This window comes from Variovorax sp. W2I14, from assembly GCF_050435205.1.
GTDB lineage: Bacteria > Pseudomonadota > Gammaproteobacteria > Burkholderiales > Burkholderiaceae_C > Variovorax > Variovorax paradoxus_C.
This window is the reverse complement of the sequence record NZ_JBNDJX010000001.1, coordinates 1,242,354-1,352,700: the sequence shown is the minus strand read 5'-3', so window position 1 is coordinate 1,352,700 and position 110,347 is coordinate 1,242,354. Positions and strand designations below refer to the sequence as shown.

Sequence of the window (110,347 nt, the reverse complement as noted above, 5' to 3'; positions counted from 1 at the left end):
TCTCGTTGCCGTCGATTTTTTTCTTCTCCAGCGGCGCGGTCGCGCGGGGCAGGCGAACGACGAATTCCGCGCCGTCTCCCGGCGTGCCTTTGCTGAACGCGCTGACATCGCCGCCGTGCAGCGTCACCAGTTGCTGCACCAGCGTGAGGCCGAGCCCGAGTCCGCCCTGCGGCCGGGAAATTTCCTGCTCGCCCTGCGCGAACAGCATGAAGACGCGCGGCAACGCGGCGGGCGGGATGCCGGGGCCGTTGTCGCTCACGCTGACCTCCGCATTGGCGCCCACCTCGCGCAGCCGCACCTCGATGCGGCCGCCGTCGGGCGTGAACTTGATGGCGTTGTTCAGCAGGTTGCAGACGACCTGGATCATGCGGGCGCGGTCACCGGTGATCCACGGGTCGGCGGAGGGCGAGTGAAAGACCAGGGCGTGCTGCTTGGCGTCGGCGGAGGGCCTGAGCATCTCGATCGACTCGTCGATCACGTCGCAGAGCCGCACGGGCTTCGATTCGAGATGGATCTTGCCGCTCGTGATGCGGCCGACATCCAGCAGGTCGTCGACCAGCCGCGTGATCTGCTTGAGCTGGCGGCCGATGATGCTGCTCATGCGCGCCAGCGTCGCCGTGTCCGCGGCCGGACCCAGGCGGTCCATGATCGCCACCGCGTTGGAAATCGGCGTGAGCGGATTGCGCAGCTCGTGGCCGAGCATCGCCAGGAAGGTCGTGATGCGGCGGCCTTCGTCCTCCAGGGTCGAGATGCGCCGGCGCTCCGTGAGGTCGCGCGTGACCTTGGCAAAGCCGCGGTGGCGGCCGGTCTCGTCAAAGAGGGCGGTGATGATGACGCTGGCCCAGAACCGGCTGCCGTCCCTGCGTACGCGCCAGCCCTCGTCCTCGAAGCGGCCGACCTCGCGCGCAGTCTTCAGCTCCTCGTCGGGAAAACCGGTGGCAGCCACCTCGGGCGGATAGAACACCGAGAAGTGCTTGCCGATGATCTCGTGCGCCTCGTAGCCCTTGGTGGCCTTCGCGCCGGTGTTCCAGCTCACGATGTAGCCGCTGGGGTCGAGCATGAAGATCGCATAGTCCTTCACGCCATCGACGATCAGCCGGAAGCGCTCCTCGCTGGCGCGAAGCAGCTCGTCCTGCTTCTGGCGGTTCGACAGGTCGCGGGTGATCTTGGAAAAGCCGCGCAGCTTGCCGTCCGGACTCGTGAGGCGGGTGAGGACAAGACTCGACCAGAAACGCGTGCCGTCCTTGCGCAGGCGCCAGCCTTCTTCCTCGTACTGGCCCGTTCGGGTCGCGACCTCGAGTTCGTGCTGCGGCCAGTTTTTCTCCAGCAGCTCGGGCGGATAGAAGATGGAGAAGTGGCGCCCGATGACCTCGTGGGGTTCGTAGCCCTGGAGCTGCCTAGCGCCCGCGTTCCAGCTGAGCACGATGCCGCCGGGGTCGAGAAAGAAGATCGCGTAGTCGGCGATGGCGTCGACCATCAGCCGGTAGTCGGCATCGGTGATCAGCCCGAGGTTCAGGGGAATGTTGAGATCGGGACCGGTTTCGTCATCCCTCTTGCCTCGCGCGCCATCGGCCATTTTTTCTCGGGGTCTCGTTGGAAAGCCAAAGCGGCACGAAGCCACCGTCGAGCGAGACGTTATTGCGTTTTGTCGTGGTCAGGTGTCGGACAAGGCCGCAGCACGCCATCGAGCAACTTTTCCCACCGATTCCCGTGGTTGGCAATCGGGTTTTGTAATCTAGTGTTTTTTTATGCAACCAATGTTATATTTTTGGCGAGGGATTATTAAAACTTAGGCATTCAATTTCGGCGGCCACGAGGCTTCCCATGGATGTTTCACCAACGGGAGCGCCTGAATTGCCGTCCACGCCGCAAAAAAGCCCTAATTTGGTGCATTTGATGCCGGCGGCCGAATGGCTGCGCCGGGGATGCCGATGACCACGCCCGCGGCGTTCGCCGCACCGCCGCGGACCCGCCGGCCGCTGTTGAGCTACAGCGTCGATGGCCTGCCGGCCCGCGACGAACTGCTGTTCAAGTCCCTCGTGCGATTGCTGGACCACCGCACACACCAGCAATGGACCTGGCAGGTCGAGGACGCCGACCTGCGCGTGGTGGGCGACCGCGTCTCGCTGACAGCGCCGGACGATGCGGCCGATCATCCGGTCCCGCGGCTGACGCTCGGAGAAACGCCGCCGCCGCATGGACCTTTCCTGCGGTTGCCGCTGCACGCCGACGCGCTCGAGGTCATGCTCAACCGCCTTGGCGCGATGGTGGTCCACGCCCGTGAGCTCGGCCTGCCTGCGTCTGCTCTCGCGCCTGCTGCCCGCGACCACAGCGAGCGGGGCAGGGGCGCGCACGGCGAGGAATACCGCCTGTTGCGCTGGCCCGCGGCCGCACTGCTCGACACCCCCATGCGCATGAAGCTCGCCGCGCTGCTCGCGAGCCGCCCGGCTTCGCTCCATGCGCTGCAGCAGCGCTCGAACGCCGGCGCACAGGAGTGCGTCGACTTCATCGCGGCGCTCGAGCGCGCAGGGTTCGTCGCCGGCACTGGCCACGGCAGCGCGGGCACAGGATTCTCGGCCAGCCATGCGCCCGAATCGCTCTGGCCCGATTCGCAGTCCTTGCAGGTTTCGGAGGCTTCCTCCGGCGCGGACGCGCACCGCGCGCTCGCCCCGGCGCGCGCTGTCGTCGCGCCGGGCCTGCTCGCGCGCATCCGCAACCGCCTCGGGTTGCTGTCCTCCGGTTCGAAGGCCTGAAGCACGTGGAACACAAGATCCTTTTCACCGGCACCATGGGCGCCGGCAAGACCACCGCCATCGCCGCGGTGAGCGAAATCGCACCGGTCCGCACCGAGGTGCGCAACAGCGATGCTTCGGTCGCCAAGGCCACCACCACGGTGGGCCTGGACTACGGCGAGCTCACGCTGGACAACGGCGAGAAGCTGCGCCTGTACGGCACGCCGGGGCAGATCCGCTTCGACTTCATGTGGCAAATCCTCGCGCGCGGCGCGCTCGGCCTGGTCATCCTGGTCGACAACAGCCGCCCCGATCCACTGGCGGACCTGGAGGTCTATCTCGACGGCTTCGCCGAGCTCATCGAGAAGACCGCCTGCGTCGTTGCGGTAGGGCGCATGGAGACCCATCCCGAGCCGGACCTCGATGCCTACGCCCGACGCATGCAGGACAAGGGCGTGATGTGCCCGGTGCTCCCGGCCAACGTGACCGACCCGCAGCAGGTGGTGCAGCTGCTCGAGCTGCTGCTGATCCAGCTCGAAGCCTGAGCACGGCATCGCCGCTGCTGCCGCTGTTCCTTCTTTCTTTTTCCTTCCTCTGTTCCCCGCAACGCCGGACCCCAGCCACATGAACATCGCACCCCGCATCAAGGACGCCGCCGACGCGGCCGTGAACACGCTCATGCGCGAGATCAAGGGCGTGAAGGCCGTCGTGATCGCGACCGAGGACGGCCTCGAGCTGGCCGCGCGCGCGGAGAACACCGCGCAGGTCGCACGCATGTCGGCCATCGCGAGCTCGTTGGCCGCGCTGGGCGCGGTGGCCGGCGTGGAGAGCGGGCTGGGGCAGTGCGAGAACGTCGCGATAGAAACCGCGTCGGGCCACATCCTGATGCTGCAGGCCCGCCACGCCGAGGTCGACCTGATCGTGAGCGTGATCACAGGCAAGGACGCCGTGATCGGCCAGGTCCTGTATCTCTCCAAGCTGGCGACGCTCGCGCTGCAGCGCGCCTGAACGCCGCGTCTTTTTTCCTTTTCACAAACGGCCGGCGCTCATCACTCGCCCGGGCGGCGGCCGATCCCGAGGGCGATGGACTACGAAAGACTCTGATGGCAAATATCAAGCAATCCATGGATGAACTGATGACGATCGACGGCGCGCTCTGCGCTGCGCTGGTCGACTCCGGCAGCGGCATGGTCCTGGGGCAGGTGGGTTCGGGCGTCGATCTGGAAGTGGCCGCCGCGGGCAACACCGAGGTCGTTCGCGCCAAGCTCAAGACCATGAAAGCGCTCGGCCTGAACGACGTGATCGAGGACATCCTGATCACGCTCGGACGCCAGTACCACATCATCCGGCCGATGAACAAGCACGAAGGCCTGTTCGTCTATCTGGTGCTCGACAAGTCGAAGTCGAACCTCGCGCTCGCGCGCCGCAAGACCCAGGAAGTGGAGCAAGGGCTGGCTGTCTGAGCTGATACAGCGACGGCGCGCTGCCGGCGAGCGGGCATCCATTCGGGCAGCCAGGCTGTCGGTTGGATGAGGTGCCGCGGCGCGCCGATCGGGCAGGGCGTTCAGGCTCTCTGCGCGATCCGGACAATGACGTCGTAGATCTCGTTCTCCGCATCCACCGGATCGAACTCGCCCGCGGCGGCCGCAAACGACACGGCCTCGGCGGCACCCAGCATTGCGCGCATCGCTGCCGGGGCAATGGGTCGTTTCGCAAACGGCTGCAGCGCGTTGCGGCACTTCACCAGGAACTCGGCCTCGAGCTCCTTCTTCAAGGCGTCGAGCTCGGGCGAGCCGGCCAGCGCAGCACTCACACCGGGCATCTCGCGGCCCATCTCCATGACGCAGTTGACGTAGGCGGCGGCGATCACCTTCGCCACGGCGGGGAGCGACTTTCCCGACGCCCGAAGGGCCTCGTCCATGAGCGCGTGCTGCCGGCTGTCGTATTCCCCGTAAAGCACGCCGAGCAGGCCGGTCCGCGTGCCGAAATGGTCGTACACGACGGGCTTCGTCACCCCCGCGCGCTCCGCCAGGTAGCCCAGCGTGAGCGCATCGGTTCCTTCGCTGCGCACGATGGCCCAGGCGACGTCCAGCAGCTGGCGGCCGCGCTCGTCCTTGGGAAGGCGTTTCCTGGTTGCGACTTGCATGACCGGTTCCATCTGCTTGCTTGACATCGTTAATCTACCAAAGGTAACCTACAAACAGTAGTTTAAGCCAAACCCCGAAAAGGAACCGCCATGCATGCCCTCATCGTTGTCAGCCATCCCGATTCCCGGTCCCTCACGCACGCTGTCGCTCGCTCGTTCGCCGAGGGCGTTGAGGAATCGGGCGAGCACACCACCGAAATCGTCGACATCGCTGCGGAAGGCTTCCAGGCGGCCTTCAATCAGGCCGACCGCGCCGCCTATTTTCTCCAGAAGCCCTTGCCGCCGGACATCCTGCGCGAGCAGGAGCGCATCGATCGGGCCGACGCGCTCGTGCTGGTCTATCCCGTGTATTGGTGGTCGTTCCCCGGCCAACTCAAGGGCTGGATCGACCGCGTGTTCTCCAATGGATGGGCGTATGACGAGGCGCCGGACGGCACGCTCGGAAAGCGGCTCGGCCGCCTGGCCGTCCACCTCATCGGCATCGGCGGCGCAGACGGGGGCACCTATGCACGGCACGGCTACGACCAGGCCATGCGCACACAGATCGATCACGGCATTTTCGATTTCTGCGGCGCGCGCGTCGTCACCTCGGAATTCCTGCTCGATGTGAATGGGCAAGCCGCAGCGTCTCACGTCGTCACTGCGCGGGCGCTGGGCGGCAATGCGTTTGCGAAGACGGCGCCGGGCGGTGTCGATCCGTCCGAGGTTGCGGAAGAACTGCCAGGCTAAGACTGGAAGGCCCCGTGCGCTTTTCGAAAGTAGCGCAGGGGGCGCCGCTTCGTGGCGGGATACCGCGCGAACTTGCTGTCGGCCAATAAGGAGCCGCTTAAGCGCGACACCGTCTCGCGATTGAATTTAACATAATGCACATTGTGTGATCGTTGTACGCCAAATCAAATGGACCCATTCTGGGAACCACGCAAGAAAATGCGTTCAGGACCCCATCGGACTGACCGACGCCAACGAAGGATCGAAATCCGCTTCCACGCGTCCGATGTCCGGCACACGCTGATACCGCAGCACGCGATATCCGGCTTCGATCAGCATCGCATCCCGATCCGGATCGCGCCGGGCCTTGTCCTTTTGATTCTTGTCGCCGAGCTCGACCACGGCCACGACCTTGAACGAGCGGTCGCACACGACGAAGTCGGCGATCCTGCGGCTGAACGTGCTGCGCGCCGCGCGTGTTCGGGCCGTGAGCAAGGCGCCGAAGCTGACCTGCGGCAGCACCACGAGGTCCGGGAGCGTTTGCACGAGGCGGTTGTACATCGCCTGCTCGCGTGCAGTGAGCGGTGCCCGGGCCTTGGGTTTGTCGACGAAGTTGCTGGTGTTTTGCTCGGACCTTTTCTTGGCCACCACCAGAAACACCAGCACGCCGACAACCAGCAAAACGACCATGAATAGGAACGTATTCATCTCTGCTTCTCCTTCTCCACAGAGTCTCGCACGAGTGCGCAGGCGCCCTTTTATTGACCTTTTGCCGGGCCTGCAAGGCGATGAAATCAGCCCTCAACGCTTGGGCGAATTTCCAGATACTCTGCCTTCGTAGTTCACTCCCTTGGTCTGCTTGATCTCGATCTTCTTCGCGTCAGGACAGGGTTCGTTCGAATACACGACCTTGCCGCCTTGCACGCATTTGTAGATCGAGTGCTGGGCGGCGGCATCGAACCCGGCGGTCGTCAAACCCAGCGCGAACGCAAGGCCGGCCCATCTCACCATTTGCCGTCCTTGGGCGGCGGCTTCGGACCGGCCTTGGCGTTCATTGCGGCCGTGATGAGCTGCGCCGCTTCCGCACGGTTCGCCTTGTTCGCGAAGTCGACCGCCGTCATGCCCAACTGATTTTTCATCGTCGTGTCAGCGCCTTCGTCCAGCAGCAGCTTCACGGCTTCGCCCGAGCCGTACATGGCGGCCATCATCAGCGGCGTGGTGCCGTTGGGCGACTGCGCATCGATGAACGCGTAGTTGTCGAGCAGCACTTTCATGATCGTCAACTGGCCGCTGGTGGCCGCGTAATGCAGCGGCGTCCAGCCGGTCTTGTTGACCGCGGCATCGCGCTTGAGCAGCTGCTTGACCAGGTCCTGCTGGCCCTTGATCGCAGCCAGCATCAGCGGCGTTTCGTCCTTGGCATTGGGCAGGTCGACATTGAGTTGGGGGGATTCGAGCAGCACCTGGATGACCTTGGGCGACGGTTCGCGCAAAGCGATCATCAAACCGGTCTGGCCGTGCTCGTCGAGCGTGTTGGGGTCGAATCCGCGCTGCAGCAGGGTGCGCACGCCGCTGGCGTTGTCGCCGCGCACGGCACGGAAAAAGTCCTCGAACGATCCTGCATGTGCGGCAAAAGATACAGCAATGACAAGGAGATAAAGCGACTTCTTGAAGTAGTTTTTCATGATCTGACGTCCCTGAATAATGTGTCGAAGTTGTCGCTCGTCGCCTTGGCGATGGCCTCTACGGGCAGTTTTCGCAGCTCGGCGATCTGTTGTGCCACGTAGGGCACGTACGACGGATTGTTGGTCTTGCCGCGGTACGGCACAGGCGCCAGATACGGGCTGTCGGTCTCGATCAGCATGCGATCGAGTGGCACGAAGGCGGCCACGTCGCGCAGGTCCTGTGCCTTCTTGAAGGTCAGGATGCCCGAGAACGAGATATAGAACCCCAGATCGAGGGCCGCGCGCGCCACTTCGGCGGTTTCGGTGAAGCAATGGAACACGCCGCCTGCCGCACCGGTTCCCATGGAGCCGTCTTCGCCCTCCTCCTTCAGAATCGCAATCGTGTCGGCCGAGGCTTCCCGGGTATGGATGATGAGCGGCTTGCGCGTCTGCTGCGCTGCGCGGATGTGCACGCGGAACCGGTCGCGCTGCCACTCCATGTCGGCGATGCTGCGGCCGCCCTTGCGCTCTTCCATCTGGTAGTAGTCGAGGCCGGTCTCGCCGATGGCCACCACGCGGGGCCGGGCCGAGAGGCGCACCAGGTCTTCGACGCTGGGCTCTGCGATGTCCTCGTTGTCGGGGTGCACGCCCACGCTGGCCCAGAAGTTGTCGTAGCTGGCGGCGAGCGCCTGCACCTCGTCGAACTCCTCGAGTTTGGTGCAGATGCAGAGGGCCCGGTCGACCTTGGCGGCGGCCATGGCGGCGCGGATCTGCGGCATCTGATCCGCGAACTCAGGGAAGGTCAGGTGGCAGTGGGAGTCTGTGAACATCGGAAATGACGGTGAAGTCGGCGCACCTGTCACCTGTGTGAGGTGGCGCCGTACACGGAGTTCCGCGTCACGAGGACGACGGAAAACTCAGATGGTTTGGGTGGGGCGGTCCGACGCCATCGAGCCGCCGAGGGCCGCTTCGATGCGCGCCTTCAGTTGCCGCGATTTGTCATCCGAGGGAAAACGGATGCCGACACCAGGCGCCCGGTTGCCGGCGGCACGTGCCGGCGTGATCCAGGCGACCTTGCCGGCCACCGGATAGCGCTGCGGGTCTTCGGGCAGCGTCAGCAGCACATAGACATCGTCGCCCAGCCGGTATTCGCGCGTGGTCGGAATGAAGATGCCGCCCTCGGCAAAGAGCGGAATGTAGGCCGCATAGAGCGCCCCCTTCTCCTTGATGGCGAGCTGGATGACGCTCGGCCTGGCGGGCGTGGAGGCTGCGGGCGCAGCAGAGGCGGGGGCGACAGGTTGGTTCATGGGCGGCGAGCGGCTGAGTTTAGGGTGCTTCGCGCTTCGCTCACAAGCGCTTCGAGCATGAGACCTGCATTGAACGGATGCTCGGCGGTCCTCGCAGCGTTCGCGAGCGACTTCGACCAGCGCGCCAGCGCCAGTCGCGACGGCGCCGCCGGCAGGTCGGCCGCCTCGAAGAAACGGGGTTCGGCGCCGTTGCCGACAGCCATCAGGTCGTGGCAAAGCTTCTGCAGCGCGCCGACGGCCTGGGCGGGCGCATGGTCCGACAGCGCCCCCACGTCGCCACGCGAAATGGCTTTGGGGAACAGCGACCACGCCTTGGGCGATTGGCCGGACCGCGCAAGCCGCAAGGCGTCGCTGGGCCGGCCGCCGGCAGCGCGCAACAGGGCGGTTGCATCGGCGGCCGGCACATCCTGCGCGACGAGCCAGGTTTCGGCTTCGGCCGTTTCGGGCCACGGCAGCGTGAAGCCCAGGCAGCGGCTGCGAATGGTCGGCAGCAACTGCCACGCAGCCTCGCTGGCGAGCACGAAACGCACATCGCCGACGGGCTCCTCGAGCGTCTTGAGCAGCGCGTTCGCGGTGATGGTGTTCATGCGCTCGGCCGGATACACCAGCACGACCTTGCCGCGCCCGCGCGCGCTGGTGCGTTGGGCAAAGCCGACCGCGTCACGCATCGCCTCGACGCGAATCTCGCGGCTTGCCTTGCGTTTCTTGTCGTCGATGTCGGCCTGCGCCTTTTCGTCGAGCGGCCAGCCCAGTTCCTGCATCGCGACTTCGGGCATCAGCACGCACAGGTCGGCGTGGGTGCGGACCTCGATGGCGTGGCAGCTCGCGCAATGGCCGCAGGCGGCACCGCCCTCTTCCACCGGCTGCTCGCACAGCCAGGCCGCGGCGAGCGCCAACGCGAGTTCGTATTGGCCGATGCCCGACGGCCCTTGCAGCAGCCAGGCATGGCCGCGCTGGCGCAGCAGTTCAGCAAGCGGCTGGCGCAGCCAGGGCGTGAGAGCTGGCACGGTCATCGTGCGGTCCCTGTACTCAGCACGCCGCGCGCCACCAGCGCCGTTTCGATCTGCTGCCAGACCTGGTCGCGCGCCTGGCTGGCGTCGATGCGAATGAAGCGTTGTGCGTCGGCGGCCGCGCGATCTGCATAGCCCTGTGCGACGCGGCGGAAGAATTCGACCGGTTGCGCCTCGAACTTGTCCGGCACGCGCGCACCGGCCAGCCGCTCTGCCGCGGTCTCGGGCGCGAGGTCGAACCACAGCGTGATGTGCGGCTGCAACAGCCCTTCCGCCCTGCCCCCTTGCGCCCACTGTTCCAGCGTCGACAGCACGGCTGCATCGAAGCCGCGTCCCGCGCCCTGGTAGGCGAAGGTGGCATCGGTGAAACGATCGCACAGCACGAGGTCGCCGCGCGCGAGCGCCGGTTCGATGACCTGCACGATGTGATCGCGCCGCGCCGCGAACACCAGCAGCGATTCGGTCAGCGGGTCCATCGGCTGTTCGAGGATCAGCCCGCGCAGCGTTTCCGCCAGCGGCGTGCCACCGGGTTCGCGCGTTCGCACGACCTTACGGCCCTGCGCCTTGAAGAGCGCCTCCATCGCATCGAGATGGCTCGACTTGCCCGCGCCGTCGATGCCTTCCAGCGTCAGAAACAGACCGTCGCTCATAGAAAATTACCTCCGCCTTCGGCTGCGGTGCGAGCTTGCTTGGGGCGGCCCGGCGCGGCGCTCATTGCGTCGCCTTCGGTTTGGGTTCGCTGCTGCTGCTGCCACCGCCGCGCTGGTAGCGGTTCACCGCTCGGTTGTGGTCATCGAGCGAGCTGCTGAACTGGCTCGTGCCGTCGCCGCGCGACACGAAGTACAGCGATTTGCTCTGCGCCGGCTGCACCGCCGCCAGCAACGCGGCCTTGCCCGGCATCGCGATCGGCGTGGGCGGCAGGCCACCGCGGGTGTAGGTGTTCCAGGGGCTGTCGGTCTGCAGGTCTTTCTTGCGCAGGTTGCCGTCGAAGGCGGCGCCCAGGCCGTAGATCACCGTCGGATCGGTCTGCAGTGGCATGCCGATGCGCAGGCGATTGGTGAAGACGGCGGCAATCTCGGCGCGGTCGTTGGCTTTACCTGTCTCCTTTTCGACAATGCTGGCCAGAATCAGCGCGTCATCGGCCGATTTGAGGGGCAAGTCGGCCGCGCGCGCCGCCCATGCGGCTTCGAGCTTCTTGTCCATGGCACGCATCGCGCGCTGCAGCAGGGCGATGTCGGTCGAGCCCTTCGAGTAGGTGTAGGTGTCCGGAAAGAAGCGGCCTTCGGGGTGCACGCCCGGCTTGCCCAGCTTGGCCATGAGTGCGTCGTCGCTCAGGCCCACGCTTTCGGGCTTGAGTTGATCGGCCTTGCCCAGCGCCGCGCGCACCTGCCGCATGTTCCAGCCCTCGACCAGCACCAGGCTGCGCGTGGCTTCCTCGCCGCGCACCAGGATGTTGAGCAGCAGCTTCGGCGTGACACCGCGTTCCAGCTCGTAACTGCCGGCGCGCATCTGGCGGTCCTGGCCCGAAATCCGGAACCACCAATAGAGCAGTTGCGGCTGCACATCGACGCCGGCATTCGCCACGGCCTGGGCAATGCCGCGCGGCGTGGTGCCGGGCTCGATGGAAAGATCGGCGCTGGGCGCCGACATCCTGAGCGGCTGGTGCACCCACCAGAGTCCGCCGGCGCCGAGCGCGAGCGCGATCAGGGCGGCGAGCAGGAAGAGGGTAAGAAAGAAGCTGCGCACGAATCCGATGGGAAGCGGTGGGTCGATGGGAATGGGAAAAGGGAGGGAGTCCCTGACGCCCGGAAGGAACAGGCCCGGCCATGATAATTCAGCGATGACCACAGTCGTTCTCAACGGGGTAGCCACCCTCTCGCACCTCGGCGTGATCCGCGCCGAAGGCCCCGATGCCGCCAGCTTCCTGCACGGCCAGCTGACCCAGGATTTCTCCCTGCTCGGCGCCACCGAAGCCCGCCTGGCCGCGCTCTGCACCGCCAAGGGCCGCGTGATCGCAAGCTTCATCGGCATCCGGCCGCAGCCCGAATCGATCCTTCTTGTGTGCAGCCGCGACATCCTCGCCGCGACGCTCAAGCGCCTGTCGATGTACGTGCTGCGCGCCAAGGCCAAGCTGACCGACGCCACCGACCAGTTCGCGCTCTACGGCTTGGCCGGCACCGCGCTCACCGCCAATGGCCTCGATGCGGCCACGCCACCCGGCAAGCGCACCGCCATCGGCGACGACATCAGCGTGGTGTCCCTCTACCCGGCCGACGGCGTGCCGCGCGCCTTGTGGATCGCCCCCGCCGACCATGCCGCGCCGGCCGGGCCGAAGCTGGATGCCGATCTCTGGCAATGGAGCGAAGTCCGCAGCGGCATCGTGACCGTGACCACGCCCATCATCGAAGCCTTCGTGCCGCAGATGATCAATTACGAATCCGTGGGCGGCGTGAACTTCAAGAAGGGCTGCTACCCCGGCCAGGAGATCGTGGCGCGCAGCCAGTTCCGCGGCACGCTCAAGCGCCGCACCTACCTCATGCAGGCCGATGCGCCCGTGGCGGTGGGCCAGGAAGTGTTCGCAGCCGGCGATGGCGAGCAACCCGTCGGCACCGTGGCCCAGGCGGCACAGGCGCCCGGCGGCGGCTGGGCGGCGCTGGTCTCGATGCAGATCTCGGCGCTCGAAGCCGGCGGCCTGCATGCCGGCGCGGCCATCGGCCCGGCCTTGACGGTCGAGCCGCTTCCCTACGCCTTGCTCGAAGACATCTGATCTTTCTTCCCCCAACGCCCCCATCCAAAGGGGCGTTCGGCGCCATCGAAAAAGATGGCGCCATTTTTTTGCGTGCTGCTTAACCCCGCCGTCGATGCTGCGCCGTAGAAGCCTGCATCGATCCACTCCTGGCAAGGAAGAGCACCATGAAGCGCAGACTTTTTTCCACCGTCCTGGCCCTGACCGCGTTGGCGGCCGCTGCCGAAAGCCCGGCCCGGCCGTTCGCGCCGCCCTCTTCTTCGAGCCGCATCGGCTCGATCATGCAGATCGCCATCGTCGATCGCACGACCGGCGCCGAACTCCCGATCTACCGCCACCGCGGCGAATACTGGGTGGCCGGCCGACCCGGTGCGCGCTATGCCATCCGGGCGCGCAACGCGATGGGCGAACGCATCATGGCCGTGATGTCGGTGGACGGCGTCAACGTCGTCAGCGGCGAAACCGCGGGCATCGGGCAGACCGGCTACGTGTTCGGCGCGCGCGAAAACAGCGACATCACCGGCTGGCGCAAGAGCGATTCGCAGATCGCCGCCTTCGAGTTCGCCTCGGCCGGCAACTCCTACGCGAGCCGCACCGGCCGGCCCGACGACGTCGGCGTGATCGGCGTTGCGCTGTTCCGCGAGAACGTGCCGGTGCCGCCGCCTCCCCCGATCGCGCCGAGCCGCGACGAGTACAGCTCGCGCGACCGGGAATTGCGGAGCGAATCGTCTGCGCTGGGCGATGCCAAGGCCAAATCGGCGCCCGCCGAGGCCGCGTCCTCGGCTGACGCACCCGCCGGCGCCATGGCGCGCCGCCAGGCACCGGCTCCAAGCCTGGGCACGGCCCACGGCCGCCGCGAAACCTCGTACGTCGGCAAGACGAATTTCGAGCGTGCCCAATCGACGCCCGACGAAGTGGTCCGCATCCGCTACGACAGCCGCGACAACCTCATTGCAGCGGGCGTGATCCCGGTGCCTCCCACGCCGCGCTGGCCGCGTCCGTCCGGCCCATCGCCGTTCCCTGGTTCGGACCCCGGCTACGTGCCGGACCCGCCCAGCCGTTACTGATCAGCGCAGCGACCGCCGCATCTCGACGTGCGGGATGCCGGCCTCTTCGAACGGCTCGCCGTGCACCGCATAACCGAGCCGCGCATAGAAGCGCTCGGCGCTGCGCTGCGCATTGAGCGCCACTTCGCGGTCGCCGCGCGCCCGGGCCGCGTCTTCGAGCGCCTGCATCACGGCGGCGCCATGCCCGCCGCTGCGCAGCGTGCGGTGCACCGCCATACGGCCGATGTGGGAGACGCCGTCCTCGGCATGCAGCAGCCGCCCGGTCGCGATGACTTGGCCGAGGCGGTTGCGCGCCACCACCGCGTGCAGCACGACGGCGTCGTGCGCATCCCACTCCAGTTCCTTCGGAATGTTCTGCTCCTCGATGAACACCGCGCGCCGCAGGGCGCTCGCCCCTTCGCCGAGCGCATCCCAGCCACCCGTTTCCACCGTGCGCATCGGCTCCCCGGCCTCGAAGCCCAGCAGCACCTCGCGCAATGCCGCGGGCACCGGCTTCGAAGTCTGCGTGGCCGGATCGGCGAACACATAGACCAGTTCGCAGCCGACCAGGTACTGGTCCTGCCGGAACAACGCGCCCTCGAACACGATCGACGAATTGCCGATGCGCGCGCACTTCATGCCCACGTCGATCACGTCATCCATGCGCGCGGAGGCGCGGAAATCGATCGTCGCCTTGCGCACGTACAGGTCGCCGCCCAGCGAATGCATTGCCTCTTCATACGGCAGCGCCATTGCGCGCCAGTAGTCGGCGATGGCGGTATCGAAGTACATGAGGTAGTGCGCGTTGAAGACGATCTTCTGCATGTCCACTTCGGCCCAGCGCACGCGCAGGCGGTGGAAAAAACGGAAGTCCTCGCGTCGGTTCGCTGCGGTTCTTGTCTCTGTCGTCATGGTGCCAATGCTTCCTTGAGTGCCCGGGCCGCGTCGCCTTGCGCCTGCAGCGCTTCGGGCAACGCGCGGCCCATCTTGATGAATTCGTGGATCACGCCGCGGTAGATTTCCAGATCGACCTGCACACCCGCGGTGCGCAGCTTGTCGGCGTAGGCGATGCCTTCGTCCACCACCGGGTCGCATTCGGCGAGGCCGATCCAGGCGGGCGCCACGCCGTCGACGTCGTCGGCCAGCAGCGGCGCAAAGCGCCAGTCGTCGCGGTCAGCGGGCGTGCGGACGTACTGCGCGAAGAAGAAATCAATCATCGCCTTGGTGAGCAGCGGACCGTGCTCGAAGCGCTGATGCGATGGCGTGTCCTGGTGCGCGGTCATGCCGGGGTAGATCAGCATCTGCAGCGCGAGCGGCAGGCCCGCATCGCGCGCCAAGATCGCGCACACCGCAGCCAGCGTGCCGCCGGCGCTGTCGCCGCCAACCGCGAGGCGGCTGCCGTCGAGCCCGAGGCTCGCGCCTTGCGTGGCGACGAACTGGAACGCGTCCCAAGCGTCGTCGGATGCGGTCGGAAACTTGTGCGCGGGCGCGAGCCGGTAGTCGACCGACACCACCGCGCAGCCGCTCTTGCTGCTCAGCACGCGGCACAGCGTGTCGTGCGTGCGGATGTTGCCGACCGTGAAGCCGCCGCCGTGGAAGTACACCAGCACCGGCAGCACGTCCGATGAGGGCGCATAAAGCCGCGCGGGTATCGCAAAGCCGTCACGCGCGGCGATGGTGAAGTCTTCGATGCGCGCCAACTCGGGCTTGAGCACTTCGAGCACGCCCGCGCCTTTTTCGTAGGAAGCCTTCGCCTCGTCGGGCGAGAGTTGGTCGAGCGTCGGATGGCCGGCGCGCGCCATGCGCTCGACCACGCTGGCCATCTTCGCGGTCAGCGGGTGCGGGGGGAGGTTCATCGAAGGATTGGTCGTCATGTGCCGAGCGTGACAGCGGCAAGGGTTTTGTTCATGTGCAAGGCTGTCCCCTGTTGTTAGATTCGGATGGTCGGCAATCGTACTTCCCCGACGCTTTTCCCTGCGTCCGGGCCCCCACCCACCACGTCCACACGTCCCACGATCCATGGCACTCATCCAGTACCTCACCCAGATCCAGTTCGAATTCGGCGCGATCAAGCTCCTGTCCAGCGAATGCGCGCGCATCGGCATCCATCGCCCGCTGATCGTGACCGACGCCGGCGTGCGCGCGGCCGGCGTGCTGCAGAAGGCGCTCGACGCCATCGCCGACCTGGAGGTCTCGGTGTTCGACCAGACCCCCTCCAACCCCACCGAGGCCGCGGTGCGCGCCGCCGTCGAGCTCTACCGCAGCGGCCGCTGCGACGGCCTCATCGCCGTGGGCGGAGGCTCGGCCATCGACTGCGCCAAGGGCGTGGCGATTGCCGCCACGCACGAAGGCCCGCTCAAGACCTACGCGACCATCGAAGGCGGCTCGCCGAAGATCACCGACCGCGCGGTGCCGCTCATCGCGGTGCCCACCACCAGCGGCACCGGCAGCGAAGTGGCGCGCGGCGCGATCGTCATCGTGGACGATCACCGCAAGCTCGGTTTTCACAGCTGGTTCCTGATGCCCAAAGCCGCGATCTGCGACCCCGAACTCACGCTCGGCCTGCCGCCCAAGCTCACCGCCGCCACCGGCATGGACGCGATTGCGCACTGCATGGAAACCTTCATGTCGGCCGCGTTCAACCCACCGGCCGACGGCATCGGCCTCGACGGCCTGGAGCGCGCCTGGCTGCACATCGAGCGCGCGACCAAGGACGGCAGCGACCGCGAGGCGCGCCTGAACCTCATGAGCGCCTCGATGCAGGGCGCGATGGCGTTCCAGAAGGGCCTGGGCTGCGTGCATTCGCTCAGCCACAGCCTGGGCGGGGTCGATCCGCGCCTGCACCACGGCACGCTCAACGCCCTCTTCTTGCCCGCGGTGATCCGCTTCAACGCGGGCGCCGAATCGGTCCAGAAGGACCAGCGCCTGCAGCGCATGGCGCAGGCGATGCACCTGGATTCGCCCGGCGATCTCGGCGAAGCGATCCGCGACATGAACGCGCGCCTCGGGCTGCCCAAGGGCCTGGCGGAAGTCGGCGTCACGCCCGCGTTGTTCGAGCAGATCATCGACGGCGCGATGGCCGACCACTGCCACAAGACCAATCCGCGGCTCGCTTCGCGCGACGACTACAAGGCGATGCTCGAAGCGTCGATGTAACGCCGGGGCCGTCGCAGGCGCTGCGCCCTGCGACGGCTTCAATCAATTGCCGAAGTCGAATGCCGAGATCGATGCAGCAGTGCCGACAACGGATCGCACGCCCTGAACGGTGTAGGTCTGCTCCCTTTCGAAATCGAGGGGCTTGCGCATCGAGAACGACGCGAGCAGCTTGCCTTTTGCCGTGTAGCGGCCGAACCAGTCCACCAGCCGTCCGATGTAGCACTGCGGCCCGATTCGCACAGGAACGTCTCCAACGATCTCGTAGCTGTAGTGACCGGGGCCATAGCTGGTGTAGTTGCTGCGGTCGTCGTCGCTGGTGCCTTCGGGGATCGGGCACAGCGGCTTGTCTGCGGAGACTGCTTCGCGGGTATTCACCAACCCGAGCGCACGGGTCAGCGCGGCGTGCAGGGTGCTGTCGAGCGTTGTCTCGGGTCCCTTCTCCTCATCTTTCTGAACCTTCGGGATCGAAAGCCGATAGCGGTAGCGCACGGTCAGCGTCGGGACACCGCCGACGACAGTCAGCGGCCTCAGCAGATAAACGTTGTCCACGCCGTACTGGCTATTTCTGTAGGCGGCGTAGACGCGCCCGCGCAGGAGAACCCATTCGGCTGCCTGATTGCTGCCGCGGCCGTTGGTCATGTAGAGGCTCGACGGGCCGCTGGCATCAGCCTGGCCCGACTGGCCCGGGGCACCGACGCCTGTGAACTTCGCGCCCTTGCGGCGAAGCACGCTGATTTCGTTGAAAAGCCCGGTGCCTCCCACATAGGTGTTGATCACGAGGTCGCGTTGCCCGTCGCCATCGATGTCCATCAAGGTATAGGACCCGGCGCCGTTCTCGCCGCCGCCTTCGATCCCGGACGCACGAAGTGCGCGCCATTCGTCCGCGGTTACCCCCTTGGGTTGAACAGTGGGGAAATGCCCGTCCTCGCCGGATCGGTTGCCATCGCGCGTGTTGAAAAACGAGGTCGTTCCCGTCTTGATGCTCAGCGCGTCGATGACCTTTTCGAGCGGGAACTCCGCATCGGTCTTGCGCATTGCCTCCACGGCTTGCTGCAGCTCTTGGAGCGCTTCGCGGTCCACGTCGTCGGGCTTGTAGGCATCGACGTAGCGCAATTGCGCTTGAAGCGCGGTCAGCCGTTCTTCATGCCGCGTCGCGATGCAGCCCGTATCGGTGCCGCAGCGGTCGCGGGTCTTGAGCCAATCCAACTGCGCGCGCCGCAGTTCACCGCGTTGCCCGGGCTGAGCGGCCGCCAGCCGGCTGTAGACGGTGGACAGTTGGACGTCGAGCTTGCGCAGGTTCTCGTCGGCGCAGATCGCCTTCTCGGTACCGGTGGCAGCACGGCTGCATTCGAGGCCCGCCGCGAAGGCCGGTGCGGCGCAGGCACCCAGGGCGGCGATGGCAACGAAGGACAGGCACGACCGCACGTCGTGTCCGAAGGTGGAATGTTTCATCAAGGCAATGTAGGGTGTTTTGCCCGCACTCAGGGGCGCACCGCTATTCCGCCTTCACCCCCGCCGTCCGGATGACCTTGCCCCACTTGGACGTCTCCGCCGTGATGAACGCATCGAACTCCTCCGGCGTGCTGCCCGCCGGAATCGTGCCCATCGCGTCGAGCTTGGCGCGCGTCTCGTCGCTCCTGATGATCCGCGCGACTTCCTCCGACATGCGCTTGACGACGTCGCGCGGCGTGCCCGCCGGCGCGAGCATCCCGGCCCAGGTGCTGCCGGTGAAGCCCGCGAAACCCTGCTCGATGAAGGTCGGCACGTCGGGCGCGGCCGCGAGGCGCTTGTCGCCGGCCACGCCGATCAGCCGCACCTTGCCGGCCTTGGCCTGGTTGATGAGGCCGGTGGGCGCATCGAAGAAAAGCTGGATCTGCCCGCCCATCAGGTCGGTCAGCGCAGGCACCGCGCCGCGGTACGGGATGTGGATCATGTAAGTCTGCGTGAGCGACTTCCACAGCTCGGTCGTCAGGTGCGCGGCCGAGCCGTTGCCGGAGGAGCCGAAGCTCACCTTGCCCGGGTTGGCGCGCGCGTAGTCGATGAGTTCGCGCGCGGTCTTGAACGGCGCGTTGATGTTCACCGCGGCCAGAAGCGGCGAAATGCCCATCAGCGACACGCCCGTCAGGTCCTTTTGCGGGTCGTAGGGCAGCTTGGGGTACAGCGTGGTGTTGGCCGCATACGCCGCGATGACGACGCCGAAGGTGCTGCCGTCGGCCGGCGCCTTGGCGATGGCATCGACGCCGATGAGGCTGTTGGCGCCGGGCTTGTTGTCGATGAGCACGGGTTGGCCCAGGCGCGTCTGCAATCCGATCTGCACGAGCCGCGCCATCTGGTCGGTGAAGCCGCCGGGCGTGTAGGGCACGACGATGCGGATCGGCTTGCTCGGCCACGCGGTCTGCGCGAAGGCCGGAACGGCGAGGCTGGATGCGGCGGCGGCGGCGAGCGTGAATCTGCGGCGGGTCAGCGTAAGGGCTTGTGGCGGGGTGCGATGCATGTGGCTTTGTCTCTTGGTGGCTTCTGAAGAATGGATCGAACCATTCTCGAAGCGCCACCGGCGATGGCCGTCAGGGTTTGTCCCGGCGGCGGGCCTCTCGGCTCTCCTCTCAGTGCGCGAGCGGCAGATGCATGTCGAACCGCGCACCGCCACCGGCTTCGTTCGACGCCTCGATGCGCCCGCCATGCGCATGCACCACCGCCTGAGACAGCGCAAGGCCCAGCCCCAGGCCCGGCGTGGCTTCCGAGCGCGCGCCGGCGCCGCGGTAGAAGCGCTCGAACAGATGGGGCAGATCGTCGCCGCGGATGCCGGGGCCGTGGTCCGACACGCTGATCACCGCCTCGCCGGCCTCGCCCGCCTCCGCATCGGCGCGCAGGCGCACGCGCACCTCGGTGCCGGCCGGCGAGAACTTCAGCGCGTTGTCCAGGAGGTTGGCCAGCGCCAGGCTGGCCGCACCGCGCGCCACCCGCGCGGCCACGGGCGGTGCAGGTTCCAGCAGCAGCGTCAGTTGCCGTTCGCGCGCCAGCGGTTCGAGCCGCCGCACGGCTTCTTCGGCCAGCGCGTTGAGCGACACCGTCTCGGCCGCGTCGCGCTCCTGCCCCGCGTCCAGCCGCGCCAGAACCAGCAGCTCTTCGACCAGCAGCGTGAGCGATTCCACCTCTTCGAGCGACGAGTGCAGCGTTTCCACATAGGCCGCCGGTTCGCGCGGGCGCCGCAGCGCGAGCTCGAGTTCGGTGCGCAGGCGCGACAGCGGCGAGCGCAGCTCGTGCGAGGCGTCGGCGGTGAAGCGGCGCTGCGCTTCCATGCCGTGCTCGATCCGTCCCAGCATGGCATTGAGCGTGTCGACCAGCCGCCCGATTTCATCGCGCGATCCCGGATGCGGCAGGCGCTCGCCGAGGTTCGCATCGCCGATGCGGTGCGCCTGCCGCACCACGTCGTCGATGGCGCCGAAAGCGCGCCGGGTGATCAAGGCGCCGGCCGCGCCGAGCGCCAGCAGCAGCGATCCGCCGAGGATGAGAAAGAGCACGCTGGCCATGGCGACGGTGCGGTTCACATCGTCCAGCGAACCGGCCACCTGCACCGCCAGCAACGAGGGCCGCCCCGAGCCTTTCGCGCCCTTGGGCACCGGCACCGAGACCATGCGGGTCGGCTCCTCGCCGAAGCCGTCGAGGGTTTCGAACACGGTCTCGCCGGCCGCGAGCCGGTCGCGCAGCACGGGCGGCAGGGGCAGCTGCGCTTCGCCGAGGTTGGCACTGCGCGCGACCACGCCGCCGCGCGCATCGACGATCTGCACCAGCCGGTCGAGCCGCACGAACGACGGCGCGCCCGGGCCGGGCGGCGCCTCGTGCACCGTCACCGGGCTGCCGTCGCTCGCGGCCAGCAGCATGCCCATTTCGGTTTCGGCCAGCGCCAGCAGCGCCGCATCGAGCTCGCGGTGCACGTTGCGCGCGAACACAAGGTAGGCGCCGAACGCGGCCATCGCCATCACCACCACGATGACGCCCACATGCGCCAGCGCCAGGCGCTTGCGCAGGCTAAGCATGGCCGTCGTCCGGCGGCGCCAGCCGGAAGCCGCGTCCGCGCACCGTGTGGATCAGCGGCGCGGCGGGCGGCGCATCGACCTTGCGACGCAGGTTGCCGATGTGCACGTCGATCAGGTTGTCGATGGCGATCAGGTCGTCCTTCCACACCTGCTCGGCCAGGCGGGAGCGGCTCACCACCTCGCCGGCATGGCGCATCAGGATCTGCAGGATCGCGAACTCCTTGTGGGTGAGGTCGAGCACCTGGCCGCCGCGCATCACGCGCTGGCTTTGCGGATCCAGGCTCAGGTCGGCCAGCGCGAGCACCACCGGCCGCATGAGTTCGGAGCGCCGCAGCAGCGCACGCACGCGCGCCAGCAGCTCGTCGAAGGCAAAGGGCTTGGTGAGGTAGTCGTCGGCGCCGTTGTTGAGGCCGGCCACCCGGTCGCCGAGCGCATCGCGGGCGGTGAGCATCAGCACGGGGGTCTTGCAGCCGCGCTGGCGCAGGTCGCGGCAGAGCGTGAGGCCGTCCTTGCCGGGGAGCATCCAGTCCAGGACGATCAGGTCGTAGGCGATGACGAAGGCCTCTTCGTCGCCCTCCTCCGCCGTGTGCACCACATCGACGATGAAGCCTTCTTCCTGCAGGCCGCGGGCCAGGAGGCGCGCAGCCTTGCGGTCGTCTTCGATCAACAGGATTCTCATGGGGCTGGATCATGCCTCGCGGCGGCGCGGCCGATCCTGAAGACATCTTCAGGATTTCTTGGGAGCTTCTTCAGGCACGCCTCGCTATCTTTCGCCGCTGGGGCGACAGGGCGGATCAAGCACACGGGAACACGTTCCGTGCGCGGCGCGGCCGGCCCGCAAACGGACGCCTCGCATCGTGACGAAGAAACATCCACAGCCCCTCCTCCCGCGCGGGTGGCTGGCCCTCGGCCTGCTGGCCGGCGCGGCCCTGCTGCTCGTGCTGACCATCTACCGCGCCCACGCCAGCGCGCCGCCGGCCGCGGCGCCCGGACCGCTGCTGGTGCGCGAGGGCAACCGGTTGGTCGTTCCCGTGGGCTCGGCGCTGCGCGAGCGGCTGCGCGTCGAGACCGTCGGCGACGAAGCCTCCGCGCATGAAGTCGCCCTGCCGGCCACGGTGGAGGCCGACCCGGCGCGCACCGCCAACATCGTGCCGCCGCTCACCGGCAAGCTGGTCGAGTTGAAGGTGCGGCTGGGCGACACGGTGCGGCGCGGGCAACTGCTGGCCACCATCGCGTCGCCCGATCTCGCACAGGCCGTGGCCGATGCGCAGAAGGCGCGCGACGCGCTCGACCTTGCGCAGCGCGCGTTGGTGCGGGCGCGCGGCGTGAACGAAGCCGGTTCCAACGCGGCCAAGGACGTCGAAGCCGCCCAGAGCGCCGTGGCGCAGCAGGCGGCCGAGCTGCAGCGCAGCGAAATGCGGCTGCGCACGCTGGGGGCCGACGGCAGCGGCGTCTCGTCAGGGCGCGGGGCGCAGGTTCTCAACATCACCGCGCCCATGGCCGGCACGGTCACGGCGCTGAACGCCGCCGCGGGCGCCAACCTGAACGACGCCAATGCGGTGCTGATGACGGTGTCGAACCTCGATGCGGTCTGGGTCACGGTCAACGTGCCCGAAAACCTGGTGAGCGCGGTGGCGCCGGGGCAGAACGCGGTGGTCACGCTGGCCGCCTATCCGGGGCGCAGCTTCAGCGGCAAGGTCGCCTTCGTGAGCGCGGTGCTCGATGCGGATTCGCGCCGCGCCCGCGCCCGCATCGTGTTCGCCAACCCCGAGGGCCTCTTCAAGCCCAACATGTATGCGACGGCGGTGCTCGGCGTTCCGCAGGCGCGGCAGCCGCAGGTGCCGGCCTCGGCGCTCCTGATGAACAACGACAGCGTGAGCGTGTTCGTCGAGGCGGCGCCCTGGACCTTCGTGCGGCGCGCGGTCGAGCCGGGCCGCGAAGACGGCGACAGCGTTCGCATCCGCAATGGCCTTGCGGCCGGCGAGCGCGTGGTGGTGCGTGGCGGTGTGCTGCTGAATGATTAACCTCGTCATCACCCAATTCTTTCGCCGCAGGCACCTGGCCTGGGCGATGTCGGTGGCGCTGCTGCTGTTCGGCGCCTGGTCATGGACGCAGATGACGGTCGAGGCCTACCCCGATCTTGGCGACGTCACGGTGCAGGTCACGACACAGGTCAACGGCCTGGCCGCCGAAGAGATCGAGCAGCAGATCACCACACCGCTGGAGCGCGCGCTGAGCAACACGCCGGGCCTGGCCTCGATCCGCTCGAGCAGCACCTTCGGCCTGTCGCTCATCAACCTGAGCTTCAAGGACGGCACCGACGACTACTTCGCGCGGCAGCGCGTGAGCGAGCGCATGGGGCAGGTCAGCCTGCCCTCGGGCGCGCAGCCAGGGCTCGGCCCGGTGGCGGGACCGGCGGGCGAAATCTACCGCTACACGCTCGAGTCAGACACGAAGAACCTGATGGAGCTCTCCGAGATCCAGCGCTGGACCGTCATTCCCGCGCTGCGCCGGGTGGCGGGCGTGGTGGACATCAACAACTTCGGCGGCTTCACCAAGGAGTTCCAGCTCGAACTCGATCCGGCCAAGCTGCAGACATACGGCCTGGTGCTGAACGACGTGGTCACGGCCATCAACAACAACAGCGCCAATGCGGGCGGCGGGCGCATCGCGCGCGGCGACCAGAGCTACGTGGTGCGCGGCATCGGGCAGATCCACACGCTGGACGACCTGGGCGGGGTGGTGGTGGCGCAGAACAACGGCTCGCCGGTGCTGGTGCGCGACCTGGGGCAACTGCAGTTCGGCCACCAGGAACGGGGCGGCATCCTCGGCAAGGACACGAACCCCGACACCATCGAGGGCATCGTGCTGATGCTCAAGTACGAGAACCCCTCGCGCGTGCTCGAAGGCGTGCACAAGAAGATCGACGAACTGCAGGCCGAGCTCGCGCCGATGGGCGTGAAGATCGTGCCCTACATCGACCGCGACGACCTGGTGAAGCTCACCGTCGACAAGGTCACGCACACGGTGCTCGAAGGCATGGCGCTGGTGTGCTTCGTGCTCATTCTTTTCCTCGGCAGCCCGCGCAGCGCGGTGGTGGCGGCAGTGGCGATTCCGATGTCGCTGGTCACGGTGTTCACCGTGATGCACTTCACCCGCATGCCGGCCAACCTGTTCTCGCTGGGCGCGATCGACTTCGGGATCATCGTGGACGGCGCCATCGTGGTGATGGAAGCGATCCTGCGCCGGCGCGAAGAGGAGCCGCACGCGACGCTCACCGAAAGCAACATCCTGGAGACGGTGAGCCATGTGTCGGGGCCGATCTTCTTTGCCACGCTGATCATCATCACGGCCTACTTTCCGCTGTTCGCCTTCGAGCGCGCCGAGGGCAAGCTGTTCAAGCCGATGGCGTTCACCGTGGGCTATGCGCTGGTGGGTGCCCTGCTCTGCGCGCTGACGCTCATCCCGAGCCTGGCCTACGTGGCGCTGCGCAAGCCGAGCAAGCCCTTCGTCAACAAGCCGCTGGTGTGGCTCACGGCCGCCTACCGGCGCGTGCTCTCCAGGCTTTTGGATGCGCCGGCCATCGCCTACGGCCTGAGCGCGCTGGCGCTCGCCGCCGTGGTGGTGCTGGGCGCCACGGCCGGTCGCGAGTTCCTTCCCGACATCGACGAAGGCGCGCTGTGGCTGCAGGTGCAGTTGCCCTCGGGCCTGTCGCTCGACAAGGCCAGCGAGATGGCGACCGAGCTGCGCCATGTGCTGCTCGAATACCCCGAGGTGTCTTACGTGGTGACCCAACTCGGGCGCAACGACGACGGCACCGACCCCTGGACGCCCTCGCACATGGAGGTGCCGGTGGGCCTGAAGCCGTATGCCGAGTGGCCCGCGGGTGTGAACAAGGCCGCCTTCGTGCGCACGCTGACCGAGCGCTTCGCCAAGATGCCAGGCTTCGACGTGGGCATCAGCCAGCCCATCATCGACGGCGTGAACGACTCGGTGGGCGGCGCCCACAGCCCGCTGGTGCTGCGCATCTACGGCGACGACCTGAAGGAAAGCCGGCGCATCGGCAACCAGATCGTCGAGCTGCTGGGCACGGTGCGCGGCACGGCCTCGGCCTCGCTGTTCCAGGAGCCGCCGATTCCGCAGGTGGTGATCCAGCTCGACCGCGCGGCGGCGGCGCGCTTCGGCGTCAACGCGAGCGACGTGGCCAACCTGATCCAGACCGGCATCGGCGGCGCGCCGGTGATCACCGTGTACGCGGGCAACCGCACCTACAACGTGGCGGTGAAGATGCCCAGGAGCGCCAAGGGCGGCACCGAAGCCATCGGCGCGCTGCTGCTCAACAGCTCCGGCGGCGCCAAGGTGCCGCTGTCGCAGGTGGCCGACATCCGGCTGCAGACCGGCGAGAGCACGATCTCGCACGAGATGAACGAGCGCCAGATCACCGTGCGCGTGGACAACCGCGACCGCGACCTGGCCTCCTACCTGGTCGAGGCGCGCGAACGCATCGCCAAGGAGGTGAAGTTCGATCCCGCCAAATTCAGGCTGCAATGGGCCGGGCAGTTCGAGAACCAGCAGCGCGCGCAGGCCCGGCTGGGCGTGTCGCTGGCGATCGTGGTGGCGATCATGGCGGTGCTGCTGTTCTTCCAGTTCGGCAAGATCCGGCAGGTGGTGCTGATCCTGGGCGTGGTGCCGATGGCCACGCTGGGCGGGCTGATCGCGGTGCATGTGGCGGGCGAAACGCTCAACGTGGCCACGGCGGTCGGCTTCATCGCGCTCTTCGGCGTGTCGATACAGAACGGAATCATCATGGTCGCGAACTTCCGCCGCGTGCGCGGCGAAGGGCTGGCGCTGCAGGCCTCGGTGCTCGAAGGCGCCGCCGAGCGCCTGCGGCCGGTGCTGATGACGGCCACCGTGGCGTCCGTCGGCATGCTGCCCGCCGCCCTGGCGACGGGCGTGGGCACCGACGTGCAGCGCGGTCTGGCGACGGTGGTGGTCGGCGGGCTGGTGGTGTCCACGCTGCTGACGCTGTTCATCCTGCCCACTCTTTATTTCGCGCTGGAGCGCTTCTTCGAGCGCAAGGGCTGGGGCCTCCGCTCGCGGCGTGACCGATGAAAGCCGGAGACATCATGATGAAGAAAACCAGCATGACTGCGCCCTTCGCCGCCGTGTTCGCAGCGTGCATCGCGCTGCTGGGCGGCTGCGCGGTCGGCCCCGACTACGTGCGGCCGCCGCTGGGCCTGCCGTCGCAATACACACCCGCCCCGGCCACCTCCACAGCCGGCGAAGGCGTGCCGCTGCAGCGCCTTTCGCCCGACCTCGACGTGCCCGCGCAATGGTGGCAGGCCTTCCGCTCCGAGCCGCTGAACGCGCTGGTCGCCCAGAGCCTGGCCGGCAACCCCGGCATCGAGGCGGCCGACGCATCGCTGCGTGCCGCCCGCGAGAACGAAGCGGCGGACCGCGCCGCGTTCTGGCCCGCCGTCGCGCTCGGTTATGCGCCCACGCGGCAGCGCGTGGCCGGTGCCGTCGCGAGCCCGGTGTCGTCGAACGCGAGCCTCTACACGCTGCACACGGCGCAGGTCACCGTGTCCTATACGCCCGATGTGTTCGGCGCCACGCGCCGGCAGGTCGAGGGTTCGCAGGCACAGAGCGAAGTCCAGCGTTTCCAGTGGCTGGCCGCCCGGCTCTCGCTGAGCAGCAATGTGGTGGCGGCCGCGATCACCGAGGCTTCGCTGCGCGCGCAACTGGACGCCACGCGGGCCATCGTCGACGGGCAGAAGGACGTGCTCGCGGCCTATCGCAAGCAGCAGGCGCTCGGCCAGGTGGCGCCGGCAGATGTCGATGCGCAGGAGGCCGCGCTCGCCGCCACCGAGGCCACGCTGCCGTCGCTCGACAAGCAACTGGCGCAGCAACGCAACCTGCTGGCCACGCTGGCGGGCCGCTACCCCGGCGAAGGCGTGGCGGCGCGCTTCGATCTCGATGCGCTGCAACTGCCATCTGAGTTGCCGCTGACCCTGCCCTCCCGCCTGGTCGAACACCGCCCCGACGTGCGCGCGGCCGAGGCGCAACTGCAAGCCGCCAGCGCCGGCATCGGCGTGGCGGTGGCCGCGCGGCTGCCCAATGTGACGCTCGGGGTGAACAGCTACGGCTCGTCGGCCGCCACGCTGTCGGAACTCTTCAAGTCGTCGTCGCTGTTCTGGACCGTGGCTGCCAGCGTGACCCAGCCGATCTTCGATGGCGGCGCGTTGAAGCACCGCGAGGCCGCGGCCAGGGCGTCGTTCTACCAGGCGGCGGCGCAGTACCGCGCCACCGTGCTCGCCGCGTTCCAGGACGTGGCCAACACCCTCGAAGCCATCGATGCCGACACCCGCGGCCTGCAGGCTGCGCTGAAGGCCGACCGCACCGCGGCGCAAAGCCTGGAACGCACGCGCCGGCAGGTGGCGCTGGGCGATGCGAGCGCGCTGTCGCTGCGCGTCGCCCAGCAGGCGCGCCAGCAGGCGCTGCTCGCGCTGGTGCAGGCGCGCGCCCTCCGGTTGACCGATGCGGCGGCGCTCTTTCAGGCGCTGGGCGGCGGCTGGTGGAATCCGCCCGCGGACAGCGTCGCTGCCGCGCCTTCGAACTCCCTTTCCCTCATTTCCCACACGACCGTTGCCAACGCCGCGGGACCGACATCGCCATGAACATCCTTCGCCACGACATGGGACCGCGCTTCAGCGAGATGGTGGTCGTCGACCTGGGCACGGCGCGCCTGCTCTACCTCTCGGGCCAGGTCGCGGAGAACCCCTCGCTCGACATCACGGGGCAGATGCGCGAGGTCCTCCGCCACATCGACAGGCTGCTCGCCACGCAGGGCGCGAGCAAGAAGGACCTGGTCAGCGCCACGATCTACCTGCGCACCGTGGGCGACTACGCCGCGATGAATTCGGTGTGGGACGAATGGGTGCCCGCCGGCCATACGCCCGCGCGGGCCACGGTGGGCGCGAAGCTGATCGACTCGGAATACCGGGTCGAGATTCAGGCCATCGCGGCGATCGCGGTGATTGGCAGCGCGCCATGAGCGCTGCATGGCGCGCCGGTGTGCTGTGGGCGTTGTCGGCACTCGGAGGCTGCGCGGCGTTCGATGTCCACTCGCTCGATCGGGCAGCAGGTTGGCATGCGGCGCAGGTCGTCGCCGTAGGACGCGCGGGCGATCTGTCGGCCACCGCCGACCGCGATTGCGGTGCGGCGGGCGACGTCTCGGCGCGCTATGCCGTCGTGCGCTACCGCAACGGCGGCGTGCATTCGCGCTCGCTGGGCACCGACCGGCTGCCGGCAGACACCGAGCTCAAGGTGGGCGACGCGGTGTACGTGAACATCCTCGACTGCGCCACGCCGCTGATGACGCCGGCTCAGAGAGGCAGCAGTTCGGGTGCGCCGTCGCGCTGAAGCCAGCCTTCGAACTCGTCCGACAGCCGCTGGGCCTCGCGCGTGGCCTTGCCCCAGGCCGTGATGCGCGCCTGCGCATCGTTCTGGAAATGAATGAAGTCCTTGCGGTCCGGCAGCTTGCCGTTGGGCAGCGACTTCACCCATTCGGGATCGGGCGCCAGCACCACCATGCGGTCGAGGAAACCGGTGGACTTGTGGCGCCATCTCAGCCCCTTGTCGAGCCAGCCCGGCACCACCGCGCGCTGGAAGTGCGGATACAGCACGATGCCGTCGTCGGCAGGCTGGTAGTCCAGGTGCAGGTGGTAGTCGGTGATGCCGCCGTCCCAGTAGGCACCGCGCGGCGCGCCCGGGATGTCGTGCACCGCGGCCAGCAGGAACGGGATCGAGCACGAGGCCTGCAGCACCAGGTTGAAGTTGGCTTCGCTCAGCGAGTGCTGGCGGGTGCGGAAGTCCTGCGTCCCGAAAGGGAGCGCCGCGCCCGGCGTGGAGAACACGCAGCGCTCCAGCCACGCGCCCAGGCTCTTGCGGTAGACGCTGTTGGACGCGAAGGCGCCCAGGTAGCCGAACGGCGTGCGCGCCCTGCCCTCGCGCCCGAGGATGTGGCGGCCGCGCGAGGTCACCACATGCAGCCGGTAGCGCGGATGGTTCAGCACCTCGGCGATACGCCCGCCATAGAAATCGACCAGGCTTTCGGCAAAGCGCTCGCTGAGCTGGCGCGGGCTCAGCCGCTTTTGGCCTGGCGGCACTTCGAACTGCTGGCGCACGTAATCGTGCTCGAAGCGCTGAAAGGCGGCCTCGGGGTCGGAGAGGCACGCCGTCGCGAGCCGCCACGCGCCGATCGACGCGCCCACCAGGTGCACTTGCTGGCTCGACTGCGTGAGCCAGCGGCCGAAGATGAAGCGATCGAGCGGCCCGAGGATCAGGCCCTTCGGGCCGCCCGCCGCGCCGGGGACGGTGCGCACGTCCTCAGGGCGCAGGCCGTGCTGCTCGATGTGCTTGCGGGCCGCAGGGCCGGCGTAGATGCGCAGGGCTTTCATGCCGGATGCGTCAGCAAGAACCGTGCGGCACGGTTACTTGCGCAACCCCTGCAGCTTGGCAAACGCACTGGCCATCTGCCCAGCCGGCTGCGGCGAGCTATCGCGCCGGCCTTGTTGCTGCTGGCCTCGCCCCGCCCCTTCGAAGCGGTTGTCGCGCGGCCCGTCGCGGCGCGCGGGCGCTGCATCGAGCTTCATCGACAGGCCGATGCGCTTGCGGGCCACGTCCACTTCCATCACCTTGACCTTGACGATGTCGCCGGTCTTCACGACCTCGCGTGCGTCGTTGACGAACTTGTGGCTCAGCTGGCTCACGTGCACCAGGCCGTCCTGGTGGACGCCGAGGTCGACAAAAGCGCCGAACTGGGCGACGTTGCTCACGGTGCCTTCGAGGATCATTCCCTCGACCAGGTCCTTGATGTCGTCCACGCCGTCGTTGAAGCGCGCCACCTTGAAGTCGGGGCGCGGGTCGCGGCCGGGCTTCTCGAGTTCGCCCAGGATGTCCTTGACCGTGATGACGCCGAACTTCTCGTTGGCGAAGAGCTCGGGCTTCAGGGTCTTGAGCATCTCGGCGCGGCCCATCAGCTCGGCGATCGGCTTGCCGGTCTTCACGATGATCTGCTCGACCAGCGGATAGGTTTCGGGGTGCACGCCGGTGATGTCCAGCGGATCGGCGCCGCCGCGGATGCGCAGGAATCCGGCGCTCTGCTCGAAGGCCTTGGGGCCGAAGCCGGTCACGTCGAGCAATTGCTTCCGGGTTGCGAACGCGCCGTTCGATTCGCGCCAGCGCACCACGGCCTTGGCCACGCTGCCCGAGAGGCCGGACACGCGGCTCAGGAGCGGCACGCTCGCGGTGTTGAGGTCCACGCCCACCGAGTTCACGCAGTCTTCGACCACGGCCTGCAGGGTGCGGGCGAGTTCGCTCTGGTTCACGTCGTGCTGGTACTGGCCCACGCCGATGCTCTTGGGGTCGATCTTCACGAGCTCGGCGAGCGGGTCCTGCAGGCGCCGGGCGATGGACGCGGCGCCGCGCAGGCTCACGTCCACGTCGGGCATTTCCTGCGAGGCAAATTCGCTGGCGGAATACACGGAGGCGCCGGCCTCGCTGACCACGACCTTCTCGACCGTCATCTCGGGCGCGCCGGCCTGTGCGGCCATCTTGGCGAGCAGCTTGATGAGGTCGGCGGCGAGCTTGTCGGTCTCGCGGCTGGCGGTGCCGTTGCCGATGGCAATGAGGTTCACGCCGTGCTTGGCGCAGAGCTTGCCCAAGGTGTGCAGTGACCCTTCCCAGTCCTTGCGCGGCTCGTGCGGGAACACGGTGGCGGTCTCGACCAGCTTGCCGGTGGCATCGACCACGGCGACCTTCACACCGGTGCGGATGCCGGGGTCCAGGCCCATCACGACGCGCGGGCCGGCAGGAGCCGCCAGCAGCAGGTCGCGCAGGTTGTCGGCGAAGACCTTGATGGCGACCTTCTCTGCCTCTTCGCGGAGGCGGGTGAACAGGTCGCGCTCGGTGGACAGCGCCAGCTTCACGCGCCAGGTCCAGGCCACGCACTTGCGCAGCAGGTCGTCGGCCGGGCGGCCCGCGTGGCTCCAGCCCAGGTGCAGCGCGATCTTGCCTTCGGCGATGCTGGGCTTGCCCGGCTCGGGCTCGACGGGCAGCACCAGCTTGGCATCGAGGATATCGAGCGCGCGGCCGCGGAACACGGCCAATGCGCGGTGCGACGGCACGCGGCCGATCGGCTCGTCGTATTCGAAGTAGTCGCGGAACTTGGCGATGTCGGCGTTGTTTTCGTCCTTGCCGGCCATGAGGCTGGACTTGAGCAAGCCCTCGGCCCAGAGCCATTCGCGCAGGCCCTGCACGAGCGCGGCGTCTTCGGCCCAGCGCTCGGAAAGGATGTCGCGCACGCCGTCGAGCACGAGCGGCACGGTGGAGAAATCGGGGCCCGGCTTGCCGTCGTCGAGCGTGGTGGCCGGTTGCAGGAAGGCCTTGGCTTCGACGGCCGGGTCCAGCGTGGGGTCGACCAGGAGCTTGTCGGCGAGCGGCTCGATGCCGAATTCGCGGGCGATCTGGCCCTTGGTGCGGCGCTTCTGCTTGAACGGCAGGTACAGGTCTTCGAGTTCCTGCTTGGTGGGCGCGAATTCGATCGCGGCGCGCAACTGGGGGGTGAGCTTGCCCTGTTCGTCGATGGCTTTCAGCACCGCCACGCGACGGTCTTCGAGCTCGCGCAGGTAGGAAAGACGGGCTTCGAGTTCGCGCAGCTGGATGTCGTCGAGGCCGCCGGTCACTTCCTTGCGGTAACGGGCGATGAAGGGAACCGTGGCGCCTTCGTCGAGCATTTCGACGGCGGCCTTCACCTGGTGCTCGCCGACCTTGATTTCAGTGGCGAGCTGGCGAATGATTTTCTGCATGTCTTGAGCGCATCCCGGGCAAAGCGCGGAAGTTTGCCATAGGCGCGGACGGGCTCCGGCGGCAGCGGCCCCGCGCGTTGTTACAGGCTGCTCGCGGAGTCCGGCCCGGCGCTGGCCGGCGCGGCTTCGGCGTCCGACAGCACGAGGCGCACGCGCAGCCCGTGCGGCTCGGTGTCCATGACAGCCAGCTCGCCGCCGAGCGCATCGGCCCGCGCGCGCATGCTGCGAAGCCCCTTGCCCAGTTGCTCCAGCGGCATCGGCGCCGATGCCTGGAGGCCGCGGCCGTTGTCCAGCACTTCGAGCACGAGGCCGCGCGTGCGTCCCAGCGGGCCGAAGCGCACCTCGACGATGCTCGCGTGGGAGTGGCGCAGCACATTCGACAGGGCCTCTTGCGCGATCCGGCAGATCTGCATCGCGGATTCGGCGGACAGCGTGCGGGCGAGCGGCACGTCCTGCACGTGCCACACGAGGCCGATGCCCAGCCGGTCGAACGCCGGCTGCAACCGGTAGCGCAGGTGCGCCAGCCGCTCGACGATGCTGGCCGAGGCTTCGTCGTCCAGGGAATCGACGGTCATCTGCAGTTCCAGCAGGCAGGCCTGCAGCGCCCTCGACAGCTCGCTGGGCTCGGCCGCGCGCGGGTCCTGGCTGGCCAGGAGCGCCATCAACCGGGAGCCGACGCCGTCGTGCAGGTCGCTGGCGATGCGGCGCCGCTCGGCCAGCACCGCCTGCACCTGCCGGAAGCGCACGACGCGGCGGCGCGAGAGATACCAGATGCCGAGGATCATTCCGAGCACGGCCACATTGACGCCCTGCAGCGCCCAGAACGCGAGCGGGATGTCGTTGATCTCCACCGGCATCGCCGAGGTGGCCCGCAGCACCTGCCCGGTTACCGGCGTGAGGTGCAGCGCGCCGGCCAGCGCGATCCACAGCAGCATCCGGCGGCGCGAGGCGCGGGGCCAGAGCCAGGCCAGGAGCGCGGACCATGCGGCGATCGAGAGCCACACGAACTGGTCTTCGAGGTAATTCGGTAGCTGGGGCACCGAGGACCACATGACCGTATCGACCCGTTGGGTACCGTTCGTTGCAAAGGTGTCGGACTGCCTCTCAGCCTCTCAGAGCAGACCCCTGTGCGAGGCGAAGCTCACCGCCTGGGCGCGGGTGTGCGCGTGCAGCTTGCGGTAGATGTTCTTCACGTGGGCATTGACCGTTTGCGCGCTGATGGTGAGCTGCAATGCGATCTCTTCGGTCACATACCCCGTGGCTACAAGTCGCAACACTTCGCGCTCCCGTGCGGACAGCGCGGCCTTGGTCTCGGGCGGGCGCACCGGGCTCTGGTTGCTGCGCTGGTGGTCCAGGTGCACGAGCAGGCGGCGTGCGAGCCGGGGCGTGATGGCGGCCCCTCCGTTCACCACCTGCAGCACGGCCTGCGCATAGCTCTGGAACCACGCGTTCTTCACCAGGAAGCCGGAGGCGCCGAGCTCGAAGGCGTGCAGCACCTGGGGTTCGTCCTCGATGGCCGAGATGACGATGATTTCGGCGGCGCTGCGGTGTTTCTTGGCTTCTTCGATCAGTTCGAAGCCGCTGCCGTCGCCCAGGCGAATGTCGACCATGAGCACGTCGAATTCATGTTGCATCAGAAGGCGCCGCCCTTCGCGCAGGCTGCCGGCCTGGCCTTCGAGCTGGATGCGCAGGTCGCCGAGCAATTCCTGCGCGATGACGCGTCTGACAAAGGGGTCGTCGTCGACCAGCACGACGCGCACCGGCTTGGTCTGTTGGCCCGTCAGATAGTCGGGCCAGGGCAGCGAGTCGGCAGAGGGGGCAAGGAGCCCGCCGAACTGGCCAGGATTCGAGAAATTCCTGGCGCTCGCTTTGACCTCTGTCAACGAAATGTCAAGCTCATTTTCCATTTCTATCCCCTGGTGACAAAAACTACCGCTTGTTCGTGAGCAAAAGTTAATTCATTTCTACTCAAATTTCGTCCGGGAGCTTTTTTGATTACTTTGGTTTCGTCTTGTTGCATCCGGGGACTAATGTGTACTAAAGACGTAGGCGTGACGAGGAGCCACCATGCGGAAAGAGGCCCATCGACGAGGCACCCGCACCCTCCCCTCCCATTGCTTTCGCCATAGCCTTGCACTACCCACCACAGGGCATTTTTAGATTCCTTTTCGACGCTGAAACTGCATCCCGGTCGCAACGGAAACATTCACTCCGCGCTCGCTGACCGTTGGCTGATGGCCGGATTCGCCGGCAATCGGGTTCGTTTCAACACTATCGAGGAAGCATCATCATGAAGAAGACTCTCATCACGGCAGCCGTGGTCCTGCTTGCAGGCGTGGCCTCGGCAACCAGCACCACGGCGCTGGCCGTCACCAACACGAGCACCGGTTCTTCCAGCTCGGCAGGGTCGCTGGCAGCGAGCTCCGGCACGGGCAGCGCATTGAGCTACAACTCAGCCACTTCCAGCTCGGCGGCCACGGCCAATGCAGCAGGCGGCGCGGTCAGCATTCCAGGTCTGCGCATCGGTGGTGCAACGGCCAGCGGCTCGGCGACCACCCAGGGCCGCGTGACCAGCGTGGCCGCGACGACCGGCAACGGTGCCGCCGCCGGCGGTGCCAATGCCTCGGCCAATGCGGGCTCGTCCGCCGGCGCCGCCTACTCCGCAGGCGGCCCGAACCAGGTGAGCGGCGCGGCAGGCGGCACCGCAAGCTCCACCACCAACAACACGGCTGCAACCGCAGCCGGTCCTGGCGGCGGTCTGGCTGTGGTGACGCGCACCTCGGGCACGACGTCGGGCTACAGCGCCTCGTCGGGCGCGGTCAACGGCTTGGTCAACGGCACGACCACCTCGACCACGGCGGGCTCGATCGGCGGCTCCTTCGGCGTGACCAACTTCGCGGTCGGCAATGCCGGCGGCTTCAGCAACGGTGGCGGCACCGGCGGCACCGCTGGCGCCGGCGCAGTCGCATCGGCTCCCTGAACGGGACATGCCACGGTTGTTGGACCAGAAACGGGGAGGGGCATGCCCCCTCCCCCGGCTTTCAAAGGAGTGAGAACATGAAAAAACTGATTGTCCTGACCTTGATGGGCTTGTCCGCGGGCGGCGCTTACGCGCAGACGGCGGGCGGCGCCAACAACCAGTCATCGAGTTCGGCCACCACGTCGGCTCAAGGCAACACACAAGCTGTGAACTTCAACAGCAGCGCGCCCGCGGACACCACCACCCGCTCGACGCTCAACGCCAACCAGAACATCAACAACACCGGTGCCACCACGAACACGGTGGACTACCGGGGCAGCTACACGGTCAAGAACGTGCCCTCAGTCAACGGGCCCAACCTGACCACCAGCAACGACACCTGCATGGGCAGCACGAGCGCCAGCGCGAACGGCCCGGGCGTCGGCATCAGTTTCGGCACCACCTGGACGGACGAGCACTGCAAGCGCCTGAAGATGAGCCGCGAGCTCTGGAACAAGGGCATGAAGGCGGCATCGCTCGCGATGGACTGCATGGACTCGGCTGCCATGGCGGCGCTGGAGATGACCGGCACGAAGTGCCCGCAGTCCATGACCGCCGAGGAGCGGGTGAGCGCGTTCGGGCCGTACGCCTCGCCGGCGAACGCCGCCGCGCAGGTGGTCGGCCAACCGGTTGCGGCGATGACACCACCCATGGCGCCCATGCAGCCCATCGCGGTGTCGGTGCAGCCGATGCAGCCGCCGCAGGCGGTGGTCGTCGCGCCGCAGGTGGCTTCGGTGCCCCCTCCCACATCGACATCCACGTCGACGTCGGCGCCGACCCCGCTGCCATTGCCGCAGGCTCCCCTCGTCGAAGCGGCGCCCGTGCCGCAAGCGGCGGCTCCGGTGCAACCGGCCCAGCCCGCGCAGGAAGAGCCGCAGCAGGCCGCGGTGACCATGCCGGTCGAGCCTGCCGGCGTCGTGGCCGTCGAGCCCATCGGCGAGATCGCGTCGGCACCGCAAGCGGCCGTCGGTTCGCAATGACCGCCGGGAGCCCATGATGACCAGGACCGTCTTCCTCTGGATCGCGGCTTGCTGCGTGGCTTCGGCCTCCGCGGGCCCTGTCGTTCCCAACCTGCGCATCGAACGGGTGACCTTCGGCAGCGGCCTGCAGAACGCCAGCGGCACCGACAACGCCGAGCCGGTCGGCGACCTCGGCGTGTGGCACGTGCCGCAGTACCTGCCGGGCTATCCGACGTCGGCGACCATCTGGCCGCGCGTGGTCGTGATCCAGTGCGCCAACGAGCTGTGCTCCGGCTACGAGGTCACGCCCGAGCTGGGGCGCGGCGAATACCTGTTCTTCCGGCCAGCGCGGAAGTAACAAGTCTTGAACAGTTGCAAGCGCGGCCGGGTCGTCCCGGCCGCGCTTTGCCGCGTGCGTCATTTTTACCCGGGTTATATTGTGTTTTAGATTTCACCCGGGTAATATCAACGGCATGAACATGCCCCAAGAGACGCGGCGCGCCCTCGTCAGGAAATACAAGGAAACGGTGCTCCCCGCGGGCGTCTTCGTCATCCGCAACACGCTGAATGGCCGCGTCTATGTGTCCGGCAGCCTCGACGTGGAAGGCGCGATGAACCGGGCCCGCTTCGAGTTGGGCCTGCGTTCCCACCGCAACAAGGCGCTGGTGCGCGACTGGATCGCCCACGGCGCCGAGCACTTCAGCTTCGAGGTGATCGACCGCGTGAAAGAGCGCGACGACCCTGCCTTCGACCGCGCCGCCGAGCTCGAGAAGCTGCTCGAACTCTGGCGCGAAGAACTCCAGTGCACCGGCGACAAGGGCTACAACACGCCATGACCGCCGATGCGCTGGAGTTCTGCCTCACCATCAGTCGCGCGCATGCCAGCCTGAACCTGAAACTCCAGGAAAACCTGGGCGCGTTCCACGGGCTGGACTACGAAGACTTCAGGCTGCTTCATCTGTTGCTGCGCGCCGAAGACGGCCGCATGGCGATGCCCGCGCTTTCGCGCGCCTCGGGGTTGCCGATGTCGGCGCTGCTTCGCAAAATGGTCCTGCTCGAAAAAACAGGACTGGCCGAACGCACGGCCGGCGCGAACGGAGACAACCGCCACAACCATCGCGTTGCGGCCCTCCGACCGGGCGGCAGGAAACTGATGCAGGCCGCGCTCACGACCGTGGAGGCGATCTGCGCCGATGCGGTGAAATCGCTCGACATCGAAAGCCTGCCGCAGATCCACGCCGCGCTCCTTGCGCTTTGCCTCGACGACACACCGAACGCATCGGCCGTTCAACGAGTAGATTACGCACCTCGCTCGAACGGACCGGAAGAAAAAGCAACCCATTCGACATGCCATCCGATACGCAACCCATCCACCTGATCGTTTTCGCCGGCTTCAAGCGCATCGCCGAAGGAAGCACGGCCGAAGTGCTCGCCCAATTGCGCGAACGCAAGGACGACACGCCCTACCTCATCTTCGACGCGCAGACAGGCGAGTCGCTCGACTTCGATGTGCACAACCAGGCCGGCGTCGTGCCGCACGCGACCACTGCCGAAGCCCATGACGACACGCCGCGCGGTGTCGGCCGCCCGAAGCTGGGCGTGGTCGCACGCGAAGTCACGCTGCTGCCGCGCCATTGGGACTGGCTCAACCGCCAGCCCGGCGGCGCCTCGGTGGCGCTGCGGCGGCTGGTGCAGGAGGCGAGCCGCGTCAACGCCGACCGCGATGCGGTGCGCGCCTCGCGCGAATCCACCTACCGCTTCATGACCGCGATCGCCGGCGCCCTGCCCGGCTTCGAGGAAGCCACGCGCGCGCTGTTCGCCGGCGAGCGCAACCGCTTCGAAGGTCTCATCGACGCCTGGCCCGCGGACCTGCGCACCCATCTCCAAAAACTGTCAGCCGCCGGCTGGAGCACCCCTGCATGAGCGCACCCCCCGCGACTTCGACGACCTCGACAACGCCCTCCGCAAATCCAACATCCCCCGCAACCGGCCCGAGCGGCCTCAAGGGTGTGCCCGTGTCGCAGGTCGGCGCGGCACGCCCGCTGTGGAAGGTGTTTCTCTTCTTCCTCGCGCCGATGTTGCTCAGCAACATCCTGCAGTCGCTCTCGGGCACGCTCAACAACGTCTACGTGGGGCAGATGCTCGGCGTGGGCGCGCTGGCGGCGGTGTCCAGTTTCTTTCCGGTGATGTTCTTCTTCATCGCCTTCATCATCGGCCTGGGCGCGGGCGCCTCGGTGCTCATCGGCCAGGCCTGGGGTGCGCGCGACGCGGCCAAGGCCAAGGCGGTGGCCGGCACCACGCTCACCGTTGGCGTGCTGATGGGCCTGGTGATCGCGGTGTTCGGCGGCGCCTTCACCACGCCGATGCTGGCCGCGCTGGGCACGCCGCCCGACGTGCTGGCCGACTCGACGCGCTACGCCCGCATCATGCTGATCGCGATGCCGGGCGTGTTCGTGTTCTTGCTGGCCACCGCGATGCTGCGCGGCGTGGGCGACACCGTCACGCCGCTGCTCACGCTGGTGATCTCGACGCTGATCGGCCTCGTGGTCACGCCCGCGCTCATCCGCGGCTGGGGCGGTTTGCCGCAGATGGGCGTGGCGAGCGGCGCGTGGGCCTCGGTGCTGTCTTTCGTGGTGGCGACCACCTGGCTGGGCTTCCGGCTGCGCCAGAAAAAGAGCCCGCTCGCGCCCGATGCGGAGTTCTTCCGCTACCTGCGCATCCAGCCGCAATTGCTGAAGGCCGTGCTGCGCATCGGCGTGCCCACGGGCGTGCAGATGATCGTGGTGGCGCTGGCCGAAGTGGTGCTGCTGTCGATGGTCAACAGCTACGGCTCCAACGCCACGGCCGCTTACGGCGCGGTGAACCAGGTGGTGGCGTACGTGCAGTTCCCGGCCATCTCGATCGCCATTGCCGCGTCGATCCTCGGCGCGCAGGCCATCGGCGCGGGCCGTGCCGACCGGCTCGGCGCGATCACGAAGACGGCGCTCCTGATGAACCTCGTGCTGACCGGCGGCCTGGTACTGCTGGGCTATCTGTTCTCGCGGCCGCTCATGGGCTTTTTCATCACCAGCGAGCCGGTGATCGAGATCGCGCAGACGCTCTTGCACATCATGCTGTGGAGCCTGGTGATCTTCGGCATGGCCGCAGCCACCTCGGGCGTGATGCGAGCCAGCGGCTCGGTGCTGGTGCCGACGCTGATCTCCATCGTCTGCATCCTGGGCGTCGAGGTGCCGGTGGCCTGGGTCATGAGCCATCGCATCGGGCTGGACGGCATCTGGATCGCCTACCCCGTGACCTTCGGCGCGATGCTGCTGCTGCAGACCGCGTACTACCAACTGGTGTGGCGCAAGAAGGCGATCCGCACGCTGGTGTGAGCGGGGGCCGGACTCAACGGCCCTCGTAGGCCTTCTGCACCGCCGCGAGATCGAGCTTGGTCATCTCCATCATCGCCCGCATCGCGCGGCCGGCCTTCTCGGGGTCCTTGTCCTGAAACATGCGTGTCATGGCATGGGGCGCCACCTGCCACGAGACGCCGTAGCGGTCGGTGAGCCAGCCGCACTTCACGGGCTTGCCGCCGCCGTCGAGCAGCTTGTCCCAGTAGCGATCGACCTCGGCCTGCGTCTCGCAGGGCACGTAGAGCGACAAGGCCGGGGTGAACTTGTAGTCGGGGCCGCCGTTGAGAATCATGAATTCCTGCCCGAAGAGCTCGAAGGTGGCGGTCAGCAGGCTGCCGTCCTTGGGGCCCGGGCCGTTGGCGGGCCAGTGCAGCCGGTCGGTCACGCGGGAGTTGGGGAAGATGCCGGTGTAGAAATTAATCACCTCTTCGCCGTTGCCGTCGAACCAGAGGCAGGGAACGATCTTTTGCATTGGGATGGATCTCCTTCAATCGGTGTTGCGAATGAAATGACGATGAACCTGAGGGTTCAGTATCAAATCGAAGGCCGCGCGAGGTCAAGGGGGTGCGAACCCATCGTGCAACAGGCAGTGCGGGGGGCGCCTGCCCAAGAAGCTCACACGCTCCCGTAGAAGCCCATGTCGGCCCGCACGCCGTTCTGCGCCACGAACGCGACCGGATCGAAGCCCTCGTCCAAGAACTTTTTCTTCACCACCGCCTGCGCCGCGGCGACCGCCTGCTCGCTTGCCCACTCGACCAGCGTGATCACATTGAACTCGCCGGACCCGCCGGTCTGCGTGAGCACGTGGTTGCGAAGGCAACCGGGCAGCGTGTGCAAGGTCTGCTGCACGCGCTGCATCTGCGCGACGAAGGACGGCACCACCTCGGCCGGCACGACGAACTTGTCGATGCGAAAGACAGAGGCGGATGGGCTGCTGGGGAATGCACTCGACATGAAATTTCCTCGAAGAATGCGCGCAGGAATCTGCCCGCCGGAACGCATTCTCAAACCTCAAGTAAAGTTGAGGTCAAGAGGTTTTCGATGAACGATGCATTGCAACGCGCCGGTATATCCCCTTCGCTCACCGTCGGAGAGGTCGCGCGCCGCAGCGGCGTTTCGGTGTCCACGCTGCACTTCTACGAAACGCAAGGACTGATCCGCAGTTCGCGCACCGCGGGCAACCAGCGCCGCTACCCGCGAGAGGCGCTGCGCCGTGTTGCATTCGTTCGCGTTGCGCAAAGGGTTGGCATTTCGCTGGCCGATATCGGTGCCGCATTGGCCACCCTCCCTCCCGCCGCCGCCCCCAGCCGCGAAGACTGGGCGCGGCTCTCGGCCGCGTGGCGTGCCGACCTCGACGAGCGCATGGCGCAACTCAAGAAGCTGCGCGACACGCTGGACGACTGCATCGGCTGCGGTTGCCTGTCGATCGACCGGTGCAAGCTGCGCAACCCACTCGACAGGCTGGCGGCCGAAGGGCAAGGCCCGCGGCGCCTGCTCGTGAAACGTGCCGGCTAGAACCCGTACAGCGCGCCGAGGGCGGCCCGCCGGCCTACCAGCGGTAGGTGGCGGTCGCCACCGCGGTACGCGGATAGCCGTAGTAGCAGGCGACGTAGCCGCAGTTCGCGAAGTAGGTCTTGTTGGTCAGGTTGCGCAGGTTGAGCGCCAGGCTCCAGCGGTCGATGTCGTAGCCGATCATGGCGTCGAACACGGTCACCGCCGGCACCTTGGTCGGCGCGGTGGATTCGCCGTCGCCATAGTTGGTGCCGGTGTAGCGCGCGCCCAGGCCGAGCTTCACGCCGTTGGCGAAGCGGTAGTCGGCCCACACCGAGAAACGGTGGCGCGGCACCGCGGTGGCCTGCTTGCCGATCTCCTTTTCATTGGCGCTGGCCGTGACGATCGCGCGCGGCGTGTAGGCGTACGAGGCGGTGAAGTTCAGGCGCGGCACCAGCTCGGCCGTGGCCTCGAGTTCCAGCCCGCGCACCGAGATTTCGCCGGTCTGCTTGGGCACGAACTGCGCGTCGTAGCTGATGTAGTTGTTGCGCTTGAGGTCGAAGACGGCGGCACTGTAGAGCGCCTTGCTTCCCGGCGGCTGGTAGCGCACGCCGGCTTCGTATTGCTTGCCACCCTCGGGCTTGAACGGGTTGCCCGACACCGGGTCGATGGTCGCGGTCGGTGCGAAGGATTCGGTGTAGCTCAGGTACGGCGCCCAGCCGCTCGGGTGCAGGTAGACAAGTCCGGCGCGGCTGGTGAACTTGTGGTCGCGCGTGCGCTGGGTCGAGTTGTCGAGGCGGCTGAAGACGGTGCTCTCGGCGTCGTCGTAGCGCCCGCCCAGGGTCAGCGACCAGCGCTCGCCCCACTTGATCTGGTCCTGCAGGTAGAGACCGGTCTGGTTCAACCGCGTGATGCCGTCGAAGTACGGCGCCGGGATGTCGTACGCGCCGCCATGGACCGGCGCGTGGATGTTCAGCGGCGGGGCGCTGCCGCCGCTGAAGGTGACCTGGTCGATGCGGGTGCGCTGATAGTCCAGCCCCACCAGCAGCTTGTGCGTCACGTCGCCGGTGCGGAAGTCGGCCTGCAGCTGGTTGTCGAGCGCGACGGCACCGATGTTCTCGCGGCTGCCGAACAGGCTGCGCGAGAGCTGCATGAAGTTCGCGGGATCGGTGGCGACGTCGGGGTTCAGGGTCACGAAGCCGGAGGCCTGCACGCCGCGGTAATCGAGCTTCTGCGCCGCGTAGCGCGCGTTCTGCCGCACGGTGAAGATGTCGTTGATGCGATGCTCGAACTGGTAGCCGACCATCTGCTGGTCCTGGTTGAACCGGTCGAAGCCGGGCTCGCCGGTGAACAGCTTCGACGGGATGTAGCTGCGGATCGCGGTGGGCTCGAGCGAGCCGACCGTGGGCCGAGCGCGCGTGTAGACGCCGCTGCGCGTGCGCGTGAACTGCGACAGCAGCGTGAGGCTGGTGTCGGCCGAGGGCTTCCAGGTCAGCGACGGCGCGATGTAGCTGTGGTCGTCGGCTTCCTTTCCGGCGGGTAGTTGCGCATCGCGCAGCACGCCGGTGATGCGGTAGAGCAGCTTGCCGTCGGCATCGAGCTGGCCCGCGAAGTCGCCCGCGATCTGGCGCCGCGCGTGGTCCCCGAGCTGCACCTGCAGTTCGCGCACCGGCTCGGCCGTGGGCCGCTTGCTGACCACGTTCACCACCCCGCCCGGCCCGCTCATGCCGTAGAGCACCGACGAAGGTCCGCGCAGCAGCTCGATGCGCTCGGCGCCGTAGTTCTCGGTGCGCCACACGCCCCAGGTGCCGTTGTTGCGCAGCGGCAGGCCGTCGAGATAGAAGCCCGGCGAATACGCGTCGAAGCCGCGCAGCGAGATCCAGTCGTAGCGAGAGTCTGCGCCGTAGGTGGTGGTCGACACGCCCGGCGTGTAGCCCAGCGCGTCCTTGAGGTTGGTGGCGCCGATGGCCTCGATGCGGTCGGCCGTGATGACCGAGATCGACTGCGGCGTCTCGATGATCGGCGTGTCGGTCTTGGTGCCGGTGGCACTGCGCCGGGCCACGTAGCCCGGCACGCGGCCCGTGGCGCTTTCCTCGCCATCCGCCACCACCGTGACCGCCGGGAGCGTCGAAGTGCCCGAAGCCGCAGGTGCGGCCGGCGCGGTCTTGACCACAGCCGCATTGCCTTCCATCGCGGCCACCAGTCCGCTGCCCGCGAGCAGACGGTCGAGCGCCGCGCGCGGCGTCAGGCTGCCGGAGATGGCGGGCGCGGTCTTGCCGGCCACCAGGCTTTGCTGCACCACCAGCTGGATGCGGGTCTGCCGGGCCCAGTCGTTCAGGGCCTCGGCCAGCGGCTGGGCGGCAATGCGGATCTGCTGCGGTGCGCCCTGGCCTCCCTGACCCCCTTGGGTCTGCGCGCGCAGCGGCGCACTCGCCAGGGCGAACGCAACGGCCAGCGCCAGCGGTGCCGGCGTCATCTTCATCAAGCGGTTCATCAACGTCTTCCAGGTAGGTGAATACAAATGGTTCCTATCTGGCTGACGCACGAACCGCCGGAAATACCGTATCCCCAACGAAATATTTTTTGCTTCGAGGCTTCGAGCCCACCGGTCAAGGCGCGGCGACGATCTCGGCGACCGGTCCGTCGCCCCGGAGCCGCACGGGCAAGGCGCTCGGCAGCGCGCGCCGCAACGTGCGGGCGTCCCGCGGGTCGAAGGTGCCGCTCAGGCGCAGCGCGGCCACGGCAGGGTCGCGCACCACGAGGCCGGTGCTGCCGTAGCGCTCGAGTTCGGCCAGCGCGCGCGCAAGCGGCGTGTCGACAAAGCTCAGCCGGTGCTCGCGCCAGGGCGCGATGCCGTCACCCGGAATGGCCGACACGGCCGCCAGCATGCCCTCTGCATCGCTGTGCACCTGCTGGCCGGCGGTGAGGAAAACGGCGCCCTGCGGTTCCGTATCCGACGCGGACCCCACCCAGTTGCCCCAGCTGCCGTCAGATGCCCGGTCCATCCGCGCGACCCGCACCCTGCCCTGCTCCACCGACACCCGCGCACCTTCGGCACCCGCAACTGTCGGCGTGTAGCGCACCGCGAACCGGGTGCCGACCACCCGAACCTGCAACGGCCCCGCCAGCACATCGAAGGGACGCTGCGCATCCGATTGCACCGCGAAGACGGCTTGACCATCGATCAGCCGGACCTCACGCCGCTGGCGAAAGTAGCGCACCTCCAGCCGCGTGGCGGTGTCCAGCCGCAGCACGCTGCCGTCGGGCAGCGGCACCTCGAGTTGCTGCCCGCGCTGGGTGGCGAAAGCCTGCGCGAACACGGGCTGGGCCTGCTGATGGCGCCATCCCAGATAGCTGCCGCCGGCGACCACGCCCGCCGCGGCCAGCGCCAGCGCGGGCTTCAGGAAGCCGCGCCGCGTGGGGGCCGGCGCAGTGGCAGCCCCGTTTCCAGCGAAGCCCTCGCGCCAGCCCGCGACGGTCTCCGGCGCAATCGCGTCGAAGGCCTGCCAACGCGATTCCCACTGGCGGTAGGCATCGGCGTGCTTCGGGTCCGCGTCGATCCAGTCCTGGAAAAGACGCTCATCGCGCGAATTCCAGTTCGCGCTCCGGCGATGGACGAACCAGTCGATCACCTCCTCGCGCAGGCGCAATGCTTCTTCGGACGGTGGCAGCGATGGGGTCATGGCTCGGGGAGCTCTCCTGGTGAAGTAGACGCGCGAGCGGTGCAAAACCCTGTAGTGGGCATCGAGGGTGCACCGGGTCGCTCGCGCGTTCGCTCCTCTGGTGTTCGTGGTTTGCGTTTCATCGAGGGCCCCCGTTCACTTCGTCCAGGCATGTCCAGCAGGCCTGCATCGCGATGCGCAACTGCATCTCGACCGTGCGCACGGAAATGCCCATGCGCTCGGCGACCTCGGCATACGACAGCCCGTCGAACTTGTAGAGCACGAAGGCTTCGCGGCAGCGCGGCGGCAGCCTGTCGATGGTGGCGACCATGGCCGCCAGGCCCTGGCCGGAAGACAGGATGGTGTCGGGTTCGAAGGTCGAAGGGCCGATGCAATCGTCGAGCTCAACCGCGCCCTCTTCCGAAGAACCGGGCCCATCGAAATCGGCACGCACGCCGGTGCGGCGGTGGTGGTCGGTGACGAGGTTGCGGGCCGTGCGGTAGAGCAGCGCACGCGGATCGCGCACCACGCTGCCGGTGCGCTGCGCCTCGTACACGCGCACGTAGCTTTCCTGCGCCAGGTCGGCCGCGGTGGCGCGGTCGGACACCTTTCGGGAAAGAAAGCTCAGCAGCTCGCGGTAATAGCGTTCGAACACAGGCACAGCACGACCGAAAACGGTCGGTCGAAGTCCAGGGGCAGGTTGGCTTCGACATGGCGTGGCTTACCTGAGGCGATTCAGAAAACGGGAGGCGCCGATTATCACGCCTTGCCGTGGCAGTCCAGGTAGGAGTGCACGCCGGAGGCCTCGGCAGCGCGGTTCGCGGGACAGTGCACTGGCCCGAAGGGTAGGCATTCCGCTTGCCGGGCGCGCGCTGGCTACCCCTCCTCCTGCGCCTATGTGGGCCCACGGGTCGTGCATCGGCACGGCCTCGGGCGCTTCGAGTGGTTGTGTGATGAACGGAACGATCAGCCGAAGGCTTTCCGCCAGCGCCAGGCCTCGGCCGCGTTGACGGCGCCCTTCGGCATCCGCCCCTGGAACAGCTCGCCCAACTGGCCCACCGTTTCCATCGCTTGATGCTCGACAGCCGGCGGCGTGAGTCCGCCGATGTGCGGCGTGGCAATCACCCGCGGATGCGCGGCCACGCGCGGCGACGGCATCTGGTCGGGCGCGCGGCCCACGTCGAGCGCGCAGCCGGCGATGGTGCCGGCGTCCAGCGCGGCGAGGAGCGCGTCTTCGTCCACGAGGTTGCCGCGCGAGGCATTGATGAAGAAGGCGTGCGGCCGCATCGCGGCGAAGGCGGCGGCGTTCATCAGGTTCTCGGTGGCCTCGGTGGCGGGCGCGAGACACACCACGAAGTCGGACCGTGCGAGCAGCGCATCGAGCGCGACCTGTTCGATTTCGGCGCGTTCGATCGACGCATGCGGGTCGTGCACCACGACGCGCATGCCCAGCGCCAGCCCTACGTCGCAGAGGTAGCGGCTGATCTGCCCGTAGCCGATCACGCCCAGCGTGCTGCCGCGCAGCTCGCGCCCCATCGCCGGCACGACCGGCTGGCCCGCGTGATACAGCGCCGTCGAGGCGCTGATGTGGCGCCCCAGGTCGATCATCGCGCCCACGACCCACTCCGACACCGACGCGATGAACCCCGCGCTCGCCTGCGTCACCAGCACGCCGTGCCGGCTGGCCGAGGCCACGTCGATGTTGCGGATGTCGATCGCGCAGCGCACGAACGCCTTCAGGTCGGGCAGCGAGGCGAACAGCGCCTCGTCGCCCACCGTCTGGCGGTACGAAATGATGGCGTCGCAGCCTTGCGCGAGCCCGGCGAGTTCGCCAGAGGAGAGTTCGTGGTCCGTCGGATTGAAGCGCACCTGCGCAATGCCCTGCAACGCGGCGATGGCACGGTCGCCGAAATAAGGGGCGAGCTTGCTCTGCGGATGGCTGACGAAAACCGTGGTCATGAAAAAAGAACCTTGCTAGGCACGCGGCGGCACCACCGAATGGCGCGCCACCAGCGTGGGCGCGAAGACGAACTCCTGCGTCGGAAGCGACGCATCGGCCAGCCGGCTCATCACCCGCTCGACCATCACCTGCGCCATCTCGGGCACCGGCACGCGCACCGAGGTCATCGCGGGGTACATGAGCGTGGAGAGAAACACGTTGTCGATTCCCATGACCGACACGTCCTCCGGCACTGAGAGGCCTTCGTCGCGAAACCCGGCCATCAGGCCGAAGGCCAGCAGATCGTTCACGCCGATCACGCCGGTGGGGCGATCGGGCGATTTCGCGAGCAGGCGGGCCTGCATGCGGCCCAGCTCGCTCATCATCGAATCGCCGTATTCGTCGACCGGCAGGCTCTCGACAACCTGCGCGCTGCCTTCCAGGCCCGCGCTCTTCGCCGCGGCGAGAAACCCCCTGATCTTCTCGTTCCGGCTCATCGTGCGGCCGGACGGCGTGACGAAAGCCAGCCGCCGATGGCCCTGTTCGATCAGGTGCGAGGTGGCGATGCGCAGCGACTCGAAGTTGTCGACCGTCACGTGGTCGATGACGGAGGGCCCCCCCGGCGTGGCGCGGCGGTCGTAGCTCACCGCCACCAGCCCGCGCTCGGCGGCGGCTTCCACGTGCTGCTCGTCGACCATCGACGAGATGATGATCACGCCGCGCACGCCGTGCGCCATCAGGTCCTCGAAGAAATGCTTTTCCTTCTCGGCATCGCGGTAGGTGTTGCCGATCATGATGCGGAAGCCGTAGCGCCCCTGTGCCATCGCCTCGATCTCGCGCGCGATGAAACCGTACATCGGGTTGGCCATCGACGGCACCAGAACGCCGAGCAAGGGCGTGTGGCCCGTCTTGAGCTGCCGCGCCGAGGTGTTGGGCCGGTACTTGAGGTCCCGGATCGCCGCCTCGACGCGGGCCAGCGTCTCGGCGGCCATGCGTTCGCTGCGTCCGTTCAGCACGTTCGACACGGTGCTGGTCGACACGCCCGCCCTCTGGGCCACATCGGTGATTCTGCTCACGGAATCCTTCCAGTTTTCATCGTCGCAAGCCCATGCGCGTCGGCCGCCAAGGTGGAGAACGCCGGCACGGGCACCAGAACCAAGAGGGTAACGAACAAAATGGCCGGGTGCCTCGACATCGACCGGACGCTGTCTTCCGCCCCGGTGCCGGATGCCCGCGAAGGCAGAATGGAAAAAACCATCGGACGGATGCCCCATGACCCCATCGACACCCGAAGCCGCGCGCACCTACGCCATCGCCATGCATGGCGACCAGAAATACGGCCCGCATCCCTACGTTCACCACCTGGACGCGGTGGTCGCCCTGCTCCGGCCCTATGGAGAGAAGGCGCGGGTCGTCGGCTACCTGCACGACGTGGTGGAGGACACCGATGCCACGGTGTCGGATGTGCAATCGCGCTTCGGCGACCTGGTGGCGCGGTGCGTGTCGCTACTGACCGATGCGCCCGGTGCCAACCGCAAGGAGCGCAAGGCCAAGACCTATGCGGCGATGGCGCAGGTGACTGGCGATGAAGAACTGGCGCTCGTGGTCAAGGCTGCGGACAGGCTTGCGAATGTGCGGGCCTGCGTGGCGGATGGGCATCGGCAGCTTTGGGACACGTATCGGGGGGAGCATCCGACGTTCAGGGCTGCTGCGTTCCGCAAGGGGCAGTGCGATCCGCTGTGGCTTGAACTCGATCAGCTTCTGTTGGAGTGGCCGGCTTCCTGACGGCTTCGTTCAGGGCGCGTGCGCTGCCGGGTATCGGGCGATCAACCAATGCTCTGACTACTGCCCGCAGCTTGGATGCTTGTGGCCCTCGGTGGCATTGGGCAGGCCCATGAAATCGAGGATGTGCGGCGTGGTGCCGTCCACCTGCAGCATCGCGGTCGCGCCCAGATTGCCCTGGCAATAGCTGGGCTTGAGCGGGTTCGCGTAGTTGTTGTTCAGGATGAGCAAGGTGTCGCGCTCCGCCGCCGTCTGCCCGCCATGGCCGCTGCCGGTGCCGCCGTGGTCGGAGGTCACGACGATCAGCCACTCTTCGTTCGCGTAGTTCGGGCGTGCCGTGAGTGCGGCGAGCACCTGCGCGATCTGCTGGTCTTCGCCGGCGATCTTGCTCTGGTAGTCGGCGTTCAGCGGGTCGTAGCTCGGCGCGTGGATGTCGACGTTGTGCAGGTAATAGAAGATGGCCGTCGGCGGGTTCTTCCAACCGAGCCAACCCTTGACCGCATCGGTCGCCTGCTGCGAGTTCTTGGCCGCGTTGGCGACGACGAAGTCGGCCTTCGCGGGGCGCAGGTTGTGGGTGATGTTGAACCAGTCGCCGACCACCGCCGTCGTGGCCGTGGGCCACGCCTGCTTGATGAGGTCGAACACATGCGTCTTCTTCAACGGCAGGCTGGTGTCGTTCGAGGTCACGCCGTGCTTGTCGGCCCAGAAGCCGGTGAATACCGACGACCAGCCGGGGCCGCTGACGGTTGCCTGCTTGGTGCCTCCCGCGAGCACGTTGCCGTGAAAGGCACCGCCCGCGATCAGCGCCGACATCGCGGGCGTCTGCACGCACCCCTGGCACTGGATCGCGTCGCCGCGCAGGCCGTCGATACCGATCAGGAGCACATGCTTGTTGCCCGGCACGGGGTTGGGAATGCCCTCGCCCGCGATCAGCGCGTAGTGGTCGTAGGGATTGCCGGCGTAGTCGGTCTTCAGGCCGCCGACGTCGCTTGCGCGCTTGTCGCTGAGGTCGCAGCGCTGCGGGGTCTTGTGGTAGTCGAAGGACTTGCACCACGCGGCGCGGCTCGCGTCGGTGCAGGCGGTGGCGCAGCCGGCGGGCGTCACGGCCTGCAGGGTCTCGGTGTTGTGGCCGCTGATCGCCGCATCGGGCGTGCGCGTGAACGCCTTCAGCGGATCGGGCTTCAGGCTGTAGTGGTCGTAGGGGTTGCCGGGGTAATCGGTCTTCAGGCCGCCGACGTCGGTCGCCTGCTTGTCGCTGAGGTCGCAGCTCTGGGTGGTCTTGTTGAAGTCGAACGAAACGCACCAGGTGGCGCGCGGTGCGGACAGGCAGGCCGTCGCGCACATCTCGGGCGTGGACTGCGCCAGGTTCTCGACGTTGTAGCCCGAGATCGCGGCGTTCGGCGAGAGCGTGAACGCGTCGAGCGATGCCGCGGCGGCATGGCTGGCGAGCGCTGTGAACAGGCACGCCAGGCCGGCGCGGATCGATGGCTTCATGTGATGTCTCCTCATCGCGTGAACGTTGGATGAATCCCGTGTTGCCTCCGCGTTTGTCGCGTGGCTCCTGCAACTCCGGGCGGAGTAAATCACCGACGCCTGCTATCGATCCAATTCAAAAATCTTCAGTGTCGTATTGAGTGGGCCTATACGTCGCGCTGTCATCGGCGTGTGCTTGGCCTATGGCTTTTCGTCAGCGCGCTGCGCGGCAGGTCCCTTGCCGATCATCAGCCAGGCGCTCAACGCACTGAGCACGGCCAGCCCCGCGCTCAGCAGCATCACCCAGCGGAAACCCGCCACGAACGATTCGGCCACGGCGCGCTTGACCGACGCCGCGGTGGCCGCATCGACGCCCGGTGGCATCACCGCGCCGGCAAGCTTGCTGCGCTCGCCTTCGAGGAATTTCGACACCTCGGCCGAGGCGCCCATCTCGCGCAAGCCATCGGCCAGCGCGGCATCGAAGGCCCAGGCCATGACCGCGCCGAACACGGCGATGGCCAGCACCGCCGCCGCGCGCGACACCGCGTTGTTGACGCCCGAAGCCACGCCGGCGAGGTCGGGCCCGACCGCGTTCATGACGGTGGTGGTGAGCGGCGCGACCGTCACCGTCATGCCGAAGCCCAACACCACGACCGCGGGCAAAAAGCCGGTCCAGTAGCTCGCACCGACGCCCGGTATCGCGAACAGCACGAAGCCCACCGCCGCGATGCTCGGCCCGATGACCAGCGGCAGGCGCGGCCCGAAGCGGTCGACCAGTTGCCCGGCCCAGCCCGAGAGCGCGAACATGATGAAGATGAACGGCAGCAGCGCCGCACCCGCCACGGTGGCCGAGTAGCCCTGCACCTGGATCATGTTGAGCGGGAAGAAATACAGCCCGCCGCCCAGGGCCGCATAGAGCAGCAGCGTCAGCAGGTTCGCGCCGCTGAAGTTGCCGATGCGCAGCAGGCCCAGCGGCAGCATCGGCGTGCGCGCCTTGCGCTCGACCGCGATGAAGCCCGCGCTGCCCACGATGCCAACGGCCAGCGCCGCGAGGACGTACGGCGAATGCCAGCCCTGCGTGGGCGCCTCGATGAAGGCATAGACCACGCCGCCGAGCCCGGCGGTAGCGAGCAGCGCGCCCCACACATCGAGCCCGCCGCTGGCCGATGCGCCGTGGCTCTCGGGCACGTGGCGCCATGTGATCCACAGCACCAGCAGCGCCATCGGCACGTTGATGTAGAAGGCCCAGGTCCAGGAGAAGTGGTCGACCAGGAAGCCGCCGAGCACCGGCCCCACGGCGGCCGTGATGCCGCTGAAGCCCGACCAGGTGCCGATCGCCTTGCCGCGTTCCTTCTCGGGAAACGCCGCGCTGATGAGCGCCAGGCTGCCGGGCACCAGCAGTGCCCCGCCGATGCCCTGCACGGCGCGTGCGGCGATGAGCTGATGCACGTCGGCCGCCAGCCCGCAGGCCACCGAAGAGAGCGCGAAGATGCCCACGCCGATGGCGAAGATGCGGCGCCGGCCGTAGTGGTCGCCGAGTGCGCCGCCCACCAGCAGCAGCGCCGCCAGCAGCAAGGCATAGGACTCGACCACCCACTGCGCCTGGAAGGCCGTGGCGTTCAGGTCGGCCTGGATGGCCGGCAGCGCCACGTTGACCACCGTGCCGTCGATGAAGGCCATGCTGGAGCCGACGATGGCCGCGGCGAGCACCCAGGGTTTGGAGCGCTCGGGGCAGGCGCCTTCTTCCGCCCTGGCGCCATGCAGGATCAGCTTGTCGTCGCAGGGCGCCTTGCCGATCTGTGCCATGGGGTCTCCGATCTAACTATCTATTCGATTCGGGGGTCAGGATTTGCTCCTTCCCCCTTTTGGGGGAAGGTCGGGATGGGGGCATCTGCCAACTGGACGCGGTTGTTCCGTGAGCGCCGTCGTGCCCCCACCCCGGCCCTCCCCCAGCGGGGGAGGGAGAAAGACAAAAGATCAGAGCGCGCATGCCGTGGAGGCCGGGTTCGCACGCGCCGCGCTCACGCTGCGCGCCATCGCAGCAGCAGCAGCGGCCGTCACGCGCTGTGCGCCTTGCGCCACCGCGTCCATGCCGCCGCCGACCGCCTCGCCGACGTTCAACTGGCACACCACCGTGCGCGCCTCGTCGGAACGCCGCAGCGTCCAGCTGAAGCTCGCATCGACGCGCCCGCCATCGACCGCATCGAACTGCTGCAACTGCACCGCGACGCGCCAGACCGGCTGCGAGGTCTGCCGTCCGCCCTTGGTCACGTCGAGCGCACCCAGCCGCGCGGAGATGTTGCCGGACAGCGCATCGCGCAGCTCGTTCTCGAACGACGAGGCCCAGCGGTGCTGCTCGAGCACCTCGACCTGCACGCTGCCGCCCGGCTGGCGCACCACCATCTGCGGCCGCGCGAAGCGCTCGGGCACCGACACGGGCGCGAGCTCGATGTAGAGCGGCGCGGGGCTGCCCAGCGTCGAAGGCGCCGCATCGGCGGCGGCGACGGGGCTGGCGAGCGTGTAGTACTTGTCGGGCTTGCTCGCGCAGCCGGCCAATGCCAACAGCGCGGCTGCAACGATCAGCGCAGGTTTTTCGAATGCAAAGGTCTTGCTCATCATTTCTTGTCGTCCGGTTTGCCGCGCAGCAGCGACTCGGGATGGCGCTCCAGGTAGTCGGTCAGCACGCGGACCGAGCCCGCGGCGCGGGTCAGTTCCCGCAGCGTCTGGCGCATGTCCTGTTGCAGCGGCGAATCGTCGGCCAGGGTGCGCTCGGCCGTGTTCACGGTCTTGCGCACATCCTTCATGGCCGCGGCCAGCTCGGGCGTCACGTCGTTGTTGATGCGGGTCACGGTCTGCTCGGCGCTGGTGAGCGTCTTGTTGAGCGTGGCGAGCGTGGTGCGCAGGTCCGCCGCGATCTGCTCGTAGGGCACCTTGTTCAGCTTGCTCGCGATTTCCTGCACCTGCGACTGGATCTCGTCGAGGCTGTTGGCCACCGTGGGCAGCTCGATCGGGTTCTTCGCCAGGTCGATCTTCACGGGCGGCGCCTTCGGGAAGAAGTCGAGCGCCACATACACCGAACCGGTCAGCAGGTTGCCGTTGCGCAGTTGCGCACGCAGACCCTTCTCGGCCAGGAAGCGCAGGCGCTCCTGCTGCGTGGCGCGCGACTCGGTGCCCTGCGGCTGCCCGGTCTCGCGGCGGCGCAGGCGGTCGGGGTAGATCTGAACCAGCACCGGCATGCGGAACTCGCGCTCGGCGCGGTCGAACTCCACGCCGATCGACTTGACCTCGCCGATCACCACGCCGCGGAAGTCCACCGGCGCGCCGGGCACGAGGCCGCGCAGCGACTGGTTGAAGTACATGAGCAGCGTCTGCGAGGGGCCGTCGGGTTCCTTCATGGCCGCCACTTCGTCCTGCGCCAGCATGAAGGCGGTGTTCTCCTTGGCCAGCGGACCCATCGCGTCGTCGGGCGCCTGGAAGGCGATGCCGCCGAGCAGGATGGTCGCGAGCGACTGGGTGCGCAGCGTGAAGCCGCTCGCGCTCAGTTGCGCATCGATGCCGCTCGCCTGCCAGAAGCGGGTGTTGACGCCCACGAACTTGTCGTAGGGCGCGTTGACGAACACCCGCAGCGTGACGCCGCGGCCATCGCCGTCGAGTTCGTACGCGGCGACCTGGCCGACCTTGATGCGGCGGAAGTACACGGGCGAGCCCACATCGAGCGAACCGATGTCGGTGGCGCGCAGCAGAAACTGCTGGCCCGAGTCGTCGCGCGTGACGATGGGCGGCGCCTCCAGGCCCTTGAATTCGCCCGCGGTTTCCTTCGACACGCCGGCATCGGCGCCGATGTACGCCCCCGACAGCAAGGTGCCCAGGCCCGAGATGCCCGAAGTATCCAGGCGCGGCCGCACGACCCAGAAGCGTGAATCGTCGGAAGTGAAGCTCTCGGCGTCCTTGTTGAGCTGCACCAGCACGCGCACGTGCGAGCGGTCGCGCGCGAGGCGCAGGCTCTGAACAAGGCCGATCTGCACGTCCTTGTATTTCACGGCGGTCTTGCCGGCTTCCAGGCCTTCGGCGGTCTTGAAGGTGAGCACGATCTCGGGGCCGCGCTCCAGGAGGATGCGCGCCACCAGCGTCACGCCGACCAGCGCCGCCACGATGGGAATCAGCCAGATCAGCGAGGGCAGCCAATCGCGGCGGCGCTTGACCTGGGGTTTCGGTAATGGGGGCGCGGACGGCGGCGCGGAAGGTGCCGGTTTGTCGCCTTGCGGTTGCGGATCTTCTTCACTCATGCTGTTTGTTCTTCCCTGTTCTCGAAACTCTCTTGCATCGCCTGCGCTTCCTTGCTGTCCCAGGTGAGCTTCGGATCGAAGCTCAGCGAAGCCAGCATGGTCAGCACCACCACCGAGCCGAAGGCCGCGATGCCCACGCCCGCGGTGATGACCGCAAAGCCCTGGATCTGCACCAGCCCGGTCAGCAGCGACACCACGAACACATCGAGCATCGACCAGCGGCCGATGATCTCGATGATGTGATACAGCTTTGCCCGCTCGTGCTGCCGCCAGGTGCTCGCGCGCTGGGCCATCACCACAAGCAAGAAGAGCACCGCCAGCTTGAACAGCGGCACCAGGAAGCTCGCGATGAAGACGATGGCGGCCAGCCCGTAGGCGCCCGACACCCAGAAATAGATCACCCCGCTCAGGATGGTGTCGTACTGCGCGCCGAACAGCGTGCGCGTGATCATCACCGGCAGCAGGTTCGCCGGGATGTACATGATGCAGGCCGCGATCAAAAAGGCCCAGGTGCGCGTGAGGCTCTGGGGCTTGCGTGTGTGCAGGTGCGTGCCGCAGCGGCCGCAGGCATCGCCCTCTTGTGCGCCTTGCCACACGGCCGCGCAGTGCGGGCAGGCCATGAGGCCGAGTGAAGCGGCGGTGGCGACCGGGGCATCGGGATCGTGTTCGACCTCCTGATGCGCCGGCTTCGCCTCGCGCGACCTTCGAAGAGGGAAGAACTTCATGCGGAAGCCTCCTCCTGCTTCTTGTCTTCATCATCACCGGCGGCGCGGAAAGTCATTTCCCAGAAGGCACCCGGGTTGAACGACAGCACCGCCGTCAGCGTGACCGTGAGCGCCATGAACGCCCACAGCGCCGGCCCCGGGACCACGGTTGCCATGCTGGAAAGCTTGACGATGGCCACCAGCACGCCGAGCAGGAACACCTCGATCATTCCCCAGGGGCGCAGCGACTGCATCATGCGCACCAGCATCGCGAAGCCCAGCGGCCGGTGCTCGCGGCGCAGCGGAATCAAGAGGTACGCCAGGATGCACAGCTGCAGCAGCGGAAAAAGAATGGTCGTGGCCAGCACCAGCAGCGCCACCACCGACATGCCCTCGCCCGCCAGCACCACCACCGCGCCGGCCAGCGTGGTCTGGCTGCGCAGGCCGCGCAGCTCGATCTCGACGATGGGAAACAGGTTGGCGATGGCGAACATGATCAGGCTCGCCACCGTCAGCGGCAGGATGCGCTGCTGCTGCGAGCCGGGGTGCCTGTCCAGCTCGGTGCCGCAGCGCGGGCAGCGGGCCACGTCGCGCGGCTTCAGGGGCGCGCGGGTGTAGACCGCGTCGCAGCCCGGGCAGACCACGGTGTCAGGTACTTCCTTCATGGGGCCGTACCCTACCCTATTCAGTGCCGCGGCTTTGTCGTCTTCAACCGCAGGCTGCTGAAAACCGCCGCCACCGCCGCACAGCAGGCGGCCAACACCAGCGCCACCACCGGGCCGTGCCCGCCGTGCGGGCTCCAGACGCTGAAAACCCCCGCCAGCACCACCGCGCCGAGGGTCTGGCCCGTGAGCCGCGCCGTGCCCAGCATGCCGCTGGCCGCACCGCTTCGGTGCGCGGGTGGGGAGCTGACGATGGTGTGGTTGTTGGGCGACTGGAACAGCCCGAAGCCCAGTCCGCACAGCGCCATGCGCCAGGCGATGTCGGCATTGCCCGGATGCGCCGGCAGCGCCGCCAGCAGTGCGAGGCCCGCGGCCAGCAGGCCGAGGCCGATGCCGCCGAGCAGCCCGTCCGGATATTTGCCGATCAGCTTGCCGGCGATGGGCGCCATCACCACGATGGCCAGCGGCCACGCGGTGATGAGCAGGCCCGCCTCGATGTGGCTGCGGCCGTACACGTCCAGCAGCAGGAACGGCAGTGCGATGTAGGCCAGCATCTGCGCGCAGAACGCGGCCACCGAAGTGCCCATGGACAGCGCGAACACCGGAATGCGCAGCAGGTCGATGGGGAAAAGTGGCACCGCCTGCGTGCGCTGGCGCCGGAGGTACACGAAGCCGACCGCTAGTCCGGCCAGCAGGATGGCCCAGGCAGACCAATGCGAACCACCGCCCTCCACCCCGCCTTCGCGCACGCCCAGCCGGTCCACGCCCAGGAACACCAGCGAGAACATCAGCACGTTGAGCGTCACGTCGACGGGCGAGAACCGCAGCCCCGCCGCCGGTGCCACGCGGTTGAACGGCAGCGCCTTCATGCCGAGCGCGAAGGTCACGATGCCCAGCGGCACGTTGATCGCGAAAAGCCACGGCCACGAGGCCACCGAGAGAATCGCCGCGGCCACCGAAGGCCCGGCCACCGACGACGTCGCGACCACCAGCGAGTTGATCGCCATGCCCTTGCCGAGTTGCGACGACGGGTACGTGAGCCGCACCAGCGCCGCATTGACGCTCATGATCCCGGCCGCGCCCAACCCCTGGAAGGCGCGTGCCGCGATCAGCGTGCCGAGCGAATTGGCGAAGGTGGCCGCCAGCGACGACAGCGCGAACACCGCCATGCCCACCAGGTACACGCGCCGGTAGCCCACGAGGTCGCCGAGCGAGGCCAGCGGCAGCAGCATGACCAGCGTGGCGATCTGGTAGGCATTGACCACCCAGATCGCCTGCGAAGGACTCGCCTGCAGTTCGCGCGCGATGCCCGGCAGCGCGAGGTTGACGATGGTGCCGTCGAGCACCGCCACGATCAGCCCGAGGATGATGACCAGCATGGCCCAGCCGCGCGCGGGCGAGTCCAGGCCGTCGATGGGCTTGGGTGCGTTTTCTGCGGCGGCCGCGAGCGCGGCGCCGGGGTGTATCGAGCTCACGCTTCCTGCGTCCTTCGTGTGGGTTCCGAGCGCACGCCGCCCAGCGTGAGCCAGGTCAGCACGCCCGCGATCAGCGCGCCTGCGGCCATGCCCGTCACCATCGGCAGCGGCCGGCCATCGGTGAAGAGGCCCACCAGCGCCATCGCCAGCGCGCCCGTCAGCATCTGCAGCGTGCCGAGCAGCGCCGACGCGGTGCCCGCGATGGCGCCGTGCATTTCGAGAGCGAGCACGCCGGTGGTCGGAATCACCAGGCCCATGAAGCCCGAAGCGATGAAGTACAGGACGATGAGCACCCAGATGCTGTCGCCGCCCATCGCGAAGTAGATGAACATCGCGACCATCGCCGCGCCGCAGCACACCACGCCGAACTTCACGAGGTTGACCAGCCCGTAGCGCTCGCCGAGCGAGCCGGTGAACTGCGAGGCACCGATGAAGGCGGCCGCGTTCACGCCGAAGGCCACGCTGTAGAGCGCGGGCGAGAGGCCGTAGTGGTCGATCATCACGAACGACGAATTGGCCAGGTAAGTGAAGAAGCCCGCCATCGCGAAGCTGCCGATGAACACCAGCCCGAGGTAGTGCCAGTCGCGCAGCAGCAGCCAGTAGGCCGAGAGCGCGCTGCCCAGGCTGCTCTCGACGCGCTCCGACGCCGGCCGGGTTTCGTCGAGCAGCTTGACCATCATTGCGAGGCCCGCCACTGCGGCAATGGTCACGGCCCAGAACACGCCGCGCCAGCCCGCCACGGCAATCACCGCGCTGCCCGCGAGCGGCGCGAGGATCGGCGAGACGCTGAACACCAGCATCAGGAGCGACATCAGCCGCGCCGCGTCGGTGCCGGTGTGCAGGTCGCGCACGACGGCGCGCGGAATCGCCATGCCGGCCGCGGCGCCCAGGCCCTGGATGAAGCGCAGCGCGATCAGCGTCTGGATGTCGGTGGCCAATGCACAGCCCACGCTGGCCAAGGCAAAGAGCACGAGACCCGCGTACAGCGGCGGCTTGCGCCCGACCATGTCGGAGATCGGTCCGTAGAGCAATTGCCCCGCGCCGAGCGAAAGAAAGAAGGCCGTGAGGCTCATCTGCACCGCGCCGATGTCGGCGCTCAGGCTCTGCCCGATGGCGGGCAGCGCGGGCAGGTACATGTCGATGGCGAAGGGCCCGATGGCCGAGAGCAGGCCCAGCAGCAGGGCCATCTTGAAGAAAGGGGAAGAACGCATTGACCCGATTGTCGCCAAGCGAGGCGATCGGCGCAGGCGTGGGGTCGGGCGCCCGTGGCCGCGCGCCGGCGCTAATTCAGTACAAAGAATCGGCTGGCAAGCCGCGGCCGGTGCGGCGTACGAACTTGGTATTCAGGCGGCCGGCCAGAACACCAGTGCGCGCAGTTCGATGCTCCGGCGTGCGGGCGCTTCGGGCGCGCCGGTCGGGTCCTCGAAGGCGCTGTGCGCCGTGAAGCGCGCAGTGCCGTCCTCGCGAGAGTCGTATATTTTCAGCAGCAGCGCCTCGTCGGGCCGCAGTCTCGGGAACCAGTACCACTGATGCTTCGGGTTCCAGGTAAAGGAATAGATCTCGCCCACCTTGTCGGGATAGACCAGGTCGCTCGGCACCATGTCCTCGCGTGCGATGGAGCGCGCGTCGCACACGGCGAGCGGCAGGCGCTCCACCGTGGCCAGCGGGCGCCACAGGTTGATGATGGCGAAGCGGTGCTTCAGGCGCTCCTGCGCTTCATCGGGCGGCAGGTGGTCGCGCACGCGGCGCGGCGCGGAGACGAAGGTCTGGTCGTTGTGCACGCGCCGAACCGGCTCGCGCAACTCGGCGGTGCGGCGCGAGCCCTGCGCACTGTCGCGCAGCGTGTGGTCGAAGACGACGATCTTCTCGGCACCGGTCAGGTCGCGCAGCAGCGCCTCGGACTCGCGGTAGTAGATGTCGCGGATCGCGCCGTCGTGCGAGAAGTCGGCCACCACGCTGCGGTGCGAGATCTGCGTGAAACCGCTGCGGTCGAGCGAGAGTTCGTGCAATGCCACGAGCGGGCGGCCATCGCGAACGGCAACGCGGCGCGGCTCCAATTCCCCCGTCACCCACGGCACGCCGGGCGGCGGCTCGAAGGTGTAGCTCACCGGCCTGCCCTGCCCCGCCTTCAGGTAGTTGAGCTCCGCTTCCACCGAGGAAAGCGTGGAGGCCACCAGTTGGCCATTCGATCCAGTGCCCATGCGGCATGACTCCAGAAAACGTTCTTGAAACGGGCTGCGGTTTGCGTCTCCGCCTCCCACTCATGGCGAGAGATCGCCGGCAGTTCGTCGATGAAGGCTATACCCGCGCCCGGCTGCGCGGAACGATGCAAACGCGATAACCATATTCGTTGGCTGGTTGGCACATGCGCGCGCTTGACGCACCCGTGGATTTCGCCGTTACGCAAACGGCGGCTACCCTATCGGCTTCCCGGACCGCTTCCACAACAACTCACAGCAATTGCTTTCCTGGAGGAGTTACCCATGGCCTTCGCCCGCACGATCCATGCCGATCTGCTTCGCGTGTTTCTTCTGACCCTCGTGTCGCTCTTCGCCATCCCGGCGGCGACGCTGGTCTTCACCGAATACGCACTGCGCTCGCAAGACGCCGAGTTCCTGCAGTCGATCGAGAACCGCATCAACACCGATGCCCGCCTCAACGCCGCCGACAAGGCGGAGGCCACCGCGTTCTACCGCAGCCATCCGCTCTCCAAGGCCTGCGACGCCACTGCGCCCGAAGACAAGAACTTCCACGACAAGGTGTGCAGCCCCTACTCGATGCAGTGGCAGTTCCACTGGGCCGACCGCGCCGCGCTCTGGACGCTCGCGCTCGGCGCGGCGCTGCTCGCGGCGGCGCTCGTGCTCGGCGCGCTGGCCTTCGCGAATCGGGGCCTGCGCTACGCGAGCTTCGTCGCGGGCTGGCGGCTCATGACGGTATCGAGCGCCATCGAAGTCGTGTTGCAGAGCGCGATGCTGGTGTGGCTCTCGTTCTGGCTCACCGCCTTCTTCTGGCACAGCTACTACGTCAAGCTGATCGCCATTGCGGGCATCGCGGCCGCGGCGGCCGTGTTCTACGCCGTGTACACGCTCTTCAAGAAGCTGCCTTCGGTCAACGCGATCGACGGCGAGCTCATCGCCGAAGCCGACGCGCCGCGCCTGTGGGAGCGCATCCGCCAGCTCGCGGGCCGCGTGAAGACGGCGCCGCCCGACCAGATCGTGGCCGGCATCGACACCAACTTCTTCGTCACCGAGGCGCCCATCGAAGTCAGCGGCCGTGCCTTGAACGGCCGCACGCTGTTCGTGAGTCTTCCGCTCCTGCGCGTGCTCGACCAGTCCGAAGCCGATGCGGTGCTGGCCCACGAACTGGCCCACCTGGGCGGCGGCGACACCCGCAGCAGCGCGGCGCTCGGCCCGAAGCTGCGGCAGTTCGACCAGTACACCTGGAAGATGCGCAGCGGCGGCCTCACCATCGTGGCGCACTACCTGCTGCGCCTCTATCGCATGATCTTCGAGTTCGCCCTGGCGCGCGACAGCCGCGAGCGCGAGTACAAGGCCGACCGCGTGTCGGCAAGCCTCACGGCACCGAGCGCCATCGTGCAGTCGCTGATCAAGATCTCGGCCTACGCGAGCTACCGCAACGACGTCGAGCAGAAGCTCTTCGCGCAGAACCGCCAGCACGACGGCGCACTGGGCATCGCCCGCTTCGTGGCCGACGGGCTGCCGCCCTACGCGAGCTCGGAGGCGTTCATCGAGACGATGAAGACCGCCGACGTGCCCCACCCCTACGACAGCCATCCGCCCTTGCTCGAACGCATGCGCAACGTCGACCACCATGTGCCCGAGAGCGTGTACGGCGCCATCGTCGCGACCGCGCCCGAGGCCACCTGGGCCGACGAGATCGAGACCGCGCCGGGCCATCGAGCAGCGCCTGTGGAGCGAGTACGAGCAGCGCTTCGTGCAGAACCACGAACTGGCGCTCGCCTATCGTTACGAGCCCGCCACGGAGGAAGAACGCATCGTTGTGCTGCGGCACTTTCCGCCGCTCGAATTCGCGCTGAAGAACAACGAGCGCATCGTGGTCGACTACGTCGGCCTGCACCCGAGCGCGGACGGCGGGTCGACCATCGCGTGGGACGAGGTGAAGGGCCTCACCTACAAGGACGGCAGCTTCGGCGACACGCTGATCGTCACGCACCACGACAAGGCCATGCTGGGCGCGCGCACCACCAAGGTCAAGGTGGCCGGCCTCGGCAAGCAGAAAGACAATTTCAGGGGCGCCGTCGGCCACTACTGGCAACGCCACCAGGTCATGAGGGCGCAGCAGAAAGAAGAAAAAGAAGGAGAAAACGACCCCGCGTCCTGAGCATCCTTTTCTTTCCTTACCTGTCACCGGACAGGCTCCACAAAAACCTTCACATAACAGGAGACGTACACACCGTGAACCCCGTCGAACAGAGAACCATCTCGAAGATCAGCTGGCGGCTCTTGCCGCTTTTGATGATCAGCTACTTCATCGCCTATCTCGATCGCGTGAATCTCGGCTTTGCCGGGTCCGCGATGTCGAAAGACCTGGGCTTCACCGCCGCCGTGTTCGGCAGCGCGGCCGGCATCTTCTTCCTCGCGTATTTCCTGTTCGAGGTGCCAAGCAACATGGCACTGGAGCGCTTCGGCGCGCGCCGCTGGATCGCCCGCATCATGTTCAGCTGGGGCATTCTTTCCGCGGCGCAGGCCTGGGTGGGCGGCTCGACCAGCTTCAACGTCGTGCGCTTCTTGCTCGGCATTGCCGAGGCCGGCTTCTTTCCGGGCGTCATCTTCTACATCACGCTGTGGTTTCCGGCGGCGTACCGCGCGCGCATCGTGGGCTGGTTCATGTTCGCGATTCCGATCTCCACCGTGATCGGCTCGCCCATCTCGGGCTACATCCTCAACATGGACGGCATCGGCGGCATGCACGGCTGGCAGTGGCTCTTCATCCTGGAGGCGATTCCGTCGCTGATCCTGACCTTCTTCATCCTGTTCTATCTGCCCGACGGCCCGAAGGATGCGAAGTGGCTCTCGAATGAAGAACGCGACTGGCTGCAGCACACGCTCGACGGCGAGCGCCGCAACCGCGAAGCACTGCACACCATTTCGTGGAAGCAGGCGCTGCTGAATCCGCGCGTGATCGGCCTGGGTTTCGTCTACATGGGCATCACGGTGCCGCTCTATGGCCTGAGCTTTTTCCTGCCGCAGATCATCAAGGGCTTCGGCGGGCTGGGCAACGTGGAGATCGGCTTCATCAACGCCTTCCCATACCTGATCGGCGCCATCGCCATGGTGTTCTGGACCCGCGCTTCCGACGCGAAGAAGGAGCGCAAGTGGTTCCTCCTGATTCCGCTGGCCTGCATCTTCGTCGGCCTCGTGGCGGCCGCCGAAACCAGCGCGCCCATCCCCAAGATGGCGGCCGTGACGCTCGCCGCCTTCGGCATCTTCAGCGCGCTGCCGATGTTCTGGACGCTGCCCACCGCCATCCTGAGCGGCACCGCGGCCGCGGCCGGCATCGCGTGGATCAACTCCATCGGCAACCTCGGCGGCTACATCGGCCCGACGATCTTCGGCGCGCTGAAGGACCGCATGGGGAACGATTTCTACGCCGTGCTTTTCCTGGCGCTGCTCGCGGCGCTGGGGTTCGTGCTGGTGCTGGTCATCGGCCACGACGCGCGGGCGGAGCAGGCGGCGTCTGGGCAGGCCTGAGCGCATCGACGCGGCACCCAGACGCCATGAAGATCGACAGCCGCTCGCTCCTGCTCCCCCTGCTGCTCCTCGCATCCGCGCGCTGCTTCGCTTCGTGGAGCATCGAAGCCGATCGCTCCACGGCCGAAATTCATGGCCTGTTCGAGATACGGCAGGAGGCGCGGGATTTCGCCGCGCGCGAGAACGCAGCCACCCGTGGCGGGTGGGTGGCACTCGATCCCAACATGAAAATCCTGGTCCCGAGGTGCAGCGTTCCGCTCGAAACCCGATGGACACCCAAGAGCCACGGGCTGACAGGACGCAACGTGATGGTCACCTGTAAACGCACCGTGGGCTCGCCGCAAAAGTGGAGCGTGAATGTGCCGGTCGGGCGAGACAGATAGGATCGCCCGTCCTTCATTCCAGGCTCAGATGAACCCGATCCATCGCCTCTCCGATCTTCCCAAGCTGCTGGCCGTCCTGGCCGTCGCGTACTTCCTGACCAGCCTCGGGCATTTCAGCCACAACGCCGAGTTCATCTGCGAGTACCCGAATCTCCCGGCTTCGCTCACCCGCGCGAAGGTCTATGCGGTCTGGATGGGCATCACGTCGGTGGGGGTGATCGGGTTCCTGCTGATCCGCAAGCGGTTCGTGATGACGGGCCTTCTTCTTGTGGCCGTCTATGCCCTGCTCGGCTTCGACGGACTCGGTCACTACGCCCTGGCGCCGATGGCCTGGCACACGCCCATGGCGAACATCACGATCCTGTCGGAGGTCGTTGCGGCAGCGCTGCTGCTCACGGCAACGCTTGGCCTGCTGGTTTTGCGGTTACGGCAGCGGCACCGGGTAGCGGCCGGCTGACCTTTCCTCCGAAGCTCAGCCTGACTTGCTGCGCGCAGTCTTCTTGCCGCCCTCGGCGCGCGGCGCGGCATCGTTGCTCGCCGGCGCATTCGCCTGATCGACCCACAGCAACGCATCGACATACGACACGAACCTGTTGAGGTACTCGGGCGACAACTCGCGCATCAGCGTGAGCGATTGGTGCACGAGGTTGTGCGAATTCAGCGGGCCGGCGTTCTGCGGCAGCTTCGCCAGCGACTGCGTCAGCCGCCGCTCGGCGCTGAGCTTCGACCAGGTGCTCCGGAAGAACGGGAGTACCTTCAGTTCGTTGGTTGCCGGATCCATCCGCTCGGACGATCCGTGTTGCGCGAGGTGTTCGGTCAGTTCCGCGAGCGGGCCGCGTGAAGCCTGTCTTGCGGCTGCGGCAATTTCGGCGCCCGAAGCTTTCTCGAGATCTTCGCCATAGGCCGCGAGCAGCGTGGACACCCGTTCGTCCAGGATGCGCCGGGCTTCGCCGCTGTATTCAGCCGCCCGGCTGGCCAGCGTCTCGATGAAGTGAAAACGGACCGGGTCGAGGCGATGCGCCCCGCGCTCGCGCCATGCGCCGAGCGTTGCGTCGATTCCGTCGGCTTCGTCGCTGCTACTCACGAGGCTTTGTCTTCACGTCCGAACGCTTCGGCGTAGGCGCCATTTCCACGCGCCGGTTCTTCGAACGCCCATCGGCATCGGCGTTCGACGCCACGGCCTGTTCGGCGCCGAACGCGGCCGCGAAGACGGATGACGACGGAATGCCCTCCTCGATCAGCGCCCGTGTCACCGTCAACGCGCGCTGGGCTGACAGCTCCCAGTTGTCCGCGAACTGCTTGTTGCCGCCGCGCACCTGCCGGTCGTCGGTGAAGCCGCTCACCATCAGCATCTCGTTGCGGGCCTGCAGGTAGGCGGCGAGCGGCGCGGCCAGGCTCTTGAGCAGTTGCCGGCCTTCCGGCTGCAGCTCCGCGGAATTCAACGCGAACAGCACGCTGCCGCTGATGCCGATGCGCCCGTTGTCCAACGTCACACGGCCCGCAGCGAGCGGTCCGGCCAGCGCCTGTTCGAGCGTCTGCAAGCGTTCGGCCTCGACCTTGCGCTGCTTGACCTCGGCCTCGAGCTTGGTCGCGAGTTCGAGCTGCATGCCGATCACGCAGACCAGGATCAGCACGAAGGCACCCAGCAAACCCGACATCAGGTCGCCGAAGACGGCCCATACCGGGACCGAGGCCTCGGTGCCGGCGTCGATGTCCTCGGTCATCACGCTTCGCTGCCGGCTACTGCGCGGTGATCGCGTTGCGCAGCGAGCTGCTGCAGGTCTTCGACGATCTGCTTCTGCGACGAGATGCTGAGATCGATGACTTCGCGGGCCTGTGCCACGTAGTAGGCCAGCTGCTCGTCGCTGCGCGCGATCGATTTGCCGAGCGCGGCTTCGATGCGCTGCAGGTGCGCGCTCATCTTGTCGTTCGATTCGGTGAAGAGCTTCACCGCAAAGCCGAAGGCCTCGCCCAGGCTCGCGACCTCGACGGCGCTGCCGGTGATCTGCGCGGCCACGTCGGCCATCTTCCCGGTTTCGGTGTCGACCTTGTCGGTAAAGCGCGTGCCGACGCGGTCGAGCAGGTCCGCCGATGTGGTCACGAGCGCATCGATGGCGCTGCGCTGCTCGGTGGAGGCGTGGTTCACCGCGTCGAGCAGCGTCTCCAGCGTGCCGAGGATGCGGCTGCGCTCGTCGAGCATCGCGTTGTCGCGCGCCATGCTGTCAGAGAGCTTCTGGCGCAGTTCGGCGATCACTTCGGCCGCGGCGCGCGGCGCCTCGGAGGCGGCCTGCATGAGTTGGCCGATTTCGGCGATGGTGCTCTTCGCATGCGCTTCGCTCTGGGCGGAGATGTCGCTGGCGGTCTGTGCGAGCGTCTTGCAGATTTCCTGCTGCTGGGTCTCGCTGCGTGCGCCGGCCTGCTGCCATTCCTGCTGGAGCGACACGGCCATCGCTTCGAGCGCCTGGGTCCACGAGGCCAGCCGTTGCTGGTCACGCGATGCCATCTCGGCCTGCAGGTTGGTGTGCGCCTGGCCCACCGTGTTCAGCAGCGATGCCGAGTGCTGCTCGAAGGTGGCTGCGGCGGCGGTCAATGCGCGCTGCGTGTCGCCCGAGAGGGTTTCGCTCGCGCGTTCATGCTGCGCGAGCGCGCTGCGCCAGTTGTCGGAGACACGCTCGACCGTGGTTTCGAGGCGGGCAGAAACGCCGTCCACCAGCGAAGCCGAGCGTTGCTCGAAGGTCTGCGTGAACTGGTCGAGCGTGGCGCGCAGGTCCTTGGCTTGCGCCTCGCTCGCGCGTTGCTGACCGGCGAGCGCGGTCTTCCAGATGTCCGCCACGGTGGTGGTGTTGGCCTCGAAACGGGTGGAGAGGCCGTCCAGTTGCCGCTGCACGCCCTGCTCGACCGTGGCGTGCAGCGCGGCCGTCTCGCGTGCGATACCGGCCATGGTGGCTTCGACCACCGGCTGGATCGTCGCGCCGGCGATGCGGGCGCTGTCCGCGAGGCCTTCTTTCAGCGATTGGCCGACGGAAGAAGCGAGGCCCGCGTACACGGCCTCGGCCTTGCCGTGGAAGCTGTCCTGGCTGGAGATCAGGCGCTCGTTCAATGCCTGGCTCTGGCGTTCCATCGTCGCCATCATCAGTTGCAGGCGGTCGACCAGCACGGGCATCGCCTCGCCCTGGCTCTGCAGCAGCTTGAAGGACTCCTCGCGCTGATGCGCCAGCGAGAAGACGCGCAAGCTGGTGGCGATCCGCGTGTCGAGCAGTTGCGCGGCCTGCAGCCGGTCGCGCCGGGCCAGTGCGGAAAGCAGTCCCAGCGCCGCCGACGTAGCAATGCCCGCGAGCGAGGTGCCGAAGGCCACGCCCAGGCCCTTGACCGGCGCGGCCAGCGAGGCGCGCATCGCCTGCAGGTCCGACGCGCTCTCCAGCGCCGTGCCGGTGCCGTTCAGGGTGACCACCATGCCGACGAAGGTGCCCAGCATGCCAAGCAGCACCAGCAGGCCCGCAAGGTAGGGCGTGAGGCTCGGGCCGGGCAAGCCGACGCGTTCGCCTTCGATGCGCAGGCGCACCGCGTTGCGCAGCGACGGATGCAGCTTGTCGAGCCATTCGCCCAGGCTGGCCGGCGGGCCGGTCATGTCCGTCACGGCGCTGGTCAGCGTTGTGGTCGCCTGCCCGAAGCGGTGCAGCTCCAGCGCGCCGGCCACGTAGAAGGCGCCGATGAGCAAGGTGGCCGCCAGCGCCAGCGGGTTCGAGCCGATGTATCCGATGCCCACCCAGCAGACCGCGGCCAGGCCGACGACGAAGACGATGCGATGAAGAAGTTGGGTCATGAAACTCTGGTTAGCTCGCGCGAAGGGCTTCGAGCAGCCCTTCGACGGGTTGAAATCGGATTTCCAGCTCGGCAAGCAGCACGTCGTGCATGTCCTTGCGGAACGCGGGCAGCCAGGCGCCGGGCTCGGCTTCGCTATCGACAAGGTTGGCATCGGCTTGGCCGAGGCGCTTGAAATGCTTCTCGAGCATCGTCGGGATGCTCCCCAGCAGCCGATGCTCCTGCGCGCTCAACACCTGCTCCATCACCACATCCACCGCCGCCAGCCGCGCCATGTCGGGCGAGCGCGTCGCCAGCGTCGAACGCAGGCGGCCGCGCAAGGGGCCGATGCTCGTCTGCATGGCCTGCTGCCTGGCGTGGTAGCGCCGGCGGTAGGCCGCGAAGTCGGTCGTGTTGTCCCTGGCGATGCTGTGCATGTCTTCTGCGATGGCGTTGGCGATCGCGGTCCGCACCCGCTCGCATTCGCGTGCTTCGGGGTTGCCGGCCGCACGCGCGCCAGAAGACGAAGCAGCCAGGCCGCCGTTCAACGCTGCAGAAAGGGAGATGGCATCGGTCCAGCCGAGCCATTGACTCAATCGATCCGCGAAAGCCTGTTTGGGCTCGGGGACTTCGATGTCGGTCAGCCGAGCGAGCAAGCGAATCAGCGCCGAGCCGGTGAAGCCTGTGCGCCTTGACACTTGCACCATTACCGCCACTTGGAAAAACCTGGCAGTCTACACTGCCGACTCCCCCTGGATGGCCCTCGAACCACTGGCGGTTGCTTTGAGTGACATCTTGCTGAACATCGAAACACAGTGGCCTGTTCAGCCCCGAAAACAGGTGTCAAAGCCCGAGCTTGTAGCCCTCGTGGCTCGCAACGAAGCCGAGCTTTTCGTAGAAGCGATGCGCGTCCGGACGCCCCTTGTCCGTGGTCAATTGCACCAGCGTGCAGCCGCGCGCCCTGCACTGCGCAATGGCCCACTCGAACATCTGCTGGCCCACGCCCGAACCGCGCGACGTCGCTGCAATGCGGACTGCCTCGATCTGCCCTCGCCATGCGCCCGTTCGCGCGATGCCCGGTATGAACGACAGCTGCAAGGTGCCGACCACCGCGCCCGCCGCGTCCACCGCGACCACGAGCTGCTGATTCGCATCGGCCTCGATGGCGTTGAACGCCGCGAGGTATCGCGCGTCCAGCGTCGGCCCGGTCACTTCGCGGCGGCGCCCCAGTTCGTCGTTCGCCAGCAGCTCGACGATGGCGGGGAGATCGGCCAGCGCCGCGGTGCGAAAAGCGATATGGTGCTCCATGGCCTCTTGCTCAGTACAAGGTCGACTGCTGCCGCGCCGGCAGCTCGCGGTCGTAGGTGGTCCCATCGAACGCCGCATCGGTCAGCGCCGAAAGAATGGCGCCGGGCGTTGGCACTTCGCGCTTCGCATCCGCCGCCACGGGCGCCCAGAGCTTCGAGCGCTGGATCGCGCGGGCGCACTGGAAGTACACCGTCTCCACCTGCACCTCGATCACGCACTGCGGCAGCTTGCCTTCCATCTCGAAGCGCGCCAGCACGTCGGGTGCGACGGTGATGCGCGCGCGTCCGTTCACCCGCAGCGTCTCGCCGACACCGGGAATCAGGAAGAGCAAGGCCACGCGCGGATCGGCCACGATGTTGCGCAGGCTGTCGATGCGGTTGTTGCCTCGTCGCTCGGGCAAGAGCAGCGTCTTCTCGTCCTGCACCACCACGAAGCCCGGCGGATCGCCGCGGGGCGATGCGTCAAGGCCGTCAGGGCCGATGGTGGCGAGCACCGCGAAGGGCGATGCGGCGATCAGCGCCTGGTAGCTCGGGTGCAGGTACGGCACTTCCTTCTTGAGCGAGGCCTCGCCGGGCTGGCCGAACAGCGCTTCGAGCTGCTCGACGGTTTCGATGGCGTGGGACCTTGTCATGACGTTCGCTCCGGCGTGTGAGGTGGGGTCGATTGTGGCGATGGATTTCGGCCGCAGGCCAGCGCCATGATGGCGAGCAGCACGGCGGCAATGCCATAGAGCCACGGCGGCGATGCGACCGGCAGCAGCAGCCCAGCGATGAGCGGTCCGGCGCCGGCACCGATGTCGCGCCACACCGAGCGTGCGGCCAGCGCCTGCACGCGCTCGGGGCCCGGCGTGCGGCGCGCCACGATGGGCGACAGCAAGGGCAGTTGCAAGGCGCGCAGCACGACGATCAACGCCGCGCAGCTCCAGAGCCATCCGAGGCCGAAGCCCACGAGCGCGATGGCCGTCACGAGCGACAGGCTCACCAGCAGCCGCTCCGCGCCGAAGCGGTCCGCCAGGTGCCCGCCGACCGGGCTCAGGAAAATCTCCGCCAAGTAGCGCAGCGCCATCAGCAGGCCGGCCACGATCACCGCGCCGCCCGGCAGCAGGTCCTTGCCGAGGTACGACAGCCCGACGATGAAGAGCCCGTCGAGCGCCAGCCCTTCCATGAACGACCAGCCATCGAGGCTGTTCGGCCACTGGAAGCGCCTCGCGGGTTTCTCCGTGCGATACGGCGCCGATGGCAGCCGCCGGGCCGCGAACACCGCCAGCAGCGAGAACACCGCGAGGATGCCGAAGATCGCGCGCGGCCCGACCCAGTGCGCCATCAACGCGCCCAGCGGCAGCGCCAGCACCGGCCCCATGGCGATGAATGCGCGCGAGCGGCCGTTGCGGCGCGCGGCACCGATCGGGTCGGCCGTGGCCAACGCCTGGGTCGACAGATTGAGCGCCGCGAAGCACAGCCCCCACGTCAGCCGCAGCGGCAGCAGCGCCCAGAAGCCCGAGAGCGTCGCGTAGCCCACGCCGCAAACCGTAGCCGCCACGACGGCGATGGTGCAGGTCGGCCGGTCGCCGTTGCGCGCATAGAAGCGCGCCACCCACCGGTACCCGGCGATGCGCACCAGCCGGTTGGCCGCGAGCAGCATGCCGGCTTCGGCCAGCGTCACGCCGAACTGGTTGGCGTACATCGGCAGCAAGAGGTAAAGAACGACGTCGGCCGGCAGCGAAAGCCCGAGCGCGATGGCTGCGTGGCGGGAATTCAGGTCGGTGGCGCTGGGCCCTGTGGGGGCGGGTGCGAGGGGCGTGGAAGGCATCGAGACCGCATCGTGCGCCGCGGCAAGGCGGGCTGACAAACGAGATTAGCGCCCCTCATGCGTGAGAAAATTGCACGCATGCCGCTTCGAGAACCGCCCCTCAACGCCGTGCGCGCCTTTGTCGCCGCGGCCCGCCACCTGAGTTTCACGCGCGCGGCAGAGGAACTTCATGTCACCCACAGCGCGGTGAGCCGGCAGATCAAGAGCCTTGAAGAATGCCTGGGCGTCGCGCTGTTCGAGCGGCGCATCCGGCAGGTGGCATTGACGGCCGAAGGCCAGCAGTTCTTCGCCGAAGCCGGACCGGCGCTGGCGCAGATCAACGCGGCCGCACAGGCCCTGCAGGCGCAAGGCCCGGCCCGCGCGGTGCGGATCAACGTGCGGCCGTCATTCGCGGTGCGCTGGCTGATTCCGCGGCTGCCGCTATTCGTCGAACGCCATCCTGACATCGAACCGCAAGTCGTCACCAGCACTGTGATGCCGGAGCAGGCCACCGGCAGCTTCGACATCGCGGTGCGTCGCGGCCTCGAGGGCTGGCCCTCGTCCGCCCGGGTGCATCCCTTTCTCGAAGACGAAGTGCTGGTGGTCGGCGCGCCTGCCCTGTTCAAGGCGCATCCGCTGGCCGACCTGCGTGCGCTGGCGTCGCATGTGCAGCTCTCGGCCAAGACGCGCAAGGACGACTGGGACGCCTGGAAGAAGCAGGTCGGCGCGCCGCGCACGAAGCCTGCCGGCCGCCTGCAGTTCGACCATCTTCACTTCGTGCTGCAGGCCGCGGTCGATGGCCTCGGCATCGCCCTCGCGCCGACCTCGCTCGTGTCGCACGACCTGGCCTCGGGCCGCCTGCAATCGCCGCTGCCTGCGCTGCGCATGGCGCTCGATCGCTACTACTACGGCCTCGCTTCCGACGCCGCGCCGGAAGCCCGGCATGTCGCGGCGTGGTTCGAGGAGATGCTGCCCCTCAGTTCGCCAACGAGCGAATGACTTCGACGAGACCGACCTCGCCCTTGCGCACGGTCGCATCGCCGCCCTCGAAGGTGATCCATCCCTCGTTGAAGCCGTCGAGCATCTGGATGCGCGGCATCGGGTCCCTCATTCCCTGCGAAAGAAACAGCGAACCCCAGGTCTCGCGCGGCACCGCTTCGGCTTGAACCGGGCGGCCCAGCACCGTAGCGAGCGCCGCGGCGATCGCGTTCGGGCTCACACGCTCCGGGCCTTCGAGTTCGACGATGCGTTCGACCGCGCCCTCCTGCACCAGCAGTTCGGCCGCGACACGGCCGACGTCGGCCGCGGCGACCATCGGCACCGGCCTGTCGAGCGGCAGCAGGAAGCTCGCGAAAACGCCCTGCTCGCGCGCCGCTGCAATGTCCCAGGCGAGGTTGTCGAGGAACCAAGCGGGCCGCAGGAACGCGACGGTCAACGGCAGCGCCGACAGCGCCTGCTCCATCAGGGTGCGCTGGCTCAGCAGGTTCGATTGCGTGGCCTGCGCGCCGACGGTCGAGAGGCAGATCACGCGGGCCGGCCGCGCTGCGACAAGCGCGCGGCTCACCGCGTCGATGACGGTCTTCGCTTCGGGGAAGCCGGGCGTGGGATCGAAGTTCGGTGGCGGCAGGACGAAGACACCTCGAACGCCGGTGAAGGCGCGCGTCAAGGACGCCGCATCTTCCATGTCGGCGATAGCGACTTCGCAGCCGAGGTCGGACCAGACCTTGCCCATGGCTGCATCGCGCACCACCGCGCGAACGGAATGGCCCTCGGCCAGCAAGGTGCGCGCGACGGCGCCGCCGACATTGCCTGTGATACCGGTGATTGCGTACATGAGACTTTCCTTCTTTCTTCGAATGAATCGATTGCGATGGAAGGAATGTAGGAATCCGGCGTCTTTGAGTAAAGCGACCCAGAGGCATATCATTCATGACACCTGATCACGAATACAAAACATGGCACTCGACGGACGACTCCTCTCCAACGTGGGCGTGCTCGCCGCTGTCGTCGAAGGCGGCAGCTTCGCGAGCGCGGCCAATGCGCTCGGCCTCACACCCTCGGGCGTCAGCCGCGCCATCGCACGGCTCGAAGCGCGCATCGGCGTGCGCCTGTTCGACCGCACGACGCGCTCGCTCAATCTCACGGACGAAGGCCGGCTGCTCTATGCCAACGTCAATCCGCTGGTGCTGGGCATCGAGGACGCAGTGACCATCGCCGCGGGTGCGGCAGGTGCTGTGCGCGGGCGCCTGCGCGTCAACACCGACGCCTTCACATCGCGCCTTTTGATCGCGCCGCACCTCCCGCGCTTTCTCGACCAGTACCCCGAGCTGTCGCTCGACCTCGTCGCGCGCGACCAGCTCGGCGATTTGGTGGCCGAAGGCTTCGACATCGCAGTGCGCTTCGGCGAACCGCCCTCCTCGTCGCTGGTCGCGCGCAAGCTCATGGACACGCGCATCGTGACCGTCGCGACGCCTGCTTACCTGAAGCGCCATGGGCGCCCCGTGAAGCCCGCGGATCTCGTCGGCCACGCATGCCTGCAGGTGCGCAACCCGGTCACGGGGCAGCCCTACGCATGGGAATTCCAGCGCGGCCGCAAGCTAATCAAGGTGCCCACCACCGGCCGGCTGCTGCTGACCGATGCGGGCACCATCCTCGCCACCGCGCTCGCGGGCGTGGGCGTTGCGCAGATCAAGGCGGTGGGCATCCAGCAGCACCTCGACAGCGGCGAGTTCGTCGACCTGTTTCCCGACTGGCCCGACGAACGCTTTCCGCTTTATGCGCTGTACCCGTCGCGCCACCTTCCGGCGGCGAAGGTGCGGGCGTTCATCGACTTCGTGATGGCGGCCATCGCTCCCGAAGCGAAGCCCGGACCGCGCCGATGAGACGGCTGCTCGCAGGTCCGTAAACGGCCAGCGCCGGAGAGGGCTCACGCGGAGGATCGGGCTTTTCCTTTCGAGCCTTGCCGCATGCCTTCCGCCCTTCCCCGTTCTTTTCAGAATCTCGCGTGGTCGAACCTCGCGGCGCAATCGGCCGAGCAACTCAGCCTCGCGGCCGTACCGTTGGTCGCGGTGCTGATGCTCGGCGCGGGGCCGGGCGAGATCGGTTTTCTCGCGGCGGTCCAGACGCTGCCTTTCCTGCTGGTCTCGATGCCGCTTGGGCTGCTGGCCGATCGCATGTCGCGCCAGCGCCTGATGGCGTGGGCGGAAGCACTGCGGGCGGCGTCGCTGCTGGTGCTTCTTGCGATGGTGTTCGCGTCGAAGCTCAGCATCGCATGGCTGGCCGTGCTCGGATTTCTCGGAGCGGTGGGCACCGTGGGTTTCAGCGTCGCGGCGCCGGCCCTGGTGCCCGCGCTCGTGCCGCGCGAGGCGCTCGCGTCGGCCAACGGAAGGCTCGAGCTCGCACGCAGCGCAGCGTTCACTGCCGGCCCCGCGCTTGCTGGCGCGCTGGTCGCATGGGCGGGCGCTTCGGCCGCGTTCGTGCTGGCGGCAGTCCTGTCGGTCACGGCCGTGGCATTGCTGCTGCGATTGACCGAAGCACCGCGCTCTTCCACCTCCCCGCGCCATCCGCTGCTCGAAGTGAGGGACGGCGCCCGCTTCGTCTGGCACCACGAATTGCTGCGGCCGATGGCGATCACCGGTGCGGTCTTCAACATCTCGTGGTTCGTGCTGCAGGCTGGGTACGTGCCTTATGCAGTGCGGGTGCTCGGGCTCGGCGCGCAGGCGGTGGGCTTCACGCTGGCGATGTACGGCGCGGGCATGGTGGCGGGCGCGCTGCTGACCTCGCGCGTCGTGGCGCGGCTGCCCTTCGGCCGCGCCATCCAGGTCGGCCCCGCCGTGGCGGTGATCGCGGCGGGCGTGATGGCGGGCACGCTGGTCTTTCCCCTCGCATCGCTGGCTGCGCTGTCGTTCTTTCTCTTCGGCGCGGGTCCGATGGTCTGGGTCATCACCTCGACCACGCTGCGGCAGAGCGTCGTGCCTTCGACGATGCTGGGGCGGGTGTCGGCCGTGTTCCTCACGATCAACGCGGGAGCGCGGCCCATCGGTGCCGCGCTGGGTGGCGCCGTGGGTGCCGCATGGGGCGAGCCGGCCTGCTTGCTGCTCGCGCTCGCGGGGTTCGTGCTGCAGGCCGCGATCATCTTTGCATCGCGCATCGCGACGCTGCACCGGCTGCCTGTTCCGGCCGTTTGAAAAAAGGCCCTCAGAACAGCGACGCCATCCCGTTCGGCCGCGCGTCCTCGATGTCGAGCATGCGCAGCTTGGTCAGCGCGCCGCCACCGGCCGAAAAGCCGCCGGGCTTGTTGCCCGCTGCGAGCACGCGGTGGCACGGCACCACCGGCGCGAAGGGGTTGTGGCCCATAGCTTGCCCCACGGCGCGCGACAGCCCTTTGTCGCCGAGCGCTTCGGCGATCTCGCCATAAGTGCGCGTCTGCCCCGGCGGAATGCTTCGCGCGATGGCGTAGATGCGCTGGTGGAATTCCGACACGCCGCGCATGTCGAGCACGATGTGGCTCAGGTCGTCGTGCACGCCTTGCAGCAGGCTCTGGATGGCGGCGATGGCGTGTTGCGCCATGTCGTTCGGTGGTCCTTCGTGCAGCTTCGGAAAGCGGTGCCGCATGCGCGCCCGCGTGGCCGGCTCGCCCTCGTCGGTAGGCAGTTGCACGCCAACCAATCCGTGCGGCCCCCAGGCCAGCGCGCACATGCCGATGGTGGTTTCGAACAATGCGAAGCCCGTGGCGTCGTCTGGTTCCGTCATCCGATCTCCTTCAACGCATGCTGGCGCGATGCCAGCACCGCAGCGAGCCACAGCGCGATCGCCGAAGCCACCAGCCCGCGCGCGAGGCCGCCGGGGCCATCCGAAATCCACCCCGTCACTGTCGGGCCGACGATCTGCCCGAGCGCGAAGACGATGGTGAAGAGGCTGATGCCCTGCGCCCATCGTGCCGGCGGCAGGTTGTGGCGCACCAGCGCGGTGGTCGAAGCCACCACCGACAGGAACACGCCGCCGAACAGCACGCCCGAGGCCAGCGCCACGGGCGCCGAAGCGCTCAGCACCGGCAGCAGCGTGGCCACGCCCAGCAGCCCGTTCAGCAGTGCCTGCGGCTGGCCGCCGCGGTAGCGGTCGAGCAGTCCGGCCCACAACCGCGACGAGGCCACGCAGGCGATGCCCAGCAAGGCATAGAACAGGGTGACGAAGCCGGCGCTGGCGCCCTGCTCCCGCAGCAGCGCGATCACGAAGGTCATGTAGCCGATGTAGCCCATGCCGAAGAGCGCGTAGCCCGCGAGGGCCCATCCGAAGTGGCGCAGTGCGACGGGCGCAGCCTCAGCCGCGGTCGCAGCCGATGGCGTTGCCGAAGCCGGAGGACTTGGCATCGCGCGCGCGGCCCAGGCCAGCAGGCCGGTCGCGGCTGCGCTCGCAAGCGCCAGCGCCCACCACGCCCACGTCCACCCATGCGGCACATCCGACGCCGCGCGCAGCACCTGCGGCACGAGCAGCGCCGACAACAGGATGCCGAAACCGGTACCGCCGTAATAGATGCCGAGAAGCAGCCCGCTGCGCGAGGCGCCGGCCCGTGCATCCGCTTCGCCGAGCCGCGCCGCCAGCAACCCGCCTGCCACGAACACCCATGCGCTGGCCACGCCGGCCAGCAGGCGCTGCAGCAGCAAGGCCGGCGCATCGGTCACGAAGCCGCTGCCCGCCATGAACACGCTGGCCAGCACGGCACCGACGATCAGAAGCCGCGTCACGCCGAAGCGTCGCATCAGCGCCGGCGTGACCAGCGCACCGGCGAGGTAGCCGACCGCGTTGGCGGTGTTCATGCCGCCGGCCAGCGCGTAGCTCCAGCCGAGGTCGGCGCGCATCGGCGGCAGCAGCAGCGCGTAGGCGAAACGGGTGATGCCGAGCGACACCGCTGCGCCCATCGACAACGCGAACGCAAGGCGCAGTGTGGGCTGCGCGCGAAGGGAGGGAGAAGGGAGGATGGTCGACATCGGATCGGACGGCGCAGCCATTTTGCGGCAGCCCGCGCGATCCTGCCTGCAGGCCAGCCGGTTACCGCGTCGCTGGCTCCGACTTCAGCAGATGGCGCGCCAGCAGCACCGCCACATGCACCGCCTCGCGCTGCGCTCCATCGCCGATCTGATGGCGGCAACTGGTGCCATCGGCCACCACCACCGCATCGGGCTTCGCACGGATGGCAGGCAGCAGGCTCGCCTCGGCCATCTGCATCGAGACGTCGAAGTGGCTCGCCTCGTAGCCGAAGCTGCCGGCCATGCCGCAACAGGAGCTTTCGATCAACTCGGGCTCGGCGCCGGGAATGAGCTTGAGCACCTCCATGATCGGGCTCACCGCACCGAAGGCTTTCTGGTGGCAATGGCCGTGCAGGAGGATCGGCGCGGCGGACGGCTTCAGCGACAGCTTGAACCGGCTCGCCTTGATTTCGCGCGCGATGAATTCCTCGAACAGCAGCGCCTGCTTCGCCACGGTCTGGGCCTTGTCGCCGAAGCCCATCACCAGCGTCTCGTCGCGCAGCGTAAGCAGGCACGAAGGTTCGAGGCCGACGATGGGGATGCCCGCTTGCGCGAGCGGCAGCAGCGCATCGATCAATGCCTCGGCGCGCACCTTGGCCTCGTCCACCATGCCGCTCGCGAGGAAAGTCCGGCCGCAGCAATGGTGGCCGCCGCCCTTTCCGCCGCCCTTCTCGACCGTGTGCAGCACATAGCCTGCGGCTTCGAGCACGCGTGCGGCCGCAAACGCGTTCTCGCATTCGAAGGTGCCGTTGAAGGTATCGACAAAAAGCACCGCCGCCTTGCCACCGCGCGCCGCCACCGACAGCACCGAGGCTTGGTCGGCGAACAACCCGGGCTCATTGCCCTTCGCGCGCCAGAAGGTGTCGCTGCGCCATTCGGGCAGCGAGCGCTTCGCCGAAAAGCCCAAGAGCTTCTCACCGAGCCAAGCCGCGCCGGGCACGCTGTTGCGCAGGTTCAGCAGCCACGGCATGCGGCTCGCCTTGTGCGCGTAGTCGGGCATGTAGGCCACGAGCTTGTCCTTCAGCGTATGGCCGTGGCGCTTCTTGTAGTGGTCGAGAAACTCGATCTTCATCTTCGCCATGTCCACGCCCGTCGGGCAATCGCGCTTGCAGCCCTTGCAGCCGACGCACAGGTCCATGGTCTCGTGCATGGCTTCGCTGGTGAAGGCATTAGCGCCGAGCTGGCCCGAGAGCGCGAGGCGCAGCGTGTTGGCGCGGCCGCGCGTGAGGTGCTGCTCGTCGCGCGTCACGCGGTAACTCGGGCACATGGTGCCGGCGTCGAACTTCCGGCAGTGGCCGTTGTTGTTGCACATCTCCACGGCTTTCGCGAGGCCGCCGGTGCTGTCGCCGCCGGTGCCGGGCGCGGTGGTTACTTCGGTCACCGGATCGGCATTGACGTTCCAGGCCGACCAGTCGAGCACCGGCTTGAGTTCGATGCGCCGGTACGGCTTCGGTGCCGTCGGCGGTGCGAAGCGGAACAGCGAGCCGTCGTCCATGCGCGGCGGATCGATGATCTTGCCGGGGTTGAACAGGTCGATCGGGTCCAGCTTCTTCTTGATCGCGCGAAAGGCCTCGTTGATGGCTGGGCCGAACTGCCATTCGATCCACTCGCCGCGGCAGAGGCCGTCACCGTGCTCGCCACTGAACGCGCCCTTGTACTTGCGCACCAGCGCGCTGGCTTCTTCGGCGATGGCGCGCATCTTGGCCGCGCCATCGGTGCGCATGTCGAGGATCGGCCGCACATGCAGCGTGCCGACGGAGGCGTGCGCGTACCAGGTGCCGCGGCTGCCGTACTTCGCAAACACCTCGGTCAGCGCATCGGTGTATTCGGCCAGGTGTTCGAGCGGCACCGCGCAGTCTTCGATGAAGCTCACCGGCTTGCCGTCGCCCTTGAGGCTCATCATGATGTTGAGGCCGGCCTTGCGCACTTCCCACAGGTTCTTCTGGCGCGCGTCGTCGGGCATCTCGACCACGCTGCCTGGCAAGCCCAGGTCGCCCATCAGTTCGACCAGTTGCTTCAACTGCGGCAGCAGCGCGGCCTTGTCGGCACCGGAGAACTCGACCAGCAGGATGGCCGCGGGCTTGCCGATCAGCGCGGTTTCCACCGTCGGCTTGAAGGCGGGGTTCGCCAGGCTCAGCTCGATCATCGTGCGGTCAACCAGTTCCACCGCTGTCGGGCCGAGCTTCACGATGTGCTGCGCCGCATCCATGGCCGCATGGAAGGTCGGGAAGTTCACGATGCCCAGCACCTTCGCGCGCGGCAACGGGGCGAGCTTGAGCTTCAGGCTCTTGGTGTACGCGAGCGTGCCTTCGGAGCCGATCAGGAGGTGCGCAAGGTTCACGCTGCCATCGGCGGTGTACGGCTTCTCGCTCTGGTTGTCGAAGATGTCGAGGTTGTAGCCGGCCACGCGGCGCATCACCTTGGGCCAGTGCTCGGCCATCGCATCGCGGTGCTGCCGCGCGAGGCCGCGCACGAACTGCGCGATGCCGGCCGCGCGCACGCCGAGCGTGCCCGTCGGTCCGAACTCCACCAGCTCGCCGCTCGACAGCCAGGCGCTCGCGCCCAGCACGTTGTGCACCATGTTCCCGTAGGCGATGGAGCGCGAACCACAGGAGTTGTTGCCCGCCATGCCGCCCAGCGTGGCCTGCGCGCTGGTCGACACATCGACCGGGTACCAGAGCCCGAGCGGCTTGAGCTTCGCGTTCAGGTGATCGAGCACGAGGCCGGGTTCGACAGTCGCCGTGCCCTCCTCCGCATTCACCTCGAGCACGCGCCGAAAGTGCTTGCTGTTGTCGATGACCAGCGCCGCGCCGGTGGTCTGGCCGCACTGGCTCGTCCCGCCGCCGCGTGCCAACACCGGCACCTTGAGGTCGCGTGCGATGTCGATGGCGGTGGCGATGTCTTTGTCGTTCGTCGGCACGAAGGCGCCGACCGGCGTGATCTGGTAGATCGACGCGTCGGTGGCGTAGCGCCCGCGCGAGCCGTCGTCGAAGAGCACCTCACCTTGCGTTTCGGCGCGCAGCCGGCGCGAGAGCAGCTCGCAGGTGTCGTTGGGCGGAAGAACGGTTCCGGCTGGCTGCATGTGGCTGGCGGGATCGATGCGCATGGTGGATGTGTGGGGTCAGTTGGCCTGGTTGGCCTGGGGGTAGATCTCGCCGGCGCGCAGCAGCTCCAGCACCGTGTCGCGCTTGCGCAGCACGTGCGCGATGAGCACCTTGCGCATCGCCTGCGCGTCGCGCGCCGCCAGCGCCTGGATCATCTGTTCGTGCTCGTCGACCGCGTGCTTCCACTTGGTCTCGTTCTGGTTGGTGCGAAAGCGCAGCGACTGCACCCGCGCATTGATCGAGCGGTAGGTGCCCGCGAGCACCGGGTTCCCCGCGGCCTCGTTGATGGCCGTGTGGATGCGCGCGTTCAGGCGGTAGTAGCCCGAGAGATCACGCCGCGAAAAGCAGGCCAGCATTTCGTAGTGCAGCGCGCGCACCTCGGCCAGTTCTTCATCAGTGATGCGCTTGGCGGCAAGCTCGCCCGACATGCCCTCGAGCATCGCCAGCACCTCGAAGGTGTCGAGCACATCGGTCTCGGTGAGCTTCACGGCCACCGCGCCGCGGTTGGGCAACAGGTCGACCAGCCCCTCGGCCGCAAGCAGCTTGATGGCTTCGCGCAGCGGCGTGCGCGACACACGCAATTGCAGGCACAGCTCGCGCTCGTTGAGCTTGGCGCCGGGGGCGATGTGCCCCTCCACCAGCATGGTGCGAAGGCGCGCAGCGACCTGGTCGTGCAATGCGAGCCTGGAGATTTCGATGATTTCTGCGGTCATGGCTGGATTCCCTTGAATGCATTTTGAATGCAAAGATTGGGACCCACAACCCCAGCAATTCAGGGTAAACCAGCATACGCAAATCAATTTTGAATGCAAAACTGAAAGCGAAAGGACAGTCCATGCTGCAACTCGACATCCATCCCACCGGCCGCCATTTCCTCCAGATTCCCGGTCCGAGCCCGGTGCCCGACCGCATCCTGCGGGCCATGAGCCTGCCTACCATCGACCACCGCGGGCCCGAGTTCGGCACGCTGGGTTTGAAGGTGCTCGGTGGCATCAAGCAGATCTTCAAGACGAAGCATCCGGTCGCGATCTATCCCGCTTCGGGCACCGGCGCGTGGGAAGCCGCCCTGGCCAATACGCTGAGCCCGGGCGACCACGTGCTCATGTACGAGACCGGCCACTTCGCCTCGCTCTGGCAGAAGATGGCCACGCGCCTCGGCCTCTCGACCGAATTCCTCGCGCTCGCCGGCACCGACGAACATTTGCCGAATGCGCCGAGCTGGCGCCGCGGCGTGCAGGCCGAACTCATCGAGGCACGCCTTCGCAAGGACACCGAGAAGAAGATCAAGGCCGTGTGCGTGGTGCACAACGAAACCTCCACCGGCGTCACCTCCGATATCGCCTCGGTGCGCAAGGCCATCGACGCGGCCGGCCACCCCGCCCTGTTGATGGTCGACAGCATCTCGGGTCTCGCGAGCGCCGATTTCTGGCATGACGAATGGGGCGTGGACGTCACCATCAGCGGCTCGCAGAAGGGCCTGATGCTGCCGCCGGGCATCAGCTTCAACGCGCTCTCGCCGCGTGCGATCGAAGTCTCGAAGACCGCCAAGCTTCCGCGCGCCTTCTGGGCCTGGGACGAGATCGTCGAGATGAACAAGGACGGCTACTGGCCCTACACGCCGAACACCAACCTGCTCTACGGCCTGTCGGAATCGCTCGACATGATCCTGGGCGAAGGGCTGGACAACGTGTTCGCGCGCCACCAGCGCTGGGGCGCCGGCGTGCGCGCCGCGGTCAACGCCTGGGGCCTGCCGATCCAGTGCGCGGACCCTGCCGTCTACTCGCCCGTGCTCACCGGCGTGATCACGCCCGAAGGCGTCGATGCCGACGCGCTGCGCCGCCTGATCCATCAGCGCTTCGACCTCTCGCTCGGCACCGGCCTCGGCAAGCTCAAGGGCCGCATGTTCCGCATGGGCCATCTGGGCGACAGCAACGACCTGACCCTCGTGGCCATGGTCGCGGGTGTCGAGATGGGCATGAAGCTCTCGGGCATCAAGCTCGCAGGCAGCGGCGTGCAAGCGGCAATGGACCATTTCGCGAACCACGCGGCGGCGCCCGTCGGCTTGCAGAAAGCCGCCTAGGCCTGCGACACACCGGCCGCAACGCATCGCTCGAACGATGCGGCGGCCGCCACCTTGCCGGACCTGTCGACAGGCCGGCACGCATCGGACCCCAACACCACGGAGACAAAGATGATGCAAAGACGTTCCCTCATTCAAGCCGCCGGCGCCGCGGCCGCCACGCTGGGCGTGCCCCGGCTCTTCGCACAGGAAGTGGCCCTCGGGGCCCGTGCGCATCGTGGTGGGCTTTCCACCCGGCGGCGGCACCGATGCGCTCGCGCGCGTGGTTGCGCAGAAGCTCACCGTGATGTGGGGCCAGCAGGTCATCGTCGAGAACAAGGGCGGCGTCGCCGGTGTGCTCGCGGCCGACTACGTGGCCCAGCAACCCAGCGACGGCAGCACCCTGCTGATGGCCCACATCAACAGCCATGCGCTTGCGCCCAGCCTGCAGCCCAAGCTGCGCTACAACGTGGAGCGCGACTTCGTGCCGATCGTGCTCGTGGGCGTCACGCCCAACCTGCTGATCGCGAATCCGGGGCAGAAGGCGTTGAGCGTGAAAGACATCGTGGCCGCCTGCAAGGCCGCGCCCGGCACGGTGAGTTTCGGCTCGGCCGGTGCGGGGTCGGCGCAGCACCTCGCGCTGGAAATGTTCAAGCTGCAAGGCGGCGTCGATGCACTGCATGTGCCCTACAAAGGCAGCGGCCCATTGCTTGCCGACCTGATGGGCGGTCAGATCCAGTACAGCTTCGAGACAATGACGGCCGCGACGCCGCACGTGAAGAACGGCCGCGTGATCGCTGTCGCCCAGACGCGCACCAAGCGCGCCAAGGGCCACCCGAGCGTGCCGACGATGCAGGAGCAAGGCTTCGCAGGCTTCGAGGCCACCACGTGGTACGGGCTTGTCGGCCCGGGCAAGCTGCCGCCTGCGATTGCGCAGAAGGTGAATCGCGATGTGAATACCGTGCTCGCAATGCCCGATGTGCAGGAGCGCATGGACACCTACGGCGCGGAAGACGGCGGTGGTTCGCAGGACAAGTTCAAGCAGTTCATCAGCACTGAAATTGCCAAGTGGGCGAAGGTCGTCAAGGACGGCAACGTGCACGTGGAAACCTGAGGTCTTTGTTCGGGGCAAACGATCACGCCGACGGGGTACCTTGCTCCGCGAATGTCCCCCGGGGCTTCGCCCCTCCTCCTTGATTTCGCTGCGCAAGGCACCCCATCGGCGTGCTCGTTTTCAGAGCGGTCGTTGATCAGCGATATGCCAGCAGCGCGTCCAAGTGCGAAGGGCATCGGGTGCTCCACGCAGCGAAATCAAGGAGGAGGCGAAGCCGGGGGACATTCGCGGAGGGGAGTACCCGGTGGCCTTCGCACTCGCCCTGAACAGAGCAACTGACAAAATCCAAAGATGAACCCACAAATGACCGCCCTCGCCGACGCCTTGATCGCCGCACGCCGCAGCAACCGCACCCTCGATGCCGCCCCCTGGACCGATGCGCTGCAAGACGCAGCCCAGGCCTACGAAGTGCAGGACGCCGTGGCCGCAGCGCTCGACTGGTTCGGTGACGACGGCACCGTCCCCGGCCATTGGAAATCCGGCGGCGGCTCGCGCAGCGTGACGCTCACGCATGCGCCGCTGCCTCCGTTAGGCGTGCGCCAGAGCCCCGCGAATTTCGACGACCTCGTGTTCCACACGCCCGGCATCGAGTCCGAAATCGCGTTGCGGCTCGGCCAGGATGTGACCCCTGAACAAGCCGCCAAACTCGATCACGACAACTCGGCCTCGCTCATCGACGCGATGGCCGTCTCCATCGAAATCGTCGATTCGCGCTGGCAAGACCTCGCCTCCACACCCGCCCTGCTCCGCCTGGCCGACTCGCAAGTCCATGGCGCATTGGTGCTCGGCGAATGGCAACCCTACGCCGCCATCGACTGGGCTTCGCAACGCTGCGAAACGCGCATCGGCGATGGCGAAGTCGTCGTGCGCGAAGGCACCCATCCGCTGGCCGACCCGGCGTGGCTGCTGCCGATCTGGCTGCGTCACATCACGCGGCATGGGCAGACCGCGCGCGCGGGCACCGTCGTCACAACGGGCTCATGGGTCGGCGTGCTGCCGTGCCGCCGAGGCGATCAGGTGACGGCCGAATTCCCCGGCATCGGCGCGGTCCGCTTGCGCGTGTAGCGCCCGTCGCCCACGCCCGAGCAGGCGACCAGGAAGTCGAGCACCGCACGCACCCGCGCGGGCAGCGTGCCGGCCTTGCCGATGTAGACCGCGTGGATCGGCTCGATCTCGCCGGGGTTGAATTCCTCCAACAGCGGCACCAGCCGCCCGGCGTCGATGTCGTGCTGGATGTGATACAGCGACAGCCGCGCCGCGCCCGCACCCGCGATGGCCAGTTGCCGCAGCGTTTCGCCATCGCCCGCGCGCACCGGGCCTGCCACCGGCATCGCGATCGTCCGGCCATCCACGCGAAGCGGCCAGTCCGGCGTGTTGCGCCGGTAGCTCCACCCGAGCCGGTTGTGCGCCTCCAGTTCCTGCGGTGTGTGAGGCGTGCCGTATTTCTTGAGGTAGCCGGGCGAAGCCACGATGGCCTGGCTCGTTTCGCCGAGGCGTCGCGCCACGAGGTCGGACGCCGGCAGCTGGCCCCAGCGGATCGCGATGTCCGCCCGCTCGTCCATCAGGTCGACGATGCGGTCGGTGAGCGCGATGTCCAGCGTGATTTCCGGATGCATCTCGAGCAGGCGCGGCACCAGCGGCACCAGCTTGTGATGGCCGAACGAAACACTGGCATTGATGCTCACCCGCCCGCGCGGCGCGGCCCCTGCGGCGGCACAGCGCTCGGCCTCGTCCATGTCGGCCAGCACGCGGGTGCTGCGCTCGTAGAAATGCAGCCCTTCGGGCGTGAGCTGCAGCTTGCGGGTGGAGCGGTGCACGAGCTGGATGCCCAGCCGCAGTTCGAGCCGCGCCACCAGCTTGCTGATGGCCGAGGGGGTCATGTCCAAGAGACGCGCCGCCGCGGAGAAACCGCCGGACTCGACCACCTGCACGAAAGCCTCCATTTCACCGGAGCGATTGACGTCGATGCGCGGCATGGGCCTTCCTTTTCTGTGACTTCAAATCACAAGTGCATGTACCGGCGGCATTCTAGTCACAGGCCCTGAATGTCCGCACAGTACAGGACATCATGCCAATCGCTCTACTTGCCCTCACCGCCGGTGCCTTCGGGATAGGCACCACCGAGTTCGTCATCATGGGCCTGCTGATGCAGGTGTCGACGGACCTTCATGTCTCCATCACGATGGCCGGCCTGCTGATTTCGGGCTATGCGCTCGGCGTCGCGGTCGGCGCGCCCGTGCTCACCATTGCCACCCGCAAGCTGCCGCGCAAGACCGTGCTGCTCGCGCTGATGGCGATCTTCACGCTCGGCAACCTGGCCTGTGCGCTCGCGCCCAACTACGAAATGCTGATGGCCGCGCGCGTTATCACCTCACTCGCGCACGGCACCTTCTTCGGCGTCGGCTCGGTGGTGGCCACCGGGCTCGTGGCGCCCGAGCGCCGCGCCTCGGCCATCGCGATCATGTTCACCGGCCTCACCGCCGCCACGCTGCTCGGCGTGCCGGCGGGTGCATGGCTGGGTCTGCAGTTCGGCTGGCGCTCGGCCTTCTGGGCGGTGACGCTGATCGGCGTGCTGGCCCTCGTGGTGCTCGCGGTGTTCGTGCCGCGCGTGAAGGGCGAGGCCAAGCCCGCGCCGCTGCGCGAAGAACTCGCCGTGCTGGCCCGCCCGCAAGTGCTGCTGGGCCTGGCGATGACAGTGCTGGGCTTTGCCGGCGTGTTCGTGGTGTTCACCTACATCCAGCCGCTGCTGACGCAGATCACCGGGCTCTCGGAATCGGCTGTGTCGCCGATCCTGCTGGTGTTCGGCGGCGGCCTCGCGGTCGGCAACATCCTTGGCGGCAAGCTCGCCGACCGCGCGCCGATGGCCGCCGTGCTCGGCACGCTGGTGGCGCTGGCCGTGGTGCTCGGCGCGATGCAGTTCACCATCGGCACGCCGTTCACCGCGGTGGTCTTTGTCGGGCTGCTGGGTGTGGCCTCCTTCGCGACCGTGGCGCCGATGCAATTGCGGGTGCTGGAGAAGGCCTCGGGCGCGGGGCAGAACCTCGCATCGAGCCTCAACATCGCGGCCTTCAACCTCGGCAATGCGCTGGGCGCGTGGGTCGGCGGTGCGGTGATCGACCATGGCCCGGGCCTGCGCGCATTGGGCTGGGTGGCGGCGCTGCTCACGCTCGTGGGCCTGGCCATCGCGCTCTGGAGCCGGTCGCTCGACCGGCGGGAAACCGGTCGCCCCGTGAGCGATTGCGCTTCGGCGCGGGCCTGATCGATCGTTCGGCTACTTGGAGATCAACCGGCGCGCGAAGAACGAAAGGATTTCGTCGCGCGCCGCGATCGTCGGCTGGCCCGCTTCATCGATGAGGTGGGCCGTCACCACGCTGTGCGGGCTCGCCACCAGCTGTTCGAAGAATGAGGGCAGCGACGCCTGTTTGGCCGCGCTGTCGGGCAGCACCCGTGCGACGAAGCGGGTGCCGAGCGCTTCGGCATACGCGGCAAAGCGCTGCGCGGTGCAGAACTTGTCGCCCTCGAAGCGATAGGCCATGACGGTCAGGTCCTCGCGGTCGAGGCGCTGTCTCACCGCCAAGATTTCCTCTGGCGATATCTCGATGCCCCCCGGGTTGTCCAGCGGCAATGCCGGCTGCGACAGCACCGGTGCGAGCACCGAAGGCTCCAGCATCATCGTGAGCGCGAAGTTGCCGGTGAAGCACATCCCGATGGCACCGACGCCCGGCCCGCCGCATTCCTTGTGCGCCAGCCGCGCGAGCGATTGCAGCCACCGCGTCACCGGGCTCGACTTGTTGACCGCGAAGGCGCGGAACTCGGCGCTCACGCAGGCATGCTGGAACACGGCCTTGCCCTCTTCTGCATCCGCCACCGCGCCGTCACGGCCGAACAGCGATGGCATGTACACGGTGAAACCCGCATCGCGCACCCAGCGGGCAAAACGCGCGACGTGCGGGCTGATGCCGGGCATCTCGGTCATGACGATCACGGCCGGCCCGGTGCCCGCGACGTAGACCTTCTTCATCGCGTCGTCCACGATGATCTCGCGCCGCTCGAAATCTTCGAGCGGATCGGTCCGGTTCAGGTTGCGTGTCGTCGTGGGCATCGTGGCTGGCTCCTGCGGGTCTTGGTGTGGATCGAAGCGCCTATTACACGTGGCGAGTCGCTAGACTGACAGTGTCCAATTTGACGTTTATCAAGCGTTTCAAGCCATGCACGATTTCACTGTCCTGGTGTTGCCCAGAGCCTTTGCCACCAGTGTTTCCATCACGCTCGACGTGCTCGATGCCGCTGCGGGGTTGGCGCCTGGCCTCAAGATGCCGAAGCCGACATGGCGCGTCGTGTCGCCGGACGGCGGCATGGTCCCGCTGAGCAGCGGCGTGCAGGTGGCGACCTCGGCAATTGCTGCGCGCGCCCGTCCCGACACCTCGACATGGATCGTTCCCGGCCTGGGCGTCGACCGCCCCGCCGATCTGGCCGAACGCCTGGCCGACGACTGCGCCACCCGTGCCATCGCCGCCGTGCGCCGCCACGCCGCGCGAGGCGGCGCGGTGGCCGCATCGTGCTCCGCCGTGTTCCTGCTGCAGGCTGCGGGCGTGCTGCAGGACCGGCGCGCCACCACCACCTGGTGGCTCGCGCCGGAGCTGCGGCGCATCGAACCTCGCTGCAACGTCGATGCCGACCGCATGGTCTGCGCCGATGGGCCGGTCAGCACGGCGGGTGCTGCGTTCGCGCAGTCGGACCTCATGCTCCATCTGCTGCGCACGCGCTTCGGCCCGTCGCTGGCCCATGCCCTCGGCAAGGTGCTGCTGATCGATGGGCGCGAAGCGCAGGCGCCGTTCGTCGTGCCCTCGATGATGTCCAACGGCAGCGAGCTGATCCGCCGCCTGACGCAGCGCATCGAATCGTCGCTGCCACGTCCACCGAGCGTCGCGCGCCTGGCCGACGAGTTCGCGATGTCGCAGCGCACGCTGGCCCGCCACGTGCGCGCTGCAACGGGCCTGGGTCCGCTCGCACTGGTGCAAAGCGTGCGGCTGTCGCGGGCCAGGATGCTGATCGAGACCAGCCGGATGACGATCGATCAAGTGGCCACGCAGGTCGGCTACGAAGATGCCACGGCGCTGCGACGCCTCATGCGCAAGGCGGCGGGCGCCACGCCGAGTAAATTCCGCGCGAACCTTCAGGCGTCGTAGAAACCGGGTTGTGGTCGCGCGCACAAGCCGTTCCTGACAGAATCGGGCCGCCCAAAAAGAGCCGCCGTGACACCTCCTCCCATCTCCATTCGGCCTGCGCGCGCAGCCGACGCGCACACCCTCGCCGCCCTGTCGATCCAGGTCTGGCTCGCCACCTACACCGAGGGCGTGAGCGACCTCTTCGCGCGCTATGTGCTGTCGGAATTCACGCCCAAGAAATTTCTCGCGCTGGTAAATGCGCCCGATGTCTCGCTGCACATCGCCGAGGTCGATGACCGCCTCGTCGGCTATGCGCTGGTGCGCTCCGGCGTGCCGCAGCCCTTGGCGCCCGAAGCCGATTCCGAACTCTGCAAGCTGTATGTGCAGGCGCCGTTCACGCGACACGGCGTGGGCTCCGCATTGCTGCGGGCGGCACGCGCGGGCAACGATGGCCTGTGGCTCATGGTCAACGTGCAGAACCTGCGCGCCTGCCGCTTCTACGAGAAGCTTGGCTTCGTGGTTCGCGGCAGCACCGACTTCGTTCTTGGCGACGGCAGGCACAGGAACCATGTCCTGGCGATGCCGCGCGCTGGCGCCACCTGAGCCGGGCTGCTACAGCTCGCCAAGCACGCCGAAGTCGCTATCGCCCTGCTGCACCGCATTCACGAGCTGCACCCGGTTGCGCGCGGCGAAGCGACGCCGCAGCTGGCGCATGTGGTAGTCCACGGTGTGCGACGACAGGTCCAGGCGGTTGGCGATCTCCTTGTCGCTGCGGCCCTGCAGCAGGTGCTGCAGGATGTCTTGCTGGGTCGCCGAGATCTCGATGCGCCCGGTGCCCGGCGCACCGACGATGCGCGTGTGGCGCGACACGTACTCGTGCACGCTCAAGCCCAGGATCAACCCCTGCCCGATCACGCTGTCGGTGATCCAGTGGCTCCCGGGCCTGCGCGACAGCAGGCTGATCACCGTGTGCTGGTTCACATGCGTGGGCGAGGCCAGCCGAAACAGAAGACCGCTGCGGATATCGCTCGCGTGCAGGTCGCCGAGAAAGCGCTGCCGCAGGCCGCTGGGGTCTTCGGGCGCCTGCGCCGCAAGCGCTTCGAGCTGGGCCACGTCCCACGCCAGCGGCAGGCTCGATGCGGGCACGCCCTGCTGGCGCAGGTCCACGCCGCAGTAGTTCTGCGCGAAGTAGCGCCGGGTCCATTCGGGGTTCGCATACGCGGTGAAGAAGCTCAGCGGCCACCATCGACCGCGCATGTATGCCACCGCCCCGTAGCCCAGCCAGTCGAAGTCGAGCGTGTGAAGCATGCCGCGCACCAGCTCTGCGCGGGCTTCGATGCTGGGTGCTTCCAGCAGGTCGCCGACGATGCTCGGCACGCCGCCGCCATGGCGGTCGACGCCGGGCGGCAGGTAGAGATGCTCCTCGGAATAGAACTGCGGCGCCGGACACCCCGGTGGCAGCTGGGTGTCAGCACCCGGCGGCGGTGCGGGTTCGGAATCGTTGGTCTTCTGCAGCGAAGCCGCCGCGACGCGTTGCAACATGGTGGACAGAATCATGGAATGCCCGATAGGTGTTCCGCGTGCACCGGCCGGTGCCGCAGGCTTGCAGGCAAATTACCAAAGCGCAACTCCGGCGCCTTGTAGATTCTTAGCTTCGCACACGTTCCAGCCGCGGTGCGCACGCACGGCGACGCCATGGGAGGCGGCCCTGTACGACAACTGAATACCTTCGCCTGAACCATGCGCGCAGGTCATCAGGTCATGCAGGATCGAACCTTCACACGCGGCGGTGGCGCTGGCATGCTGCTTGCACCTCACGCCCCGACACCTGAAGTCTCTCTTCAACCCGTCTTTCGATGGACCTCCTTGCCTCCCGCTATTGGCGAGACGTTGACCTCACAGGTCTTCAATTCACTGCCAACCGCTTCCTGCACCGCGAGATGCGGCCTCACCGGCACGTGGGCTTCACGCTTTCGGTGTCCGATGTCGAACTGCGCGTGCGAACCGGCAACCACGTCACCGTCGTGCCGCCGGGCACGCTGCTGCGCATCGCGCCGCATGTCTGGCATTCGGTGCAGGCGCGCACGGCACCATGGCGCGAAGATGCCCTCTATTGCAGCTTCGATGTGGCCCGGTGCATCAGCCCCCTGCTCGGCGAGACACGGATCGCGCGCGTGGAAGAGAACACGGGCGTTTCGGTGTTTCTCGACGCGGCGGCGGGACTCGAGTTTCTCGAGTGCCACCGGCTGCTCTACGAACCCACCAGCACCGGCAACCAGGAGGACGTTGCCGCGGGCCGCGACCTGTTGCGCCGGCGCCTCGCGCAATGGATTCCGCCGCTGGCGCCGGCAACTGCGCAGGTGCCCGAGATCGGCGACGCGCGCCTGGACCGGCTCTACGAACTCATCGCGTCGGGCTTTCATCAGCGCATGACCCTCGACAGCCTCGCGGAGGCGGTCGGCTGGCATCCGGTGCATGTGCACAGGCGGTTCCGGGCCGCATGGGGTTTCACGCCGCACGAGATGCTGGTGGGCCATCGCATCGAGTACGCACGCGACCTCATCGCCGGCGGCGCGCGCGTGACCTATGCGGCGCACGCGGCGGGCTTCGCGGACCAGAGCCACCTGCACAAGACCTTTCTCAGCACCTATGCCGTGCTGCCCGGCGACTACCGAAGGCTCGCCGCGCTCGATGCGCTGCAGCCGCCTTCGGCCAGGAACGGCATCGTCGGCTAGCGCTGCCACGACCGCCAACCGAAGACCTCAGGCCACGCCCGATGACGCCGGCTCGCGCCGCTGCCCGTCGAAGGGGCCGGGCGCAAGGATGACGGGGCTGCCCGTCTGGTTCGCGTCGGACCATTCCTTGACCTGCTTTTCCCAGTCCTTGCCGAGCACGCCAGGACCCGCGTCTTCCATGTTCCTGAAGTAGTCCTGCAGCGACTTGGTGTTGGTCTCGATCTCCGAGGGCTTCGCGAGTTCGTAGATCACGAAGCCCGTGATCGTGAGTCCCAGCCCGACGATGAAGAACGGACCGGCCGCGGCGCCGCCCAGCAGCCCGACTTCGGCCAGCCCGCCCAGCGTGACGGAAGCGGCCCCCAGCAACTCCACCGAACCGGCGGCCACGTAGCCGTTGTTGCCCTGCTCCAGTCCTTCCTTGATGTGCGAGACGCCGAAGTACGCGGACAGCGGACCGGCCGCAACGTCAAGTGCCGCGATGGCGCCCTTGATCGGCAAGGCCGCATAGCGCAATGCGCGTGCGCCGTCGGTGGCCGCGGTCGCGGCCTCCGGTGCAATGGCGAAGCGGCCGAGCACCGCGGCGTCGGTCGCCTTGCCCGCCGCCGCAAGGCCTGCCGGATAGCCAGTGGGCGCACGCACGTAGGTTTCGTTCAGCAGCTTGCCGTAGGCCTCGAAGCGGGTGCCCGGCCGCGCCGATCCGGAGGTGTGCGTGTCGGCGATGCGGTGGCCGATGAAGTCGGCATCCTTCGCGGCGAAGCCCGCCCCCTGCAGGGCGTTGGCCACGGCCTTGGCGTCCGACATGTCCACGTTGACCAGCGCGCTCGACTGCTTGGCGATCGACTGGCCCAGCGGCGAACTCGCCTGCTCGCCCGTGGCCATGGAAAGAAAGCCCAGGCGTGCGTCGCCGTTGACCTTCAGCGCCTCGATTTCCGCCGGGGTGAGCTTCAACTCCGTCGCGCCGGTGGATATCTTCTCGGCGATCCCCGCGTTGTCGTACTCGATGCCCTTGAACAGCGTGCGCTGCGGGTTCATCTTGTCGGTCAGGGCTTTCTGCACCGCGTCCTTGTCGGCCAGGTTCACGTCCTTGAGCGCATCGCTCATCTCGCCCATGGTCGGGCGGAACGACGCCTTGGCTTGGTTGATGACCTGGCCGAAGGAGCCCTTGTACTTCAGGCCCACCGCATCTGCCAGGTGCGAAGTGCCGAACACCTTCGACTCGGTCGCCGCGCCGAGCTTGAGGTAGTGCTCGCCGTAGGACAAACCGATGTCCACGTGGGTCAGGGTCTGCATCCACGCGTTGGTGTCGCCGTTCTTGAGCTTCTGCAGGAACTGCGGATCGTGGAACTTGTCGTTCGCCACGATGAGATTGATCATGCCGGCCGCGCTGGCCCATCCGCCGTTGTCGTTGATGGAGCGCAGCAGTTGCAGCTTCGACTTCGCATCGTCGGGCGTGATTTCGCCCGCCCCTTGCTGCCGGGTGATCTCGCTCTCGACCTGCTGCACGTTGCCCGGATCCCCGCCTTGCGCATCGACCTTCTTGATCAGCTTGAAAAGCTCGCCGGCCGCGCGCCAGTTGTCCGCCGTGTTGCCCACGACCTGCCCGGTGCCGCGGAAGAACCAGCGCATGGCCGTGATGGTTACGTAGGTCGCGCCCTGGCCGGCGTCGTCGTCGGTGGTGCTCGGCCGTACGCCGCCATAGGTCTGCTCGAACACGCGGTTGCCGATCTTGTCGGCGGCCTTGGTCGCGAGCTCGGGGTCGAAGGCCTGGATGTTCAGCAGGTCCTTCTGCACGGCGGCGTCGCGCGCCTCGGGCGAGAGCGAATCCAGGTAGGCCGTGTAGTCGGGCGAATCCATATAGGCGGCGTATTGCTGCGCAATCGACTCGCGCGACAACTTGCCATCGAGCGTGCCATCCACGGCCTTCTTCAGGTCGTCGCTGCCCAGGGTGTCGAGGGCAGGATTGGGCTTGGCCGGGGTCGTACCCGGTTCCGGCAAGGCAAAGCTCAGGCTGGTGTCGAGCGTGCCGCGCATGGCTGTCGTGTTCTGCAGCGCCTTCCACGCGTCCACGGCCGATTGGGGCGCGTCCTTGCGCAACGCCACGTATTGCGGGGGGTTCTGCGTGTAGGTGGCGTTGTACTGGTCGCGCTGGTCCAGCTTGACGTTGCGCACCTCCAGGTAGGGCGCAGCGGCGGCCGCGTATTGCTTGGCCTGGCGGTCGGATATGCCCAGCAGCTCATAGCCTTGCCCGATGACGTCGGCGCGCTGCTGCGGCGTGAGGTCCGGATGATTGGCCGCCAGCTGTGCATCGAGCTTGCTGACCGTCACGTTGTCCGGCCCCGATGCGTACAGGCCGCCGAAGGTCGGCATCTGGCCGCTCTGCCCGGCGTCTTTCTTGAGTTGAGCGAGCACCTCCAGGCTCAGGTCCTTGGTGAGCGGGTCCACCACGGGCTGGCTGCCCGGCACGCTTTTCTGCACATTGGCCAGCCAGGGGGCGCCCTTGTCCAGAAGGAATGGCGATTGAGGCGGCACCAGCGCCGGCGGGGAGGTCCCGGGTATCCGGGCATTGGCGATCAGCGTGTTGCCACGGACCTGATCGGCCGCCGTGAAAGGCAGTCCGTTGCCCTGGGTGTAGAAGGAACCGCCCAGGTAAGGCGGCTGCGAGCGCGTGCCGCCTCCCTGGCCGTAGGCCGGGTACGAATTGCCTTCGCCATGCGTGAGCCCGGCCCACAGCGCATCGCGCTTGGCGCCGGGCGCTGCACCGTTCGGAAAATACTTGGGAAACTGCGCGTCGAACTGCTTCTGGTAGTCGCTCGCGAACTCCTTGGTGAACTCGGGCTTCTCCGTCAACTCTTTCAGGCCCGCGGCCACCTTGTCCTTGTCGATCAGGCCGTTGGTGATGACCTTGGAAGGCATGTCCTTGCGATAGCTTTCGTCGCTCAGCGTCACCCCGCCATCGATCGCACCCTGCGCCTGCACGAGCATGGCGAAGCGGCGCTTGTCGGAGCCTTCGGGCGCCTCGGCGTACTGCTTCATCAAGCCGGTCATCGCCGCCTCGTGCAGCGTGGCGCCATCCACGCGCGTGGTGGTCACGTCGGCGGCGGTGGGCAGGGCTGGTGCCGGCGGCTTGGGCATGGCGGGTGCCTCCAGCACGTCGGGCTTCACGCGCAACCACTCCTTGTCTTCCAGGCCGTCGAGATCGCGCTTGCCGGGTGCGGCAGGCGGCGTTCCGGGGTTGCTGTTGGCCGTGGTGGGGTCGAACTGCGGGTTGAGCGCAAGAATCTGCTCGCGCGTCATGCCGCTTCGCCGCGCGAACTGCTCCAGGCCTTCGCCGGGACGGACCTGACCGAACTCGTCGGCGTCGATGGGCTTGGTCATCACCGGCGCGGTCGGCTTGTCGTAGAAATCCACCGAGGCCTGCGCCTGCTGGACTTTGGTTTGCGCATCGCGCGTGGTCTGCGAGGGCGCGGTCGCGCCCTGCTTGGCGTCCGTCAATTTCGACTCCGCGAGCGCCTGCTCCTTCTCCTTGAGCACGGCCTTGGCCTGCAGCTTGGCGGCCTCCTGCTCCTTGGCCTTCGCCGTGTCTTCCAACTTCTTTGCGTTGTCCTGTTCGGCCTTGTCGCTGCTGGCCTTGGCCTTGGCGGTCGCTTCGTCGGCGGCCTTGCGGGCAGCTTCGGCGGCCTTGCGTGCTTCTTCCGCCTTGCGGCGGGCTTCCTCGGCCTGGCGCCGTGCCTCCTCGGCGGCGCGGCGCGCGGCGTCCTCGGCGGCCCTCAGCGCGGCGGCGTCATTGGGGCCCTGGGTGGCAAGGCCGGCGGAAACGGGTGATGTCATGGTTTCAACTCCTTTGAATTGCGGGAGCCCACTCCCGCGCGGCGGGCAGGCTCTGGGGACACACGAATCGGTTGGCGCAGCGGCGCGCCCGAGCGCCGCCTGCCCGGGTTGCCCGGGTCGCTTGGATTGAGGTCGGCCTCATGCATCGCCCTGCGCCCACCGAAGAAGCCGGGCCACCGGCGCGTACAACGAACGTGGAATCGGCTGGTCCACCGGCACCTCTGCGTAGATGCGCTCGGCCAGCGAAGGCTCGAATTCCATCGGCACCAGCCCTTCGCCGGCAAACCTGCGCATCTGCGCGGCCACTTCGCCTTCGCCGCGCGCGATCACGCGCGGCAGGTCGCTCTCGCCGAGGTACTGCAGGGCGACGGCGGTGCGCGCCGAATGGATCACGGCCGACGCCATGCGCACCCGGTCGCCCAGGCTCGCGTACACCGCCTCGAAGTGCGCGGAGCGGCGGCGCGACTGGTTGATCGGGTCGCCCTCCACTTCCTTGTATTCCTGGCGGATGTCGTCGATGGACATGCGCTGCTGCTTCATGAACTCGAAGTGCTCGTGCGCATAGTCCACCGCCGCCATCAGCGCGTAGATCACCACCGCCCATCCGAAGGCCACCAGCACCATGTGGGCAGAGGCGGTCATGATCGCGGCCGGGCTCGCGTAGCCCAGCTTGAGCGAGGTGTCGACGAAGCCGCGCACCACCACGAACATCAGGCCCGCGAGCAGCGCGGTCTTCACGCTCATCTTCAGCAGGTTGACGAGATTGCGCGTGGAAAAAATGCGCTGCAGCCCCTGGGCCGGGTTCATGCGGCTCACATCGGGCTTCAGGCGTTCCCAAGCGGCCACGCCACCCACCTGGGCCAGCGAACCCACGATGCCGGCCACCGCTGCGATGGCCATGATGGGCAGCGTGCCCCAGAGCAGTGTCTCGCCGGTGTGCAGCAGCAATTCGCCGAAACGATCGTCGGGCTGCGTCAGCAGGCTGGTGCTGGTGGCATGCAGCCACAGTTCGCGAAAGAGGCTGTAGAGCGTGCCGCCGCCCAGCCACATGCAGACCACGACCACGGCGAACACGATGGTCGAGGCCACGTCGTTGCTGAACACCACTTCGCCGCGCTTGCGCGCATCGCGCAGGCGTTTGGGTGTGGGCGGCTGGTCTTTCTCTGCCATGGTCCTAGAGCGTGGCCCGCAGGAAATCGAGCACGCCGTTCTCGGGCCGCAGGAATTCCTGCAGCGACTCGTATACGAAGAAGACGAACAGCAGCATCATCAGGTGCGCCAGCAGGCTCTTGAGGGGCTGCGAGAACACGAACACGTTCAGCTGCGGCGCCACGCGGCTGATGAGGCCCATGCCCAGCTCGACCAGCAGCAGCACGAAGACCACCGGCGAGGCGAGCTTCACGATCCACAGGAACAGCGTGTCGCCCTGCCGTATCGCGAACTGCTCGATCACCAGGCCCAGGTTCGGAAAGAACGAGGCCACCGGCCAGAGCCGGTAGGAGTCGACGATCACGCCCAGCATGGCCAGCAGCCCGCCGGCCGAGACGAACAGCGTGATCACCATCCAGCCGAGGAATTCGCCCGTGGGGCCGTTCTCGTGGCCGGCCACCGGATCGAAGAACGATGCGTTGCTGGAGCCGGTCTGAAAGTCGATCAGGTCGCCCACGCTCTGCACCGCCCAGATGAAGATGCCGAAGCCCAGGCCCAGCAAAAGCCCGATGAAAGCCTCCTTGCCGGCAATGAGCACCCAGGTGCCGATGGAAGCGATCGGCATGTCGCCGGCCACCGGCGACATGAACAGCGCGAGCAGCAGCAAGAGGCCGTTGCGCACGGTGCCGGTGATCATGCCGCCCGAGAGAAAAGGAACGACCGCGAAGATCGCGAACAGCCGCGGCAGCGTGAGCACCACCGACGAGAAGAACCGCTCGATGCTGGCCAGTTCGATGGAGGAATCCATGGCAGTGCGTGTTCCTGTGCCTGTACTTGCTTCTCTAGGCCGGGCGTCGGGCGGCCCAGGCCTGCGATGCGGTTTCCTCGGACGCCTCGTCCAGCCGCTGTTCCTGCACGCGCAGTTCTTCGGCGCGCGCGCGATGCGCCATCTGCTGCGCCTTCTCGACGTCGCCGCTGGCGGCGCGCAGTTTCCGGCGGCTGGCATCGAGCGTCTGTTCGCGTTGCGCATGGGCCTGCCCGGCTTGCGAGGCAAGCTGCGCGGCCTCGGCGATCTGCGTGTCGAGCGCACCGCTCCAGGCGCCTGCATGCCGCAGTTGCGCCACGCTGCACTGCCCCTGCGACAGCGCACCGACAGTCGACTGCCAATGCAGGGCCTTGTTCCGCACCTGCTGCTGCGCCCATCCCTCGGCCTGCTGCAGTTCGGCGCGGCTCTGGTCGGCGGCCGCGCGGTCGCGCGCGACGATGCCCATGGCCACGGTCTTCTGGCGCTCGCGCACGCCGACCAGCAACTTCCAGTCGATGCCGCTCATCGTGACGCTCCCGCGCGTTCGCCAAGGTATTGCAGCGCCTCGACCGACTCGGCGTACGGCAGGCTGGTGCCCGGGGGCTGCGACAGGAATTCGAGCATTGCGGGCCGCGCGCGGATCGCCTCGTCGGCGAGCGCATCGGCACCGGGCTTGTACTCGCCGATCTGCACCAGGAGTTCCATCTCCTGGTACTTGGCCAGCAGGCTGCGGAAGTGCGCCGCCGCCGCGCCGTGCTCGGGCGTGGTCACCAGGGGCATCACGCGGCTGATGCTGGCCAGCACATCGATGGCCGGATAGCGGTTGGCCGCCGCGATCTTGCGCGACAGCACGATGTGGCCGTCGAGGATCGAACGCACCTCTTCGGCGATGGGGTCGTTCTCTTCGTCGCCCTCGGTCAGCACCGAATACACGGCGGTGATCGAGCCGGTCTTGCCCTGCCCCGCGCGCTCCAGCAACTGCGGCAGCATCGAGAAGATCGACGGCGGGTAGCTGCGCCGTGTCGGCGGCTCGCCGCTCGCCAGGCCGATCTCGCGCTGTGCGCGTGCAAAGCGCGTGAGCGAATCGACCAACAGCAGCACCTTCTTGCCCTGGTCGCGAAAGTGTTCCGCGATGGTGGTCGCCACGTAGGCCGACTTGATGCGCTCCATCGGCGGCCGGTCGGAGGTGGAGACCACCATCACCGTCTTGGCCAAACCTTCGGGGCCGAGGTTGTGCTCGATGAATTCCTTCACCTCGCGCCCGCGCTCGCCGATCAGCGCGATCACGTTCACCTCCGCGGTCGAGCCGCGCGCGAGCATGCCGAGCAAGGTGCTCTTGCCGACGCCTGGCGGCGCGAACACGCCGACGCGCTGGCCCTCGCCGAGCGTGAGCAGGCTGTCGAGGGCGCGAATGCCGGTTGCGAGCGGCGCATCGATCATCCGGCGCGCCAACGGGCTCACCGGCTCGCGGTGCACCGGCAATTGCATGTGCGTCTTCAGCGGGCCGCGTTCGTCGATGGGCTGGCCCAGCGCATCGAGCACGCGGCCCAGGAGGTTGGCGCCGACCGGGCAGACATGGCCGCGCCCGGTGGGCACCACCTCGGTCAGCGCCGAGATGCCGGTGATCGGCCCGAGCGGCGTGAGGATCGCGGTGTTGTTGCGAAAGCCGACCACCTCGGCCAGCAGCGGTGGCTCGCCCGGCGTGACCAGTTCGCAGAGTTCGCCCACGTGGGCCTGGATGCCCGAGGCGTCGATCAGCATGCCCACCGCCTTGCTGACCCGTCCGCGCATCGCCACCGGCGTGACACGGCCGAAAGCCTGCTCCAGGTCGGCGACGACGCCCAAGGCCGCCTCGGACAGCGGGTTCATCGGCCGCTCCCCTCTGCATCGGCGATGCCGCTGCGCTCCACCGCGCGGCGAAAGGCCTCCAGTTGCGCATCGACGCCGATCTCCAGCACGCCGGAGGCTGTCTGCACCACGCAGGCGCCCGCGGGCAACGCGGGATCGACCGCGAGGTTCACGGTCATCGTCCAGTTGGCCTGTGCATGCAACCGCGTCAGCACGTCGCGCAGCGTGGGCTCCTGTGCAGGCGCCACGCGCACGGTGATGAAGGGTTCGTTGCGGATCAAGGTGTCCACACGCAGCAGCGCAGCCTCGAACAGGGCCGCCGGCTCTGCATCGGCGATGAACTGGCCCACGGCCTTGACGACGATCTGCGCCATCGAGGCGCGCAAGGCGTGCAACTGCCGCTCGGCGGCCATGGTGTCGGTCACCAGTTGCGTGGCGTACTCGGCCTTGGCGCGCTGCAGGCCTTCTTCATAGCCCTGCTTGCGGCTGGCCTCGGCTTCCTTGGTGGCCAGTTGCACGATGCGGCGCGCCTCGCGCCGCGCCGTGTCGACCACAGCCGATGCATCGAGCAGCGCCGCGTACTCGTTTTCCTTGAGCACCTTGCGCTCGCTCAGGAGCTGCAGGTTCTCGGTGGTGATCAGAAAAGCCAGTCCCATTGCGGCAGTCTTTCGGGAACGATGCACGAGAGCATCAATTCGTTGAGTTGCTGGGCCTGGCGCGCCTGCAGGGTCGGCACGCCGAGCGACGAGATGCGCCGCGGCAATTTGTGGCGAAGCCGCTGCAGCACCGCATCGCCCTCGGTCGCCGCAGCCGCCAACAGCAGGCGGTGGCCGCGCTCGACGACCACGCGGCCGGTGGCGATGGGCCGCTGCTGCAGCAAGGCGCTGTCCATGTGCAGTTCGGTCAGTTGCGGCACGCGCTCGAGCACGAAGTCCACCGCGTCGGCATCGAAGCGCCGGGCCTGGCGGCGGATCTGCGCGCCGGCACCGCCGCGCAGCCTGAAAAGCGGCAGGTGCACGCAAAAGCCCAGGTAGGCAGCGAGCCGGCGCAGCGCCGCCGCATCGAGCAGCGCCACGCGCTTGAGGCGCGCATCGAAGTTGTAGTCGCCGGTGCCGTTCACCGGCAAGGGCCCGCGCCGCAGCTGGTTGGCGAGCACCGCCCGTCCGGCCTCTCCCAGCCGCGCGGGCATGCGGTGGCGGGCCGGCCAGTTGGCGGGCAGCCAGCTGGGATGCAGGTCGGCCTCGGGGTGCAGGTTGAAACGCATCACCAGGCGCACGAGATCCATCGGGCCGGGGGCGGCCTGCGGCGTGTCGGGTGCGATGGTCGATGCCGGCATCTGCGATCAGCGCCTGAACACCTGTCGGCGCGTCCAACTGCGCCAGTCCAGGCCCTGCCTGCGCAACAGCGTGGGCAGCGCCATCAGGCAGATGGCGGCCAGCAGCAGCAGGCCGAGCAGCACCACGGCGGTAGAGGTCGAGAACAGGCCCAGCACCAGCGGCTGACCTTGCGCCCCGCCTGCATTGCGCACACCGGCGCCCGCAACGGCGGGCCTGCGCGCCTCGAACAGCGACAGCGACACCTGGTCGTGCGTGAGGCCCTCGATGCTGTGCGCCACCATGTCCTTCACGGCCGGCGCCAGGAGGCGGATGTCCACGTCGGGCCGGTGCTTGATGAACACCGCTGCCGACGAAGGCCGGATCTTCTCGCTCAGCGGATCGTTGGCCGGAATCACCACATGCACGCGCGCGGACACCACGCCGTCGACATGGCGCAACGTCTGCGACAGCTCCTGCGAGATGGCGTAGATGTAGCGCATGCGCTCCTCGGACGGCGTGGACACCAGGCCCTGCTTCTGGAACACCTCGCCCATGGTGGCGTAGCGCTCGTTCGGCAGGCCCTGGGCACGCAGCACGTCGAGCGCGGCGCCCATGCGGCTTTCGTCGACTTCGACCTGCCAGTTGTTGCCCTCCACGCGGCTCTTGGCGGCGTCGATGCCTTCGCCCGACAGGGCGGCGACGATCTCGTTGGCCTCCTGCTCGTTGAGATTGGAGTAGAGACCGACCTTGCAGCCGCCCAGCGCGAGCAACAAGGCCAGCACCGCGAGCCAGCGGCCGCGGCGCGGAATGGGGGAAAAGGAGCGCGAGAAGAAGACGAAGAAGAAGTTCACGGCATCCTCACTGCTGGTTTTTCAGCAGCGTGCCGAACAGGCTGGTAGCGGCGCTCGCCAGGCCCGTGGAAATGTGCATCTTCGCGAACATCATGTGCGCCTCCATCGAGTGGTCGGTCATCGCGAACATGGTCTTGATGGGGTCGGACATGTCGATCGACTCGAGCATGCTGTGGCGCATTTCCTCGTAGGAGCGCACGTTGCCGGAGAACTGCGCCGCGAGCGCCTTGGCGGCGTCGCCGAGCGCACTGGGCGCCGCCACCGAGGAAGGCGGCGCCTGCACGCCCTGCATCATGTTGGCGAACATGCGGGTCTCGCCTGGATCGAAGCGAGAGGCGGTCGTGGCCTGCTGCTGCGCGGCAGGCCCGGACACTTCGGCCGGCGGCGCGCCCGCTGCGACCAGTGCGGTGGGATCGGTCATGGTTCACCTCCTTGGGAAAAAAGGCCGCGCGCCGCCACATGGCGACGCGCGGGCCCTGCTTACGACGACTTGGCCGATTGGCGGATGTCGTTGCCGGTGGACTTGGCCACCTCGCCGCCGGCGGCGCTCGCACCATTGACCGTGTGCGCGGTGGACGCCGCGCCCTGGATGCTGGTGGAAGCGGCCATGCTGGCCGACATCAGACGGGCGTTGTCCGCCGCGGCCTGGTTCATCTGCTGGATAGAGCTGTCAACTGCGCCTGCCATATTTATCTCCTGGTCAAGTTGGACGATTCACGAGGTTTGAAGCGCTCCGTCCCGGCGGGACGAAGCCATTCCACGCAGAGTGCGAATGCACTGCCGCATGAAATCCGGGGTGCGCGCGATGAGGCTGTCGTGCCATTTCTTCTTCACCGTGCGCGTTTGTTGTCTGGCACGCCGCCGCTCAGGACCAGCCCGTCGGCGTCGATGCGCTTGAGCTCGGCGCCGGAACGCAGCACCGAGCCTTCGTAATACCGGTTGCCGTTGGACAGCTGGATGTGGCGCAGGCCGTTGCCGTCCTCGGTGATGCTCACCATGCGCGCGGGCAGCAGGTTCTGCCAGCCGTCCCATTGCGCGCGCATGTCGGCGTCCTTGTTGTCGGTGGCCGGCTTCTCGCGGTACTGCACCTTGTCGGAGACCAGCACCGAGGGATGCAGGTCTTCGCTGAGCCGGCGAATCTTCTGTCGCACCGCAGCGTCTTCCACCGTGCCGGTGAGCACCAGCCGGCCCTGGCCTGTATAGGTGACGGCCACGCCGGGGTCGGCCACGTAGCGGCGCGCCTGCTCGACCATGTCCTCGGCCGAATGCACGTTCACGCTGACCTTGCTGCCGAAAGGCGCCATCGCCCGCTGCAGGGTTTCGCGGCGCTGCTTCGACTCCACGTAGCCCTTCACGCTGAACAGCCCGCCCTGCGCGGCCACCACCTCCACTTCGGGGAAAGGCACGAGCACCTTTTCCACCTCGGCCAGATTCACGCTGCCGGCGGCGCGCGCGCCGGAGCCCGCATCGCCGAGCGACACCGCAGCCAACCCGAGCACGGCCAGCAAGGCAATCACCCCGCCCACCCAATAGCCCAGGCGCCGCGATGAAGGCACCGGTTCGCGCACCGGCACGCCGCCTTCGGGCTGGGCGCCGTGCGCGGGCGCGAACATGCGGTCTTCCCGTGCGTTGGCGGGGTAGCTGCGATCCAGCTGGAAGTCGATCTGCCCCAGGCTCACGACGTCGCCCGCCACCACGCTCTTGCGCGGCTGCTGCATCTCCTGGCCGTTCAGCCGCGCCGAAGCGGTGCCCAGGCGCTGCATCGACACCACCAGCTCGCCGACGGTGAACGCCAGGTGGCGCGGCAGCACGTCGCCGCCGGGCAGCATCACCTCGCATTCGCCGCCTGAGCCCAGCACATTGAGTCCGGGCTTGAGCGCGATGGTGCGGCCCTTGACCGCGCCGCTCAGGAAGCGCAGGCACCAGCCGGCACCCGCGGCCGCGGCCGGTTCGGGCTGCGGCGCACCGGTTTCCTCGTCGAAGGCAAGGTCAGGGTCGTGCACGCTCAGCCTCCCACTTCCGGCAGCGGCAGCTGCGGCACGTTGGCCGTCGAGCCCGGCAGCACGAGGCGCGGCGTCAGCAGATAGAAGCGCTCCATGTTGATCTGCTTCTTGTCGTTGTACTTGAAGAGATTGCCGACGCCCGGAATGTCCTTGAGCACCGGAACGCCCGATGTGGCGGCGCTCCTCTCCTCCGACGAATAGCCCGCGATCAGCAGGCTCGCGCCCTCGTCCACCAGCGCCTGCGTGTTGACGGTGCGGCGCCGCACGATCGGGATCTTGTCGACCGACTGCGCGCTCAGGTCGCCATCGACGATGTCGATGGACATCATCACGGCACGGCTGCCCTTCTCGTCGATCACCAGCGGCGTCACGCGAACGGCGGTGCCGGCCGTCACGCTGAAGAGCCCGGCGTCCTGGAAGCCGTCGACACGCACGTAGAACTCGCTCAGGTTCTCCAGCACCGCTTCGGTGTTGTCCAGGGTCATCACCTTCGGACGGGCGACGAAGTTGGCATTGCCGTTGGTGGCCAGCGCGGTCACGCGGGCCAGCAGGTAGTTACGCGCGCTGTTGCCGATGGCGGCGGTGAACATGCTGCCCAGCGGCGTGAGCGGATTGCCCAGGCTGTCGGAGCCGCCGACCTGCCCCAGCTCGCTGCCCGTGCCGCCCCATGTCATCTGCCCGCGGTCGCCGCGCCCGATCTGCAGGTCGCCATGCCGCCCGTGCAGCCGCCAGTCGATGCCCAGGCTGCTCAACGTGTCGGAGCTGATGTCCATGATCGTGACTTCGATCTCGACCAGCCGCGGCTTCACGTCCATCGCCTCGATCAACCGGGTGTACTGCGCCATGCGGTCGGGCATGTCGCGCACCAGCACCGCGTTCATGCGGGTGTCGGCCTGGAACTGCGGCAGCTCGTTGCCGATCGACGGCCCCGCGAGGCCGCCGCCGGTTTCGGCATTCGGCGTCATGCCGGCCATCTCGATCTTGGGCGCGGTGATGGTCTCGCCGCTGCGCAGCTTGATCTGCCGGTTGGCGCCGACCGAGAACGGCGCGCTCGGCGCACGGCCCCCGCTGCCGCCCGATGGATTGCTGCTGCGGCCATACAGGCTGCGCAGCACATTGGCCACGCCCGGAATCACCGTCTCCTTGCCGGAGCGGTTGATCTTGAAGTCGGAGGCCCAGGCGTACTTCAGCGGAAACAGCCGGATCTCCGCGCCTTCGGCCAGCGCGGTGCGCTGGTCCGCCAGCTTCACGGCCTGCCGCACCATCTCCACGTAGCGGCGAGGCCCGGTCACATAGACGCTGGCGTCGCGCTCGCTGATGCTCAGCGGATAGCGCTCGTCGGAGATGTGCAGGCGCACCAGCGTCTCGGCGATGCGGCCGGCGTTCTCCGCCGCGATGGGCAGCACCTCGCTCTTCGCGTCGGCAGCCAGGTCCACGAAGAGGAATGCACCGTCGAAGTACCAGGTGAGGCCGTTGACCGAGCACACGCTGTTGAGAATGGCCAGTGCCGGACCGGCGAACTTGCCGCTGATGACGCCGGCCACCTTGGGATCGATCACCGCCGTGACGTTCTGCGACGACGCCAGCTCGCGCAGGAAGTCCAGCAACGGCTTCTCGTTGGCGACGATCTGGAAGGGCCGGTTGTTCCAGCGCAGCTCCGCGGCCTGGCTTTGCTGGTGCGCGGCCAGCAGCATCAGCGCGGCGAAGCCGAACAGCAGGAAGGCCTGTTGGCGCAGAAGGTTGATGCGGACGGCGATCATGCGGGCGAAACGGGTGAAATGCTTCACGGCAGCGAACCCAGCGTCTGGAAGGCCCGCTCGGCAAAGCGCATCACATCGCGCCCGAGCCAGCCCGCCGTGGCGATGATCGCGACCATCACCGCGATCAGCCGGATCGACTGGCCGATGCTCTGGTCCTGCACCTGCGTCACGGCCTGCAGCACCGCCACGATGAGCGCGGTGAGCGTGGCCACCACCACCACGGGCAACGAGATCCACAGCACGAGGAGCAGGCCTTCGCGGGTGATGTCCAGGATGTTCTGCGGTGTCATGGCTTGTTTTTCGGTGCATCCAAGGGGACGGGGAAATGTTCATCAATGCGCTTGCGGATTGGTGACCCAGCCCACCGGCTGCAGGGCCACGTCTTCGTCGACTTCCTGGTAGGACAGCACCGGCAGCAATGGCGCCACCGGTTCGATCAGCGTCTTGATGTAGCGGCGTACATCCGACGAGGCGATGGCCACCACGCGCGTGGCAGCCGTTCCGAGAATGCGGCGCACCTGTTCGCGGATGTCCTGCGTGACCGCCGGGCTCAACAGCAGCAGGTTGCCGCGCGGCGACCGCTCGATCGCGTTCTGCACGCGCTCCAGCAGGCTGGACTCGAACAGGATGGCTTCGAGCTGCCGGTTGGGGCCCACATAGCGGCTGGTGATGTAGCGGCCGAGGTCGATGCGCACCAGCTCGGTCAGCGCGATGGCGTCCTGCTCCTTCGGCGCCCAGATCGCGAGGCACTCGAAGATGGCGTGCAAGTTGCGGATCGGAATGCCCTCCTGCAGCAACCGGCGCAGCACCTCGGCGATGCGCTGGCCGGACGCCACGCGCGACACCTCGGCCGCGAGTTCGGGCGCATCGCGCTGCACCGAATGCAGCAGGCGCTGAACCTCCTGCAGCCCGATCAGGTCGCGCACATTGCGGCGCACCGCATCCTGCAGGTGCAGGCCGACCACCTCTTCGTTGTTCCAGGTCTTGAAGCCGGCCTCTTCGCCCGGCACCCACACCACGCGCGGGAACGGGCCGAAGGGCTCGGCCACCTCGGCGCCGGACGGCGGCGCGGCGGCTTCGGCCGGATCGAGCATCCGCCAGCCCGGCCGCAGCGTGCCTTCGGACACCGCGACATCTCGCACAAGCACCTGGTAGCCGTGCTCGGCCATGCCATCCGCATAGGCGAGTTGCAGGCGCGGGAACACCGGGCCGAGATCGGTTTCGACCGCGGTCTTCACCGTTGCCAGGTGCTGGTCGAGCGCATGGCGGTCAACGCCGCCGCGCAGCCCGCTCGACAGCCGCACCGCCAGCGGCGCGGCAATGGCATGGTCCGTATCGGTTTCTTCAGAGGCCACACCTTCGCGGTGAGAGATCCAGCCGGGCGTCTGGTTCTGCCGGCGCAGCATGCGCATGGTGAAGCCCAGGCCCAGCAGGATCGCGGCGAGCAGGCCGAACACCCACTTCGGAAAGCCCGGCACGATGAGAAAGCTCGCGACCGCCAGGCCCGCAATGATCAACGCGCGCGGATGCGCCATGAGCTGCTGGCCGATCTGGTTGGCAAGCTGCGTGTCGCGGCGGTCGCCGGTGCTCACGCGCGTGATGACGATGCCCGCGGCAATCGACACCAGCAGCGACGGAATCTGCGACACCATGCCGTCGCCCACGGTGAGGATCGCGTAGCGCTGCAACGCACCGCCCAGGCTCATCTCGTGCATCAGCGTGCCGATGGCGATGCCCGCAAGAATGTTGACCAGCGCGATCACGATGCTGGCGATGGCATCGCCCTTCACGAACTTCATCGCGCCGTCCATCGCGCCGTGCAGCTGGCATTCCTGCTCCAGCACCTGGCGGCGCTTTTGCGCCTGCGCGGAAGACAGCACGCCGGCGCGCACGTCGGCGTCGATGCTCATCTGCTTGCCCGGCATGGCATCGAGCGCGAAACGCGCCGCCACCTCCGCCACGCGCTCGGAGCCCTTGGCGATCACGATGAACTGCACGATCGCGATGATCAGGAACACCACGCCGCCGACCACCACGTTGTTGCCCACGATCAGCTTGCCGAAGGTGTCGATGATGTGGCCCGCATTCGCATGCAGCAGGATCAGCTTGGTCGACGCGATGTTGAGCGCGAGCCGAAAGAGCGTGGTGAACAGCAGCAGCGAGGGAAAGGTCGACAGCGACAAGGCCGAGGGCACGTACATCGCGACGATCAGCAGCACCAGGCTGATCGCAAGGTTGCTTGCAATCAGCAGGTCGAGCAGCGGTGTCGGCAGCGGCAGCACGAACAGCGCGACAACGACCACCAGCAGCCCGGCGAGCAGCAGATCGTTGTAGCGGCCTGCATTGCCCAGCAGGTCGCGCACACCGCCACGGTACGTTGAAAGGGATCGCGGAGAGCTCGCCATCTCGTTGCTGCTTTACGGTGTTCTTGGAGTTGTGGGTGATGCCGCTCGCATCGAATCGCGTCGCCGCTCGAACCTGGGGAATGCCCGTCGCGGTGGACTCTATGCGCCGCCATCCATTCACGGCAACCACGAGTTTCCGTAGCCGGGCCGCGTTGTGTGGCGCGCGCGGCACTACGTGTTTGCGGACTACCTGCGTGCAGGTCGGCTGGCTAAGCTGCCCGTCCCGGTGCACACCGCTTCGCACCGTTTCAAGGTATGAAGAAAGTGATACGACGTAGCCAGGGTTGCATCGAGGAGCTGAACGAAAGCACGCATGTCGTCGAACGCATGGTCTGACGCGGTGACGGAGCTCGGCGGGTCGCGCGCGTTGCCGCGCGCCGATGCCGCGAACGTGCGCGCGCTCAATCGCCTGTATGGCACGGTGCCGCTGCCCGATGTGTCGGCGCGCGGTGCCCGATACCGCATCCACTGGAACCACGACGCGGCATTCGGCCACACGGCGCGCGAGAGCTATCGATTCAAACTGGGCGCGCACGTGGGCCATCTCGCGATGGATGCACCCAGCCTGCAGGTCCTGCTCGGCGAACGCCGCATCGACCTCTTGCCGCGCGACCTGCGCTACATCCTGCTCGCCGATGCACTGCATCCGGTGGTCGATGCGCTCGAGAAGGCGCTGCGCCTTCATTTCGAGTGGCAGCCTTCCGAAGCCGAAGCCCGCGAAACGCAGGAGCGGCGCGAACATGCGGCGCTCGTGCATTGCGACCCCGAACGCGCCGCGTTCTTCGCTGCCACCCCTTCGGATGGCGGCGCCATGCTGCGCGGCTTCGTGCAGTTCGAGGACGCGGCCACGCTGGATGCACTGGTTCCGGCGGGCCGCGCTCCCTACCGAGCAGCGCACGCGACCGACGCCTTCGACGCGCTGCGCCTTCCCGTGAACTTCTGCCTTGGCAGCACGCCGATCCAGTTGCGCGAGATCGGCAGCATCCGGCCCGGCGACATCGTCGGCATCGAGCAGTGGCGTCCTTCGGGCGCCGCGATCGTGGTCTCGGCCGAGCTTGGAGGCGCGGGGGGAAGGCACCTCTCGGCCTTTGCCGAAGGCTCGCACATCACCGTTCAGCAATCGAGAGACAGCGCCATGAAGCCAGACACCCCCGCCCAGGCGGCCCAAGCCACGGGAACCGCGGACAACGCCAACCTGCCGATCGACCGGCTCGACGCGCTGGAGGTGACGCTGCGCTTCGAGGTCGGCGACCTCTCGCTCTCGCTCGGCGAACTCAAGAGCATTCGCGCGGGCCATGTGTTCGACCTGGGGCAGCCGCTGAACCGCAGCCCGGTGCGCATCCTGGCGCACGGCAACGTGCTGGGCAAGGGCTACCTCGTTGCCGTCGGCGACCGCCTCGGCGTGCGCGTATCGGAGTTCGCGCCGGGCGAAGTCTGAGCATGCAAGGCGGACTCCCCGAACCCCTCACGCTCGTCGCACTGATCGTTGCTTTCGGCGTGGCGCCGTTCGTGGCCTTGATGGTGACGAGCTACACCAAGCTGGTGATCGTGTTCGGCTTGCTGCGCACCGCGCTCGGCCTGCAGCAGACGCCGCCGAACATGGTGCTCAACGGCATCGCGATCATTCTCTCGGTCTACATCATGGCGCCGGTCGGCATGGACATCGGCGATGCATTGCGCGGCCGCAACTTCGGCGCCAAGGGCGAAGGGCTCGGCGACATCATGGCGGTGGTCGATGCAGCCAAGGCGCCGGTGAAGGAGTTCCTGCAAAAGCACACCCACGAGCGCGAGCGGCAGTTCTTTCTGAAGTCCGCGGCCAACATCTGGCCCAAGGCGCGCGCCGATCAGCTGCAGGCCGACGACTTCATGGTGCTGGTCCCCAGCTTCACGCTCAGCGAGCTGACGCGCGCGTTCCAGATCGGTTTCATCATCTACCTGGTGTTCGTGGTGGTGGACCTGATCGTCGCGACGGTGCTGCTTGCACTCGGCATGTCGATGATTTCGCCCACCACCATCTCGCTGCCGTTCAAGCTGTTGCTGTTCGTGATGCTGGATGGATGGACGCGGCTCGTTCACGGGCTGGTGCTGTCGTACCGCTGAGAAGGTGTGAATAAACCTACTGCGCGGTCCGATCTCGCACCTGCGGTCCTCACCGTACAGAGTACGGCTCCGGTCCTCGGCGCAAGCTCGAACCGCTCGCTACGGTTTCTTCACACCTTCTGAGCTCATCCACGAGCCGGTCGACCGCGGCCTCGGCTTTGCGCATCGACTGTGCGAGTTGCTCGCCGCCGAATTCGTCGCACTCCACTGCCGCCTCATGCACATCGGTGATTCCGATGTAGCCGAACACCGAGCGCACAGAAGACTCCGTGTGGTTCAGGTGCGCGATGCGGCCGCCCGGGTCGTAGCCATGGTCGCCGCGCGCGCCGAGCAGCACCATGCGCTTGCCGGCATCAGCAAGCATCGGCCAGTACGGCACCGCGCCGCGCGCACGGTCGAAGCCGAAGGTGCGGCCCACGCGCACGATGTTGTCGATGTATGCCTTGAACTGCGCGGGCACGCTGAAGTTGTACATGGGCAGGCCGACCACGATCAGATCGGCGGCGATGAGTTGGTCGACGAGGCGATCGCTTTCTGCGAGCACGTTGGCCATCCAGGGTTCGCGGTCGGCCGGCGCGGTGAAGGCGGCGTGGATCCAGCGGCTGTCGACATAGGCGGGTGGGTGCTGGCCGACATCGAGGTGGTCGATGCGGTCGTCCGGCCGCGCTGCGCGCCAGCGTTCGACGAAGCGTGCGGAGAGGCGCCGCGTGTGCGAGCCGTGCGGGTCGGTGCCCGAGAGGCCCGGGCGGGCGCTGGCGTCGATGTGAAGCAGGTTAAGGGTCATGTCGCTCTTTCGGTGAATGGATGAGTTGATCTACGCTGTCTCGCGCTGTCAGAATGACTGCACAGGCCTTGAATCTATGGATACGCACGGCCATTCACAAACGATCATTTCTCCCTTCATGCAAGAGATTGGCTCATCTGTCCGGCCACCGCGCCGCCTGCCTCCCCTGCTCTCGCTGCGGGCCTTCGAGGCGGCGGCCGCGCACCTGAGCTTCCAGCGCGCGGCGGTCGAACTCTCGGTCACGCCTTCGGCCATCAGCCACCAGGTGCGCGCGCTCGAAGACACGCTGGGCCAGCCGTTGTTTCGGCGGCTCACGCGGCAGCTCGCGCTGACGCCCGCGGGCCAGCGGCTCTTCGACGATCTGCGCATGGGCTTCGATGCGCTCGAAGCGGGCATCGACAGGCTGCGCCGGCCTGCGGCTTCGCAGTCGGTCACGCTCACCACCAACACGGCCTTCGCGGCGCGCTGGGTGCTGCCCCGCATGACGGTCTTCCGCAAGGCCTGCCCCGGCATCGAACTGCGGCTGCATGCGGGCGACACGCTGGTCGACCTCGCGCGCGGCGATGCGGACATCGCGGTGCGTTCGGGCAACGGCAACTGGCCGGGGCTGGTGTCTAGCGAGCTGATGCCCGAGCGCTACGCGCCCTTGTGCAGCCCGATGCTGGGCCTGCGCCGCAAGGGCGATCTGCCGAAGCATCAGCTGATCCATTGCGACTGGCAGCCGAACGCGCTGGCCCCGGCGTTGTGGTCGCGCTGGTTTCGCGAAGCGGATATCGCGCAGCCGCGGGGCCGCTCCGCGAAAGCCGCGGGGCTGTCGTTCTCGGACGAGACGCACGCCATGCTCGCCCGCACTGGCAGGCCACGGTGTTGCGCTGTTGAGCCTCACGCTGGCGGCCGAGGAGTTGCGCAGCGGCGCGCTGGTGCAGCCCTTCGGGCCGGCGCTCGATACGGGAAGCTACTTTCTCGCGACCGCGAGCGGGCGGGAGAACGAGCCCGCGATACGCGCCGTGTGGCAGTGGATCGAATCGCAGGCAGCGGCCGGCTAGTCAGGCCAACGGGTCGGTGATCTCCCGAAGCGCCATGCGCTTGTAGACCTCCACCAGCGCCGCACCTTCGGCCGCATCGACCGCGATGGCCAGGCGGATGGTCGCCTCGCCCATCTCCCAGATCAGGAAGGCGGTTTGCTCGACGCGCCTGATGTCGGCACGGGCCCGCACCTTGTGCACCTTGAACATCGCGTCGGCCAGCATCTGCCCGCAGATACGGCTCTCGGCGAGTTGCAGGGTCAGCAGTTGCCTGTCGACCTGCATGCCGCTCCAGATGTCGCGCATGACGGGACGCTCGTTGACGATGGCGTAGTACACGTCCACCAGCGCCGCGAAGGACGACTGCAGGCTCGCAAGGTCCGTCACGTCCTTGAGGCCGTCGCGGATGCACTCGCGGCTCGCGGCATTGATGCGCTCGGCCAGCATGCGGATCAGCGCGGCCTTCTCGGGGAAGTACTGGTAGAGCGAGCCGATCGAGATTCCGGCGGATGCGGCGACCTCGCTCATCTTCAACAGGTCGCTGCCGCTGCGCGCGATGAGCTCGGCGGCAGCCTCGAGGATCCGCTCCACGCGCGCCTTGCTGCGCTCCTGGATCGGGCTCTTTCTGGCCGAAGGCGCTTCCACGACCGCCACCTGCGATTGCAAAGGTGCGCTGCGTTTCATGGCATCCCCTGAGGGTTGACATTCAAAATGTGAGTAACTATCATTTTTTACGTGAGTATTTCTCACATTATCTCAAGGAGTCCGAAAATGGCAATCAGCAGCAGCCCCCGGGATGACGCGCATCCCATCCTGGTACTCGGCGCGAACGGCAAGACCGGCGGACGCGTTCTGGACCGGCTCCGCGCCGCCGGGCATGCAGTGCGTGTCGGCTCGCGCTCCGTGCAACCGCGCTTCGATTGGGAAGACCGCAGCACCTGGCCTGCCGCGCTCGACGGCGTGCGCGCCGTCTACGTCGCCTACCAGCCCG

At 67.6% G+C, this 110,347-nt stretch carries 105 protein-coding genes and 2 pseudogenes (2 of these 107 only partly in view); 40 read left to right on the top strand and 67 right to left on the bottom strand.

The genetic code is table 11. From position 1 onward, the window contains the following. Positions 1 to 1,576, bottom strand: partial view of a hybrid sensor histidine kinase/response regulator gene (locus tag QF040_RS06355; protein ID WP_429610310.1) — the 5' portion only. Its footprint begins 368 nt before the window's first position; 1,576 of the gene's 1,944 nt are visible here — the first part of the coding sequence; the start codon lies at positions 1,574 to 1,576; its stop codon lies beyond the left edge, outside the window. Between the two features lie 355 nt (positions 1,577 to 1,931). Here QF040_RS06355 and QF040_RS06350 point away from each other — a divergent pair, with 355 nt between their 5' ends. The 4 genes from QF040_RS06350 to QF040_RS06335 all read left to right on the top strand — a co-directional run bounded on the left by QF040_RS06350 (position 1,932) and on the right by QF040_RS06335 (position 4,195). Further along, entirely contained in the window at positions 1,932 to 2,753 is an 822-nt protein-coding gene (locus tag QF040_RS06350; protein WP_429610309.1) for a hypothetical protein, read from the top strand. 5 nt (positions 2,754 to 2,758) lie between these two features. Beyond that, positions 2,759 to 3,277 (top strand): GTP-binding protein, encoded by a 519-nt coding sequence (locus tag QF040_RS06345; RefSeq protein WP_429610308.1) that lies wholly within the window; start codon positions 2,759 to 2,761, stop codon positions 3,275 to 3,277. A gap of 79 nt (positions 3,278 to 3,356) precedes the next feature. After that, positions 3,357 to 3,740, top strand: coding sequence for a roadblock/LC7 domain-containing protein (locus tag QF040_RS06340; protein ID WP_429610307.1), 384 nt, complete (start codon positions 3,357 to 3,359; stop codon positions 3,738 to 3,740). Positions 3,741 to 3,835: 95 nt separating this feature from the next. Next, on the top strand, positions 3,836 to 4,195 hold the full coding sequence (locus tag QF040_RS06335; RefSeq protein ID WP_013541434.1) for a hypothetical protein: 360 nt from the start codon (positions 3,836 to 3,838) through the stop codon (positions 4,193 to 4,195). Positions 4,196 to 4,296: 101 nt separating this feature from the next. On the opposite strand, the gene QF040_RS06330 is transcribed toward QF040_RS06335, so the two are convergent. Continuing rightward, entirely contained in the window at positions 4,297 to 4,878 is a 582-nt protein-coding gene (locus QF040_RS06330) for a TetR/AcrR family transcriptional regulator (protein ID WP_429610306.1), read from the bottom strand. 90 nt (positions 4,879 to 4,968) lie between these two features. Here QF040_RS06330 and QF040_RS06325 point away from each other — a divergent pair, with 90 nt between their 5' ends. Next, on the top strand, positions 4,969 to 5,607 hold the full coding sequence (locus QF040_RS06325; protein ID WP_429610305.1) for an NAD(P)H-dependent oxidoreductase: 639 nt from the start codon (positions 4,969 to 4,971) through the stop codon (positions 5,605 to 5,607). A gap of 204 nt (positions 5,608 to 5,811) precedes the next feature. On the opposite strand, the gene QF040_RS06320 is transcribed toward QF040_RS06325, so the two are convergent. The 8 genes from QF040_RS06320 to mltG all read right to left on the bottom strand — a co-directional run bounded on the left by QF040_RS06320 (position 5,812) and on the right by mltG (position 11,310). After that, on the bottom strand, positions 5,812 to 6,276 hold the full coding sequence (locus QF040_RS06320; RefSeq protein ID WP_307507025.1) for a DUF2726 domain-containing protein: 465 nt from the start codon (positions 6,274 to 6,276) through the stop codon (positions 5,812 to 5,814). 111 nt (positions 6,277 to 6,387) lie between these two features. Next, positions 6,388 to 6,597: a DUF4124 domain-containing protein gene (locus QF040_RS06315; RefSeq protein ID WP_429610304.1), complete on the bottom strand. Its 210-nt coding sequence runs from the start codon at positions 6,595 to 6,597 to the stop codon at positions 6,388 to 6,390. Further along, positions 6,591 to 7,268 (bottom strand): ankyrin repeat domain-containing protein, encoded by a 678-nt coding sequence (locus QF040_RS06310; RefSeq protein ID WP_429610302.1) that lies wholly within the window; start codon positions 7,266 to 7,268, stop codon positions 6,591 to 6,593. The genes QF040_RS06315 and QF040_RS06310 overlap by 7 nt, the downstream gene beginning before the upstream one ends. Then, the gene (locus tag QF040_RS06305; RefSeq protein ID WP_429610301.1) at positions 7,265 to 8,077 is read right to left on the bottom strand and encodes a TatD family hydrolase; all 813 of its coding nucleotides are present in this window, start codon (positions 8,075 to 8,077) and stop codon (positions 7,265 to 7,267) included. The genes QF040_RS06310 and QF040_RS06305 overlap by 4 nt, the downstream gene beginning before the upstream one ends. An 87-nt stretch (positions 8,078 to 8,164) precedes the next feature. Then, positions 8,165 to 8,554 (bottom strand): PilZ domain-containing protein, encoded by a 390-nt coding sequence (locus tag QF040_RS06300; protein ID WP_307507037.1) that lies wholly within the window; start codon positions 8,552 to 8,554, stop codon positions 8,165 to 8,167. After that, positions 8,551 to 9,567, bottom strand: a complete 1,017-nt coding sequence (locus tag QF040_RS06295; RefSeq protein WP_307608879.1) for a DNA polymerase III subunit delta' — start codon at positions 9,565 to 9,567, stop codon at positions 8,551 to 8,553. Before QF040_RS06295 ends, QF040_RS06300 begins: the two co-directional genes overlap by 4 nt. Next, positions 9,564 to 10,214 (bottom strand): dTMP kinase, encoded by a 651-nt coding sequence (tmk, locus tag QF040_RS06290; protein ID WP_429610300.1) that lies wholly within the window; start codon positions 10,212 to 10,214, stop codon positions 9,564 to 9,566. Before tmk ends, QF040_RS06295 begins: the two co-directional genes overlap by 4 nt. 61 nt (positions 10,215 to 10,275) lie before the next feature. After that, positions 10,276 to 11,310 carry an endolytic transglycosylase MltG gene (gene mltG, locus QF040_RS06285; RefSeq protein WP_429610299.1) on the bottom strand — a complete coding sequence of 345 codons (1,035 nt, stop codon included), beginning with the start codon at positions 11,308 to 11,310 and terminating at the stop codon, positions 10,276 to 10,278. A gap of 94 nt (positions 11,311 to 11,404) precedes the next feature. On the opposite strand from mltG, the gene QF040_RS06280 reads away from it, so the two are divergent. Together QF040_RS06280 and QF040_RS06275 are read left to right on the top strand one after the other, a co-directional pair. Beyond that, positions 11,405 to 12,331 (top strand): YgfZ/GcvT domain-containing protein, encoded by a 927-nt coding sequence (locus tag QF040_RS06280; protein WP_429610298.1) that lies wholly within the window; start codon positions 11,405 to 11,407, stop codon positions 12,329 to 12,331. Between the two features lie 146 nt (positions 12,332 to 12,477). Then, a complete protein-coding gene (locus QF040_RS06275) occupies positions 12,478 to 13,377 on the top strand; it encodes a hypothetical protein (protein ID WP_429610297.1) in 900 nt (299 codons plus the stop codon). Here QF040_RS06275 and QF040_RS06270 read toward each other — a convergent pair whose 3' ends face one another. Together QF040_RS06270 and QF040_RS06265 are read right to left on the bottom strand one after the other, a co-directional pair. Next, the gene (locus tag QF040_RS06270; protein ID WP_429610296.1) at positions 13,378 to 14,268 is read right to left on the bottom strand and encodes a YbgC/FadM family acyl-CoA thioesterase; all 891 of its coding nucleotides are present in this window, start codon (positions 14,266 to 14,268) and stop codon (positions 13,378 to 13,380) included. Beyond that, positions 14,265 to 15,212, bottom strand: a complete 948-nt coding sequence (locus tag QF040_RS06265) for an alpha/beta hydrolase (RefSeq protein WP_429610295.1) — start codon at positions 15,210 to 15,212, stop codon at positions 14,265 to 14,267. The genes QF040_RS06270 and QF040_RS06265 overlap by 4 nt, the downstream gene beginning before the upstream one ends. A 163-nt stretch (positions 15,213 to 15,375) precedes the next feature. Between QF040_RS06265 and QF040_RS06260 the strand changes: the two genes are divergently transcribed. Beyond that, the gene (locus tag QF040_RS06260; RefSeq protein ID WP_429610294.1) at positions 15,376 to 16,512 is read left to right on the top strand and encodes an iron-containing alcohol dehydrogenase; all 1,137 of its coding nucleotides are present in this window, start codon (positions 15,376 to 15,378) and stop codon (positions 16,510 to 16,512) included. 42 nt (positions 16,513 to 16,554) lie between these two features. On the opposite strand, the gene QF040_RS06255 is transcribed toward QF040_RS06260, so the two are convergent. The 4 genes from QF040_RS06255 to QF040_RS06240 form a co-directional block, all read right to left on the bottom strand. Then, positions 16,555 to 17,964 (bottom strand): lysozyme inhibitor LprI family protein, encoded by a 1,410-nt coding sequence (locus QF040_RS06255; protein ID WP_429610293.1) that lies wholly within the window; start codon positions 17,962 to 17,964, stop codon positions 16,555 to 16,557. Between the two features lie 43 nt (positions 17,965 to 18,007). After that, positions 18,008 to 19,006: a tripartite tricarboxylate transporter substrate binding protein gene (locus QF040_RS06250; protein ID WP_429610292.1), complete on the bottom strand. Its 999-nt coding sequence runs from the start codon at positions 19,004 to 19,006 to the stop codon at positions 18,008 to 18,010. 109 nt (positions 19,007 to 19,115) lie between these two features. After that, positions 19,116 to 20,549 (bottom strand): sensor histidine kinase, encoded by a 1,434-nt coding sequence (locus QF040_RS06245; protein WP_429610291.1) that lies wholly within the window; start codon positions 20,547 to 20,549, stop codon positions 19,116 to 19,118. Continuing rightward, a complete protein-coding gene (locus QF040_RS06240; protein ID WP_429610290.1) occupies positions 20,542 to 21,228 on the bottom strand; it encodes a response regulator transcription factor in 687 nt (228 codons plus the stop codon). The genes QF040_RS06245 and QF040_RS06240 overlap by 8 nt, the downstream gene beginning before the upstream one ends. A gap of 178 nt (positions 21,229 to 21,406) precedes the next feature. Between QF040_RS06240 and QF040_RS06235 the strand changes: the two genes are divergently transcribed. The 5 genes from QF040_RS06235 to QF040_RS06215 are packed head-to-tail and all read left to right on the top strand — an operon-like array spanning position 21,407 to position 27,971. Beyond that, a complete protein-coding gene (locus QF040_RS06235; protein WP_429610289.1) occupies positions 21,407 to 22,573 on the top strand; it encodes an efflux RND transporter periplasmic adaptor subunit in 1,167 nt (388 codons plus the stop codon). Continuing rightward, positions 22,566 to 25,661, top strand: a complete 3,096-nt coding sequence (locus QF040_RS06230) for an efflux RND transporter permease subunit (RefSeq protein WP_429610288.1) — start codon at positions 22,566 to 22,568, stop codon at positions 25,659 to 25,661. Before QF040_RS06235 ends, QF040_RS06230 begins: the two co-directional genes overlap by 8 nt. A 14-nt stretch (positions 25,662 to 25,675) precedes the next feature. Continuing rightward, positions 25,676 to 27,226, top strand: coding sequence for an efflux transporter outer membrane subunit (locus QF040_RS06225; RefSeq protein WP_429610287.1), 1,551 nt, complete (start codon positions 25,676 to 25,678; stop codon positions 27,224 to 27,226). Next, positions 27,223 to 27,603 (top strand): RidA family protein, encoded by a 381-nt coding sequence (locus QF040_RS06220; protein WP_429610286.1) that lies wholly within the window; start codon positions 27,223 to 27,225, stop codon positions 27,601 to 27,603. Before QF040_RS06225 ends, QF040_RS06220 begins: the two co-directional genes overlap by 4 nt. Beyond that, positions 27,600 to 27,971 carry a hypothetical protein gene (locus QF040_RS06215; RefSeq protein WP_429610285.1) on the top strand — a complete coding sequence of 124 codons (372 nt, stop codon included), beginning with the start codon at positions 27,600 to 27,602 and terminating at the stop codon, positions 27,969 to 27,971. Before QF040_RS06220 ends, QF040_RS06215 begins: the two co-directional genes overlap by 4 nt. Here the strand turns inward: QF040_RS06215 and QF040_RS06210 are convergent. The 4 genes from QF040_RS06210 to QF040_RS06195 all read right to left on the bottom strand — a co-directional run bounded on the left by QF040_RS06210 (position 27,935) and on the right by QF040_RS06195 (position 33,324). Then, positions 27,935 to 29,008, bottom strand: a complete 1,074-nt coding sequence (locus tag QF040_RS06210; protein WP_429610284.1) for a phospholipase — start codon at positions 29,006 to 29,008, stop codon at positions 27,935 to 27,937. The genes QF040_RS06215 and QF040_RS06210 overlap by 37 nt on opposite strands. Before the next feature lie 33 nt (positions 29,009 to 29,041). Further along, positions 29,042 to 31,417 carry a Tex family protein gene (locus QF040_RS06205; protein WP_429610283.1) on the bottom strand — a complete coding sequence of 792 codons (2,376 nt, stop codon included), beginning with the start codon at positions 31,415 to 31,417 and terminating at the stop codon, positions 29,042 to 29,044. A gap of 80 nt (positions 31,418 to 31,497) precedes the next feature. Continuing rightward, on the bottom strand, positions 31,498 to 32,457 hold the full coding sequence (locus QF040_RS06200) for a sensor histidine kinase (RefSeq protein WP_429610282.1): 960 nt from the start codon (positions 32,455 to 32,457) through the stop codon (positions 31,498 to 31,500). A gap of 72 nt (positions 32,458 to 32,529) precedes the next feature. Next, the gene (locus QF040_RS06195; protein WP_429610281.1) at positions 32,530 to 33,324 is read right to left on the bottom strand and encodes a LuxR C-terminal-related transcriptional regulator; all 795 of its coding nucleotides are present in this window, start codon (positions 33,322 to 33,324) and stop codon (positions 32,530 to 32,532) included. 383 nt (positions 33,325 to 33,707) lie between these two features. On the opposite strand from QF040_RS06195, the gene QF040_RS06190 reads away from it, so the two are divergent. From QF040_RS06190 to QF040_RS06160, 7 genes are all read left to right on the top strand, one after another. Beyond that, positions 33,708 to 34,397 carry a hypothetical protein gene (locus QF040_RS06190; protein WP_429610280.1) on the top strand — a complete coding sequence of 230 codons (690 nt, stop codon included), beginning with the start codon at positions 33,708 to 33,710 and terminating at the stop codon, positions 34,395 to 34,397. A 77-nt stretch (positions 34,398 to 34,474) separates the two neighbouring features. Continuing rightward, positions 34,475 to 35,416, top strand: a complete 942-nt coding sequence (locus QF040_RS06185) for a hypothetical protein (RefSeq protein ID WP_429610279.1) — start codon at positions 34,475 to 34,477, stop codon at positions 35,414 to 35,416. 16 nt (positions 35,417 to 35,432) lie between these two features. Next, on the top strand, positions 35,433 to 35,753 hold the full coding sequence (locus QF040_RS06180) for a hypothetical protein (RefSeq protein ID WP_013541534.1): 321 nt from the start codon (positions 35,433 to 35,435) through the stop codon (positions 35,751 to 35,753). Between the two features lie 115 nt (positions 35,754 to 35,868). Further along, complete coding sequence (locus QF040_RS06175) at positions 35,869 to 36,231, top strand: GIY-YIG nuclease family protein (RefSeq protein WP_429610278.1); 363 nt, start codon at positions 35,869 to 35,871, stop codon at positions 36,229 to 36,231. Further along, on the top strand, positions 36,228 to 36,773 hold the full coding sequence (locus QF040_RS06170; RefSeq protein WP_429610277.1) for an AsnC family transcriptional regulator: 546 nt from the start codon (positions 36,228 to 36,230) through the stop codon (positions 36,771 to 36,773). The genes QF040_RS06175 and QF040_RS06170 overlap by 4 nt, the downstream gene beginning before the upstream one ends. After that, complete coding sequence (locus tag QF040_RS06165) at positions 36,743 to 37,318, top strand: DUF2239 family protein (protein WP_429610276.1); 576 nt, start codon at positions 36,743 to 36,745, stop codon at positions 37,316 to 37,318. Before QF040_RS06170 ends, QF040_RS06165 begins: the two co-directional genes overlap by 31 nt. A gap of 152 nt (positions 37,319 to 37,470) precedes the next feature. Then, positions 37,471 to 38,769, top strand: a complete 1,299-nt coding sequence (locus QF040_RS06160; protein WP_429614621.1) for an MATE family efflux transporter — start codon at positions 37,471 to 37,473, stop codon at positions 38,767 to 38,769. A gap of 13 nt (positions 38,770 to 38,782) precedes the next feature. Here QF040_RS06160 and QF040_RS06155 read toward each other — a convergent pair whose 3' ends face one another. Next, positions 38,783 to 39,262, bottom strand: coding sequence for a VOC family protein (locus QF040_RS06155; protein ID WP_429610275.1), 480 nt, complete (start codon positions 39,260 to 39,262; stop codon positions 38,783 to 38,785). 143 nt (positions 39,263 to 39,405) lie between these two features. Continuing rightward, on the bottom strand, positions 39,406 to 39,744 hold the full coding sequence (locus QF040_RS06150) for an antibiotic biosynthesis monooxygenase (RefSeq protein WP_429610274.1): 339 nt from the start codon (positions 39,742 to 39,744) through the stop codon (positions 39,406 to 39,408). Positions 39,745 to 39,831: 87 nt separating this feature from the next. On the opposite strand from QF040_RS06150, the gene soxR reads away from it, so the two are divergent. Further along, a complete protein-coding gene (gene soxR / locus QF040_RS06145) occupies positions 39,832 to 40,305 on the top strand; it encodes a redox-sensitive transcriptional activator SoxR (RefSeq protein WP_429610273.1) in 474 nt (157 codons plus the stop codon). A 34-nt stretch (positions 40,306 to 40,339) separates the two neighbouring features. Here the strand turns inward: soxR and QF040_RS06140 are convergent, their stop codons facing one another. The 5 genes from QF040_RS06140 to QF040_RS06120 all read right to left on the bottom strand — a co-directional run bounded on the left by QF040_RS06140 (position 40,340) and on the right by QF040_RS06120 (position 46,958). Next, positions 40,340 to 42,775, bottom strand: coding sequence for a TonB-dependent siderophore receptor (locus QF040_RS06140; RefSeq protein ID WP_429610272.1), 2,436 nt, complete (start codon positions 42,773 to 42,775; stop codon positions 40,340 to 40,342). A 115-nt stretch (positions 42,776 to 42,890) separates the two neighbouring features. Continuing rightward, positions 42,891 to 43,964: a FecR family protein gene (locus tag QF040_RS06135; RefSeq protein ID WP_429610271.1), complete on the bottom strand. Its 1,074-nt coding sequence runs from the start codon at positions 43,962 to 43,964 to the stop codon at positions 42,891 to 42,893. A gap of 118 nt (positions 43,965 to 44,082) precedes the next feature. Continuing rightward, on the bottom strand, positions 44,083 to 44,604 hold the full coding sequence (locus QF040_RS06130) for an RNA polymerase sigma factor (protein WP_429610270.1): 522 nt from the start codon (positions 44,602 to 44,604) through the stop codon (positions 44,083 to 44,085). Between the two features lie 305 nt (positions 44,605 to 44,909). Continuing rightward, a complete protein-coding gene (locus QF040_RS06125) occupies positions 44,910 to 45,902 on the bottom strand; it encodes a hydroxyacid dehydrogenase (protein WP_429610269.1) in 993 nt (330 codons plus the stop codon). Positions 45,903 to 45,917: 15 nt separating this feature from the next. Beyond that, positions 45,918 to 46,958: a LacI family DNA-binding transcriptional regulator gene (locus QF040_RS06120; RefSeq protein WP_429610268.1), complete on the bottom strand. Its 1,041-nt coding sequence runs from the start codon at positions 46,956 to 46,958 to the stop codon at positions 45,918 to 45,920. 196 nt (positions 46,959 to 47,154) lie between these two features. Here QF040_RS06120 and QF040_RS06115 point away from each other — a divergent pair, with 196 nt between their 5' ends. Then, positions 47,155 to 47,667, top strand: coding sequence for an HD domain-containing protein (locus tag QF040_RS06115; protein WP_429610267.1), 513 nt, complete (start codon positions 47,155 to 47,157; stop codon positions 47,665 to 47,667). A gap of 57 nt (positions 47,668 to 47,724) precedes the next feature. On the opposite strand, the gene QF040_RS06110 is transcribed toward QF040_RS06115, so the two are convergent. The 9 genes from QF040_RS06110 to QF040_RS06070 form a co-directional block, all read right to left on the bottom strand. Beyond that, positions 47,725 to 49,158, bottom strand: a complete 1,434-nt coding sequence (locus QF040_RS06110) for a PAN domain-containing protein (RefSeq protein WP_429610266.1) — start codon at positions 49,156 to 49,158, stop codon at positions 47,725 to 47,727. Positions 49,159 to 49,338: 180 nt separating this feature from the next. Then, the gene (locus tag QF040_RS06105; protein ID WP_429610265.1) at positions 49,339 to 50,943 is read right to left on the bottom strand and encodes an MFS transporter; all 1,605 of its coding nucleotides are present in this window, start codon (positions 50,941 to 50,943) and stop codon (positions 49,339 to 49,341) included. Positions 50,944 to 51,114: 171 nt separating this feature from the next. Continuing rightward, entirely contained in the window at positions 51,115 to 51,756 is a 642-nt protein-coding gene (locus QF040_RS06100; RefSeq protein WP_429610264.1) for a PqiC family protein, read from the bottom strand. Next, complete coding sequence (locus QF040_RS06095) at positions 51,753 to 53,423, bottom strand: intermembrane transport protein PqiB (RefSeq protein WP_429610263.1); 1,671 nt, start codon at positions 53,421 to 53,423, stop codon at positions 51,753 to 51,755. Before QF040_RS06095 ends, QF040_RS06100 begins: the two co-directional genes overlap by 4 nt. Beyond that, positions 53,420 to 54,148 (bottom strand): paraquat-inducible protein A, encoded by a 729-nt coding sequence (locus QF040_RS06090; protein ID WP_429610262.1) that lies wholly within the window; start codon positions 54,146 to 54,148, stop codon positions 53,420 to 53,422. The genes QF040_RS06095 and QF040_RS06090 overlap by 4 nt, the downstream gene beginning before the upstream one ends. Continuing rightward, positions 54,145 to 54,792 carry a paraquat-inducible protein A gene (locus QF040_RS06085; RefSeq protein ID WP_429610261.1) on the bottom strand — a complete coding sequence of 216 codons (648 nt, stop codon included), beginning with the start codon at positions 54,790 to 54,792 and terminating at the stop codon, positions 54,145 to 54,147. The genes QF040_RS06090 and QF040_RS06085 overlap by 4 nt, the downstream gene beginning before the upstream one ends. Positions 54,793 to 54,812: 20 nt before the next feature. Further along, positions 54,813 to 56,264, bottom strand: a complete 1,452-nt coding sequence (locus QF040_RS06080) for an MFS transporter (protein WP_429610259.1) — start codon at positions 56,262 to 56,264, stop codon at positions 54,813 to 54,815. Beyond that, a complete protein-coding gene (locus QF040_RS06075) occupies positions 56,261 to 57,475 on the bottom strand; it encodes a multidrug effflux MFS transporter (RefSeq protein ID WP_429610257.1) in 1,215 nt (404 codons plus the stop codon). The genes QF040_RS06080 and QF040_RS06075 overlap by 4 nt, the downstream gene beginning before the upstream one ends. 132 nt (positions 57,476 to 57,607) lie before the next feature. Continuing rightward, entirely contained in the window at positions 57,608 to 58,465 is an 858-nt protein-coding gene (locus tag QF040_RS06070) for a CmcJ/NvfI family oxidoreductase (protein WP_429610255.1), read from the bottom strand. 282 nt (positions 58,466 to 58,747) lie between these two features. Between QF040_RS06070 and QF040_RS06065 the strand changes: the two are divergent. From QF040_RS06065 to QF040_RS06050, 4 genes and pseudogenes are all read left to right on the top strand, one after another. Continuing rightward, a pseudogene (locus QF040_RS06065) lies at positions 58,748 to 60,626 on the top strand (M48 family metallopeptidase). A gap of 74 nt (positions 60,627 to 60,700) precedes the next feature. Further along, a complete protein-coding gene (locus tag QF040_RS06060) occupies positions 60,701 to 61,996 on the top strand; it encodes an MFS transporter (RefSeq protein ID WP_013541556.1) in 1,296 nt (431 codons plus the stop codon). 26 nt (positions 61,997 to 62,022) lie between these two features. Further along, positions 62,023 to 62,379, top strand: coding sequence for a hypothetical protein (locus QF040_RS06055; RefSeq protein ID WP_429610253.1), 357 nt, complete (start codon positions 62,023 to 62,025; stop codon positions 62,377 to 62,379). A gap of 28 nt (positions 62,380 to 62,407) precedes the next feature. Further along, the gene (locus tag QF040_RS06050) at positions 62,408 to 62,836 is read left to right on the top strand and encodes a hypothetical protein (RefSeq protein ID WP_429610251.1); all 429 of its coding nucleotides are present in this window, start codon (positions 62,408 to 62,410) and stop codon (positions 62,834 to 62,836) included. Positions 62,837 to 62,851: 15 nt separating this feature from the next. Here the strand turns inward: QF040_RS06050 and QF040_RS06045 are convergent, their stop codons facing one another. The 7 genes from QF040_RS06045 to QF040_RS06015 all read right to left on the bottom strand — a co-directional run bounded on the left by QF040_RS06045 (position 62,852) and on the right by QF040_RS06015 (position 69,297). After that, positions 62,852 to 63,463 (bottom strand): DUF2894 domain-containing protein, encoded by a 612-nt coding sequence (locus QF040_RS06045; RefSeq protein WP_429610250.1) that lies wholly within the window; start codon positions 63,461 to 63,463, stop codon positions 62,852 to 62,854. After that, positions 63,456 to 64,103 carry an OmpA family protein gene (locus QF040_RS06040; RefSeq protein WP_013541558.1) on the bottom strand — a complete coding sequence of 216 codons (648 nt, stop codon included), beginning with the start codon at positions 64,101 to 64,103 and terminating at the stop codon, positions 63,456 to 63,458. The genes QF040_RS06045 and QF040_RS06040 overlap by 8 nt, the downstream gene beginning before the upstream one ends. Beyond that, complete coding sequence (locus tag QF040_RS06035; protein WP_429610248.1) at positions 64,103 to 66,202, bottom strand: DUF802 domain-containing protein; 2,100 nt, start codon at positions 66,200 to 66,202, stop codon at positions 64,103 to 64,105. Before QF040_RS06035 ends, QF040_RS06040 begins: the two co-directional genes overlap by 1 nt. Positions 66,203 to 66,212: 10 nt before the next feature. Next, positions 66,213 to 66,887, bottom strand: coding sequence for a DUF3348 domain-containing protein (locus QF040_RS06030; RefSeq protein WP_429610246.1), 675 nt, complete (start codon positions 66,885 to 66,887; stop codon positions 66,213 to 66,215). A 136-nt stretch (positions 66,888 to 67,023) separates the two neighbouring features. Beyond that, positions 67,024 to 67,488, bottom strand: a complete 465-nt coding sequence (locus QF040_RS06025) for a GNAT family N-acetyltransferase (RefSeq protein WP_429610244.1) — start codon at positions 67,486 to 67,488, stop codon at positions 67,024 to 67,026. A gap of 10 nt (positions 67,489 to 67,498) precedes the next feature. Then, positions 67,499 to 68,119 carry a pyridoxamine 5'-phosphate oxidase family protein gene (locus QF040_RS06020; RefSeq protein WP_429610243.1) on the bottom strand — a complete coding sequence of 207 codons (621 nt, stop codon included), beginning with the start codon at positions 68,117 to 68,119 and terminating at the stop codon, positions 67,499 to 67,501. Beyond that, positions 68,116 to 69,297, bottom strand: coding sequence for an MFS transporter (locus QF040_RS06015; RefSeq protein WP_429610242.1), 1,182 nt, complete (start codon positions 69,295 to 69,297; stop codon positions 68,116 to 68,118). The genes QF040_RS06020 and QF040_RS06015 overlap by 4 nt, the downstream gene beginning before the upstream one ends. Positions 69,298 to 69,375: 78 nt before the next feature. Between QF040_RS06015 and QF040_RS06010 the strand changes: the two genes are divergently transcribed. Continuing rightward, complete coding sequence (locus tag QF040_RS06010; protein ID WP_429610240.1) at positions 69,376 to 70,275, top strand: LysR substrate-binding domain-containing protein; 900 nt, start codon at positions 69,376 to 69,378, stop codon at positions 70,273 to 70,275. On the opposite strand, the gene QF040_RS06005 is transcribed toward QF040_RS06010, so the two are convergent. Continuing rightward, entirely contained in the window at positions 70,253 to 71,110 is an 858-nt protein-coding gene (locus QF040_RS06005) for an NmrA family NAD(P)-binding protein (protein ID WP_429610238.1), read from the bottom strand. The two genes, QF040_RS06010 and QF040_RS06005, sit on opposite strands and share 23 nt — an antisense overlap. Positions 71,111 to 71,231: 121 nt before the next feature. Between QF040_RS06005 and QF040_RS06000 the strand changes: the two genes are divergently transcribed. Continuing rightward, a complete protein-coding gene (locus QF040_RS06000) occupies positions 71,232 to 72,158 on the top strand; it encodes a LysR family transcriptional regulator (protein ID WP_429610236.1) in 927 nt (308 codons plus the stop codon). 84 nt (positions 72,159 to 72,242) lie between these two features. Beyond that, on the top strand, positions 72,243 to 73,463 hold the full coding sequence (locus tag QF040_RS05995; RefSeq protein WP_429610235.1) for an MFS transporter: 1,221 nt from the start codon (positions 72,243 to 72,245) through the stop codon (positions 73,461 to 73,463). Positions 73,464 to 73,473: 10 nt separating this feature from the next. Here the strand turns inward: QF040_RS05995 and QF040_RS05990 are convergent, their stop codons facing one another. From QF040_RS05990 to QF040_RS05975, 4 genes are all read right to left on the bottom strand, one after another. Continuing rightward, on the bottom strand, positions 73,474 to 74,028 hold the full coding sequence (locus tag QF040_RS05990; protein ID WP_429610234.1) for a methylated-DNA--[protein]-cysteine S-methyltransferase: 555 nt from the start codon (positions 74,026 to 74,028) through the stop codon (positions 73,474 to 73,476). Continuing rightward, a complete protein-coding gene (locus tag QF040_RS05985; protein WP_429610233.1) occupies positions 74,025 to 75,263 on the bottom strand; it encodes a YbfB/YjiJ family MFS transporter in 1,239 nt (412 codons plus the stop codon). The genes QF040_RS05990 and QF040_RS05985 overlap by 4 nt, the downstream gene beginning before the upstream one ends. A gap of 61 nt (positions 75,264 to 75,324) precedes the next feature. Then, positions 75,325 to 78,408 carry an FAD-binding and (Fe-S)-binding domain-containing protein gene (locus QF040_RS05980; RefSeq protein ID WP_429610232.1) on the bottom strand — a complete coding sequence of 1,028 codons (3,084 nt, stop codon included), beginning with the start codon at positions 78,406 to 78,408 and terminating at the stop codon, positions 75,325 to 75,327. Between the two features lie 15 nt (positions 78,409 to 78,423). Beyond that, the gene (locus QF040_RS05975; RefSeq protein ID WP_429610231.1) at positions 78,424 to 79,119 is read right to left on the bottom strand and encodes a GntR family transcriptional regulator; all 696 of its coding nucleotides are present in this window, start codon (positions 79,117 to 79,119) and stop codon (positions 78,424 to 78,426) included. A 122-nt stretch (positions 79,120 to 79,241) separates the two neighbouring features. On the opposite strand from QF040_RS05975, the gene QF040_RS05970 reads away from it, so the two are divergent. From QF040_RS05970 to QF040_RS05960, 3 genes and pseudogenes are all read left to right on the top strand, one after another. After that, positions 79,242 to 80,486 (top strand): pyridoxal-phosphate-dependent aminotransferase family protein, encoded by a 1,245-nt coding sequence (locus QF040_RS05970; RefSeq protein ID WP_429610230.1) that lies wholly within the window; start codon positions 79,242 to 79,244, stop codon positions 80,484 to 80,486. Between the two features lie 114 nt (positions 80,487 to 80,600). Next, positions 80,601 to 81,579: pseudogene (locus tag QF040_RS05965) on the top strand (Bug family tripartite tricarboxylate transporter substrate binding protein). 303 nt (positions 81,580 to 81,882) lie between these two features. Beyond that, entirely contained in the window at positions 81,883 to 82,644 is a 762-nt protein-coding gene (locus QF040_RS05960; protein WP_429610228.1) for a 2-keto-4-pentenoate hydratase, read from the top strand. On the opposite strand, the gene QF040_RS05955 is transcribed toward QF040_RS05960, so the two are convergent. After that, complete coding sequence (locus QF040_RS05955) at positions 82,593 to 83,555, bottom strand: LysR substrate-binding domain-containing protein (protein WP_429610227.1); 963 nt, start codon at positions 83,553 to 83,555, stop codon at positions 82,593 to 82,595. The genes QF040_RS05960 and QF040_RS05955 overlap by 52 nt on opposite strands. A gap of 92 nt (positions 83,556 to 83,647) precedes the next feature. Here QF040_RS05955 and QF040_RS05950 point away from each other — a divergent pair, with 92 nt between their 5' ends. Further along, a complete protein-coding gene (locus QF040_RS05950; RefSeq protein WP_429610225.1) occupies positions 83,648 to 84,838 on the top strand; it encodes an MFS transporter in 1,191 nt (396 codons plus the stop codon). 12 nt (positions 84,839 to 84,850) lie between these two features. Here QF040_RS05950 and QF040_RS05945 read toward each other — a convergent pair whose 3' ends face one another. Further along, entirely contained in the window at positions 84,851 to 85,681 is an 831-nt protein-coding gene (locus QF040_RS05945) for a dienelactone hydrolase family protein (RefSeq protein ID WP_429610224.1), read from the bottom strand. A gap of 106 nt (positions 85,682 to 85,787) precedes the next feature. Between QF040_RS05945 and QF040_RS05940 the strand changes: the two genes are divergently transcribed. Next, positions 85,788 to 86,768, top strand: coding sequence for a GlxA family transcriptional regulator (locus QF040_RS05940; RefSeq protein WP_429610223.1), 981 nt, complete (start codon positions 85,788 to 85,790; stop codon positions 86,766 to 86,768). A gap of 66 nt (positions 86,769 to 86,834) precedes the next feature. Further along, the gene (locus tag QF040_RS05935; protein WP_429610222.1) at positions 86,835 to 87,350 is read left to right on the top strand and encodes an N-acetyltransferase family protein; all 516 of its coding nucleotides are present in this window, start codon (positions 86,835 to 86,837) and stop codon (positions 87,348 to 87,350) included. A 9-nt stretch (positions 87,351 to 87,359) separates the two neighbouring features. On the opposite strand, the gene QF040_RS05930 is transcribed toward QF040_RS05935, so the two are convergent. Next, positions 87,360 to 88,304, bottom strand: coding sequence for a LuxR C-terminal-related transcriptional regulator (locus QF040_RS05930; protein WP_429610221.1), 945 nt, complete (start codon positions 88,302 to 88,304; stop codon positions 87,360 to 87,362). Positions 88,305 to 88,705: 401 nt separating this feature from the next. Here QF040_RS05930 and QF040_RS05925 point away from each other — a divergent pair, with 401 nt between their 5' ends. Beyond that, positions 88,706 to 89,482, top strand: a complete 777-nt coding sequence (locus QF040_RS05925; RefSeq protein WP_429610220.1) for a helix-turn-helix domain-containing protein — start codon at positions 88,706 to 88,708, stop codon at positions 89,480 to 89,482. Between the two features lie 27 nt (positions 89,483 to 89,509). On the opposite strand, the gene QF040_RS05920 is transcribed toward QF040_RS05925, so the two are convergent. The 14 genes from QF040_RS05920 to sctV all read right to left on the bottom strand — a co-directional run bounded on the left by QF040_RS05920 (position 89,510) and on the right by sctV (position 105,447). Further along, positions 89,510 to 93,310, bottom strand: coding sequence for a hypothetical protein (locus tag QF040_RS05920; RefSeq protein WP_429610219.1), 3,801 nt, complete (start codon positions 93,308 to 93,310; stop codon positions 89,510 to 89,512). 138 nt (positions 93,311 to 93,448) lie between these two features. Further along, positions 93,449 to 94,480 carry an EscU/YscU/HrcU family type III secretion system export apparatus switch protein gene (locus tag QF040_RS05915; protein WP_429610218.1) on the bottom strand — a complete coding sequence of 344 codons (1,032 nt, stop codon included), beginning with the start codon at positions 94,478 to 94,480 and terminating at the stop codon, positions 93,449 to 93,451. A 4-nt stretch (positions 94,481 to 94,484) separates the two neighbouring features. Further along, the gene (gene sctT / locus QF040_RS05910) at positions 94,485 to 95,267 is read right to left on the bottom strand and encodes a type III secretion system export apparatus subunit SctT (RefSeq protein WP_307644878.1); all 783 of its coding nucleotides are present in this window, start codon (positions 95,265 to 95,267) and stop codon (positions 94,485 to 94,487) included. A gap of 34 nt (positions 95,268 to 95,301) precedes the next feature. Continuing rightward, the gene (locus QF040_RS05905; protein ID WP_429610216.1) at positions 95,302 to 95,790 is read right to left on the bottom strand and encodes a serine kinase; all 489 of its coding nucleotides are present in this window, start codon (positions 95,788 to 95,790) and stop codon (positions 95,302 to 95,304) included. Next, positions 95,787 to 97,133: a FliI/YscN family ATPase gene (locus tag QF040_RS05900; RefSeq protein ID WP_429610215.1), complete on the bottom strand. Its 1,347-nt coding sequence runs from the start codon at positions 97,131 to 97,133 to the stop codon at positions 95,787 to 95,789. The genes QF040_RS05905 and QF040_RS05900 overlap by 4 nt, the downstream gene beginning before the upstream one ends. Then, positions 97,130 to 97,768: a type III secretion system stator protein SctL gene (sctL, locus tag QF040_RS05895; protein ID WP_429610213.1), complete on the bottom strand. Its 639-nt coding sequence runs from the start codon at positions 97,766 to 97,768 to the stop codon at positions 97,130 to 97,132. Before sctL ends, QF040_RS05900 begins: the two co-directional genes overlap by 4 nt. Next, entirely contained in the window at positions 97,750 to 98,448 is a 699-nt protein-coding gene (locus QF040_RS05890; protein ID WP_429610212.1) for a SctK family type III secretion system sorting platform protein, read from the bottom strand. Before QF040_RS05890 ends, sctL begins: the two co-directional genes overlap by 19 nt. Before the next feature lie 6 nt (positions 98,449 to 98,454). Next, on the bottom strand, positions 98,455 to 99,279 hold the full coding sequence (gene sctJ, locus QF040_RS05885) for a type III secretion system inner membrane ring lipoprotein SctJ (RefSeq protein WP_429610211.1): 825 nt from the start codon (positions 99,277 to 99,279) through the stop codon (positions 98,455 to 98,457). A gap of 7 nt (positions 99,280 to 99,286) precedes the next feature. Then, positions 99,287 to 99,700, bottom strand: a complete 414-nt coding sequence (locus tag QF040_RS05880; protein WP_307644883.1) for a hypothetical protein — start codon at positions 99,698 to 99,700, stop codon at positions 99,287 to 99,289. Positions 99,701 to 99,759: 59 nt separating this feature from the next. Next, positions 99,760 to 99,966, bottom strand: coding sequence for a hypothetical protein (locus tag QF040_RS05875; RefSeq protein WP_021004014.1), 207 nt, complete (start codon positions 99,964 to 99,966; stop codon positions 99,760 to 99,762). Positions 99,967 to 100,109: 143 nt separating this feature from the next. Beyond that, a complete protein-coding gene (locus QF040_RS05870; RefSeq protein ID WP_429610208.1) occupies positions 100,110 to 101,282 on the bottom strand; it encodes an FHA domain-containing protein in 1,173 nt (390 codons plus the stop codon). Between the two features lie 2 nt (positions 101,283 to 101,284). After that, positions 101,285 to 103,069 carry a type III secretion system outer membrane ring subunit SctC gene (gene sctC / locus QF040_RS05865; RefSeq protein ID WP_429610207.1) on the bottom strand — a complete coding sequence of 595 codons (1,785 nt, stop codon included), beginning with the start codon at positions 103,067 to 103,069 and terminating at the stop codon, positions 101,285 to 101,287. Next, positions 103,066 to 103,332 (bottom strand): type III secretion system export apparatus subunit SctS, encoded by a 267-nt coding sequence (sctS, locus tag QF040_RS05860; RefSeq protein ID WP_307644886.1) that lies wholly within the window; start codon positions 103,330 to 103,332, stop codon positions 103,066 to 103,068. Before sctS ends, sctC begins: the two co-directional genes overlap by 4 nt. Before the next feature lie 42 nt (positions 103,333 to 103,374). Next, positions 103,375 to 105,447, bottom strand: coding sequence for a type III secretion system export apparatus subunit SctV (gene sctV / locus QF040_RS05855; protein WP_429610206.1), 2,073 nt, complete (start codon positions 105,445 to 105,447; stop codon positions 103,375 to 103,377). A gap of 313 nt (positions 105,448 to 105,760) precedes the next feature. Between sctV and sctQ the strand changes: the two genes are divergently transcribed. Next, on the top strand, positions 105,761 to 106,885 hold the full coding sequence (sctQ, locus tag QF040_RS05850) for a type III secretion system cytoplasmic ring protein SctQ (protein WP_429610205.1): 1,125 nt from the start codon (positions 105,761 to 105,763) through the stop codon (positions 106,883 to 106,885). A gap of 2 nt (positions 106,886 to 106,887) precedes the next feature. After that, positions 106,888 to 107,547: a type III secretion system export apparatus subunit SctR gene (gene sctR, locus QF040_RS05845; RefSeq protein ID WP_307644889.1), complete on the top strand. Its 660-nt coding sequence runs from the start codon at positions 106,888 to 106,890 to the stop codon at positions 107,545 to 107,547. A 49-nt stretch (positions 107,548 to 107,596) separates the two neighbouring features. Here sctR and QF040_RS05840 read toward each other — a convergent pair whose 3' ends face one another. Next, positions 107,597 to 108,331: an FMN-dependent NADH-azoreductase gene (locus QF040_RS05840; protein WP_429610202.1), complete on the bottom strand. Its 735-nt coding sequence runs from the start codon at positions 108,329 to 108,331 to the stop codon at positions 107,597 to 107,599. 118 nt (positions 108,332 to 108,449) lie between these two features. Here QF040_RS05840 and QF040_RS05835 point away from each other — a divergent pair, with 118 nt between their 5' ends. After that, entirely contained in the window at positions 108,450 to 109,397 is a 948-nt protein-coding gene (locus tag QF040_RS05835) for a LysR family transcriptional regulator (RefSeq protein WP_429610201.1), read from the top strand. Here QF040_RS05835 and QF040_RS05830 read toward each other — a convergent pair. Further along, a complete protein-coding gene (locus QF040_RS05830) occupies positions 109,378 to 110,040 on the bottom strand; it encodes a TetR/AcrR family transcriptional regulator (protein ID WP_429610200.1) in 663 nt (220 codons plus the stop codon). The two genes, QF040_RS05835 and QF040_RS05830, sit on opposite strands and share 20 nt — an antisense overlap. Before the next feature lie 87 nt (positions 110,041 to 110,127). On the opposite strand from QF040_RS05830, the gene QF040_RS05825 reads away from it, so the two are divergent. Beyond that, a protein-coding gene (locus tag QF040_RS05825) for an NAD(P)H-binding protein (RefSeq protein WP_429610199.1) crosses the window boundary here: on the top strand, positions 110,128 to 110,347 show its 5' end (the start). The gene runs 632 nt beyond the window's last position; only the first 220 of its 852 coding nucleotides appear in the window; it begins with the start codon at positions 110,128 to 110,130; the stop codon falls past the right edge of the window.

What these genes read in the sequence shown, in the direction of transcription:
- QF040_RS06250 (WP_429610292.1), bottom strand. Translation starts at nt 19,006, where the DNA reads ATGCATCGCACCCCGCCACAAGCCCTTACGCTGACCCGCCGCAGATTC.
- QF040_RS06335 (WP_013541434.1), top strand. Translation starts at nt 3,836, where the DNA reads ATGGCAAATATCAAGCAATCCATGGATGAACTGATGACGATCGACGGC.
- QF040_RS05970 (WP_429610230.1), top strand. Translation starts at nt 79,242, where the DNA reads ATGCTGCAACTCGACATCCATCCCACCGGCCGCCATTTCCTCCAGATT.
- QF040_RS05940 (WP_429610223.1), top strand. Translation starts at nt 85,788, where the DNA reads ATGCACGATTTCACTGTCCTGGTGTTGCCCAGAGCCTTTGCCACCAGT.
- QF040_RS06105 (WP_429610265.1), bottom strand. Translation starts at nt 50,943, where the DNA reads ATGGCACAGATCGGCAAGGCGCCCTGCGACGACAAGCTGATCCTGCAT.
- QF040_RS06330 (WP_429610306.1), bottom strand. Translation starts at nt 4,878, where the DNA reads ATGCAAGTCGCAACCAGGAAACGCCTTCCCAAGGACGAGCGCGGCCGC.
- QF040_RS06050 (WP_429610251.1), top strand. Translation starts at nt 62,408, where the DNA reads ATGAACCCGATCCATCGCCTCTCCGATCTTCCCAAGCTGCTGGCCGTC.
- QF040_RS05995 (WP_429610235.1), top strand. Translation starts at nt 72,243, where the DNA reads ATGCCTTCCGCCCTTCCCCGTTCTTTTCAGAATCTCGCGTGGTCGAAC.
- QF040_RS05890 (WP_429610212.1), bottom strand. Translation starts at nt 98,448, where the DNA reads ATGCCGGCATCGACCATCGCACCCGACACGCCGCAGGCCGCCCCCGGC.
- QF040_RS06055 (WP_429610253.1), top strand. Translation starts at nt 62,023, where the DNA reads ATGAAGATCGACAGCCGCTCGCTCCTGCTCCCCCTGCTGCTCCTCGCA.
- QF040_RS06220 (WP_429610286.1), top strand. Translation starts at nt 27,223, where the DNA reads ATGAACATCCTTCGCCACGACATGGGACCGCGCTTCAGCGAGATGGTG.
- QF040_RS06210 (WP_429610284.1), bottom strand. Translation starts at nt 29,008, where the DNA reads ATGAAAGCCCTGCGCATCTACGCCGGCCCTGCGGCCCGCAAGCACATC.
- QF040_RS05830 (WP_429610200.1), bottom strand. Translation starts at nt 110,040, where the DNA reads ATGAAACGCAGCGCACCTTTGCAATCGCAGGTGGCGGTCGTGGAAGCG.
- QF040_RS06025 (WP_429610244.1), bottom strand. Translation starts at nt 67,488, where the DNA reads ATGGAGCACCATATCGCTTTTCGCACCGCGGCGCTGGCCGATCTCCCC.
- QF040_RS05955 (WP_429610227.1), bottom strand. Translation starts at nt 83,555, where the DNA reads ATGCCGCGCATCGACGTCAATCGCTCCGGTGAAATGGAGGCTTTCGTG.
- QF040_RS06110 (WP_429610266.1), bottom strand. Translation starts at nt 49,158, where the DNA reads ATGAAGCCATCGATCCGCGCCGGCCTGGCGTGCCTGTTCACAGCGCTC.
- soxR (WP_429610273.1), top strand. Translation starts at nt 39,832, where the DNA reads ATGAACGATGCATTGCAACGCGCCGGTATATCCCCTTCGCTCACCGTC.
- QF040_RS06175 (WP_429610278.1), top strand. Translation starts at nt 35,869, where the DNA reads ATGAACATGCCCCAAGAGACGCGGCGCGCCCTCGTCAGGAAATACAAG.
- QF040_RS06015 (WP_429610242.1), bottom strand. Translation starts at nt 69,297, where the DNA reads ATGCCTTCCACGCCCCTCGCACCCGCCCCCACAGGGCCCAGCGCCACC.
- QF040_RS06215 (WP_429610285.1), top strand. Translation starts at nt 27,600, where the DNA reads ATGAGCGCTGCATGGCGCGCCGGTGTGCTGTGGGCGTTGTCGGCACTC.
- QF040_RS05840 (WP_429610202.1), bottom strand. Translation starts at nt 108,331, where the DNA reads ATGACCCTTAACCTGCTTCACATCGACGCCAGCGCCCGCCCGGGCCTC.
- QF040_RS06115 (WP_429610267.1), top strand. Translation starts at nt 47,155, where the DNA reads ATGACCCCATCGACACCCGAAGCCGCGCGCACCTACGCCATCGCCATG.
- QF040_RS05960 (WP_429610228.1), top strand. Translation starts at nt 81,883, where the DNA reads ATGACCGCCCTCGCCGACGCCTTGATCGCCGCACGCCGCAGCAACCGC.
- QF040_RS05875 (WP_021004014.1), bottom strand. Translation starts at nt 99,966, where the DNA reads ATGGCAGGCGCAGTTGACAGCTCTATCCAGCAGATGAACCAGGCCGCG.
- QF040_RS05900 (WP_429610215.1), bottom strand. Translation starts at nt 97,133, where the DNA reads ATGAACCCGCTGTCCGAGGCGGCCTTGGGCGTCGTCGCCGACCTGGAG.
- QF040_RS06155 (WP_429610275.1), bottom strand. Translation starts at nt 39,262, where the DNA reads ATGCAAAAGATCGTTCCCTGCCTCTGGTTCGACGGCAACGGCGAAGAG.
- QF040_RS06125 (WP_429610269.1), bottom strand. Translation starts at nt 45,902, where the DNA reads ATGACCACGGTTTTCGTCAGCCATCCGCAGAGCAAGCTCGCCCCTTAT.
- QF040_RS06000 (WP_429610236.1), top strand. Translation starts at nt 71,232, where the DNA reads ATGGCACTCGACGGACGACTCCTCTCCAACGTGGGCGTGCTCGCCGCT.
- QF040_RS06240 (WP_429610290.1), bottom strand. Translation starts at nt 21,228, where the DNA reads ATGAGAATCCTGTTGATCGAAGACGACCGCAAGGCTGCGCGCCTCCTG.
- sctQ (WP_429610205.1), top strand. Translation starts at nt 105,761, where the DNA reads ATGTCGTCGAACGCATGGTCTGACGCGGTGACGGAGCTCGGCGGGTCG.
- QF040_RS06260 (WP_429610294.1), top strand. Translation starts at nt 15,376, where the DNA reads ATGGCACTCATCCAGTACCTCACCCAGATCCAGTTCGAATTCGGCGCG.
- sctT (WP_307644878.1), bottom strand. Translation starts at nt 95,267, where the DNA reads ATGGATTCCTCCATCGAACTGGCCAGCATCGAGCGGTTCTTCTCGTCG.
- QF040_RS06035 (WP_429610248.1), bottom strand. Translation starts at nt 66,202, where the DNA reads ATGACCCAACTTCTTCATCGCATCGTCTTCGTCGTCGGCCTGGCCGCG.
- sctV (WP_429610206.1), bottom strand. Translation starts at nt 105,447, where the DNA reads ATGGCGAGCTCTCCGCGATCCCTTTCAACGTACCGTGGCGGTGTGCGC.
- sctS (WP_307644886.1), bottom strand. Translation starts at nt 103,332, where the DNA reads ATGACACCGCAGAACATCCTGGACATCACCCGCGAAGGCCTGCTCCTC.
- QF040_RS06170 (WP_429610277.1), top strand. Translation starts at nt 36,228, where the DNA reads ATGACCGCCGATGCGCTGGAGTTCTGCCTCACCATCAGTCGCGCGCAT.
- QF040_RS06265 (WP_429610295.1), bottom strand. Translation starts at nt 15,212, where the DNA reads ATGAACCTCCCCCCGCACCCGCTGACCGCGAAGATGGCCAGCGTGGTC.
- tmk (WP_429610300.1), bottom strand. Translation starts at nt 10,214, where the DNA reads ATGAGCGACGGTCTGTTTCTGACGCTGGAAGGCATCGACGGCGCGGGC.
- QF040_RS06100 (WP_429610264.1), bottom strand. Translation starts at nt 51,756, where the DNA reads ATGATGAGCAAGACCTTTGCATTCGAAAAACCTGCGCTGATCGTTGCA.
- QF040_RS06005 (WP_429610238.1), bottom strand. Translation starts at nt 71,110, where the DNA reads ATGTACGCAATCACCGGTATCACAGGCAATGTCGGCGGCGCCGTCGCG.
- QF040_RS06150 (WP_429610274.1), bottom strand. Translation starts at nt 39,744, where the DNA reads ATGTCGAGTGCATTCCCCAGCAGCCCATCCGCCTCTGTCTTTCGCATC.
- QF040_RS05950 (WP_429610225.1), top strand. Translation starts at nt 83,648, where the DNA reads ATGCCAATCGCTCTACTTGCCCTCACCGCCGGTGCCTTCGGGATAGGC.
- QF040_RS06085 (WP_429610261.1), bottom strand. Translation starts at nt 54,792, where the DNA reads ATGAAGGAAGTACCTGACACCGTGGTCTGCCCGGGCTGCGACGCGGTC.
- QF040_RS05930 (WP_429610221.1), bottom strand. Translation starts at nt 88,304, where the DNA reads ATGATTCTGTCCACCATGTTGCAACGCGTCGCGGCGGCTTCGCTGCAG.
- QF040_RS05975 (WP_429610231.1), bottom strand. Translation starts at nt 79,119, where the DNA reads ATGACCGCAGAAATCATCGAAATCTCCAGGCTCGCATTGCACGACCAG.
- QF040_RS05835 (WP_429610201.1), top strand. Translation starts at nt 108,450, where the DNA reads ATGCAAGAGATTGGCTCATCTGTCCGGCCACCGCGCCGCCTGCCTCCC.
- QF040_RS06135 (WP_429610271.1), bottom strand. Translation starts at nt 43,964, where the DNA reads ATGACCCCATCGCTGCCACCGTCCGAAGAAGCATTGCGCCTGCGCGAG.
- QF040_RS05905 (WP_429610216.1), bottom strand. Translation starts at nt 95,790, where the DNA reads ATGAGCGGCATCGACTGGAAGTTGCTGGTCGGCGTGCGCGAGCGCCAG.
- QF040_RS06160 (WP_429614621.1), top strand. Translation starts at nt 37,471, where the DNA reads ATGTTGCTCAGCAACATCCTGCAGTCGCTCTCGGGCACGCTCAACAAC.
- QF040_RS06190 (WP_429610280.1), top strand. Translation starts at nt 33,708, where the DNA reads ATGAAGAAGACTCTCATCACGGCAGCCGTGGTCCTGCTTGCAGGCGTG.
- QF040_RS05985 (WP_429610233.1), bottom strand. Translation starts at nt 75,263, where the DNA reads ATGTCGACCATCCTCCCTTCTCCCTCCCTTCGCGCGCAGCCCACACTG.
- QF040_RS06165 (WP_429610276.1), top strand. Translation starts at nt 36,743, where the DNA reads ATGCCATCCGATACGCAACCCATCCACCTGATCGTTTTCGCCGGCTTC.
- QF040_RS06320 (WP_307507025.1), bottom strand. Translation starts at nt 6,276, where the DNA reads ATGGTCGTTTTGCTGGTTGTCGGCGTGCTGGTGTTTCTGGTGGTGGCC.
- QF040_RS05880 (WP_307644883.1), bottom strand. Translation starts at nt 99,700, where the DNA reads ATGACCGATCCCACCGCACTGGTCGCAGCGGGCGCGCCGCCGGCCGAA.
- QF040_RS06095 (WP_429610263.1), bottom strand. Translation starts at nt 53,423, where the DNA reads ATGAGTGAAGAAGATCCGCAACCGCAAGGCGACAAACCGGCACCTTCC.
- QF040_RS06230 (WP_429610288.1), top strand. Translation starts at nt 22,566, where the DNA reads ATGATTAACCTCGTCATCACCCAATTCTTTCGCCGCAGGCACCTGGCC.
- sctL (WP_429610213.1), bottom strand. Translation starts at nt 97,768, where the DNA reads ATGGGACTGGCTTTTCTGATCACCACCGAGAACCTGCAGCTCCTGAGC.
- QF040_RS06325 (WP_429610305.1), top strand. Translation starts at nt 4,969, where the DNA reads ATGCATGCCCTCATCGTTGTCAGCCATCCCGATTCCCGGTCCCTCACG.
- QF040_RS06140 (WP_429610272.1), bottom strand. Translation starts at nt 42,775, where the DNA reads ATGAACCGCTTGATGAAGATGACGCCGGCACCGCTGGCGCTGGCCGTT.
- QF040_RS06275 (WP_429610297.1), top strand. Translation starts at nt 12,478, where the DNA reads ATGAAGCGCAGACTTTTTTCCACCGTCCTGGCCCTGACCGCGTTGGCG.
- QF040_RS06040 (WP_013541558.1), bottom strand. Translation starts at nt 64,103, where the DNA reads ATGACCGAGGACATCGACGCCGGCACCGAGGCCTCGGTCCCGGTATGG.
- QF040_RS06195 (WP_429610281.1), bottom strand. Translation starts at nt 33,324, where the DNA reads ATGGAAAATGAGCTTGACATTTCGTTGACAGAGGTCAAAGCGAGCGCC.
- QF040_RS06280 (WP_429610298.1), top strand. Translation starts at nt 11,405, where the DNA reads ATGACCACAGTCGTTCTCAACGGGGTAGCCACCCTCTCGCACCTCGGC.
- QF040_RS06270 (WP_429610296.1), bottom strand. Translation starts at nt 14,268, where the DNA reads ATGACGACAGAGACAAGAACCGCAGCGAACCGACGCGAGGACTTCCGT.
- QF040_RS06020 (WP_429610243.1), bottom strand. Translation starts at nt 68,119, where the DNA reads ATGACAAGGTCCCACGCCATCGAAACCGTCGAGCAGCTCGAAGCGCTG.
- QF040_RS06245 (WP_429610291.1), bottom strand. Translation starts at nt 20,549, where the DNA reads ATGCTTAGCCTGCGCAAGCGCCTGGCGCTGGCGCATGTGGGCGTCATC.
- QF040_RS06030 (WP_429610246.1), bottom strand. Translation starts at nt 66,887, where the DNA reads ATGGTGCAAGTGTCAAGGCGCACAGGCTTCACCGGCTCGGCGCTGATT.
- QF040_RS06010 (WP_429610240.1), top strand. Translation starts at nt 69,376, where the DNA reads ATGCCGCTTCGAGAACCGCCCCTCAACGCCGTGCGCGCCTTTGTCGCC.
- QF040_RS06205 (WP_429610283.1), bottom strand. Translation starts at nt 31,417, where the DNA reads ATGCAGAAAATCATTCGCCAGCTCGCCACTGAAATCAAGGTCGGCGAG.
- QF040_RS05920 (WP_429610219.1), bottom strand. Translation starts at nt 93,310, where the DNA reads ATGACATCACCCGTTTCCGCCGGCCTTGCCACCCAGGGCCCCAATGAC.
- QF040_RS05945 (WP_429610224.1), bottom strand. Translation starts at nt 85,681, where the DNA reads ATGCCCACGACGACACGCAACCTGAACCGGACCGATCCGCTCGAAGAT.
- sctR (WP_307644889.1), top strand. Translation starts at nt 106,888, where the DNA reads ATGCAAGGCGGACTCCCCGAACCCCTCACGCTCGTCGCACTGATCGTT.
- QF040_RS06295 (WP_307608879.1), bottom strand. Translation starts at nt 9,567, where the DNA reads ATGACCGTGCCAGCTCTCACGCCCTGGCTGCGCCAGCCGCTTGCTGAA.
- QF040_RS06090 (WP_429610262.1), bottom strand. Translation starts at nt 54,148, where the DNA reads ATGAAGTTCTTCCCTCTTCGAAGGTCGCGCGAGGCGAAGCCGGCGCAT.
- QF040_RS06255 (WP_429610293.1), bottom strand. Translation starts at nt 17,964, where the DNA reads ATGAAACATTCCACCTTCGGACACGACGTGCGGTCGTGCCTGTCCTTC.
- QF040_RS06225 (WP_429610287.1), top strand. Translation starts at nt 25,676, where the DNA reads ATGATGAAGAAAACCAGCATGACTGCGCCCTTCGCCGCCGTGTTCGCA.
- QF040_RS06300 (WP_307507037.1), bottom strand. Translation starts at nt 8,554, where the DNA reads ATGAACCAACCTGTCGCCCCCGCCTCTGCTGCGCCCGCAGCCTCCACG.
- QF040_RS06305 (WP_429610301.1), bottom strand. Translation starts at nt 8,077, where the DNA reads ATGTTCACAGACTCCCACTGCCACCTGACCTTCCCTGAGTTCGCGGAT.
- QF040_RS06310 (WP_429610302.1), bottom strand. Translation starts at nt 7,268, where the DNA reads ATGAAAAACTACTTCAAGAAGTCGCTTTATCTCCTTGTCATTGCTGTA.
- QF040_RS05915 (WP_429610218.1), bottom strand. Translation starts at nt 94,480, where the DNA reads ATGGCAGAGAAAGACCAGCCGCCCACACCCAAACGCCTGCGCGATGCG.
- QF040_RS06070 (WP_429610255.1), bottom strand. Translation starts at nt 58,465, where the DNA reads ATGGGCACTGGATCGAATGGCCAACTGGTGGCCTCCACGCTTTCCTCG.
- QF040_RS06180 (WP_013541534.1), top strand. Translation starts at nt 35,433, where the DNA reads ATGACCAGGACCGTCTTCCTCTGGATCGCGGCTTGCTGCGTGGCTTCG.
- QF040_RS06075 (WP_429610257.1), bottom strand. Translation starts at nt 57,475, where the DNA reads ATGCGTTCTTCCCCTTTCTTCAAGATGGCCCTGCTGCTGGGCCTGCTC.
- QF040_RS06185 (WP_429610279.1), top strand. Translation starts at nt 34,475, where the DNA reads ATGAAAAAACTGATTGTCCTGACCTTGATGGGCTTGTCCGCGGGCGGC.
- QF040_RS06315 (WP_429610304.1), bottom strand. Translation starts at nt 6,597, where the DNA reads ATGGTGAGATGGGCCGGCCTTGCGTTCGCGCTGGGTTTGACGACCGCC.
- QF040_RS06350 (WP_429610309.1), top strand. Translation starts at nt 1,932, where the DNA reads ATGACCACGCCCGCGGCGTTCGCCGCACCGCCGCGGACCCGCCGGCCG.
- QF040_RS06340 (WP_429610307.1), top strand. Translation starts at nt 3,357, where the DNA reads ATGAACATCGCACCCCGCATCAAGGACGCCGCCGACGCGGCCGTGAAC.
- QF040_RS05980 (WP_429610232.1), bottom strand. Translation starts at nt 78,408, where the DNA reads ATGCGCATCGATCCCGCCAGCCACATGCAGCCAGCCGGAACCGTTCTT.
- QF040_RS05990 (WP_429610234.1), bottom strand. Translation starts at nt 74,028, where the DNA reads ATGACGGAACCAGACGACGCCACGGGCTTCGCATTGTTCGAAACCACC.